At 40.0% G+C, this 115,343-nt stretch carries 88 protein-coding genes and 1 tRNA gene (2 of these 89 running past the window's edge); 54 read left to right on the forward strand and 35 right to left on the reverse strand.

The annotated features are described in order from the left end of the window. Both B2107_RS00510 and B2107_RS00515 read right to left on the reverse strand, forming a co-directional pair. Positions 1-2,620, reverse strand: the 5' portion of a protein-coding gene (locus B2107_RS00510) for an efflux RND transporter permease subunit (protein ID WP_293952101.1). It extends 671 nt beyond the left edge of the window; the window shows 2,620 of its 3,291 coding nt (coding positions 1-2,620); its start codon is at positions 2,618-2,620; its stop codon lies beyond the left edge, outside the window. Between the two features lie 10 nt (positions 2,621-2,630). Then, positions 2,631-4,019, reverse strand: coding sequence for a TolC family protein (locus B2107_RS00515; protein ID WP_293952103.1), 1,389 nt, complete (start codon positions 4,017-4,019; stop codon positions 2,631-2,633). A gap of 166 nt (positions 4,020-4,185) precedes the next feature. Between B2107_RS00515 and B2107_RS00520 the strand changes: the two genes are divergently transcribed. Together B2107_RS00520 and B2107_RS00525 are read left to right on the forward strand one after the other, a co-directional pair. Further along, positions 4,186-5,199 (forward strand): sensor histidine kinase, encoded by a 1,014-nt coding sequence (locus B2107_RS00520; RefSeq protein ID WP_293952105.1) that lies wholly within the window; start codon positions 4,186-4,188, stop codon positions 5,197-5,199. A gap of 3 nt (positions 5,200-5,202) precedes the next feature. Continuing rightward, positions 5,203-5,898 (forward strand): LytR/AlgR family response regulator transcription factor, encoded by a 696-nt coding sequence (locus tag B2107_RS00525; RefSeq protein WP_293952107.1) that lies wholly within the window; start codon positions 5,203-5,205, stop codon positions 5,896-5,898. A gap of 44 nt (positions 5,899-5,942) precedes the next feature. Here B2107_RS00525 and B2107_RS00530 read toward each other — a convergent pair whose 3' ends face one another. Continuing rightward, positions 5,943-6,839 (reverse strand): LysR family transcriptional regulator, encoded by an 897-nt coding sequence (locus B2107_RS00530; protein ID WP_293952109.1) that lies wholly within the window; start codon positions 6,837-6,839, stop codon positions 5,943-5,945. A 97-nt stretch (positions 6,840-6,936) separates the two neighbouring features. Between B2107_RS00530 and B2107_RS00535 the strand changes: the two genes are divergently transcribed. Next, on the forward strand, positions 6,937-7,548 hold the full coding sequence (locus B2107_RS00535) for an NAD(P)H-dependent oxidoreductase (protein ID WP_293952111.1): 612 nt from the start codon (positions 6,937-6,939) through the stop codon (positions 7,546-7,548). A 161-nt stretch (positions 7,549-7,709) separates the two neighbouring features. Here B2107_RS00535 and B2107_RS00540 read toward each other — a convergent pair whose 3' ends face one another. From B2107_RS00540 to B2107_RS00550, 3 genes are all read right to left on the reverse strand, one after another. After that, a complete protein-coding gene (locus B2107_RS00540) occupies positions 7,710-8,033 on the reverse strand; it encodes a hypothetical protein (protein ID WP_293952112.1) in 324 nt (107 codons plus the stop codon). A 47-nt stretch (positions 8,034-8,080) separates the two neighbouring features. Beyond that, positions 8,081-8,812 carry a YggS family pyridoxal phosphate-dependent enzyme gene (locus B2107_RS00545; RefSeq protein ID WP_293952114.1) on the reverse strand — a complete coding sequence of 244 codons (732 nt, stop codon included), beginning with the start codon at positions 8,810-8,812 and terminating at the stop codon, positions 8,081-8,083. Between the two features lie 166 nt (positions 8,813-8,978). Then, on the reverse strand, positions 8,979-10,784 hold the full coding sequence (locus B2107_RS00550) for a mechanosensitive ion channel family protein (protein WP_293952116.1): 1,806 nt from the start codon (positions 10,782-10,784) through the stop codon (positions 8,979-8,981). 272 nt (positions 10,785-11,056) lie between these two features. Here B2107_RS00550 and B2107_RS00555 point away from each other — a divergent pair, with 272 nt between their 5' ends. The 4 genes from B2107_RS00555 (at position 11,057) to B2107_RS00570 (ending at position 15,570) form a co-directional block, all read left to right on the forward strand. Then, entirely contained in the window at positions 11,057-13,525 is a 2,469-nt protein-coding gene (locus tag B2107_RS00555) for a glutaminase family protein (protein WP_409529656.1), read from the forward strand. A 167-nt stretch (positions 13,526-13,692) separates the two neighbouring features. Further along, entirely contained in the window at positions 13,693-14,346 is a 654-nt protein-coding gene (locus B2107_RS00560; protein WP_293952120.1) for a Pr6Pr family membrane protein, read from the forward strand. Between the two features lie 149 nt (positions 14,347-14,495). Then, positions 14,496-14,939, forward strand: a complete 444-nt coding sequence (locus B2107_RS00565; protein ID WP_293952121.1) for a hypothetical protein — start codon at positions 14,496-14,498, stop codon at positions 14,937-14,939. A 361-nt stretch (positions 14,940-15,300) separates the two neighbouring features. Next, positions 15,301-15,570, forward strand: a complete 270-nt coding sequence (locus tag B2107_RS00570) for a hypothetical protein (RefSeq protein ID WP_293952123.1) — start codon at positions 15,301-15,303, stop codon at positions 15,568-15,570. An 89-nt stretch (positions 15,571-15,659) separates the two neighbouring features. On the opposite strand, the gene B2107_RS00575 is transcribed toward B2107_RS00570, so the two are convergent. Next, on the reverse strand, positions 15,660-16,235 hold the full coding sequence (locus B2107_RS00575; protein WP_293952125.1) for a GNAT family N-acetyltransferase: 576 nt from the start codon (positions 16,233-16,235) through the stop codon (positions 15,660-15,662). Positions 16,236-16,435: 200 nt separating this feature from the next. Here B2107_RS00575 and B2107_RS00580 point away from each other — a divergent pair, with 200 nt between their 5' ends. Beyond that, entirely contained in the window at positions 16,436-17,965 is a 1,530-nt protein-coding gene (locus B2107_RS00580) for a DUF2931 family protein (protein ID WP_293952127.1), read from the forward strand. Between the two features lie 507 nt (positions 17,966-18,472). Beyond that, on the forward strand, positions 18,473-19,150 hold the full coding sequence (locus B2107_RS00585; protein ID WP_293952129.1) for an ATP-binding cassette domain-containing protein: 678 nt from the start codon (positions 18,473-18,475) through the stop codon (positions 19,148-19,150). Positions 19,151-19,211: 61 nt separating this feature from the next. Here B2107_RS00585 and B2107_RS00590 read toward each other — a convergent pair whose 3' ends face one another. Further along, positions 19,212-19,895 carry a YceI family protein gene (locus B2107_RS00590; protein WP_293952131.1) on the reverse strand — a complete coding sequence of 228 codons (684 nt, stop codon included), beginning with the start codon at positions 19,893-19,895 and terminating at the stop codon, positions 19,212-19,214. 251 nt (positions 19,896-20,146) lie between these two features. Between B2107_RS00590 and B2107_RS00595 the strand changes: the two genes are divergently transcribed. Next, entirely contained in the window at positions 20,147-20,584 is a 438-nt protein-coding gene (locus B2107_RS00595; RefSeq protein ID WP_293952133.1) for a winged helix-turn-helix transcriptional regulator, read from the forward strand. A 76-nt stretch (positions 20,585-20,660) separates the two neighbouring features. On the opposite strand, the gene B2107_RS00600 is transcribed toward B2107_RS00595, so the two are convergent. Together B2107_RS00600 and B2107_RS00605 are read right to left on the reverse strand one after the other, a co-directional pair. Further along, on the reverse strand, positions 20,661-21,026 hold the full coding sequence (locus tag B2107_RS00600) for a response regulator (RefSeq protein ID WP_293952135.1): 366 nt from the start codon (positions 21,024-21,026) through the stop codon (positions 20,661-20,663). Between the two features lie 131 nt (positions 21,027-21,157). Further along, positions 21,158-25,228 carry a hybrid sensor histidine kinase/response regulator transcription factor gene (locus tag B2107_RS00605; RefSeq protein ID WP_293952137.1) on the reverse strand — a complete coding sequence of 1,357 codons (4,071 nt, stop codon included), beginning with the start codon at positions 25,226-25,228 and terminating at the stop codon, positions 21,158-21,160. Positions 25,229-25,604: 376 nt separating this feature from the next. Between B2107_RS00605 and B2107_RS00610 the strand changes: the two genes are divergently transcribed. The 6 genes from B2107_RS00610 (at position 25,605) to B2107_RS00635 (ending at position 36,604) form a co-directional block, all read left to right on the forward strand. After that, a complete protein-coding gene (locus B2107_RS00610) occupies positions 25,605-26,720 on the forward strand; it encodes a glycoside hydrolase family 88 protein (protein ID WP_293952139.1) in 1,116 nt (371 codons plus the stop codon). 7 nt (positions 26,721-26,727) lie between these two features. Further along, positions 26,728-27,975 carry a DUF2264 domain-containing protein gene (locus tag B2107_RS00615; RefSeq protein WP_293952141.1) on the forward strand — a complete coding sequence of 416 codons (1,248 nt, stop codon included), beginning with the start codon at positions 26,728-26,730 and terminating at the stop codon, positions 27,973-27,975. Between the two features lie 46 nt (positions 27,976-28,021). After that, on the forward strand, positions 28,022-29,359 hold the full coding sequence (locus B2107_RS00620) for a BNR repeat-containing protein (RefSeq protein WP_293952143.1): 1,338 nt from the start codon (positions 28,022-28,024) through the stop codon (positions 29,357-29,359). A gap of 14 nt (positions 29,360-29,373) precedes the next feature. Next, the gene (locus tag B2107_RS00625; protein WP_293952145.1) at positions 29,374-31,380 is read left to right on the forward strand and encodes a DUF2264 domain-containing protein; all 2,007 of its coding nucleotides are present in this window, start codon (positions 29,374-29,376) and stop codon (positions 31,378-31,380) included. A gap of 463 nt (positions 31,381-31,843) precedes the next feature. Beyond that, positions 31,844-34,852, forward strand: a complete 3,009-nt coding sequence (locus B2107_RS00630; protein WP_293952147.1) for a SusC/RagA family TonB-linked outer membrane protein — start codon at positions 31,844-31,846, stop codon at positions 34,850-34,852. 39 nt (positions 34,853-34,891) lie between these two features. After that, entirely contained in the window at positions 34,892-36,604 is a 1,713-nt protein-coding gene (locus tag B2107_RS00635) for a RagB/SusD family nutrient uptake outer membrane protein (protein ID WP_293952148.1), read from the forward strand. Between the two features lie 435 nt (positions 36,605-37,039). On the opposite strand, the gene B2107_RS00640 is transcribed toward B2107_RS00635, so the two are convergent. Continuing rightward, positions 37,040-37,537 carry a DinB family protein gene (locus B2107_RS00640; RefSeq protein WP_293952150.1) on the reverse strand — a complete coding sequence of 166 codons (498 nt, stop codon included), beginning with the start codon at positions 37,535-37,537 and terminating at the stop codon, positions 37,040-37,042. A gap of 309 nt (positions 37,538-37,846) precedes the next feature. Between B2107_RS00640 and B2107_RS00645 the strand changes: the two genes are divergently transcribed. Further along, positions 37,847-43,846, forward strand: coding sequence for an alpha-2-macroglobulin family protein (locus B2107_RS00645; protein ID WP_293952152.1), 6,000 nt, complete (start codon positions 37,847-37,849; stop codon positions 43,844-43,846). A gap of 75 nt (positions 43,847-43,921) precedes the next feature. Here B2107_RS00645 and B2107_RS00650 read toward each other — a convergent pair whose 3' ends face one another. The 4 genes from B2107_RS00650 to B2107_RS00665 all read right to left on the reverse strand — a co-directional run bounded on the left by B2107_RS00650 (position 43,922) and on the right by B2107_RS00665 (position 50,143). Further along, a complete protein-coding gene (locus B2107_RS00650; protein ID WP_293952154.1) occupies positions 43,922-45,361 on the reverse strand; it encodes a TolC family protein in 1,440 nt (479 codons plus the stop codon). Beyond that, positions 45,354-48,515 (reverse strand): efflux RND transporter permease subunit, encoded by a 3,162-nt coding sequence (locus tag B2107_RS00655; RefSeq protein ID WP_293952156.1) that lies wholly within the window; start codon positions 48,513-48,515, stop codon positions 45,354-45,356. Before B2107_RS00655 ends, B2107_RS00650 begins: the two co-directional genes overlap by 8 nt. Positions 48,516-48,531: 16 nt before the next feature. After that, positions 48,532-49,611, reverse strand: coding sequence for an efflux RND transporter periplasmic adaptor subunit (locus B2107_RS00660; protein ID WP_293952158.1), 1,080 nt, complete (start codon positions 49,609-49,611; stop codon positions 48,532-48,534). A 109-nt stretch (positions 49,612-49,720) separates the two neighbouring features. Further along, positions 49,721-50,143 (reverse strand): hypothetical protein, encoded by a 423-nt coding sequence (locus B2107_RS00665; RefSeq protein WP_293952183.1) that lies wholly within the window; start codon positions 50,141-50,143, stop codon positions 49,721-49,723. Positions 50,144-50,502: 359 nt separating this feature from the next. On the opposite strand from B2107_RS00665, the gene B2107_RS00670 reads away from it, so the two are divergent. After that, positions 50,503-51,237, forward strand: coding sequence for a YoaK family protein (locus B2107_RS00670; RefSeq protein ID WP_293952185.1), 735 nt, complete (start codon positions 50,503-50,505; stop codon positions 51,235-51,237). 112 nt (positions 51,238-51,349) lie between these two features. Then, positions 51,350-51,757, forward strand: a complete 408-nt coding sequence (locus B2107_RS00675) for a hypothetical protein (protein WP_293952186.1) — start codon at positions 51,350-51,352, stop codon at positions 51,755-51,757. Between the two features lie 52 nt (positions 51,758-51,809). Here the strand turns inward: B2107_RS00675 and B2107_RS00680 are convergent, their stop codons facing one another. The 3 genes from B2107_RS00680 to B2107_RS00690 all read right to left on the reverse strand — a co-directional run bounded on the left by B2107_RS00680 (position 51,810) and on the right by B2107_RS00690 (position 56,103). Further along, positions 51,810-51,986: a DUF6496 domain-containing protein gene (locus B2107_RS00680; RefSeq protein ID WP_209577976.1), complete on the reverse strand. Its 177-nt coding sequence runs from the start codon at positions 51,984-51,986 to the stop codon at positions 51,810-51,812. Between the two features lie 83 nt (positions 51,987-52,069). Continuing rightward, positions 52,070-53,881 carry a glycoside hydrolase family 2 protein gene (locus tag B2107_RS00685; RefSeq protein WP_293952188.1) on the reverse strand — a complete coding sequence of 604 codons (1,812 nt, stop codon included), beginning with the start codon at positions 53,879-53,881 and terminating at the stop codon, positions 52,070-52,072. Positions 53,882-54,063: 182 nt separating this feature from the next. Next, on the reverse strand, positions 54,064-56,103 hold the full coding sequence (locus B2107_RS00690; RefSeq protein ID WP_293952190.1) for a M13 family metallopeptidase: 2,040 nt from the start codon (positions 56,101-56,103) through the stop codon (positions 54,064-54,066). A 411-nt stretch (positions 56,104-56,514) separates the two neighbouring features. Between B2107_RS00690 and B2107_RS00695 the strand changes: the two genes are divergently transcribed. After that, positions 56,515-57,483, forward strand: a complete 969-nt coding sequence (locus B2107_RS00695; protein ID WP_293952192.1) for an ROK family protein — start codon at positions 56,515-56,517, stop codon at positions 57,481-57,483. 94 nt (positions 57,484-57,577) lie between these two features. Next, complete coding sequence (locus B2107_RS00700) at positions 57,578-57,961, forward strand: hypothetical protein (protein WP_293952194.1); 384 nt, start codon at positions 57,578-57,580, stop codon at positions 57,959-57,961. 62 nt (positions 57,962-58,023) lie between these two features. Here B2107_RS00700 and B2107_RS00705 read toward each other — a convergent pair. Then, a tRNA-Leu gene (locus B2107_RS00705) sits at positions 58,024-58,105 on the reverse strand. Positions 58,106-58,490: 385 nt separating this feature from the next. Here B2107_RS00705 and B2107_RS00710 point away from each other — a divergent pair. The 4 genes from B2107_RS00710 to B2107_RS00725 all read left to right on the forward strand — a co-directional run bounded on the left by B2107_RS00710 (position 58,491) and on the right by B2107_RS00725 (position 64,074). Then, a complete protein-coding gene (locus B2107_RS00710) occupies positions 58,491-59,057 on the forward strand; it encodes an RNA polymerase sigma factor (RefSeq protein WP_293952196.1) in 567 nt (188 codons plus the stop codon). A gap of 2 nt (positions 59,058-59,059) precedes the next feature. Continuing rightward, complete coding sequence (locus B2107_RS00715) at positions 59,060-59,896, forward strand: anti-sigma factor (protein WP_293952198.1); 837 nt, start codon at positions 59,060-59,062, stop codon at positions 59,894-59,896. Between the two features lie 392 nt (positions 59,897-60,288). Continuing rightward, positions 60,289-63,102, forward strand: a complete 2,814-nt coding sequence (locus tag B2107_RS00720; RefSeq protein WP_293952200.1) for a PAS domain S-box protein — start codon at positions 60,289-60,291, stop codon at positions 63,100-63,102. Positions 63,103-63,339: 237 nt separating this feature from the next. After that, the gene (locus B2107_RS00725; protein ID WP_293952202.1) at positions 63,340-64,074 is read left to right on the forward strand and encodes an SDR family NAD(P)-dependent oxidoreductase; all 735 of its coding nucleotides are present in this window, start codon (positions 63,340-63,342) and stop codon (positions 64,072-64,074) included. Positions 64,075-64,228: 154 nt separating this feature from the next. Here the strand turns inward: B2107_RS00725 and B2107_RS00730 are convergent, their stop codons facing one another. Further along, positions 64,229-65,260: a fatty acid desaturase gene (locus B2107_RS00730; RefSeq protein ID WP_293952204.1), complete on the reverse strand. Its 1,032-nt coding sequence runs from the start codon at positions 65,258-65,260 to the stop codon at positions 64,229-64,231. Positions 65,261-65,633: 373 nt separating this feature from the next. On the opposite strand from B2107_RS00730, the gene B2107_RS00735 reads away from it, so the two are divergent. Further along, positions 65,634-66,017, forward strand: coding sequence for a YidH family protein (locus tag B2107_RS00735; protein WP_293952206.1), 384 nt, complete (start codon positions 65,634-65,636; stop codon positions 66,015-66,017). A 98-nt stretch (positions 66,018-66,115) separates the two neighbouring features. Here the strand turns inward: B2107_RS00735 and B2107_RS00740 are convergent, their stop codons facing one another. Then, positions 66,116-66,478, reverse strand: coding sequence for a VOC family protein (locus tag B2107_RS00740; protein ID WP_293952208.1), 363 nt, complete (start codon positions 66,476-66,478; stop codon positions 66,116-66,118). Positions 66,479-66,483: 5 nt separating this feature from the next. Next, positions 66,484-66,687 carry a hypothetical protein gene (locus B2107_RS00745; protein ID WP_293952210.1) on the reverse strand — a complete coding sequence of 68 codons (204 nt, stop codon included), beginning with the start codon at positions 66,685-66,687 and terminating at the stop codon, positions 66,484-66,486. A gap of 194 nt (positions 66,688-66,881) precedes the next feature. Between B2107_RS00745 and B2107_RS00750 the strand changes: the two genes are divergently transcribed. Next, positions 66,882-68,900, forward strand: coding sequence for a hypothetical protein (locus B2107_RS00750; RefSeq protein ID WP_293952212.1), 2,019 nt, complete (start codon positions 66,882-66,884; stop codon positions 68,898-68,900). 82 nt (positions 68,901-68,982) lie between these two features. On the opposite strand, the gene B2107_RS00755 is transcribed toward B2107_RS00750, so the two are convergent. Together B2107_RS00755 and B2107_RS00760 are read right to left on the reverse strand one after the other, a co-directional pair. Continuing rightward, the gene (locus B2107_RS00755; protein WP_293952214.1) at positions 68,983-69,246 is read right to left on the reverse strand and encodes a hypothetical protein; all 264 of its coding nucleotides are present in this window, start codon (positions 69,244-69,246) and stop codon (positions 68,983-68,985) included. Between the two features lie 56 nt (positions 69,247-69,302). Continuing rightward, complete coding sequence (locus B2107_RS00760) at positions 69,303-70,220, reverse strand: diacylglycerol/lipid kinase family protein (protein ID WP_293952216.1); 918 nt, start codon at positions 70,218-70,220, stop codon at positions 69,303-69,305. 51 nt (positions 70,221-70,271) lie between these two features. Here B2107_RS00760 and surE point away from each other — a divergent pair, with 51 nt between their 5' ends. Together surE and B2107_RS00770 are read left to right on the forward strand one after the other, a co-directional pair. Then, positions 70,272-71,048 (forward strand): 5'/3'-nucleotidase SurE, encoded by a 777-nt coding sequence (gene surE / locus B2107_RS00765; RefSeq protein ID WP_293952218.1) that lies wholly within the window; start codon positions 70,272-70,274, stop codon positions 71,046-71,048. Positions 71,049-71,061: 13 nt separating this feature from the next. Then, the gene (locus tag B2107_RS00770) at positions 71,062-72,093 is read left to right on the forward strand and encodes an aldo/keto reductase (RefSeq protein ID WP_293952219.1); all 1,032 of its coding nucleotides are present in this window, start codon (positions 71,062-71,064) and stop codon (positions 72,091-72,093) included. 100 nt (positions 72,094-72,193) lie between these two features. Here the strand turns inward: B2107_RS00770 and B2107_RS00775 are convergent, their stop codons facing one another. The 4 genes from B2107_RS00775 to B2107_RS00790 all read right to left on the reverse strand — a co-directional run bounded on the left by B2107_RS00775 (position 72,194) and on the right by B2107_RS00790 (position 76,035). Then, positions 72,194-73,372 carry a GAF domain-containing sensor histidine kinase gene (locus tag B2107_RS00775; RefSeq protein ID WP_293952221.1) on the reverse strand — a complete coding sequence of 393 codons (1,179 nt, stop codon included), beginning with the start codon at positions 73,370-73,372 and terminating at the stop codon, positions 72,194-72,196. Positions 73,373-73,448: 76 nt separating this feature from the next. Then, positions 73,449-74,873 carry an SDR family oxidoreductase gene (locus B2107_RS00780; RefSeq protein ID WP_293952223.1) on the reverse strand — a complete coding sequence of 475 codons (1,425 nt, stop codon included), beginning with the start codon at positions 74,871-74,873 and terminating at the stop codon, positions 73,449-73,451. 207 nt (positions 74,874-75,080) lie between these two features. Then, positions 75,081-75,260, reverse strand: coding sequence for a DUF5670 family protein (locus B2107_RS00785; protein ID WP_293952225.1), 180 nt, complete (start codon positions 75,258-75,260; stop codon positions 75,081-75,083). A gap of 259 nt (positions 75,261-75,519) precedes the next feature. Then, on the reverse strand, positions 75,520-76,035 hold the full coding sequence (locus tag B2107_RS00790) for a ferritin-like domain-containing protein (protein WP_209577996.1): 516 nt from the start codon (positions 76,033-76,035) through the stop codon (positions 75,520-75,522). Between the two features lie 350 nt (positions 76,036-76,385). Between B2107_RS00790 and B2107_RS00795 the strand changes: the two genes are divergently transcribed. The 5 genes from B2107_RS00795 to B2107_RS00815 are packed head-to-tail and all read left to right on the forward strand — an operon-like array spanning position 76,386 to position 80,589. Further along, complete coding sequence (locus B2107_RS00795) at positions 76,386-77,036, forward strand: MarR family winged helix-turn-helix transcriptional regulator (RefSeq protein ID WP_293952227.1); 651 nt, start codon at positions 76,386-76,388, stop codon at positions 77,034-77,036. 53 nt (positions 77,037-77,089) lie between these two features. Then, positions 77,090-78,568 (forward strand): phytoene desaturase family protein, encoded by a 1,479-nt coding sequence (locus B2107_RS00800; protein WP_293952229.1) that lies wholly within the window; start codon positions 77,090-77,092, stop codon positions 78,566-78,568. Between the two features lie 4 nt (positions 78,569-78,572). Further along, the gene (locus B2107_RS00805; RefSeq protein WP_293952231.1) at positions 78,573-79,409 is read left to right on the forward strand and encodes a phytoene/squalene synthase family protein; all 837 of its coding nucleotides are present in this window, start codon (positions 78,573-78,575) and stop codon (positions 79,407-79,409) included. 20 nt (positions 79,410-79,429) lie between these two features. Then, positions 79,430-79,888: a sterol desaturase family protein gene (locus tag B2107_RS00810; RefSeq protein ID WP_293952233.1), complete on the forward strand. Its 459-nt coding sequence runs from the start codon at positions 79,430-79,432 to the stop codon at positions 79,886-79,888. Continuing rightward, positions 79,885-80,589 (forward strand): lycopene cyclase domain-containing protein, encoded by a 705-nt coding sequence (locus tag B2107_RS00815; protein ID WP_293952234.1) that lies wholly within the window; start codon positions 79,885-79,887, stop codon positions 80,587-80,589. The genes B2107_RS00810 and B2107_RS00815 overlap by 4 nt, the downstream gene beginning before the upstream one ends. Before the next feature lie 75 nt (positions 80,590-80,664). Here B2107_RS00815 and B2107_RS00820 read toward each other — a convergent pair whose 3' ends face one another. From B2107_RS00820 to B2107_RS00840, 5 genes are all read right to left on the reverse strand, one after another. Further along, positions 80,665-81,963, reverse strand: coding sequence for a hypothetical protein (locus B2107_RS00820; RefSeq protein WP_293952236.1), 1,299 nt, complete (start codon positions 81,961-81,963; stop codon positions 80,665-80,667). 58 nt (positions 81,964-82,021) lie between these two features. Then, complete coding sequence (locus B2107_RS00825; protein WP_293952238.1) at positions 82,022-82,723, reverse strand: LytR/AlgR family response regulator transcription factor; 702 nt, start codon at positions 82,721-82,723, stop codon at positions 82,022-82,024. Further along, positions 82,720-83,778, reverse strand: coding sequence for a sensor histidine kinase (locus B2107_RS00830; protein ID WP_293952240.1), 1,059 nt, complete (start codon positions 83,776-83,778; stop codon positions 82,720-82,722). Before B2107_RS00830 ends, B2107_RS00825 begins: the two co-directional genes overlap by 4 nt. After that, positions 83,769-84,521 (reverse strand): histidine kinase, encoded by a 753-nt coding sequence (locus B2107_RS00835; protein ID WP_293952242.1) that lies wholly within the window; start codon positions 84,519-84,521, stop codon positions 83,769-83,771. Before B2107_RS00835 ends, B2107_RS00830 begins: the two co-directional genes overlap by 10 nt. A gap of 306 nt (positions 84,522-84,827) precedes the next feature. Continuing rightward, positions 84,828-87,329 (reverse strand): TonB-dependent receptor, encoded by a 2,502-nt coding sequence (locus B2107_RS00840; RefSeq protein ID WP_293952244.1) that lies wholly within the window; start codon positions 87,327-87,329, stop codon positions 84,828-84,830. 295 nt (positions 87,330-87,624) lie between these two features. Here B2107_RS00840 and B2107_RS00845 point away from each other — a divergent pair, with 295 nt between their 5' ends. From B2107_RS00845 to B2107_RS00905, 13 genes are all read left to right on the forward strand, one after another. Continuing rightward, entirely contained in the window at positions 87,625-88,221 is a 597-nt protein-coding gene (locus tag B2107_RS00845) for an RNA polymerase sigma factor (protein ID WP_293952246.1), read from the forward strand. Between the two features lie 173 nt (positions 88,222-88,394). Further along, positions 88,395-89,423 carry a FecR family protein gene (locus B2107_RS00850; protein WP_293952248.1) on the forward strand — a complete coding sequence of 343 codons (1,029 nt, stop codon included), beginning with the start codon at positions 88,395-88,397 and terminating at the stop codon, positions 89,421-89,423. 27 nt (positions 89,424-89,450) lie between these two features. Beyond that, entirely contained in the window at positions 89,451-92,987 is a 3,537-nt protein-coding gene (locus B2107_RS00855; RefSeq protein WP_293952250.1) for a SusC/RagA family TonB-linked outer membrane protein, read from the forward strand. Positions 92,988-92,998: 11 nt separating this feature from the next. After that, positions 92,999-94,357, forward strand: coding sequence for a RagB/SusD family nutrient uptake outer membrane protein (locus B2107_RS00860; protein ID WP_293952252.1), 1,359 nt, complete (start codon positions 92,999-93,001; stop codon positions 94,355-94,357). 11 nt (positions 94,358-94,368) lie between these two features. Further along, positions 94,369-96,372 carry a TlpA family protein disulfide reductase gene (locus B2107_RS00865; protein WP_293952254.1) on the forward strand — a complete coding sequence of 668 codons (2,004 nt, stop codon included), beginning with the start codon at positions 94,369-94,371 and terminating at the stop codon, positions 96,370-96,372. A 19-nt stretch (positions 96,373-96,391) separates the two neighbouring features. Then, positions 96,392-98,026, forward strand: coding sequence for a S41 family peptidase (locus B2107_RS00870; RefSeq protein WP_293952256.1), 1,635 nt, complete (start codon positions 96,392-96,394; stop codon positions 98,024-98,026). A 33-nt stretch (positions 98,027-98,059) separates the two neighbouring features. Further along, positions 98,060-99,202 carry a TlpA disulfide reductase family protein gene (locus B2107_RS00875; protein ID WP_293952258.1) on the forward strand — a complete coding sequence of 381 codons (1,143 nt, stop codon included), beginning with the start codon at positions 98,060-98,062 and terminating at the stop codon, positions 99,200-99,202. A 195-nt stretch (positions 99,203-99,397) separates the two neighbouring features. Continuing rightward, positions 99,398-99,709: a hypothetical protein gene (locus B2107_RS00880; RefSeq protein ID WP_293952260.1), complete on the forward strand. Its 312-nt coding sequence runs from the start codon at positions 99,398-99,400 to the stop codon at positions 99,707-99,709. A gap of 99 nt (positions 99,710-99,808) precedes the next feature. Continuing rightward, positions 99,809-100,459 carry a MarR family winged helix-turn-helix transcriptional regulator gene (locus B2107_RS00885; protein ID WP_293952262.1) on the forward strand — a complete coding sequence of 217 codons (651 nt, stop codon included), beginning with the start codon at positions 99,809-99,811 and terminating at the stop codon, positions 100,457-100,459. Between the two features lie 611 nt (positions 100,460-101,070). Continuing rightward, a complete protein-coding gene (gene uraH / locus B2107_RS00890) occupies positions 101,071-101,484 on the forward strand; it encodes a hydroxyisourate hydrolase (RefSeq protein WP_293952264.1) in 414 nt (137 codons plus the stop codon). Positions 101,485-101,555: 71 nt separating this feature from the next. Beyond that, positions 101,556-102,392, forward strand: coding sequence for a phytoene/squalene synthase family protein (locus B2107_RS00895; protein ID WP_293952266.1), 837 nt, complete (start codon positions 101,556-101,558; stop codon positions 102,390-102,392). Positions 102,393-102,452: 60 nt separating this feature from the next. Continuing rightward, a complete protein-coding gene (idi, locus tag B2107_RS00900) occupies positions 102,453-102,980 on the forward strand; it encodes an isopentenyl-diphosphate Delta-isomerase (protein ID WP_293952267.1) in 528 nt (175 codons plus the stop codon). Beyond that, positions 102,977-103,891 carry a TIGR01777 family oxidoreductase gene (locus B2107_RS00905; protein WP_293952269.1) on the forward strand — a complete coding sequence of 305 codons (915 nt, stop codon included), beginning with the start codon at positions 102,977-102,979 and terminating at the stop codon, positions 103,889-103,891. Before idi ends, B2107_RS00905 begins: the two co-directional genes overlap by 4 nt. A gap of 50 nt (positions 103,892-103,941) precedes the next feature. Here B2107_RS00905 and B2107_RS00910 read toward each other — a convergent pair whose 3' ends face one another. Both B2107_RS00910 and B2107_RS00915 read right to left on the reverse strand, forming a co-directional pair. Beyond that, positions 103,942-104,346 (reverse strand): DUF5367 domain-containing protein, encoded by a 405-nt coding sequence (locus tag B2107_RS00910; RefSeq protein ID WP_293952271.1) that lies wholly within the window; start codon positions 104,344-104,346, stop codon positions 103,942-103,944. Between the two features lie 64 nt (positions 104,347-104,410). Beyond that, entirely contained in the window at positions 104,411-105,898 is a 1,488-nt protein-coding gene (locus B2107_RS00915) for a PLP-dependent aminotransferase family protein (protein ID WP_293952273.1), read from the reverse strand. Positions 105,899-105,932: 34 nt separating this feature from the next. Here B2107_RS00915 and B2107_RS00920 point away from each other — a divergent pair, with 34 nt between their 5' ends. The 7 genes from B2107_RS00920 to B2107_RS00950 all read left to right on the forward strand — a co-directional run. Beyond that, on the forward strand, positions 105,933-106,433 hold the full coding sequence (locus tag B2107_RS00920) for a cupin domain-containing protein (RefSeq protein WP_293952275.1): 501 nt from the start codon (positions 105,933-105,935) through the stop codon (positions 106,431-106,433). Between the two features lie 21 nt (positions 106,434-106,454). After that, on the forward strand, positions 106,455-107,354 hold the full coding sequence (locus B2107_RS00925; protein ID WP_293952277.1) for a dihydrodipicolinate synthase family protein: 900 nt from the start codon (positions 106,455-106,457) through the stop codon (positions 107,352-107,354). A 317-nt stretch (positions 107,355-107,671) separates the two neighbouring features. Continuing rightward, a complete protein-coding gene (locus B2107_RS00930; RefSeq protein ID WP_293952279.1) occupies positions 107,672-108,118 on the forward strand; it encodes a GNAT family N-acetyltransferase in 447 nt (148 codons plus the stop codon). 653 nt (positions 108,119-108,771) lie between these two features. Further along, positions 108,772-109,383, forward strand: a complete 612-nt coding sequence (locus B2107_RS00935) for an RNA polymerase sigma factor (RefSeq protein ID WP_293952281.1) — start codon at positions 108,772-108,774, stop codon at positions 109,381-109,383. Positions 109,384-109,481: 98 nt separating this feature from the next. Further along, complete coding sequence (locus B2107_RS00940; protein ID WP_293952283.1) at positions 109,482-110,654, forward strand: FecR family protein; 1,173 nt, start codon at positions 109,482-109,484, stop codon at positions 110,652-110,654. A 214-nt stretch (positions 110,655-110,868) separates the two neighbouring features. Further along, entirely contained in the window at positions 110,869-114,306 is a 3,438-nt protein-coding gene (locus tag B2107_RS00945; protein ID WP_293952285.1) for a TonB-dependent receptor, read from the forward strand. 11 nt (positions 114,307-114,317) lie between these two features. After that, a protein-coding gene (locus tag B2107_RS00950; protein ID WP_293952287.1) for a RagB/SusD family nutrient uptake outer membrane protein crosses the window boundary here: on the forward strand, positions 114,318-115,343 show its 5' portion. Its footprint extends 600 nt past the window's final position; 1,026 of the gene's 1,626 nt are visible here — the first part of the coding sequence; it begins with the start codon at positions 114,318-114,320; the stop codon falls past the right edge of the window.

Raw genomic sequence — 115,343 nt, forward strand, 5'->3', positions numbered from 1 at the left:
TTAAATCGGCATGATCAATATTTGCTGTAACTGATACATAGGGCATTGCCCCTAGATTGTCGTTTTCGCCATAGGTGAAGGACGGTGTGATTGTTGCAACGTCACTCAGAATAGGACGTGCTGAATTTTTCAATAAAGGGATTTCACCGATTTCTTTCTCGTCTTTCATTTTATCGATGGGAACCTGAACTTGGACGTTGTATGAAAGTCCAGCTTTTTCATCGATCCAGGTGTTTTTTTCGGTATAACGCGAGGAAGAAGTGGAAGCGATCAGCGATCGTGTTACTTCGCTGAGATCGATACCCAGTTGTGCAGCCCGGATGCGATCTATCTTAATATCGTAAGAAGGGTATTTAATGGATTGTGCTAATTGTACATCTCTAAAATAAGGGATGGCTTTTAGTTCCTCAATCAATTTACCGGCGTACTTCTCGTTGTTCTTTTTGTTTTTTCCTGCAATCCGAACTTCAATTGGTGTGGGCGATCCCTGGCTTAATACTTTATCGGTAAGTTCGATCGGTTCAAAAGATACTTGCACATCTGGCAATGCAGCTTTAAGCCGCTTGCGGTACTCATCACGGAAACTGTCCATATCGTGATGGTAGTCTTTCAGTGCAATCTGGAAAACGGCTTCATGAGGACCCGCCATAAAAAGATAGATCGGCGAAACGGAAAACTGCCCGGGGTGTTGACCGATATAAACAGAAGATATACTGATATGATCTTTCCCAACGAGCTTTTCGAGTTCGGCTAGTGCCAATTTTGCTTTTTCTTCGGTGCGTTCGATACGTGTACCTTCAGCTGCACGGAGGCGCATTTGGAACTGTCCCGAGTTGATCCTCGGAAATACATCCTGGCCGATTGTGGAAAGTAAAATGACAACGAGACTAATGGCGCCAAGAAGATAAACCACAGTAATGGTTTTCTTCCTTTTGAATAGGCGATCGATCATTTTCATGAATCTGTTTCTGAAACGTTCAAAAATACTCAGCTTTCCATCGTTGTTAAAGTCTTCCCGTTCCACCAATAGTTTCTTCTGATTTAGGGTGTCCTGCTCGGATGCTGCGGTCAGTCCAGTTGCCGCAAATTGAGCTTCATCGGTATTTAAACCCGCTGGTTCGGTCGCGTGTGGCGCTTTATGCGCATGATCTTTCATCAGCCAGTTTGCCATGATGGGAACAAATGTCTGCGAAAGGAGAAAGGATATGATCATGGAGAAGCCAATGGACAAAGCCAACGGAAGAAATAACGAACCCGGGATGCCTGTCATGGTAAATGCCGGCGCAAATACGGCTAGTATACAGAGCAGGATCAATAATTTGGGTAAGGCGATTTCTTTACAGGCATCCCAGATTGCCAAGGCTTTGGGTTTACCCATATCCAGATGCTGGTGTATATTTTCTATCGTTACCGTACTTTCATCGACCAGGATGCCAATAGCCAAAGCCAGTCCACTGAGAGACATGAGATTGATGGTCTGCCCGAAGAGCTTTAGAAAGAGCACGCCGGATATCACGGATATCGGTATGGTTAGGATAACGATCAGCGCGGCTCTTCGATCACCTAAAAATAGGAGCACCATAAGTCCTGTTAGGATAGCGCCGATGGCACCTTCGGTAATCAAACTCTTTACGGAATTGATCACATAGACGGATTGATCAAATTCATAAGATAACTTGACGTCGTCGGGTAAATTTTCCTGAATTTTTGGTAAGGCTGCTTTTAAGTTTTGGACAACCTCCCAGGTTGAGGCATCGCCGGCTTTGGCAATACTGACGTATACGGAACGTTTGCCGTTGACCAAAGCATAGCCTGCGGTAACGTCGGCACCATCTTTTACGGTAGCAATATCGCCAAGGTAAAGATTTTGTACTCCACCTTTAAATAGCGGGATTTTTTCAAAATCTTTGACATCCTTGACGGTATTGTTCGTTGGTGTAATGTAGTTTTTGTCCTGAATACGTACGTTTCCTGCAGGAGCGGTTTGATTGTTCAGTCTTAGTGCTTCGACGACCTGATCGGGTGTCATATGGTGGCTCCGCATCAAATCGGGATCAACGTTGACCTCAATGGTACGTGGACTTCCCCCAAAAGGAGGGGGCGACAATAGACCGGGGATTGATGTAAACGATGCCCGGACATAGACGTTGGCTAGATCTTGCAGTTCATTATTGGACCGTTTGCTACTGCTCAATACCAGTTGGCCTACAGGAAGCGACGAGGCGTCAAAACGAATGATGAACGGCGGTTGTGAGCCTGGAGGAAAGGAGGCCTGGATCCGATTGGCCAGGGCACTTAGCTCGGCTGCAGCCTGTGCCATGTTGGTGTCTTCGTAATACGATACTTTCATTAAGGTCAGCCCTTGAATATTCTTGGTCTCAATAGACTTGACCCCATTGGCAAAAAGAAGGATATTGACGTAGTTTTTGGCAAAGTAAGATTCCATTTGATCCGGCGAATAACCACCAAAGGGATGGGCAATATAAATAACCGGAAGGTTCATTTTTGGCAGGATATCTACCTTGATCGATCGAACGGCACCTATGCCAAAGACAATAAGTCCCAATACGAGTACGAGGATAGATATCGGCTTGCGTAAGGCAAAACGTATTAAATTCATGTAATCTTATTTATAGTTCTTTGTTGAAAATATCAAAATCTCCCGCAGCTGCGGCTTTGATTAAAAGCGACTGCCAAAGATTGATGTGGACGATCTCGCGATCGGTTTCGGCTCTATTTAATGTGTAAAGGGTCTGCGTAACGTCGACAAGTGTCGCTAGACCGTTTTTATACATCGTCATTTTTTGATTGTACGCTTGCTGAGCTGCCGACACTTGTCGAGGAGCTTCTAGATCACTTTTTAGGGCCAGTTGGATTTTCACATCAGCGGCATCCAGCTGTGCGGTCAATTGGGCTTCGGCAGTTTGGTATTCTTCCCTTAGGGCATCATTGGTAAAGCGCTGTGCACTGATTTTTTTATTGATACGCGCAATCGAAGTCAGGTTCCAGCTGATACCCAATCCTAAGAGATAATTTTGCCTGCTGGGACGAACCCCTTGCCAATAATTTGTGCTGTAGGCTTGTAAATCAGTAATGTAGTCGCTCTTAAAACCAGATCCTCTGGTCTGAAAGACCCCAAAGGCGCTTACAGTGGGAAGATACTCTTTGGTTGATAGTTTCAACTGTTGTTCGCCAAGTTCAATTTTACTTTTATAAAATTGCAGCATCGGATTACTTTCAATCAAGTTGACTGAAAGGGGAGTTAGCTTTACAGGAGTTTTCTGAACTAGAACAGTATCTATTTCGAGGTTTTTCGCTGGAATCCCCATCAATACCGTCAACTTATTGTTTTGCTCCTTCACATTTTCACGGGCCTGATTGAGGCTGATTTTAGCGCGTGATACTTCCGCTGAAGCAAGCGTTGAATCCACTCCGGGCAATATTCCGTTTTTTACTTTGGTGGCGGCAATATTTAAAAATACCAGTGCACGATCCAGATTCATCTGTTGATTTTTTTCCATTCGTTGACTAGCCAATAAATTGAGGTAAGCCGCAGCAATCTTGATTTTATGCTGGAACTGTTCCTGACCGAGATCGGCCTGTAGTCGTTTGGTATCGGATTTGGCCAATTCGATACGTTCTTTTTTTCGTCCAAAGGTGTAAATGTCCCAATTGACATTGGCTAAGTAAAGCGCACCAAATGCGGCATTCCAATTTTGTTCCGGAAGGGCGAGTCCCGACGAAGCCACATTAAGTCCACCAAATCCATACAGTGGACCATTTTGTCCGTTAATCGTCCCAAAATCCTGTTGAGCGACGATGTTCAGGTTGGGCCAAAAGTCGCGTTTGACTTGTTCATTGGCCTGTAGGGAAGACTGGAGATAATATTCCTTTGCCTTGATCACTCCATAATTTGCAATGCCTTGTTCTACCGCGTCTCGGAGCGTAAGCTGCTGAGCGAAGGAAGAGGATGTTGCAAGTGATACGGCCAATGACAGCACTAAATTCAATTTCAGCATAGGTTATCTATCATTTATGGACACGAAGATAGTAAGGACAGCAACCCCGATGTCCCTTTAAAATGATCTATGGCATTTAAAAGTGACCAATTTAATTCGTCATTTATTTTTCTCCTGTTTTAAACTTAAAGCTTTTACTTTGTAACAGAATTTTAACAGAATAAGGATGATGAGAAAGGTTTTAGAGAACAAGATAATACAGGAGATCGTGCTGTTGATCTTTTCATTTATCCTTTTTACGTTGAACGACTGGATTTTGATCTTGAGCTGGAAGGGATTTTTGATGGGGGTGTTCTATTTCTTGATCCTGTATGCGCATGCCCAGTTAAATCGTTTTTTTCTATTACCGCTGCTACTTAAGAAGAATAAACCCTTGTTGTATGTTTTCGCGTCGGTGGCAACCCTGCTCATTTTTGCAATCCTATTAAAAGAGCTAACGGACAACGTGATCTACAAGAATTGTTTTCTCTACAAGAATCTTGTACAGAAAACATTCCATTATCAATTTGGTGTATTATTGGGTTCGTTGATCTGTATATTGGGCAGTATCCAATTTATTGAATTTTATCGCTTCCAACGGGTGAAGACCCGACGCGAACTGCTTTCCAATCAAACGCAATTGTCGCATTTAAAAAAGCAGCTCAATCCACATTTTCTATTCAACACGTTAAATACCATTTATGGTATTAATCTAAAGTATCCGGAACGTACTTCTGAATTGATCATCAAAGTGTCTCAGCTGCTTCGCTATCAAATGGAGAGCAGTGAACGGGAGTATGTGCCTATGGATGATGAAATTGATTTTATTTCAAGTTATATTGAACTGGAACGCGAGCGATTAGGCTATCGCACGAAAATTGAATTCGATTATCAAAAAGAAGAAGATATCAATTATCAGATCGCACCGATGCTGTTGATTACGTTCGTAGAGAATGCTTTTAAACACGGAACCTGCAGTATTGAAGATTGTTTTGTTTATATCTCGATCAAGATTGAAAAAGGGAACTTATATTTGCATATACGGAATTCTGTACCTGTCAAGAAGAGGAATGTGTTCTCAGCAAAAATAGGTTTGGAAAATACGATAGCACGATTAAAGCTCTTGTATCCTAATCGCTACGTGTTGGCCGCAGATTCCAGGAAAGAAGAGTATGAGGTGTCATTGGTTATCAATCTTTAAACAATGAATAAAAATAGCTGTATCGTGGTTGATGACGAACCTGCGGCGCATTATGTACTGGTAAATTATATTGAAAGAAGTACTGATCTGCAGTTGGTCGCTCAGTGTTATAATGCTTTTGAGGCATTGGAGTTTCTTCGGGAGAACAAAGTAGATTTAATCTTCCTGGATATTGAAATGCCCGAGATTAATGGGATGGAGTTTCTGAAGATGCTGGATAACCCGCCCAAAACGATTTTGACAACAGCATATTCCGAATACGCATTGGAGAGTTATGATTATGGCGTTGTTGATTATCTGTTAAAACCTATTTCATTTCCTCGTTTTTTTAAGGCTGTTCAACGTTTTTTATCCTATAACACGGCTGTGTCGCCCCAGGAAGAAGAACCCAAATCAATTAGTATACGTATGGATGGCCGTATTATTGACGTTAAATTAGCGCAGATCGATTTTATCCAGAGCTTTGGAAATTACGTGAAAATTGTCACGCCAAGCCAGACATTTTTGACGGCCAGCACCACCCAACAAATCCTCACACAGGTGCCGGCATCAAAGTTTATCCGTATCCACAAATCCTACATTGCTTCAATCAATAAGGTGATCAAATATGAGCATGGCATGGTGCAGATCAATAATACTTCTTTACCTGTCGGCATTACTTTCCGTCGGGAATTGCAGGAGCGGCTAGCGAATAAATAGCGCCAAGCTAATGGTGATCTTATCGCTATGAACGAGTCAGTTGACTACCATTTCTCCTTTAATAGCGTTTCCAATTGACCGATTTCTTCCTGGTACATGGTTTTCTTTCTCGTTCCGAAGTAAAGGATATTTTCGACAGGCGATGTCCCTTCCCAGATTAGTTTTATTTTCCCGGAAGCAAGTGCTTCAGCACATAGGAAATCGGGAACGATGGAAAAGCCAGTATTGTTGCTTAAGCAGCGTATGATGGAGCTAATATTAGGAACGATATAATTGGGGCTAAAGTCTGGATGCTCGCCAAAGTGTGTTGACCAGTAGTTTTTTAAATGATCCATATCGGCAGCCGTGCTATACCATAATTGTTTTTTAAGGAGTTGAGCTGCTTCTTTAATTTTATTGTCGCTCAGCAGTGCTTCCAGTGTGGATGTATCCGTCTGACACCCCGCAATCAAGACAATGCGTTCTTTTGAGAACGCTTCGTATTCTAGATTCTGTTGGTTTCCTTTTTGAGGCGTAATAATAAGATCCAATAAACCATTATCAAGATCCTGCTGCATCTGCGGGTATTCTCCAAATTTGATAATTAAATTGAAGGGGAGTTGGGCAATATGTTCTTCCAGGGTGTACTGAAAGGTCTCAAAACACATTCCGATACTGATCGTTATACGTTCGTCCAATGCCCGTTTGTGAAAATGCTGTTCACCAGTTTCTAGTTTTTTAAGCGGATCAATCACATAGTTGTACAAGATTTTCCCCTTTTCGGTCGGCACCATTCTTCGCGCAGAGCGATCAAAAAGCTTGTGCCCCGTAAATGCTTCCAGGGAATTCAGATGTAGGCTTACTCCCGGCTGAGAAATAAATAATTCCTGTGCAGCTGCAGATAATGTTCCTGTTTCATAGATTGCCTTAAATGTACGAAGCCATTCTAAGTTCCATTTCATAGTTATTATTTTTATGATACAAATATATAATTTAAATTATTTTTATGATTTATAAAAATGATAGAAATTTGTATTATCAACAAGAAAAATTATAGAAATGAACATATTTATTATTAATGGTGGACAGAAATTCGCACACTCGAGAGGCTCTTTTAATACGACGATAACAAATTGGACCCTTGAAACATTGGGTGATAATGGATTTGAAACAAGGGTTACCAATATCAACGATGATTTTGATCCAATGGTTGAAGTTGAAAATTTTAAATGGGCAGACATTATCATTTACCATTTTCCTGTATGGTGGTTTCAGGTTCCGAACCGTCTGAAGCTCTATATCGATGAGGTTTTTACGGCGGGTCACAACAACGGTATCTATAAAAATGATGGTCGTTCACGTAAGAATCCGGCTATTAATTATGGTACCGGAGGTTTGATGCAGGATAAAAAATACATGGTGACTTCAAGCTGGAATGCTCCTGAGACAGCCTTTACAATGGAAAATGAGTTTTTTGATCAGCATTCAGTTGATGCCGGTGTTTTATTCGGTTTTCACAAGATGAATCAGTTTGCAGGATTGGAACATCTGGGAAGCTTCCATTTTCATGATATGGAGAAGGGTGCGTCTCAAGAACGTGTAGACCATTACGAAAAGGAATATAAACAATATCTGGAAGAGGTCTTCCATTTGGAAACTGCGTTAAACTAAAAATTTATTGATCGATAAATCGCTTTATCGGTGGCGTTATTGTGATGGGAAAGATGGTAAAATTTCGTGTAGTAGATGATGTGTACAGGCCGAAGATATTAACTAGAATGGACGTACTGGTGGTTGCCAAAATCATTTGTGTTGCCTTGAATAAGCTTGTTTTATTCTGATTTAGTGACGCGAATGATTTTGTTGGTACCTTGCTGAACAGCGACATCAACTTTATTTCGTTGCGTGTAGCTCTGTTGCAGGAGGGTCAATTTTTTGCCCAATTGACCATCGTGATTATCTAGCCAGAAGGTCGCAGCCATAATACCAATTTGCACTCTATAACTGGAGTCTGTTTCCCGAACAAGCTGCTCGATAACCTGATGTTGATACCAAGTGAGGTTTTTGTTTTCTTTTTGGGAAACACAGGCAGACAGGAGAAGCGCCAAAAGGGCTAAGTAACCTATTTTTAAATGTTGACTGCATCTTAGGTTCATAAATAGTTTTTTATTTCGTATAAAATGTATCCGCATTGGTTTTTATGTTATAGGTTCTCATTCCAGTAATAACTATCGGGCGTGGGTCGCTGTCCAAAAATAGCCGTACCTACCCTGACAATCGTAGACCCTTCAGCTATTGCTATTTCTAAATCTCCACTCATGCCCATCGACAATTCTTGCATCGATACGCCGGGAATAGCTAGGGCTATAATTTGTTGTTGAATATGTTTGAGCAATTGAAAACAGGCTCGTACCTGTTCGGCCTCGGCACTCAATATACCTATAGTCATCAGTCCTTTAACCTTTAGCGTGCTAAATGTGGCTATTTGCTGAACCAGGTCGATGACTTTCTCTGGAGCAGCGCCGTATTTGCTCTCTTCGAAGGAAGTGTTTACCTGGATGAGCACTTCCATGGTTTTATTTTCTTTTAAAAGGCGCTGATGTAATTTTTCGGCAAGATCTACACGATCTATTGAATGTATGCAGGATACATTGTATTTGAGCAGATCCTTGATTTTATTGGTTTGCAGGTGACCAATAAAATGATTAACATGGGGAATAGCTTTTAAATACTCAAATTTGTCTTTCAGTTCCTGCACTTTATTTTCGGCAATTAAAGTTTGACCAGTTTGCAATGCAATTTCGATACGTTCGGCAGGAACAGTTTTGGTTGCCAGCAATAATTTTACATCTCGGGGATCGCGCTGGTTTGCTTTGCACGCTTTGTCGATACGCTGTTGTATGATGCGTATATTTTCTGTTATAAACTCATCCATGTTGCGGTTGTATTACTTTTTATTGCAGTCAAAATTACAGCTAATTATTAGGAAAAAGCTAGTCCAATTGAGCTAATACAAGCTGGTCCAGCACAAACGTCTATACACGGGTGCTTTTAGGTAAACTGCTCGATAGGCAGAGTGGCTATTGCTGAGGTTAGTTTTCTTACGTCTTGCTAGGCATATTTGGATTATATTGCTGTACATGTTCTGCCTTAGCATAGATATGAGGTCCATTCATATCGATTCCTGCGGCTAAAAAGTCGTCAAGAATGAACTGAAAAATTTCAGATTTTGCAAATTCAATTTCCGCAGATCTTTCAATAAAGACATTCAGCTCATAGAGTACATAAAAATCATCTAATTTCTTTTGTAGCACAAATGGTGCGGGATTAAGTTTAACTCTTTTTACGCGCGGTGGTATGTTTAAAAGCAACTCATGGATCCGTTGCCAAGGCTCTTCATAACCGACCGTTAATTCCACCTGAAAACAGATTCCATCTTCCGAAAAGGTCGAGTAATTCACTGTATTTCCAGAAAGAACAGAGGAATTGGGGATTGTAATCTCTTCATTCTTTATGGTTCGAAGCCTCGTTACCAAAGGTGATTTTTCGATAACAACACCTGTTTTGTCAGCAATGGTGATGCGGTCTCCGATCCGGAAAGGACGCATATACGTGATCACAAGACCTGCAATGATATTGGAAATCGCAGAAGATGACCCCAAAGAGAACAGGATACCAATAAATACGGATATTCCTTTAAAGATATCTGAATTGGCTCCGGGCAAGTAGGGGAATATGAGTACCAGCGTAAATGCTTGCAGCAGGAAGCGGACGATGGTAAAGGTTGGCATGGCAAAATCACGGTGAAAGCCATTGATTTCTAATTTGCCCTTGTCAATTTCGCTGAAAATATATTTTATAAATCGAATAGCATAGCGCATGACGGCAAGTATCACTAAAATGGTGATCAGATTTGGAATATAATGCCATATGGCCAACACAGCCGTTTTAAGTGGTTTTGTGAAAAGTCCGATCAGATTGGACGCCCAGCTCTGTGTAAATGGAAAAACACTGAAAACAATAGGCAGCACGATAAAGGCGATTAGGATGATCAATCCCCAACGTAAAATATTAATCGCATGAATAAACATCCGTGTTTTCTGTACCGAAGTAACGAGTACGTAATTTTTGATCTTAATGTCTTTAATCCGCTGCGTTCGTTCCGTTAGTATGCGTCGTGTACCGTATGCTTTTAACCTATTTATTAATAGGATCAGAATAGAAAAAACAATGAGAATAAGAAGTAAGAGTCCAATTCGGGTAAGAAGTTTTGTGATGCTGTTCGCTTCACGTTCAGCTGTAATGCTATCTTGAATCTTTTTTAGATAGTTTGCCGCAATTTCTTCTTTACTTTTCCCTTCAAGAAGTGCATCAAGTTCGGTGATAGAGGTAATCACCAGATCTTTATAAACAATGTCAGCACTGATTTCGTTGTTTTCGATTTTAAATGAATCTACTTTCACAAAATCATCTTCATAGAGATTGTGGATTCTGCTCACAACGTTGAAAGCGCGATCTTTGGCTAACGATGATCCAAGCTTATTGTAGATATAGAATAAAGTGTCTTGAAACGGCGCGACCGCGTATCTTTTTGTGTTTTTTTTTATGGAGTCTACTTTGACTTTCAGTTGCTGCTGCCGAATAGTATTTTCTTCATCAAACTCATTGAGCTGCTGTTTTAAGTTCTCCTTTTTGGGGCTATTTTGACTTTTAAGGTCGGCAATTTCATGCTGAAGCTTTACCCGTTCCAGCGAATCATTGATTTGCTGTTGCCTGATTCCATTTAGTAGGGAACTCAGATCCAGCTCTTTTTTATTGACCGAATCCATTTCTTGTGCATAGAGCTGTAAGCTTGTTGACAAAAGATAAGATAGGGTTATGAAGAAATAAATATAAATACTTCTCATTGTGTTGTTGGTAAAATTGAATGCCGATGTTTATTAGGTCATTGTGCACAAAACGATCGGGCGGGTTCTCAAAGATAATAATTATCTTGATTAGATGGCAGATTGTCAAATATGATATAAATTGAAGGTAAAATGATACGATGCGACAGCTGAATCCCAATTATTCCAACTTTCTTTGTTAAAACGATTGGGCAAATGCTCAATAGGGAAAACTGTATAGCTAATTTTATCCAAAAAATATGATTAAACCTTTTCAAAAATCTATTTATGCAATGAACAAACTTGGGAAGATAGGTCTCTGTATTATTGTGGCCTGCGTTTCCGCTGTTTTAGATGGGCAAGCCCAAGAACGCAAAGCTCCAGCTTATCCATTGATTACACACAACCCCAATTTCAGTATTTGGTCCATGACGGATCAGCTGCATGCATCGACAACGAAACACTGGACAGACGCAGATCATTCGCTGTTGGGCTTAATTGATGTTGATGGCAATACTTATCGTTTTCTTGGCAAAGAAGAGCCTAGTTACGCGGTTATTCTACCGACTTCGGAAGATAAATCTTATACGGTACAGTATACTGAATCAAAACCTCAAGGTGGCTGGGAGTCTTCCGCTTATCATACGGATATGTGGAAATCGGGACGTGCACCCATCGGTGATGATGCGCAGCAGGTAAAGACACTTTGGAAATCAGACGATATCTGGGTGAGACGTGAGTTTTCCGTTGCGGATCTGAAGGGTATCAATGAGCTGTTTCTAAAACTCAATCATGATGATAATATAGAAGTATTTTTGAATGGGAAGAAGGTGTACGAAAAGGTAGGTTGGACCAACAGCTTTCAATATTTGCCGATTGACAAGGCGAATTTAAAGGTCGGGCAAAATCATATTGCCATCCATTTGAAGAATACTGCTGGCGGTCGTTACCTGGATTTTGGATTGGTTGACAGGCTTAAAGAGCGTGGGCCACGGATTCAGGAAGCGGTGCAAAAAGATGTTGAAATCACAGCGACGCGTACGGTCTATAATTTTCAGGCCGGTAAGGTGGATCTAAAATTAACCTTTACGTCGCCCTTGCTTATGGATGATCTGAATTTATTGGCTCGCCCCGTAAGCTATATCACATATCACGTAAAAGCAAACGATGGCAAGCAGCATGCGGTCAAAGTTTTTTTAAGTGCATCCGCTAATATTGCGGTGTATAAACCTTCACAGGAAGTAACCGCCGAAAAATATGAGACAGAAAAGTTGTCTGTCCTAAAAACGGGAACGGTCGAACAACCCATTTTGCAGAAAGGGGCCGATGATATGCGGATAGACTGGGGCTATTTTTATGTTGCTTCACCAAAGCGGGATAAAACGCAGCAGTTTATTAGTCCGAGGAGCGGAGCCGTCGATGCCTTTAGAAAGGGAACGACGAACGCTGCAAAAACCGTTAAGGGGACAGCACTTGCGCTGAACACGGTCATTCCATTTGGAACTGTAGGGACGAAAGCGGAGGAGCGTTTTGTTGAGGTTGGCTACGATGAAATTTATGCGATTCAGTATTTCAACAATAACCTGAGACCATGGTGGAACAATTCTGGCAAAGAAACGATGGAAAATCAGCTGACTTTGGCAGTAGACCAGTACCGTAGCGTGCTCGATAAATGCCTGGCATTCGACAAAGCCGTATATGCAGATGCGCTCAAATCGGGTGGAAAGGAGTATGCACATCTTAGTATACTGGCTTATCGTCAAAGTATTGCAGCCCATACCTTGGTGAAAAGTCCGCAAAATGAACTATTATGGCTGTCGAAAGAAAATAATAGTGGGGGATTTATCAATACGGTGGATGTCACTTATCCTTCAGCCCCCTTGTATTTGATCTACAATCCAGAGTTGTTGAAAGGAATGTTGAGTGGAATATTTTATTTTAGCGAGAGCGGGAAATATCCATACCCTTGGGCCGCGCACGATTTGGGTACTTATCCACTCGCGAATGGTCAGACGTATGGCGAACCGATGCCGGTGGAAGAGTCAGGAAATATGATTATTCTCACTGCGGCGATCGCGAAAGTGCAGGGCAACAGTGATTATGCTCGAAAGCATTGGAAAACCCTTACAACCTGGGTAGATTATCTTGTTAAAGATGGTTTTGATCCTAAGACACAGCTTTGTACAGACGATTTTGCCGGTCACCTTGCTCGAAATACGAACTTATCTGTCAAAGCAATTGTTGGTATCGCTTGTTATGCGCAGCTGGCCGAAGCAATTGGTGAAACAGCCATTGCAAAAAAATACCGTGCAATTGCTGAGGAAATGGTTCCAAGATGGATGGAAATGGCAGATTCCGGCGACCATTATGCGCTGACATTTGATGATAAAAATACTTGGAGTCAGAAATATAATTTGATCTGGGATAAAGTGTTGGGGTTAAATCTATTTCCTCAAAAAGTCTACGATACGGAAATTAAGTATTACCTAACCAAGCAAAATAGATTCGGCATACCATTGGACAGCCGCAAAGCCTACACCAAAAACGACTGGATTCTTTGGACAGCATCATTTGCTCCATCCAGAGAGGCATTTGAAGCTTTGGTAAAACCAGTGTATAACCATGCAATTCAAACGGAATCCCGCGTCCCTTTGAATGATTTTTATGATTCCAATACCGGGATTCGTGAAAATTTTAAGGCGCGTAGTGTAGTTGGAGGTTTTTATATGAAACTTTTAGCTGATAAGATGAAACAAAAATAAATGAGACCAATAAGCAAACTTCTAACGTAGTGTTTAGTTTATGTTGTGATTAAGACGGCGGGCAATCAAAGAATTGCCCGCCGTTTTTTCGATAGATTGAATTTATCATTTAATTTCAAATAGCGTGTAAAATCTTTATATTTAGTAGGGCTAAGGCTAATAGGGATATGGAGATTCAAAAGTCATTAAAATCGGTTTTTGCTGGTAGCATTGGTTTAGTCACTCTATTTGCCCTTGTTGGGCAATTTATATTAGGTGCTTTTATTTCAAAGCTTGGCACAACCGATTATGTAATACAGTTTTTTAGCTATTTTACAATTTTAAGTAATGTGTCGGTACTATTATGTTGTTTTTTTACTGTTTTCTCGGCAAAAAGCCGAATGGGCTTATTCTTCACTAAGTCCCAAACAATTACTGCCGTCACACTCTATATACTTATTGTTGCACTTATTTATAATGGCTTACTTCGTTTTTTATTACATCCAAGCGGGTTACTCAGTGTGATAGACGAAATACTGCATGTTGTCACGCCTTTGAGTTTTTTTATCTTTTGGTGGCTATTCTGTAACAAAAAAGCGCTTTTTTGGAAACAGATTTTCTATTGGTTGATTTTCCCATTAGGCTATTTATTGTATACCTTGTGGCATGGATCGGTTTCTGGATTTTATCCTTATCCTTTTATGAACGTTTCTGCGTTGGGCATGGGAAGAGTTATTTGGAACAGTTTGGGAATGACTCTGGTATTCGTCCTCATCGCGGTGCTATTGATTGGATTGGGAAAATGGCAAAATAAATGGCGTACTCATTGTATTGAAAAATAAGAAAACTCAAAGCTGTTCGATATTGTTATATGACAGAACAGTTTCTATTTTATACTTTAATTGAATTGAAAATGGTTATACGATTTTTTATCTGTGTCTCTCTGGTGTTATGTACGATATGTTGTTTTGGACAAGTCGATGTTGATAAGATGAGATCTGATTATGCGAGCGCCGTTCAAAACAAGAAGCTTTGCGAAACGAATCTGAAATTATTGGAAAAATCTGCCAATTCCGCAACGGAAAAGGGGTACCTGGCTGCTTATGAAATTTTATGGGCCAAACATATGGGCAACCCGTTTTCGAAATTGGGTCAATTTAAAAAAGGAAAGAAGCTTTTAGAAGAAATGATCATGAAATATCCCGACAATATCGATTTACGTTTTATTCGATGGTGTGTACAGACACACGCACCCTCTTTTTTAAATTATGGTAAAGATCGATTGCGTGATAAGGAATATTTGGTGAACAATTTGCATAAATTGCCCAACCCAAAGGGTAGGGAAGTAATCTACAAGTATTTAAAAGAAGCCAATAGTTATCTTAAAGGCGATCATGCATTTTCACAGTCCGAACTGAATCAGCTTGCAAAATAGCATGTAAACTGTCCTGTTAAGATTCTTAGTCGTATAGTATACGATATACTGTAGACAATATATACGAGCGCAAAGTATTTAGCAAAATAATTGAACATATGATAGAAAGACCCCGTCATTTTTTGGATGTCGGGGTTCTGTTTTAAGAGGGCGGGATAGGCTTATTTCCTGAGGATAGTTGATTTAATACCTATATATCGTCTTAATGAGGTCAATTTTGATGGTCGATCACGCGAATATTAAACCACCTGCTGCGAATAATAACTATGTATTGTCAGAACCTAGAGGATACTTATTTTTGTCGACATATCCGTTTGTAGTTTTAATAACGGATTGGTTACTAAATCATAAAAATTGACAGATGTTTAAAAATAGGAGACTCAGCAAAAATCCGCTTCATTATATATATGCGGTATTATGGATCGTTTTATTTGGTTCAATCGCTTACTACATTTATTCGGGAGCAGCATTTAAACCCGACAATGGTAAAATTCATTTGGTAGCTATTCTTATCGCATGGGTGGTAGAGTATTTGGGACTTACCCTGACAAGTCTGCTCTTCTTAATTTATGGCATCTATCGAGCTATGATCACCGTATTTGACAAAGAAAACACTCCTACTTCTGATTGACATCGTTCTACGGGATTGCTTTTAATCCAACAACATGCTGATGGGGCTCTCGTGATACTTATAGGTTGTAAGTTTAACAAGAGCTCTATTTAGGTAAGCTGCATATACATATGGTAATATTCACTACCTGCAACGTACGTTTTCTTCCCAATGTTAAAACCAATCCTTTCATAGAGTTTTCGCGCATTTGGATTCGCGAGGCCAACAAGCAGACCAACCTGATTAAAGTGATTTTCTTTAGCATGTGCAATGGCATGGTGTAAAAGTTTGGTTCCGATTCCTTTACCTCTTGCACTGGGGGCAACGGCGATGGAATCGATATAAAATTCGCCACCGGCTGTTTCAGTTTCTGGAATCAAATTATTTGCGTAGTGCTCCGCGATACGATCCAGAATAGGCTGTCTTAATGCAATAAACCGGTCACCATCATAACCTGTCAACGAGCCTATAATCCGGTCATCCATGTCAACGGCCACAAAAGTGTTTTCATAACTGTATAGATTTCCTTTTTGTTGGAAAAGCCGCCTTAAAAAATTTACGGCTGCCTGTTGATCTTTTCGTAGGATCAAGCGGAATATCATATCCTCCATTGCCTGAAGCATAATTTCAGGGACACGGTGCGAATCGCTTGCTGTGGCTTTTCTAATTTTATAATAAGTATCCATGATGGTAACAATAAAAACGAAGGTAGTAAACTTGATTGACTTTACTTAAAAGATTTCATTTTCCTGCTTTGGGTCGAATATTGGATCAGGACGGTAGAATATTGATCTGCTCATATTCCTAACATATTTCTTACTATTTTTAGAATGTGTTGTTGTATCTGGATAGAAGACAACAGCTTTTAGGATTAAAACAAAATATAATGATTGTAAGAGTTACAGTTTGTGCTTTTTTGGTTGCTACTTTTAGTCTCATCGCGACGCTACTTGTACATGAAGCGGATTTAAATATGACGTATGCAGCTTTCTGCTGTTCGCCCTATTTTATTATGCTGACATTGATTTATTTTCATTTTGATGTCTTTAGGAAGAAATTTAGTGGGATAGTGAAACAAAAAATCGTTTTTGAATTTGCTTACGGATTTCTATTTTATTGCTTTTTTTCTTTCTTGCTTCCAGTATTACTGTATTTATTTACGTTGGATAATGCGTACGAACATCGTTATTATGCGGATTTAGTTGGGGTAATTAAGGAAATGCTGCCTTGGATGTTAACAATCAGTGCATTCCTTTCCTTATCCAGCGGCATGATGATAACCAGGGCTTTAACATCGTGGAAATATATAATATTTACGCTATTTGGACTCTTGGTTTCACTTCCGGTTATATTTGCATTATCGACGACTATAAGAACCTTTAATGAACTCCGGGAGGAACGTCTCACACAGGAAGATAATATTAAGAACGGACGCTATACATGGTCCTGCGCGATGAGTAATCCAACAGCTTATCCGGTTCAGCTATATAGAGGCCGTTTTGTCTTTCCAAAAGATGAAGATTACGAATTTACGTTTAGCGAGGGCAATATTGTAAACTATCGTGGCGTGTGGGGACAAGCAGGGGGCGGTTCGTATGAGCAAATGATGGCATTGCCTAAAGCATTGGATGTAACTTGGTATTCATTCGTTGAAGAGGCTTTTTATCGGATGGAGGGTGCGATTGATTACAACACATTGCGGACACTTTTCAGCACGTCATTTCAAGAAAAAGGAGCGAACAAAATTAATGAGGAACATTATAATAAAATTATTTTGGGTTTTGCTCCGGGGGGCGTACTGGTGATATGGGTCACAGGCACAGGACGTCGTCAAATTGAAATAGGCCGATATCAAGCTAAGAAAGTAGTGATCAAAGCTACGGATCAATACAAGGGAAATGGGGCGTATGGAAATATTTTTAATAAGCAATGGCGAGAAACGGTTTTGTCCGACACTTCAATTATTCCTTCGGAGATTCAGCAAGCAATTGCAACCAAACCTATTCCGTATGGCTATTGGGATAAATTGCGTATGCGCTATCAGTTGCAGCCAAAATTTATCTTTTCTTCCGACATTAAAGCTTTCGATGCAGACTTTGAATTTTATAATGCTGAGCGTTTTGTCTTTGATGAGAGCCGCCGGTATATGGATATGGAAGCTCGAGGCCTTCCGAAAGACATTTACATCAAATGGTATGATCGGCATAATAACCGTTGCGCCGCCCGGTTTATGTTTGATGAAGATGAAACTTTTAAAAACTTTGCTTCATTTTTCAGTGATAAAAGGCGGGATAGCGCCGAACTAGCGATCAGTGTCGATACAAAAACTAAAATAGCAACAGCGACATTGAGCAATCATAGTGGAAAAAAAATACTTTTAAAAACCGAAATAATCGATTATGGAGAGCATTTTTAGCGCGTTAAGCTACCTCACAAGTATCCTTGCGACATCCAGTATATCTCAACAGGTTAAGTTTTCGCCTAATACTTTCAAGAATATTCGGTGGCGTTAAGGAACGTTAAAAATGATAGACAATCTTTTTATTTCGTTATATTCATCACAGCGTTTACATGTTATCGATAACGATAGCGCCAGTTTAAAATCTCTTTCCCAATCTTTATTGAGGTATAAGCAAATGGTACGATTGAGTTTAAAATTTTTTAGATTCATCATTCTTTTTAATCTATTCGTGACCGCCAGTATTCTTTGGCAGTCGCAAGGCTTTATGTTAAGATCCATTGATACAGTCTTGTTCTACATGTTCATATTCTGGTTAAAGGTCTTCGGTACTATCCTATCTGTTATCGTCGAATATATCTTTCACCTATCTAAAAAGAAACTATTTCTTAAAAACCTCCATATTTCCCCGATTTGGATGCTCATAAGGCTTACTGGAACGGATTTATTGTTATTTATAATACTATGCCTGATATTAAAATGCTTTATGATCGCCATTTATACATAGATAGTCTATCGTTTAGCCGTGGTGGAAGAAAGATCATTTCAAGTCTTTTTTTAACATTTGGGCCGAATGAGGTGATTGGAATTTTGGGGAAAAATGGAAGTGGAAAGTCTACACTTATGAATATCATATTTGGAGCGATCAAGCCTGACTTTGCATTTATGCGTTGCCGTGGTGTAAAATTTGAAAAGGGGTACCGAACGAAGGAGATTGTATATCTGCCCCAAGAAGGCTTTTTACCTCGAGAATTGCGGCTTTCTGAAGCATTGCGTCTTTTTGAAATTGATGATCCTTATGTATTGGACCTTTCATGTATTCAAGAAAATTTAAATAGCCGTCTGAGGAATCTCTCGTCGGGGATGATCCGTTTTATTGAAACTTTAATACTATTGCATACCAAACATTCTTTTGTTTTACTTGATGAACCCTTTCTCGGGCTTAGTCCTATTTTTATTGAGCAGATTAGCGCGCATATTGAACACGTTAGACACCGCAAAGGAATATTGATTGCTGACCACAATTTTAGGCAAGTGATGGATGTAAGCGATCGGTTATATCTCCTGAAGGATTCGCATTTGATCGATGTGTCTACTCAGGAGGATCTCGTATTTGAAGGGTATATAAAACAAATAGATTAATCAGGTAAGTTCTACCTGATTAATCTATTTGATGTCATGAATGACTTATTGCTATTAAAAATTATTTAGCATTTTTTGCAGTTACATTAAGCTCGATGTCAACGTTTTGTGCAATCATCCAATCTTGTGGGTTACCTTCTGTACCGTAAGTAAGTCCCCAATCTTGTCTTTGGATTGTAAATTTCGAGTAGAATGTTACCTCGTCACCATTGAAAGTAATTTTTGCAGGGAACGTTACATTCACTGTTTTATCTTTGATTGTCAAATTACCACTAACTGTATTTGTTGCGTCAGCAACAACACTTTTTCCTTGCGCCGCATCGAATGGACCGACTTTGGTGATTTCAAATTTCGCAGTTGGATATTTGGCTACGTCAAAGAAATCAGCACTTTTTAAATGCGCGTCCAAATCTGATGATTTTTTACCACCTGAAGTTGTAGGATCTACCGAAGCAGAATCGGTAAGAATAGAATTCACATCGATGGTGAAAGTACCACCAGTGACAGCATTATTTTCGACGGATAGCGTACCTTCGCTTTTCAGAACACCATATCTTGGATTTAAGCCACCTTTGTGGTATCCAGTCCATTTCACTGAACTTTTATCTGCTTCAACAGTGTAAGTTTGTCCTGTTTGTTCAGTTACTTCCTGTGCAGTTGTTGTTGTTGCTTTATCACCATTTGTGTTTTGACATGACGCCAACAATAAGATAAGGGCTAAACCCGAAATTAATTGCTTTTTCATTTTTTTATCGTTTTATTGTTAAATGTTATATACGATTTAAACTTTGACAGCATCAAAGCTGCCAATCTGAGCTTTTGATGCTGCTGGTACAAAGGTAAAGTATAGATAGTTTATTTTTGGTATTAGTTTCCTTAAAGAAACTACTTTCCAAAAAGATAGTGTCTTATCACTTTATAAATCTGTATTTTTGTTGGAAATTTAGGCCAACGAAACAGAGACGCTCGAGTCAACTGATCTAAGAATGCTCGTCTATGGAATTAAAAATACCACTGACGGCCGGCAATAGAAGAATAAAAAATAGTGAAATGAAAAAGGAAGCAACTTTAACGTCATCAGGTGTATGCAAAACACGCATGTTAGCCATCAATGATAGCATGGAAATTTTGGCAGGAAAATGGAAATTCCACATCATCGGTACTTTATTGTTAGTGGAGAAGTTGCGTTTTATGGAACTATTGCGCGAAGTCGATGGGATTGGTGCCAAAATGTTATCTAAGGAACTTCAGGATCTGGAAATGAATCAATTGATCAGAAGGACAGTGCTTAACACTAAACCTTTGACTGTTGAATACGAATTGACTGAATGTGGTAAAACTTTGGGACCCATCATTGACGAAATTGCCAAATGGGGGATTACCTACCGCAGCAAGCTGCATACGAAACAGGAGGATGTTGTGTCGGAAATTTAGTGCTTGAAATCTAAATGGCAATAGAAATGTGCTCTTTTAAAGTAAACTGCTGCCGGATAGCGCATCCTAAAATCTACTAACAAGTTCTAAGCGGGGAAGGCTTTTCCAGCAGTTCAGCTATACGATTTTCCAGGTCTTCTAAATCGAACGGCTTGGCAAGGTAGCTGTCGGCTCCAGCCCGCTGTGCAAGCGTTTCAATCTCGGTATTTGCGGATAAATAAATTACTGGGATATCGCGATATAAAGGATGACTTTTGAGTAACCGGGTGGCCTCAACACCCCCTATTTTTGGAATCCAATTGTCCATCAGAATTAAATCTGGACGTACCTCTTCCACTTTTTCAATGATGTCATGAGAGGTTTGTGAAACCGCTATATTATAACCATTTGTTTCAAGAATTATTGTACATATTTCTAGGACATGCTTATCATCGTCCAACATCAGTATAGTTTTGCTTCCCATGGTATAGCTTAAAAAAGTGGTGCTAAATTAAATAAAAAGGTTTATGCAAATTGTAAGGTAAAATACCGATTCGAATAAGTAGAAATCCGTATTTTAGTATAATTTGTAACTTAAGGTGACTCTGAGGTTACCCATTTTGCTGCTGCATTTTTTTGAAATTCACTTGGAGTTAGTCCAAAAGCTGTTTTAAAGCAGGTGGCAAAATAACGGGGATCGGAGAAGCCTATTTCAAAGGCGACTTCACTAACAGCAATGGATCGGTCTTTTTCCATGATCTGACACGCATGTTTTAGCCGTATATTTTTAATGAATTCACTGGGAGATACGTTCAGCAGGACTTTGGTCTTTCGATATAGCGTTGATTTGGATAGGCCCAATATATCCCCCAGTTTGATCACGTCAAATTGGTCATCGGCAAGATGTTCTTCGACAACTTGAATCATCTTCTGAACAAATTTTTCATCTAAAGGTGTATGATCAAGTGTCGAAATATTAATCTGCGTGTTATGCTGAAAAACAAGTTGACGACAACGTTTATTAATAATAAAACTTTGGATTTTGGCCTCCAGAACTTTAATCTCAAAAGGCTTGCTAATGTAACCGTCGGCACCCGCTTGATAGCATTCAATACGATCTTCGATACTATTTTTGGCAGTCAGGAGCAAAATAGGGATATGATTGAACTCTGCATTGGATTTGATCGTCTTGCACAACTGAAGTCCGTCGAGTTCAGGCATCATGATATCGCTCACAATGATATCTATTTCCGTATGTTCGAGTACTTCCAGACCTTTTAGTCCATTGTCAGCAATATGTACCTGATAATTTTGGGCTAGAATTCGCGCCATAGTCGAACGGAGCTCTTCATTGTCTTCCACCAATAGCAGGTTGAGCTTGGATTGTGTTGCATTTTTGGGTGTACATTCATCGACAGTATTCGATTCTATAATGGTAGCCTTAATTTCTTCAACAAAAGGTTGTTCCATGACAGCGATCCCTTGGTTATGGTAATACACTTTATCTACCGGAAACGTGATTTGGAAGTTACTTCCGATATGGGGCTGGCTTTCAACATCGATTTTACCGTGATGCGCCTCTATCAGCTGTTTGGTCACGGATAGTCCTATACCATTACTTTCAAGATGTTTTGTGGAAGTATTGGTGTAGAAAGCTGTGAAAATTTTCTCCATATCTTCGGGATAAATTCCTATACCAGTATCGCGAACATAGATGAATAGTCTGTTGCAACCCATGCTTTCCGCTACATGATACGAGAGTGTAACCTTTCCACCTTCCTCTGTATATTTAAATGCATTGGATAATAGATTGAATAAAATTTTATCAATTTTGTCAACGTCATAGAAAAGGATTTCAGGACAATCTCCATGCTGAACTTCAAAGTCGATTTGTTTCTTTTTGGCAATGGGGCCAAAATGCATGTCACCCAATTGGGTGACAAAAGAAGGGAAATTAGACGCGCTGATTTGCAGCTTCATGCTGTTATTTTCCATTCTTCGGAAATCTAAAATTTGTTGGAGCAACCGTTTAAGGCGACTGAGGTTAAGACGCATTTTATCGAATTGCTCCAAATTATTCTTTGTAGTCATCTGCACATCATCAACTAAACAGGAGATAATGGTGAGCGGCGTCAGCAGGTCGTGTGAAATATTGGTGAAATAACTGAGCTTGGACTGCGCGAGTTCTTTAGTTTTTTCCTTTTCAATCTGCGCTATCTTTAAATCACCACTCAATTTAAGACGTTTGACAGAATAACTAATAAAAAAGAAGGCAATCCCGGTAAACGCACAGGCATATAGAAAATAGGCTAAATTGCTCTCATAGAAGGCAGGCTTTTTTATGATTTCAATTTGAGTAGAAGCTGTATTCCATTTGTTGTACAAATCGGTCGACTTAACTAAAAATCGATACTTTCCTTTACTTAAATTGTTGTATGTGGCAAAAATACGATCTCGCGGAGCGTAGATCCATTCTTTATCTACACCCTCCAATTTATAAGCATACCGTATTTTTCCATTTTGGTTAAAAGGTAGGGCAGAAAAAGATATTTCGATATTTTGGTCTTGGGGATTCAGTGTTAAACTAGCCATATCGTCGCTAAACAGGTCCTTTTCTGATTCCAAAACAATGGATCTATTGTTGATTTTTATATCCGAAATAAGCACTTTTTCGTTAAAATTCGGTAAGATGCTGTGATCATCCAGTTGAACAATCCCATTGTACCCGCCAAAGTAGATGGTATTGGAGCTCCTGTCTACAGCAAAGGCCCGTTTTGAGAACATGTTGACTTGGAGGCTGTCAGCTGCAGAAAATTCACTTATACGCTTGTCTGCATGGTTGATCTTGTATAAATTTCGTGTTGTAGACAGCCAGGTGTAGCGATCGAGACAGAAGACATCGAGAAGCTGGTTTTTCTCAAATAATGTGCTGTTGGCGATCTCTGACACTTTTTGGTCCGCGAGTTGATAATTGAGTAATCGATTATCTTTGGTGCCAATCCACAAATTACCGGCCCGATCAACATCCATGGTTTCAATCTGATCCGTTTGTAATCCTGGAGTCTCCTTTCCTAGGTGTCTGATTATGGACTGTAAATCGCGGTTATCGATACAATAGATTCCGTTTTCTTTCGTTGCGATCCAGATATGGTTTTCCTTTCCTTGGGCAATCGCTACAGGCTGATCCTTTATCTTAGCAATCATCGTGATAGGTTCCGATTCCGATTTTTTTAGGAGGAGACCCTGCGTCGTTGCAATCCAGAGTCGTTTTTGCGTATCGGTAAAGAAAAACGAAGGTTTCCCTTGATGCTTGATCTGTTGAACTAAATTGATCTTCCGTAAAAATTGAATTGTATTGCTCTTCTTCTGAAAAACATTGATCGAAGCTTCATAGGCAGAGCCGACCCATAGTTCCTGTCCAAAATCTGTGGCACAGGTAACAGCACGGATCGAAATTAGATCCCTGAAATTGGAATTGCTGTAGGTATTGAGTTGATTTGTTTTCGGAGAGAGGCTACCAAATCCAAAACGTTCCAGATTGAACCAAAAGGTTCCGGTTTGATCGCGATAGAGCATATTTAGATTTGGAGAAATACTATAAAGTGCCTTTATCTCTTTGAAACTATAGTTTTTGACAATTGGTTTGTCAAAGCTAAACATAGACACCCCCTTACCACCTACAGCGAGCCACAATGTGCCGTGTTTATCTTGGTAGATATCGTTAAAAATATTTGTCGTGTTGTTGAAGTGGCCTGAAAGATCAATTTCTTGTAATTGACCATTTCGATATTGAAGTGTCGATATGCCCGAGAACGACAACACCCAAATATATCGGCGGCTTCGATCCTGAAGAATGTTGTAAAAAAGATCTTCTTTACCGCCATGTCGGCGCTTATTTTTTATTTCAATTTCTCGGTAGGGATTCGTCGAACGCATCGGATCGAATAAATAAATTCCATCTCCCCAAGTACATATCCATAGTTGTCCATGGTCGTCTTCCATGAGTTTGAACGGATTGTTGCGATGGCCTAGTCTAGGATAAGACTGTAATTTGTTGTTACCCTGACTTAACCTAAATAAGCCATCTCCCCAGACACCCAGCCAAATCCGAGCCTGGCTATCCTGAAAGATCGTATTGACGGTTTTGCCTCGCATGCTATTAGTTAGAATAGAAACCATTTGGGCATCTGTTAAAGGCTTCAATGTGCTATCGTAGATATAGATACCATCATCTGTGCCGATCCAGAGCCGTTTTGATCCGTCAACCAACAGGGTGTTGACGCGAACGTTGGCTACTCGTGGATCGTTCAGTGGGACAACTTTATAATTACGCTTATTTAATACGTAAACGCCCTTTTCTCCCCCTAAAATAAGTTTGTTTTCTAATTCTATCAGCGTACGGATCGCTTGTTGACTGCTAGCTCTCCCGCCGGCATCCTTCAATTTAAAATTTAGGATATTATAAGCATCATATCGACTTAAACCCTGTGTGGAGGCAAACCAAATGTATCCTTCCCGATCCTGTATCGTCTGATTGATCGTGAGTGAGGGAAGTTCATAATTTTTTGTTACGGGATCAAGTCCCATCTGTTGGCTATAAACAACAGTAGTCAAGGATAGATATAGATGCAAAAATGCAATAATCTGCCGAATACGTGCGCTCATCTTAATAATCTTTTAATCCACCTCTTTCAACATCCAGTTTAGTTAGCATTCTTATTCATCAATCGCTGCTGTGCTACATTGACCGAAACGGGCGTCAGTGTGTTCTTTCACTCCGAGGTAGCTGTTTCACTGGGCGAATAGCGGGAATCCAACTGAAAATTTTTAGGTTTATAGGGATTAAAGATACAAATGTTTTTTAAATAAGTGTATATTGTACGTTTATTGAATCTGAGCTACTCTACGCGATTTTTAGACCCTCTAGAAGCAAAATGATCCCATTTTGGGTCATGATTAGTCTTTATTCAAACATCGACAAAATCGATTTGTGGTAGCTTTGTTTGTCCCGGTTGGGGATCAAATTTATAAATCTCAAGACATGCGTATCAATTTTATTTTATGCCTATTGTTTTTAGGGCATTTTTCTTTTGGACAGAAGCTAAAAAAAGAAGTTGTCCTTTCTCAACTCAGAAGTGCGAACGATTATTGGCGATCTCATCACAAGCCACAAGTTTGGGCATTTTGGGACCAAGCGGCCTATCATACTGGTAATATGGAATTCTATAAGATTTCCAATTCAAAAAGTGATCTGAAATATTCTGAGGACTGGGCCAAATTCAATGATTGGAAAGGTGCGAAATCAACCAACAAACAACAGTGGAAATATAGTTATGGTGAAACGGATGATTATGTTCTTTTTGGAGACTGGCAGATTTGTTTCCAAACCTATATTGATCTTTATAATTTGTCGCCAAGTCCCGAAAAGATAGCGCGTGCTAAAGAAGTTATGCACTATCAGATTCATACACCCAATACAGATTATTGGTGGTGGGCTGATGGTTTGTATATGGTCATGCCGGTGATGACCAAGATGTATAAATTGACGCAAGATCCTCTTTATCTTGATAAAATGTATACCTATTTGCGTTACGCCGATAGTATTATGTTCGATCAGGATGAGCATTTATATTATCGCGATGCCAAATATGTCTATCCCAAACACAAAAGCCTCTACGGTAAGAAGGATTTTTGGGCGCGAGGTGATGGTTGGGTGTTTGCAGCCTTGGCAAAGGTTCTTCAAGATTTACCCAAGGAGGATAAACATTATCACTATTACCAGGAAAGGTTCGAAAGAATGGCACATGCAATCGTGAGCTGCCAGCAGGAGGAAGGGTTTTGGACGCGAAGTATGCTGGATCCTGAACATGCTCCCGGGCGGGAGACAAGCGGTACAGCTTTTTTTACCTATGGTTTACTTTGGGGACTCAACCAAGGGATACTTATTGATCCGAAGTTTTCGAAAGCGGCACTTAAGGGATGGAGCTACCTCAGTGAAATTTCATTGCAAGCTGACGGAAGAGTTGGATATGTACAGCCTATCGGTGAGAAAGCTATTCCCGGACAGGTTGTGGATGCTCATTCTACGGCTCCATTTGGTGTAGGTGCATTTTTACTGGCCGGAACAGAGATGTACCGTTTTTTGAATAAAAAATAAGTGCCGTATGACAATGATAAATCGGGTTGTATTTTTCTTCCTTTTACTGTGGGCAGGTCAATCTGTTCAGGGACAAACTGTAAAAAAGACATCTACTGTGCCTGATGAGGCAAGTAGAACGTTCTGGCTCCAGGAAATGGACCGTATGCTACGGCCCGTATTGAGGAGTTTAGCACAGGATAGTCTTCGATTAAAAATGCCTCAGATGACATCCACGCAGGTGGATAACAAAGCGCATCGGATTAAAGTGCAGTACGTTGAGGTATTGGGAAGGGTATTGTCGGGTATTGGTCCGTGGCTTGCATTGGATGGAGGGTCCAAAGCAGAAAGAAAGCTTCGCGATCAATACAGAGCGTGGACTGTTCAGGGACTAAAAAATGCGTTAGATAGCAATGCGCGGGATTTCATGCGTTTTGATCTGGGCGGACAACAGCTTGTCGATGCATCTTTCATTGCTTTAGGTTTTATCCGGAGTCCGTGGCTGTGGGATCACCTTGATGAACGAACCAGAAAAAATTTGATTGCATCGATCAAGATAACGCGTCAATTTCGGCCTGCCTATTCCAATTGGCTGCTATTTTCGGCGATGAACGAAGCTTTTTTAGCTAAATACGCTACCGATTGGGATGTAATGCGGGTGGACTATGCCCTGCAGCAGTTAGAGCAATGGTATGTCGGCGATGGTATGTATATGGATGGTCCGCATTATGCTTTTGATTACTACAATAGTTATGTCATTCATCCTTTTTTGGCTGGCATCATGGACATGATTCAATTGAAGACCAAACATTACGATAGCATGTTTGCTAAAATCAGCCTTCGTAATGAGCGATATGCCATCATCCAAGAGCGGTTAATTAATGCAGATGGTAGTTTTCCGCCAACGGGAAGATCTGTAATTTATCGTGCTGCCGCCTTTCACCACTTAGCCGACATGGCGTTCAAAAAACGACTTCCTCAAGAACTGACCAACGGGCAGGTTCGGGGTGCACTGTCTGCTGTGTTAAAAAAGACCACCGAAAATCCAAGTACCTACCAAAATGGCTGGTTGACATTGGGCTTGTATGGTAGCCAGCCTGGCCTGGCAGATTCGTATAATAACCAGGGTAGCCCTTATCTCTGTTCGGTTATTTTCTTGCCTTTAGGCTTGCCTGATGATGATCCTTTTTGGACAAGTGAAGTGGAAGACTGGAGTGCCAAGCGGATTTGGTCGGGACAGGATTGGAGTAAGGACTATAGTAAAACTATTCAATAAGATAGTGGCTCTGAAACCAATATTTCAGGCTCAATTAACAGAATGAATGAAAAGATATCGTAGTCAAATAGGTAGAATTGGAATGCTGTGCGCTGCATTCCTCTTGATTCTTTGTGCCGTGCAAGGACAAGAAATTAAGGAAACAATAGCCGGAAACGGATGGGCTAAGAATACGGTCAACACCGCTGTATTTCGAAAAAATTCCCTAACCAGCAACGGCAAATATCAATATATAGCCTATTACGATGGGCAGGGATATGTCGTTTTAGGGCGACGCCTACTTTCCGGTAAACTTTGGCAGCTGCGTCGCACAGGTTATACCGGCAATGCCAAAGATGCACATAATGTGATCAGCATCATGGTGGACCAGGAAGGGTATCTCCATGTGTGCTGGGATCAGCACAATAGTCGATTGCGCTATGCGCGGTCTATCCATCCGAATAGTCTTGTGCTTGGTGAAGAGCGGATTATGGTAGGTCAAAATGAAACACGGGTGACTTATCCTGAATTCTTAAAAATGCCCGATGGTCAGCTGTTATTTCTATATCGGGATGGTGGATCCGGGAATGGCAATCTTGTGGTGAATAGTTACGATAGTAAACAGCAGCAATGGAAACGTATCCATAGCAATTTAATTGATGGAGAGGGAAAAAGAAATGCCTATTGGCAAAGTTATGTCGATAAACACGGGACGATACACCTCTCTTGGGTTTGGCGTGAAAGTCCAAATGTAGCGAGCAATCATGATATGGCTTATGCTTGTTCAAAGGATGGTGGATTAACATGGGAGCGAAGCGACGGAATAAGATATGACCTGCCCATGAAAGCATCTACAGCAGAGTATGCTGCCCGGATTCCGGAACGGCACGAATTAATCAATCAGACTTCCATCGCTGCTGACGATAGCGGGAATCCTTTTATTGCAACGTACTGGCGTGCTCCAGCATCAGACATTCCGCAATATAAAGTGATTTATTTAGAGGATGGTCAATGGAAGGTGCGATCTTTTGATTTTAGAAAAACCCCATTTAGCTTAAGTGGTGGTGGTACAAAGGAGATTCCTATTGCAAGACCACAGCTATTGGTTCGGGGTAAGGATAAGAAGATTGCATTAACATTGATCTTTCGCGACCAGGAAAGGGGCAGCCGGCCTTCGATTTTGACGTTACAGGGTATGCAGCAAGCATCCCCCATGATTACTGATCTGTGTCAAGAATCTGTAGGGGCGTGGGAACCAACTTACGATACCGAGTTGTGGCGAAAGAAACGTAAAATTGCGCTATTCGTACAAGCTACGGTACAGAAAGATGGGGAGGGATTAGCAGAAACGGAGCCCACTGCAGTAAAAGTGCTGGAATGGCGCGACAAAGCGAGAACAAAATGATCAAATTAAGCAACATGAAAATAAAACAGAGCCTACTTAGACTGCTGGTGTTGAGCTGCGTTTTTATTGGATTCGCAACAACCGCTCTGAGCCAGAATAGTTCAGTTTTCGAAGTGAAAAATCCCGATTTTAAAAAAAGTCCTTACACTGGACTGACACGCCAGCATTGGATGGATGCTGCATCCTATCTGTTGGAAGGGGCATTTTCTGTCGTTAGCGACTTAAATAGTCCCATGTTGTTTCCCAAGCAGCCTGGACGTAGCTATCCTAGAGATGGGGTGCACAATGAAACAGAACGACTAGAGGGTCTTTGCCGTACGCTTTTCATCGCTGTGCCGCTTTTAAAGAAAAATGCCGACTACGAGATCCGAGGTATTCGCGTAGCAGATTATTATAGGCATCAACTGGAACTGCTATTGCATAAGGGCTCCGAAAGCTATATTGCTCCACTTCCAGAAAAAGGCGGACCGAGTCAAAAGCTGGTCGAATTTGGAGGTTTGGCTGTGGCGCTAATGGCAGCGCCTGAAGTGCTTTGGGATCCGTTGCCACAACATACTAAAGATGAACTCGCACAAACGATGCTGAGTTACGGTAATGGACCAACGATACAGATGAATTGGCGATTTTTCAATATTATGATTCTAAGCTTTTTTAAAAGTAGAGGTTATCCTGTTCGGGAGGAGTACCTGAAGGATTTATTGGAAAAATGTCTTCAAGATTATAGGGGCGATGGCTGGTATAATGATAGTCCTTACTACGATTACTACAGTATGTGGGCTTTTCAGCTGTATGGATCGCTTTGGGCTGCTAACTATGGTGCGACAATGTACCCTGAACTTGCTGCAAAGTTCAAATCGAATTTGCGTGATGTGGTGAAAAGTTATCCCTATTTATTTAGCCGTAATGGTGAAATGATTATGTGGGGCCGTAGCATTTCATATCGTATGGGGGCCGCAGTACCCTTTCCATTATTGGGGTTACTGGATGACCCTTCCATCAATTATGGTTGGATGCGGAGAATTGCTTCGGGTACTTTGTTGCAATTTTTAGCGCATCCGGATTTTCTTTCGGACGGTATTCCCAACCTGGGCTTTTATGGCGCTTTTGATCCTGCGGTACAGGAGTATAGTTGCCGGGGAAGTGCGTATTGGCTGGGGAAATTCTTTTTAGGTCTATTGGTTCCGGAAAATAGCAGTTTTTGGACAGCTTCAGAAAATCAGGGTGCCTGGGATCGTCAGATTCCAGATGCGAAGGTGTTGAATACCTATGTGGAGGGAGCCCAAATGTTGATCACTGATTATGATAGCATCGGTGCCTCCGAAATCCGATCTTGGAACACCAGTAGGGACATTGGCTATTATCAAGGGACGGAAAATTACAATAAGCTTTCTTATAATAGTGCTTTTCCTTGGCAGGCCGATGGCAAGAACGGGGAAATTGCAATGAATTATACCTTTCAGACCCAACCGGGCAAGTGGGAATCACTTCGTATGTATCAATTTGGTGGGTACGAGGCAGGAGTTTATCGCCGTAGGGCGACCTTGGCCTCAGACACGAGTATCCATCTATTTTTGGCGGAACGGACAATAGCAAATGGAATTTTGAGATGTGATCAATTACTTTCCGATAAGCCTTTGGCCTTACGGCTGGGGCATTATGCCCTCCCAAAATGGAAGGATTATCCTATCCTTTCAGAAAAAATTGAGTATAACGGCAATGAGGCGATGATTTTAGATAATGGGCAATACCAATTGGCTATGGTAAGGCTCATGGGTTGGGAGGGAATGGAAAACTTAAGTTGCCGAGGACTTCATCCTGTAGCGCAAGAGAGTGCTGTATTGAATTGTTTTGTAGGTGGAGAAAAGTCGCCAGGAAAATGGTATGTCACCTTGCAGTTGTGGAAGAAATCGGGAGAAAAATGGACGAATGAAGAGCTTTTTCCGCAATTGGAAGCAACGGATAAGAAAGTGGAAATTCGCTGGCGTAACGGAGAGAAATACATCTTTCCCACGCGCATTTAACAAGTAGTAGCTGTAAAGTGTACCAGGGTTGCCAAAAAAATGGCAACCCTTTTTTGTGGTCAAAGAAGGATATCCTTATCACCTGTGTTGCTCGATTGAACGTGGCTTTTTAAGCCTGGCTGTTTAGACTATCGCACTGTCATGAAGTGGCTTATTATTGTTTAATATTGATTTTTCAGCATTTTGAAGCGAATTTCAACTCAATTGAACTAAAATCGAACACCAAAATCTGGCTTCAAAGGTAATTTTGTCTTGTGCTCAAAACAATTTTGGGCGGAATTATTCACTTGTTTTCTTCTAAGATTTGCGCACTATTTTTTGAAGGAAACAAGGACACCAATTATAAACGACAAGCTATGAATTCAACTTGAGAAGCGTATGCATTGAATATTCTGGCATTGCTAGGTTTATTCCAGAATCATTAAGAATATGAAAAACTAACCAAATCATTTATTAATAAATTATGTTAAAACATTATTATAATCGATATTCAAAAAAGGGCATTTTATTGAACAGCCTTTTTCTGATAGCCCTATCCAGTTACGGGCAAAGTGCAAATGTGAAAGGGGTTGTTAAAGATACCTCGGGCAAGGGAATTGCAGGTGTTACGATTCGCGTAAAAGGCGGTGCGGAAACTGTGCAAACTAATGGACAGGGGAATTTTTCAATTCAGGCATCCCCAGGTAGTACCTTAATCATCACCTCCGTTGGTTTTAAAGAGAAGCAGATCACCATAGGGCAGCAGGCCAATCTGGACGTTGCACTTGTACCTGCAGAAAATGTTCTGGAAGAGCTTGTGGTGGTGGGCTATGGTAGTCAGAAACGATCGGATATAACCGGTTCGGTCGCTTCAGTTCCTAAAGACCGTCTATCAAAGATCCCTGTCAACAATGTCATGCAGGCCATTCAGGGTGCGGTGTCTAATGTGACGGTATCTCAGGCATCATCGATTCCTGGTGATGCGCCCTCGGTGCAGGTAAGAGGAAGAAATTCAATTAATGCAAATTCCCAACCTTACATTGTAGTAGATGGCATACCATTGTCTCGTACGGATGGCTCTATTAATGATATCAATCCCAATGACATTGAATCCGTCGAAATCCTGAAAGATCCTTCCGCTGTGGCTATTTATGGTGTAAATGGTTCGAACGGTGTGATATTGATTACCACAAAGAGAGGAACAACCGGTAAACCGTCCATTCGGTACAGTGGCTATGGCGGGGTAGAAAATATAGCGCACATCCTCGAACCTGTATCTGGCGAGGAACTGTTAAAGCGTTATGCGGAATATGCCCGTATCACCAACACGAGTTTGTACAATGGCGGTCCGGTGCGCAATCAATACGAGTATGACAATTATAAGAATGGCGTAACGACGGATTGGCTGGATGCGGTTACGCAGACAGGCGTCATACAAAACCACAATGTCAGTTTATCGGGCGGTAGTGAAAATGCCAAATATTTTGTGTCGGGCGATTATTTAAATGAAAAAGGAGTTTTGTTGGGTTACAATTACAAGCGTTATTCGTTCCGTACAAATACCGATTTTAAGGCCACCAAATACCTTTCGGTGGGTACGTCCTCCTTTATCGTTGCACACAATAGAGATGGTGGACGGGCTAATTTGTTGCAAGCTGCGGCAATGAGTCCCTACGCCAGAATGTATAATGAGGATGGCTCTTTAACACAATACCCGATGTACTCGGAGCAACTCTGGTCCAACCCTTTGTTGCCAACAACCTTAGATCCACAGCGCCGTCAATTTAACATTAGCCTGAATGGCTATGCCGATTTGAATTTTGGTGAATTGTACAAACCATTGACAGGGTTGAAATATAAGTTGAATGCAGGTTACTCCTTTGTGCCGGTTAGAAACAATGTATACGAAGGTGAGTCGGTATATAATTTTGCTGGTTTTGGACGCATAACCAATAATGAAACACAGACTTATACGTTAGAAAATATATTGACCTATACCAAAGATTTTGGTAAGCACCATATTGACTTTACCGGGCTATATGCGGCAAAAAGCAAATATTGGCAACAGGCAATTGCAACGGGCGAGGTTTTTCCCAATGATGCACTTGGTTGGGGAAATCTAGGGGCGGCTTCAACGCAAAAGGTTTCTTCACAGGCAGATTTATACCGTTCGATCTCACAAATGGGCCGTTTAAATTATGCGTACGATAGTCGTTATATGATGACCTTTACCGTTCGCCGGGATGGTGCATCCGTTTTCGGCAGAAACAACAAGTATGGTACTTTTCCATCCGCAGCAGCAGCGTGGAATTTGCATAACGAATCCTTTATGCAAAATGCCAAACATATTGTCAATAATTTAAAATGGCGTATTTCTTATGGTCTTTCGGGTAATGAGGCAATCGGTATTTATCAGACTCAATTTTTAATGAATTCGTATCCTATAGCGATGAATGGCTTGTCAAATACGGCCTTAACTATCCGAACCATGATGGGTAATGATAATCTGCAATGGGAAAAGACGAAAGGGTTCAATACCGGTGTTGACTTTGGATTATTCAATAATCGGATCTCAGGTAGTATTGACGTATACAAATCCAATACCTATGATCTACTTCTTCAACAACGTCTACCCAATCTAACAGGTTTTGCCTCAGTATATTCGAATATTGGCAAAATTGAGAATAAAGGCATCGACCTGACTTTAAACACTAAAAATATCGTAAAAGATCAATTTAACTGGTCGAGTACAGTGGTTTTTTCGCGTAATAAAAATAAGATCACGGATGTATATGGCAACGGGAAAGACGACTTGGGCAATCGGTGGTTTATTGGACAGCCCATCGGAGTCATCTATGATTATACAAAAGTGGGTATCTGGCAGGAGGAAGAGATCGCGTCGGGAGCGAACAAAGGATGGGATGATGCTGCGCAAGCGGGCGACCTTAAATTGGCCGATCTAAATGCCGATGGAAAGATTGATGACGGTGATCGATCTGTTCTTGGACAGACGACACCGAAATGGACTGCAGGTTTAACCAATACGTTTACTTATAAAGCATTTACCTTAAACGTTTTTCTCAATACGGTCCAAGGTGTATTGCTTAATAATCCGCAAATTGGTGCTGCCTCGGACGAGATGGGACGTCGAAGCACACCTGCGGCCCTCGGATATTGGACGCCGGAAAATAAAAGTAATGAATGGCGTTCGCTGGGGAATCATTCCAATGTTCATGGATATGGCTTTCCTTCCAATGCCAGTTTCACCCGTTTGAAAGATGTAACCTTAAGCTATACAATGCCACAACCACTTGTGGAAAAAATTGGTGTTCAGGGGCTGACAGTATATGCAAGCGGTCGAAATCTGTATACCTGGACCAATTGGCTGGGATGGGATCCGGAGGCTCGGGATATCGGACGCGGTTCTACAGATGACAATATCAATTATCCAATGGTGAGGACGTATGTTTTAGGCATTAACCTTAGTTTTTAATGCTTAGACATTTATTTTTCAAAAATCAATTACATACACATGAAAAAGACGATTAACAATTATACCACCTTATTTTCCATATTGGCTTTGTTATCCGTAGGAGCCAGCTCTTGTGGTAAAGGCTATTTGGACGAGAAACCATATTCTAATTACGATGCAACGAATGTTGATCCGACGACAGTGGAGAACAGGTTGCTGGGTTTACATTATAACTTTGCCCAGCTTTGGGGCTACAGTGGCAGGCAAGGATTTCTTTCCTGTTGGCAGATCGGGACGGATATTGCGAGTGCTGGATCGACAGAGGGGGTTGAGAATCCTTTTTACCAATATGCCGATCTCAATTCAGAAAATGGAGGCGTAAGTTTCTTGTGGGAAAAATGCTATGCATTTATTAATAATGCCAACCTCATCATTGACGGAGTAGGCGATAGCAATCCGAAGGCCGCCGCTGAGGCACGATTTTTTCGCGCATACGCCTATAATATGCTGGTTACTTTGTGGGGAGATGTACCTCTGTTGACCAGCTCCATTAAAGTGCCTTCATTTAATTATACACGAACCGCTGTTGCTGAAATTGACAAGGTTATCGCCGATGATTTGAATTATGCCGTGAAAGAACTTCCTGATCTTGCTACAGCGAGTACAGCTAGCCGAATCAATAAGGATATGGCGAGACAGCTTGCTGCAGAAGCTTTTTTACGTATTGGTATGCGTGACGCAAGCTATTTTGCACAAGCTGAAACGATGGCAACCGCTATTATCAATGGTGGTAACTATAAGTTGATTGAGGCACGTTATGGCAAATACCTGGCCGAAGGTGGTGATTACTTTAGGGATATGTTTCGTCAGGGAAACATGCGCCGTAGGCAGGGAAATACCGAGGCCATCTGGACTTTTGAGTTGGAGTATAACCGAGAGGTTAATGGCGGTACAATAGATAACCCACAGCAGCGCCGGGTATGGCAGCCGGCTTACCACAAATGGGACGGTATGGTCAATGCTGATTCGCTGGGCGGAAGAGGAAATGGCCGTTTACGGTTGAGTAATTTTATGAAATATACGGTATGGAAAGGGCTGAAAGGCGATATCCGGAATAGCAATTTCAATATACGCAGGACAACCAATTATAATCGTCCGAATTTCAGCGCAGAAATTGGTGTTGATGCGGATGGTTATCGGGTTGCAAAAGGTGCAGGAACTAAAAACATCGTCATTAAAACCGGAGATAAGGTCGTTCCTTTCCGTACCGATAGTTTGGAAGTCTGGTATCCATTTCCAACGAAATGGGGTGGTTATGATCCACTCGATGATTTTGGTTATGCGCTGGTGAAAGACTGGCCAGTCATGAGATTTGGAGAAACCTATTTGCTGCGTGCAGAAGCTCGGTTGCGGCAGGGAAATGCAGCCGGTGCGGCGGAGGATATCAATAAGCTGCGTGATCGATCATTTAAAGCAGCACGCGCAGAGTCTGGTAATAATCAGTTAGGTAAAGTGGCCTCAAGTGATTTGACGGTAGATTTTATCTTAGATGAACGCGCCAGAGAACTGATTTCAGAAGAGAACCGTCGGATGACTTTAGTCCGAACCAATAAACTGAAAGAACGGATTTTACGCAATGGGGATGCGGGACCCGCAAATAAGATAACAACTGGTTTTCAGGATTATAACGCTTTATTACCTATTCCCTTAAGTGAAATTCAGCTGAATAATAAAGACAGTGACAACCTGAAACAAAATCTGGGTTATAAATAGCATTTTTCTACAAATTAAACGACTGTTTTCTGGGTGAAAGAACCTATTTGCAGGCAATGGGCTGATTCTCGAATCAGCCCATTGCCTTTTTTTAGGATTAATGCTATTGTCGTATAACATTACTGATGTTTATGTTAATGTATTTGATCAATAGTCATTACCGCAAGATCATCCGTTTTGGGATTGCCCTACTATTATTATAAGCCCGCATATTGCGAGTAGAACTAATATAGGCTCGTCCGTCTTACAGGTGGAGGATAATCATTTTGCGAAGAAAAAGTGCTTGTTAAATTTTATGCTTGTGCTGGACGATAATAAGGGAAAAGATAGTATGATTAAAGTTGCGGTATAATGCTCCGCTTGAAGACTGGAATTTTTGAGGAAAACCTACACTTTTTTGGATGAAAGTGTAGGTTTGGTCAACCCACTTTTGGGCTAAAAATTCTGCGAATCCGCAGAGGGGCCATAACTCGCTGGTAAAGGAATATCGTTGAGCCTATAATACACGCCTAATTGTGCTCTGTGATGTGTGATCTGATTTAATGCGTGGCGAATCGCTTCATATTTGCTCCAACTTGCCAATATATGGCCGTCATTTTTAATTGCCCAGTTTCCGGCCAAGTCTAACTCTTGCGCTTTTTCTAAGGCGTCTATTCCCGCATGGTATGCTTCGTCCAATTTTTTTAAAAGATCTTCGGATGTCGCTAGGCTTGTAGGGACGTAAGGAACTTTGGCAAAATCAAGTTCTGAAGTTTTTAAAACGGTACTTGGCCATTCAAAAACCTCGACTATGTGAGTTGCCAGACGCATCATTTTCATACTTTTCTGATGTGGTGCATACTCATTCTTTCCAACCGGAAAAAGTGCGATAAAGTTTCTTGTAATTTGATACTCATTCGCTAACTCTGCTTTTAATTGTTGTAACGTATTCATTTTTTTTTTGATTATGATTTAAAAATTTGATCCTACTTCCCATTGGGATATGAACAAAGATCAATCCAATGAGTGACAATAGTTTGTCAGCATAATCGCTGCCCCCGTTCGGGCGCTGTTGATTTTTCTTCAGACACTGAAGTTGCAGCTTCGATTAAAGAGCGGTTGAAGTTGTATTTTTTCTTCATTTATGGAATAATGATATTCTCAGCATCCCTGCACAAGAGTTGAAGTACTGGATGAAAGAATCTAGTGCTTGGGTTTAGTTAATTTTATTTATTTTTAAAAGAATTTAGCCAGTATCTAAACATGAAATGGAAATCAATATTAGTATGCTTTTTAGCTGTGTTGTATGCTTCTGTACTTTGTGGACAATCGAGCTTATTCGATAGTCCACGCGGTTCTGCTGACTATTATATTTATAAGCTAAGCCCTAAGATTTTAAAAAAGATTCATTTGGATGGAAGAAAATTCGATGAAGCCATGCTCAGCGATTTTATTGTAAAATATAAGGTTGGAGACTCAAATCCGGTGTTACCACGTGGTAACTATGTAGAGGTCCGCGCTAATGGAACAGATCTCATGTATCGGGAGTTGATCAGCGATAACCTGTATGTCAAAATTATTCCTGCGAAAGCTTTTGCGATTTGTCTATACGATTCTTTGGGAACGATTATAAAAGATGCGCAGGTAAAAGTGAACGGAAGTCGCATGTCACTCGATAAAAAGTTCCATTATTATACAGCTGCCAATGCAAATACTGACGATATCGTCAGTATTGAACACCAGGGTGTCTATCATTATCTGACTGTAGAACGGGTCTGGCCCTATAAAGATAAGGTGTCATTATGGAAAAAAATCAGCAACAGCTGGCTCAGAACTCGGTTGAAAATTCAGCGGATCTTTCATAAAAAAGAAACTGGTGGTACAGAAAGCTTTATGGTTTTTAATAAACCGATGTATAAACCAAATGAGCAAGTTAAATTTAAAGCGTATCTGGAGAAAGCAAAATCGAAACCTTACCGTGATTCTATCGTCGTACGTCTAACGGGAGGATATGGTTATGCGAAGGATACCATTTTGGCTCGCCTAGCGCCTTATCGTCCGGGCATGTATAATTTTGCATTTGATTTGAAGGGGTTGGGCCTTACTCTGGATAGAAATTATTGGATTTCTTTGGAATATCCGAAAACCAAACTAGTCTTGCATCGACAGCATTTCCGATATGAAGACTATGAACTAAAAAGTCTAAGCTTTACGATGACTTCTGAAAAGACAGATTATGCCAAAGGAGATAGTGTACGGCTGAAACTGAAAGCAGTAAATGAAAATGATATGCCCATATACGATGGGAAAGTCGATTTACAGGTGGTGGCTAGTCCAGTTTTGATACATACTTTAAAAGCCAATAAGGTCAATTTTATTCCAGATACATTATGGAAAAGAAGTGTTTCGCTTGCAGATGTGGCAGAAAAGGAGATTGTATTACCGGATTCAATTTTTCCGCCTGACATTGGTATTTCCTTTCGCGTTATTGGTACTTATTTAAGTTCGGATAATGAAAGAATAGCGCGAAGCCTTGATCTCCGGAGGCTCAACCGCGAAAAGGAAATCCGTGTTACGGTCAAAGATGGACAAGCATCGCTGAACTATGTGGAAAAGGGCATTGAGCAACCAGCATCTGCTGAGCTCAAGATATTTGGAGAACATGATGAAGTGCTAAAGGCTGAAAATTTAAGTTTACCAAATCTGGTTTCAATACCTTGGCAGGCCAAAGAACTTGTTGTCAAATCGAATGGTTTTAGTAAAAGTGTTGATTTGGAGGAACAACAGCAGGTCCAACTAAATTATCAATTTTACCGCACTGTAGATTCGGTACTATTGCATGTCGGCAACCCTGCTAGTATTCCATTTTGGTATCAAGTTCATCGTGGTGGTCGTATGATTGCTGCAGGCTATGAAACCGAATTGAATCGCGCATTTTTAGCTCGTGGAAAAGAGGGGTACAGCTTGGAGATCACCTACCTTTTTGGAGGAAAATCCAAAGTTATTCGTGAGGAATTGCCCTATGTGGAGAAAAATTTAAATTTGGAAGTTAATACCGCCACGACAGTATATCCGGGGCAGAAGGCTTTGTTTGAATTTTCTGTTACGGATAAGAAGGGCAAACCCTTGAAAGATGTCGATATTACAGCCTATGGTTTTACCTCAAAGTTTAAGTCAGCCTCGACGCCAAATGTTACCGTCGGTGGTCTGATGCGCAGGGCGGCGGTCGGGCAAAACCTTCATGTTAGTTTGGATGATGATGAAAAAGTTTATCAGGGAGCGCTGCAAGATTGGGTGAAATGGTCTAAAGTAATGCAGTTGGATACGATTCCCTTTTATCAATTCTTATATCCAGATGTCTATTTTCAGGAGTCTCTTCCACTGGATGCTGTTAAGAGTCAGGTATCCCCTTACATCGTGGTAAACGGTGCTGTGCAAGGTATTCATCTGGTTTGGATAGACGGTGTACTGACCTATGCGAAGCAAGATCAGCAAAATAATCCTACTATTTTTGAGGTTGCTCCAGGGCAGCATGATTTTAGGTTTAGAACCAAGGATCGTGACATTCGGGTAGAGGGGTATTACGTTGAAAAGGGAAAAAAGGTCATTGTTTCCTTTAATGCTTCACGAGATACGATTGGTTTTGATTACCCCGACAAAGCATGGAGAAAGGGCCATATTTCGGTTCTTCGATTGCCAAAAGAGCAACAGGGTAAGCTTTTCGATAAAGAAGTGGCCGAATTGAAGCGACAGTTGATCACCGTGACCAACAATTTTGGAGCCTGGCAATTACCCAATAGTAATGTGCTGATCGAGCGACCAGCATATATCCAAACAGCTGGAGATCTCTATTACCTCAATCCGGTACAGCGAACCGTTTACAATAATCGGTTGCGGACACAGGTTCCCGTTCCGCTGATGGCAGGGCCATTTCCAAGAACGGAAATGTACAATGGTGTATCCAAAATAGGTATGCTTATGGTAGATACAGCGAAAATTGGCCGGTTTGAAATTGAGGGCGGCTATCAATATAGCATCTATAAAAACTATCAAAAGCAAAAAAGCTGGGATGGTAATCTTATCCGGCTGGATCTGTATGACTATAAACCAAGTTTAGATTTTCGGGAGAAAGTATGGTCGGTGGAGGATATCAAGGCAAATGTCGAGCAGCGTTTTAGGGAGACGATGCAAAACAGTGCTGGACTTGCACAGTTTGCTACGGTGAAAAGAGAACGTGAAGATGCTGGTTTTAAACTTAATTTAATGTTGGGCAATGATGCTTCACAAAAAAGCATTCGACCTACATTAATCTTTATCGAACCGACGAATGTCGAAGAGCGGATGTATTTTAGGCTCTTTTACGGTGGACATCGAACGTTTGAAGATCTTCCAGTCGGCGAGGTTACTTTGCATATTGTACAGGATGATTCAACTTCCTTTAGTTTGCCAGTCGAGCTCAAAGCCCATGGAATGAATTATTTGAAACTAGACGCTATCCAATGGAGTAAGGCATCCCAGGCAGCCCGGTTAGCTTACAAACTCGTATGGGATGAAATTATTGTGCGTACCGTGGACAATCCATTGCGGGATGCTATCCAGACTGGACAAGAAAACGATCTGCAGGGCTTAAAAATAGACCGGGAAGGCTTTAGCGCGAGAAGAAAGAGCAACACGGCTGCGCGGATCCTGGTTTATGACGGTGATACGCCTTTAATTGGCACTAAAGTGCTTGATCGGGCTACGAAAAAGCAATATTTTACCAGTTTTGACGGTAGTCTGGAAATTGAGCTCTCCAACGATAAAAATACGGTACTTGAGATCGTTGCATTAGGGTACAATACCGCTACAGTTAAAGTCTCCAGTGGCAAAGATTATTTCGTGGAGTTAAAGCCAAGCGAAAATGAATTGGACGAAGTGATTGTGATGGGATATGGCGTCCAAAAAAGACAATCATTGCGTGCGGCAGCGAAATCGATTGATGTTCAGATGGATGGCGTAACTACGGCTATGTTACAGGGTGCGGTAGCGGGAATTCGAATTCGTGGAGCTGCGAGCCCTTCCCCTAGCGATAAGCCGTTAATTTTAGTGGATGGGGTTCCTTTTGAGGGTGATATTTCAAGTATTGATCCTGCTAGCATCGCGTCATTTAATGTGATTAAAGACCAATCCATGCTTGCCCTATATGGTGCTCGTGCTGCCAATGGTGTAGTGATGGTTCAGCTGAAAGCCGGAACTGCCGCAGTAGCGAGGGGTGCGGCGGATATGCTCTATTTGGAATCTGGAAATACGCTGCGTGTAAACTTCCACGATGATGCATTCTGGCAGCCAAAGCTCACTACCGATGCTCAGGGAAGAGCTAATTTTGAAGCGACCTATCCGGATGATATTACGAATTGGCGAACATTCTTTATTGCTAAAGGAGGTGAAAATTTCGCCGACATGAAAGAGCTAAATGTCAAATCCTTTAAAGCTGTTTCGGCACATCTGGCAACTCCCCGATTTGCCATCAGAGGTGACCAGTTTACAGCCATGGGACGGGTTGTTAATTATGTTAGCGATAGCTTACAGCTCGCGCGTACCATCAACAATGGGTTAACAACGCAGGAGGCAAAGTTAAAAATTGCGAAGTCCTATCGGGATCGTATATCGGTCATTGCCAATCAAGGTGACAGTATTCAGCTGTCTTATTCGATCGGAATGTCCAACGGATATTTTGATGGTGAAAAACGAAGCATTCCGATATTTGAAAAGGGGCTTGAACAGCATGAAGGAGATTTTAAAGTGCTCAACGGTACGGCAGAGTATGTGCTTAAAACTTCTCCGGCGCTAGGCGAGATCACCTTGCATGCCGAAGCAAATTCGCTGGAATTTTTACAACGGGAAATCGAATCGATCGATCGTTACAAATTTCTTTGCAATGAACAGATGGCCTCCAAGTTAAGCGCATTGCTTTCGAAAAAGGTGCTAACTAAATTAATTGGAAAGCCCTTTACAGAGGATAAGAAAATAAGGGATCTCCTGAAAGAGTTACAGAAAAACAAAAATGCCAATCAGGGCTGGGGCTGGTGGAACAAGAGTGAAACTGTGACCTGGATCAGCAACTATGTGATCGGGGTACTGCTGGATGCGCGCGAAGCCGGATACCAGGTTGAGATCGATACGGAGAGCTATGCAGAACGTGAAAAGGCCCTATTGAAAAGCAGCTTGGCTTCGCTGGATTTTCTATTGGATAAAGATCAGCTTTACGGGGCCAAAGAGAATTTGTTTAGCTCCGTGCTATATCTACTCCGGTTGGATCCTAAAACCGATTACAAAAACTATTTCTTCGAAATTGATACAAAACTGAAAAGTAAAACCATCAAGGATAAACTGTTGAAATATCTCTTGATTTCAAAACTGGGTCTTAAAGATTCTCATGCGGCAGATACTATTCTTAAATACGCCTCAAAGACTATCTTAGGCGGGCTTTATTGGACTTCTGGAACTACAACAGATCAGAAAGGCAAATTTTTTATGCGACCTACGGAGACCAATACTGAGAATACACTGTTGGCTTATCATGTCTTAAAATCAATTGGTGGTCATGATTCGGATTTAGAAAATATCCGTAATTACTTTTTCGCGCAGCGGCAGCAGAACCAATGGTATAATATCTACGAATCTTCCCGTATCATACGAAGTATTCTTCCTGATTTACTGAAAGAGGGTGAGTCCTTTCAGGCACCGGTAATGGTTATCAATGGCAAACGTATCACGACATTTCCGTATACGCAAAGCTTTATGTCGGATGAACAGATTAAAGTGCGGAAAGAAGGGACGGGGCCGGGGTTTGTGACAGCCTATCAACATTTTTGGAATCCAGATCCTGCCGTAGAAAAAGAAAAGGGGCTTGCCGTGACAACGCGTTTTAAGGACAATGGTGCTACGGTAGCGGCGCTCAAGGAAGGAAAGCCTGTAAAACTTGAAGCAAGCGTAACGTTAACTGGTGAAGCGGAGTATGTGCAGATCGAAGTTTCGATACCGGCAGGATGTTCTTATGAAACCAAAACCAATGGATACTATAGAATCGAGGCGCACCGAGAGCATTTCAAAGATCGTGTTGTCATTTTTTGCAACAAACTGGGGAAAGGTGCGCATACCTTTGAGATCGAACTTTTACCTCGTTATACCGGAACTTATACAGTCAATCCAGCGAAGGCTGAATTAATGTATTTTCCGACATACTATGGAAACGATAAAATAAAAGAAATCGTGGTGGAGTAAATATGCTTTTACAAAAAAAAAGGGACTTATCACACGATAAGTCCCCAACATATAAAAACAAAAATAAAAAATGTGCTATTGATGATCCCATCCACCACCTAGGGATCTATATATCGCTACGCTCGCTTTGAGTTGGTTGACCTTCTTCTCCACGAGCTCAAATTTGGATTCCAGGGCATCGCGTTGCGTCAGCAGAACTTCCATATAATCTGCGCGGGCGTATTTAAAAAGGTCGTTGGAAATACCGATAGACTCATTTAATGCATCCACCTCCTTGGTCTTAATTTGTAGGCCATTCTCTAAGTTTTTAATTTTAGAGAGCTGGTTGGCAACTTCAATATAAGCCGCCAGAATCGTCTGCTCATAATGGTAAACAGCCTGAACCTGACGTGCATTTGCGCTGTAATAAGCGGCTTTAATTGCCCGTTTGTTGATCAGAGGGGCGGTGAGTTCACCAACAAGGGAAGAAAGAAAAGATTCTGGCTTAATGAGATAAGTCGGATCAAAAGCTTGAAAACCTACTCCTGCCGCAATGTCCAAAGACGGGTAAAAGCGGGCTTTGGCCGATTTAATATCCAGTTTGGTTGCAGCAAGTTCATACTCCGCCTGCTTAATATCTGGCCTGTTCTCCAAGAGATCGGCCGGGATGCCTGCATAAACGGTTTGCGGAACAAGCTTATCAAATGATTGTTGATCCCTTTGAACCGGCTGCGGGAATCTTCCAACAAGGTAGTTTATTCTATTTTCTGTTTCTGTGATCTGCTGTTTGATGTCATACTGCATACCTTGGGTTTTCAATATCTGGGCTTCAAATCTTTTGACGGCAAGCTTATTGGATCGTGCATTTTTCTTCAAGTCATTGACGACAGCCAGCGCATTGTTTTGAATCTTTACATTCTCATTGATAACCAGGAGTTCATTGTCGAGTGCAAGGAGTTCATAGTAGGAATCTGCAATTTCAGCGATCAGATGAGTGACCATAAAGTTTTTGCCTTCTACACTTGCAAAATACCGCTGTAACTGAGCTTTCGTTGCGTTATGGAGTTTACCCCAGATATCTGTTTCCCATTGTGCTTGTACACCTACTCCAAAATCAAATAGCGGTTCAGGCATTTCACGGCCGGGTTCGATTTCTGTATTCTTTTCCATCGCTCCAATGTTCGTGTAACGACTCACTTTGTCGACTCCGGCACCAACTTTTACACCAACAGAAGGTAGATATTCACCTTTTTTGGCACTTACCTCGTTTTGGGCAATTTGAATTTCCTGAAGCATAATATGTAGCTCCTGGTTGTTTGCCAATGCCTGCCCGATGAGTACTTGTAAGTTGGGGTCCTTAAAATAGTTTTTCCAATTGATTTTTCCAGTATTCAAGGTGTCGCTTTCAGCATTACTATATTTCTCAGGTACGTTTTTATTTTCAGTACGTTGTTTTATTTCAAGTGGTTTGCAGGCCGCAAGACTAATCAAGAAAAGCGCGAAACCTGTATAGTGATATAATTTATTCTTATTCATAATGTATCATGTCTTCGCTTAATGGTGAATCTTCTTCGGCTTGAATCATTTTTCTTCCGTCAGCCAATTTTGCAAAAATATAGTAGAGTCCGGGGATCACGATAACGCCAAAGACCGTTCCGACGAGCATCCCCCCAAGTGCGGAAGCACCTATGGTGTGATTACCTATGGCACCAGCTCCGCTGGCAAATACGAGTGGAACAAGTCCAGCGATAAAAGCAAACGAGGTCATGAGAATAGGTCTGAAACGTGCTCGTGAGCCCTCAATTGCTGCCTCTAATATACTGTCGCCAGCTTGTCGCCTTTTCACGGCAAATTCCACAATGAGCACGGCATTTTTACCCAATAAACCAATAATCATAATCAGCCCGACCTGTGCATAGATGTCATTTTCAAGTCCCATAGCTTTTAAGAGGAAGAACGATCCAAATACACCAACTGGTAGCGATAACAATACCGCAAACGGGATGATGAAGCTTTCGTACTGCGCAGCAAGTACAAGATAAACGAAAACTAAGACGACTAGAAAGACATAAATAGCTTCGTTTCCACGTTGTGCCTCATCGTAGGAGAGGCCTTCCCACGCCACCTTGTAGCCGTGCGGTAATGTCTGAACTGCGGTTTCGTTGATTGCCTGAATGGCATCGGCCGTTGTATATCCATTGGCCGGAAGCCCGCGGATGGCGGCTGAATTGTACATATTGTAACGAGTAATCTCATTTGGTCCCTGTGTTTTTTTAAGGGTCATAAAGGCCGAATAAGGAACCATCTGATCATGATCGTTTTTGACGTATAGGTTCATGATATCCGAAGGTAACCTTCTAAATTCTGGTGATGATTGTACATAGACCTTGAAGAATTGACCAAAACGGATAAAGCCCTGTTCATAGGTACTACCGATAAGGATATTGAGATTATCCATGGCTTTACCTATCGAGACTCCTTTCTGCATAGCCGCATTATTGTCAAAAACCAGTTCGTATTGCGGGTAGTTGGCGGCAAAGAAAGTAAAGACTCCAGTCAGTTCCTTACGTTTCTTGAGATTGGCGATAAATGCTTTATTCACTTTATCGAAATCTTGGTAATCGGTGGTTCTATTGAGGTCGAGTAGGCGCATGGAGAAACCACCTGAAGAACCAAAACCCGGAACAGCAGGAGGTTCGAAGAACTCTACTGTGGCTCCTAAATTTTTAGATTTTTCTTCGAGTTCTTCCATGATCTCCTTCACTGAATGTTCACGTTCACCCCAGGTTTTGAGGTTGATAAGACAGGTTCCGGCATTCGATCCACGGCCTTCGGTCATGATTTCATAACCTGCCAGTGATGAGACAGATTCAACCCCATCTACCCCTTGACAAATCTTTTGGAGCTCTCTGGAAAGCTTGTTGGTTTGTTCGAGCGTTGATCCTGGAGGCGTCTGAATAATGGCATATATTGTACCTTGATCCTCACTCGGTATAAAACCTCCTGGTAGCGTTTTGTTAATGACGAAAATGCCGACACAGAAAGCGATTAAGATACCCCATGTCACCACTCTTCGGCTGGCAATTTTACGAAGTAAGGAGGCATATTTGCCGGTTATTTTATCGAAAGTTCGGTTAAAAACGTCAAGAGATTTAGTGAATACGTTTGATTTTTTTGGTTTACCGTGGTTATTTTTTAATAACATTGCGGCAAGCACAGGAGTAAGTGTTAACGCGACTACGGCCGATATCACGATGGAACTTGCCATGGTAATTGAAAATTGACGGTAAAATGTTCCGACAGGACCTGTCATAAATGAAATGGGGATAAAAACGGCTACCATAACAGCTGTAATGGCGATAATAGCACCTGCGATTTCGGCCATGACTTCTTTTACAGCACTGTACGGCGATATGGCACTTTCTTCCATTTTGGCATGTACGGCTTCAATGACTACAATGGCATTGTCTACGACAATCCCGATGGCAAGCACCAACGCAAACAAGGTCACTAAGTTGATCGACATGCCGAACCATTGGATGACGAAGAATGTACCTATCAACGAAACGGGCACGGCGATAATCGGAATTAAAGTCGAACGCCAGTCGCCCAGGAAAATAAACACGACAATAGCAACTAAAATAAAAGCATCGCGTAGGGTATGCATCACCTGTTCGATCGAAGCATCCAGGAATTGGGATACGTCATAGCTGATTTTATAGTCTATACCTGGCGGAAAGTTTCCTTTCATTTCAGCAAGTTTGGCCTTTACATCTTTGATAACGTCATTGGCATTACTACCATAGTTCTGTTTCAACACGATCGAAGCCGACGGATGCCCGTCCAAATTGGAATAGATATCAAAAAATTCACTCCCCAGTTCGACTTTAGCCACGTCTTTTAACTTGATGTTTTCACCGTCGCCGTTTGCGCGAACGATAATATTATCGTATTCTTCAGGTGTATTGTATTGTCCTTTATAGGTTAGGACATATTCGAGTGATTGCGCTGCAATACCCGAGCTTTGTCCCAGTCGACCGGGGCGTCCGATGATACTCTGTTCTCCTATTGCTTTCATCACTTCATCAACTGACAAGCTATAGGCGCGCATACGATCGGGATTTAACCAGACACGCATGGCATATCTACGGCTACCCAAAATCTGCGATTTGGCGATACCATGGATACGATTGATTTCGGGAATGATATTTACTGTTGCATAATTGTATAGGAACTTTTCGTCCATACTTTTATTTGTACTGTAGAGATTCACGTACATCAACATACTCGGCTGAATTGGATTAACGACGACCCCTTCCTTTTGGACAAGTTCAGGCAGAAGTGGCATCACCTGATCCACCCGGGTTTTGACCAATACGACGGCATCGTTGGGATTTGTGCCGGGGTCAAATACAACGTTTACGGTCGCTTCACCTGCACTGGTTGCATCTGTGGCGATATAGCGCATTCCTTGTACACCGTTGATGGCATTCTCAAGGGTAATCAGTGACGATTTTACAAGTACATCCGCACTTGCACCAGGGTAGGCAATAGATACCGCAACTGTGGTCGGTGCGATTTTCGGAAATTGCTCTGTAGGAAGTTGCTTGATAGCCAGACCTCCAATAAATAGGATGACAACCGATATGACAATAGCAAATACCGGTCGATGTATTACTTTTTTAAACATGATGCTGCTTTTTTAATTACTCTGCATATAAATCTAAGTTTGACATGACTTTCTCCGGCGTCTGATATTTGGATTCAATAGTCTGGTTTTCCTGTACCATGCGAAGTCCATTCAGCAGAATCTTTTCGTCCTTACTCAATCCGGAAGAAACAACATAGATATGTGGCAGTTCGGCAGCAACTTTTATTTCCCTAGCTTTTACTTTATTATCTTTTGTGATAACATATACATATTTTTTTTCAAGCTCCTCGAAAGTCGCTTTTTGGGGGATCATAAGCGCATTGTTATAGGGGGATGTAATGACAATATTCCCTGTCTCGCCATAGCGTAATAAGCCCTTTGGATTAGGGAAAGTCGCTCGGTAGGCAATATTTCCCGTTTCATTATTGAAGTCTGATTCGATGGTCTCGACAATCCCCTCATGACCAAATTCTTTTCCATTGGCCATGTTTAACCGTACATGCAGTGGGCTATTGTCTTTTTTTGCGTCCATTTGGTTGAGGTATTCCACTTCGGGGACATTGAAGTAAACCCACATCTTACTATTGTCGGACAGCTCAGTGATCAACTCGCCCTCATCCACAAGACTTCCTTTACGCACATGTAGCTTACCAACAATTCCTGAGAATGGTGCTACGATGTCGGTAAATTTGAGGTGCGTATTCATAGCGGCTAACTCAGCTTTGGCTTTTTCATATTTTGCTTTTGCCATTTCAGTTTCCTGCGGCGCTACAATATCTTTTTCAGACAGGTTTTTGGTGTTCTGATATTCGATTTCAGCATATTTTACCTCGGCTTTGGCGCGATTAACATCGGACTCATAGAGGTTGGGCATGATTTTAAAGAGGGGTTGTCCTTTTTGTACAAACTGACCCTCGTCGACAAATATCGATTGAATGTAACCTTTCTCCTGCGCGCGGAGTTCAATATGGTTAATCGAACGGATTTGGGCGACATAATCTTTATTGACGATGGTATCTTTGACCAAAGGTGTAGTAACGTTGAAAACTGCAGCTTCTTTTTTCTCTTTTTTTTCTGACTGGCAGCTTGTCGATAGCATAATAAGGCACAGGCTTGTATACATGAAGCTTCTCATGAACATGATGATAGTTTTTAATTATTTTCGAAAAATTGAACAATAGTGTAACATGCTTTCAATTGATTTTGAAAGCTATTTTGATGTTTTCTAAGAAAGTATTAAAAAATCACAGCCTGAAAACACTGTATTGGATATATAGTGCGTTTTTGCGGAGAGTAAGAGGTGTTGTATTTGCTAGCGAAACCGCGGTGAGCGTATTGTGAAATTGGGGGAGGAAACCGTTTATTATATTGCCAAAACTGTCTCCTGTAAGTGCGAATAAATTTGGGCTATTGGAATCATTTCCTGTGTCATCGTTTTCATTTTCATTTTCTGAAAAGTAAGCTCTTAATTTTTCGTGCCGATGACGTTTAGTTTTGCGAATGACTTTGGTTCCATAACCTTTGCTTTCTACCTGATGACTGTGGTGATTGGCCGCATGCAGGTGGAAGTCAGGTGAATATTTTGGTGTGGAAATAGCATACCAGCCAAAACTGATAAGTATTGCGTAAAATACGCTGCACACATATTGATGGAATTTTCCTTGCATCGCTGTGAGCAAATGTAATTAAACTTTAAAAATGATACAAGCGGTTTTGGGCTACAAATTTTAAAGTTTAAGTGAATTGTTACAAAATGTTTAAATTGTATGTTAACGCGTTTAAAATGCCTTATTTCCGAAACAGCTGATTTGTTGATTGCTATAAAATCTGACGCCTTTTATATGATCTTAATCCTTTCGATATGAACTAATGTATTCGTATTTTTGACTCGTTTTATCACCTGTTGTCTAGGATAATAACATGATGAGCTTTTGGTGAATGCGCATGACGGACAGCGTTTTGTCAATCTCAATCATAAGCATCTGGGTGAAATGTGGAATAATGTAGGATATAAAGTTTAGTTCAAATGTTTAGACACCAAGGAAGAGGAAGGAATTACATCCACAATTTGAAGTTAGCCTCAATTTTATCCTGTGTTGCGGGGCTGGTTAATATTACGGGAGTTCTTTCACTTAACACGTTGACCACAAATGTCACGGGGCACTTTGCTTTTTTTTCTGAGCAGTTGATTTTGACAAATTATAAAATGGCCTTGATTTATCTATGGTATATCGGCTTCTTTTTATTAGGAGCTTCTGTTTCAGGTTTCATTATTGAATTGGCCTCAAAAAAGAAATCCCATAATGCCTATATCATCCCAATTTGTATAGAATCTATTATTTTGATTTCTGCAGGGCTTCTCCCACTTTTCATCCGAATAGAACCACCGTTTGTAACGTTAATTTCATTCGCCCTGCTTTTTGCGATGGGACTTCAAAATGCATTAGTAACAAAAGTCTCCAAGTCCGTTGTCAGAACGACACATTTGACCGGATTGTTTACTGATTTGGGGATCGAAATTTCACAGTTGTTGTTTTATAGCGAAGTTGGTGAACGAGTGAAACTACACAAAAGTATTTTTCTTAAACTAATGATTATTGCAGGTTTTTTCATCGGAGGGATACTCGGAGGTTTTATGTTTCAATTTTTTAAATTGAAAACATTATTACTACCCGCAGTAATGCTTTTGTTTGCTTTGTGGTACGATCATATCCTGCTTCAGTTTTATCATCTGAAACGAAGTTTAAGACACGATGAATAGCATCGGTTAATTGAAGTTTTTTGCGATCAAGAAATTATCTTTTGAGCCATTTGTACTTTGGCAGAATCTTTGTGCCTCGTCGTTAACGATATTGAGTAATATAGCAATTGATATGAAAATAAGACTAACGGCCCTTCCATTTCTTCTATTTAATTTCCTCTTTTTGGTTGGATGTCATAATAATCAACCGATCAGAATGATTGATAAAGATGGAAATACACATTTGCTGACAAGAGAAGGTGATCGAAAAGGTGAATTAGGGCTAGAGCGCATTATCGCACGTGGTAATGACACGGTAATAACTATTGACGGTACAGGCCGTAAAATGATTTGGACAGCTTCCGATGTAACAAATATAGACACGACAAAGATTCAATACTATCTCAAAAAGAGAAATGGAAACAGTATTCATATTTATACACCAGTCGATGTCAATCAAAATTTTATAAATGTTGAGGATAGTCAAAATGTTTTGTCCGATCCTTATGATCATAAAGAAGAGAAAAAATCGCTACTGTAGCTTTTTTGTAGAAAGCTTAATTTGATTAAAAGAAATCCTAGCAGTATAAATGCTAGGATTTCTTTTTAGGAACTTTGGCACCTTCCTTTCGGGCTTCGGATAAGCCAATAGCAACAGCCTGTTTTTTGGAAGTTACTTTTTTTCCGCTGCCGGATTTCAATTTTCCTTCCTTCATTTCATGCATTGTCTTTTCAACTTTTTCGGATGCTTTTTCTGAATATTTTGCCATAATCGTGTTTTTTTAATGATCATTGAACACTTACTACAAGAAGAACAGCGGTTTAATTCCAATGGTTTGAACATTTTTGAACCCTATTCATTCAATTCATTTCCAACGTTAATCACGGCTTTGTTTGCTACTTTAATTTTTTCGAGGTCCATTTTTTGTATTTTACGGTCATAAGTCAACAGTCCATTGACTTCGTGTTCCACATCGGTAGTTTGCGTATAAATTGCGACACTAAGACCTTTGTATCGGAGCAGTTGCTCGACATTATCCATGAGGAATATATAGCGGTCGGTAAGTGCACCGATCGTGGGCTCGTAGGCATAAGCATTATTTTCGACAGGCCACATATGACCGCGGACAAATAGACCTACACCACCAAATTCTCCAAGCGAGGCGGCTCTTTTATCGTCAGGTTGTGAAGCTCCTTGAGGACCAACGTAGATGTGCGTATCCACAAAATCACCATTTCCGGGGTCGCCATACGCTTTCTGATAGGACGGATTGTTATTAAATCCGGAGTTCCCGTTTACTAATCGCGAAGGGTCGTATTGTTTGGTCCACGCTGTAATATTGCGTACATCGAATGCACCCCAATTCTCGTTAAACGGAACCCAAGCAATGATGGATGGCGAATTGTAGTGGTCGTCAATAATAGCTTTGTACTCGTCACGGAAAGCTTTTCGATAAATTGTTGTATCTTCTTCCGGATACCAGAGGCAGGGCATATCCTGCCACACCAGCAGCCCCATTTTATCTGCCCAGTAATAGAAACGCTGAGGCTCAGTTTTCATGTGTTTACGAATGAGATTATACCCAGCTTTCTTTGTGAATTCGATATCATATTTAAGGGCCTCTTCGGTAGGAGCTGTTAGTATTCCGTCAGGCCAGTATCCCTGATCTAACAAACCGAGCTGCATAACAAATTTGTTATTCAATAAAGGCCTTACAATTCCGTTTACCTGACCAAGTTTAATATCACGCATGCCAAAATAGCTCTTCACTTCATCGACAATTTCTCCGTTCTCCCCGTGGATACTTAATTTTAAATCGTATAAAAAGGGAGAGTCAGGAGACCAAAGTTGAGGATTATCGATAGGAATATTATACGCAACGCCGGTTTGTAGTACCGTTTTTGAAATTTCTTTCCCGCCTACTGAAACGATGGCTGTAACTTTTGACTTTTGGGAAGTATTGACCTGTAGTTTTAGCTGACTTTCGGCTACTTTAGGCAACAATTTGATTCCCTGTATATAGCTTTTATTTACTGGCTCTATCCATACCGTTTGCCATATTCCAGAGGAAAATGTATAGTCACCGCGAGGTCCATTTTTGCCTGAAGGATACTTACCGTCATTCTTATCATGCGCAGCTACGACAATATTATTGGTGCCAGACTTTAGAAACTCAGTGATATTGATCCAAAAGGAATCGTAACCGCCAGAATGGTTACCCGCCTTTTTTCCATTTACAAATACGGTCGCATCGTGATCCACTGCGCCAAAGTGAAGGATAATATCTTTCCCTTTCCAATGTTTAGGTAGTTCGAAGTTCCTATGGTACCAGAGGTTGATTTCTTGTTTGCGCTGTATTCCTGATAAATAGGATTCTGGGCAATAGGGGACAAGAATACTTTCCCGACTCTTATCAAAAGAAATCGGCATCACAGGGTTCAGCGCATTTGGAGCATTTTTCCCACCGATATAATCCCATTTACCATTTAGACATAGCCATTCGTTCCTTTCCATTTGAGGACGTGGATATTCGGAAAGTGGAATTTGTGTTTTTTTGGCTGTTTCGGTCCATGGAGTAGAAAGCAGGGGATCTTGTGCCAAGGCATTCATCCAACTGAAGAACGATAATACGAGCGCAAAAATTGAGGTTTGGGTTTTTATCATGGTACACTTAATTGGTAATTGTATAGTGAATATAAGTATACTAAAATGATTTAGTGCATTATAAAAGAAATGTTACTAGCCAATCGTTAAGCGTTGGTGTGGTTGTGATTTTAAAGAAATGGTGGGGAGTTTAAGCAGAAATGTAAAGGAGCAGCCTAAAGACTGCTCCTGTAGAAGTATGATTACCAGATTTTGATTCTTTCTTCTGGAGACTTGTATAGTTTGTCGCCCTGTTTAATGTCAAATGCTTTGTAAAAAGCATCCACGTTGATCAGTGGAGCAAAACTTCTGAAATATCCAGGGGAGTGTGGATCAGTCTTAACTTGGTTGATCATGTATTTTTCACTGGATAAGGTTCTCCATACAGTTGCCCAACTGAGGAAAAATCGCTGATCTTGCGTATATCCACTTATTTCGCCTGGATTTCCCTTATCCTTTAAATACATTTGAAGGGCATCATAGGCGATGTTGACCCCGCCTAAATCTGCAATATTTTCGCCGTTTGTAAACGTTCCGTTAACGAACGTACCTTTCACAGGTTCATATTTATCGTATTGGGCGGCCAGTGTTTTTGTTGCTTTTTCGAAATTTGCTTTATCTTCTGGTGTCCACCAGTCGACCAAGTTTCCGTCCGCATCAAATTGCGCTCCCGAATCGTCAAATCCATGGCTCATTTCATGGCCAATCACAGCGCCTATACCACCGAAATTGACCGCGGCATCAGCTTGTGCGTTGAAAAATGGAGGTTGCAGAATAGCTGCCGGAAACACAATCTCGTTGTTCACCGGATTGTAGTAGGCATTTACGGTTTGTGGAGTCATGCCCCATTCCGATTTATCGACCGCTTTTCCAATTTTAGCCAGATCTTTTTCATATCGCCAAGTGGTGATATGTTGAAGGTTAGTATACAGATTACCGCCTTTGTTTTCGGATAGAATATTTAATTTCGAATAATCTTTCCACTTGTCCGGATAGGCGACTTTTACGGTAAATTTGTTGAGTTTGTCAAGCGCTTTGCCTTTTGTGACGGAAGACATCCAAGTCAAATCGTTGATATGCACAGCAAAGCTTTTCTTTAGGTAGTCGATCAATTCGACCATTTGCGCTTTAGCTTCTGCTGGAAAATATTTTTCCACATAGAGTTTTCCAAAAGCTTCACCCAATGTGGAATTGATCAGTTCAAATCCTCTTTTATTTAATGCGCGTTGTTCTTGTTGACCTCTTAAATATTTGCCATAAAAAGCAAAGCGCATATCGCCTAATTTTTCACTTAAATAAGAAGCACTGCCATTGATCATATGGAATTTTAAGTAATCTTTGATGATAGGAAGGTTTTGAGCATTGACCAACTTGTCGAAGTTTTTGTAATAACCTAACTCTCCAATAATTACTTTTTGGGTGTTGACACCTACTTTTTTAAGGTACTCAGGTAGATTGACATTTTTAACCAATGCTGTTAATTCATCCATAGTCTGCGGGTTGTACTGCAGCGTATTATCTCGGCTCTGTTCATTGGTCAAGTAGGTTTTAGCGATACTTTTTTCGTAGTCAACGATTCCTTTTGCGGCAGCATCACTATTTTTATAGCCCAATTCTTTCAACATTGAAGCTACATATTTTTGGTATTCTGCAATAGCTTCTGTATTTTTTTCATTCTCTTTTTGATAATAATCTCTTCCTAATCCTAAAGTCGCATCGCCTAAATAGACCGCATTCATTTTAGAATCTTTCAAGTCAGCGTACACGCCCCAACCGTAAAAGTTGTTTTCACCTTCTTTTGTTACCGATATTAAATAATTTTGAAGATCTTTTAAATTTTTGATAGCGTCGATTTTGCTTAAATTTGCCTGAATGGGCTTAATGCCTTCGGCATTTCTTTTCTGCAAGTTCATATAGGAAGCATACAAATCTTGTATTTTTTGGCCCTCACTGCCTTCCGGAAATTTATCTTTTAATAAAGAGTTCAGAATTTTCATCGAATTGTTGTCCGTATCTTCTGCCAATTTATTGAAGCTTCCCCAAGTAGGTTTGTCGGAAGGGATTTTAGCAGTTTTCATCCAGGTCCCGCTCACATAATTGTAAAAGTCATCTTGTGGGCGTACGGATCTGTCCATCAAGCTCAAATCAAGACCTTTGTCGGAATTTGTATATCCTGTTTGCGCTTCCGCATGCTGAGTGTAGATTCCAGCCAAGAAAATTAAGGCAAGTGTTAGTTTTTTCATTGTTTTTTAACGTTGTATGATTTCAATAATTCAATCTGGAGATACGCACAAAATACGAATAAAATAGGGTAAATTATTTGCTTCGAATAATGGAAGCTGTATCAATCCTATCACTAATAATGAGCTGCGATTTTTTAAGCTAAAAAATCGACGACACAAATGACGGTAAATTCTAATTCAGCAACAAGTAAATTTGATCATTATCGCTAATTTTACAAAACATAAGGCAATAAGAAGCCCTTTTTTTAATGCCAATTTATAGCGCAGCGAGGTTTGGTGCATTCACCGTTGAACGGATTCGTCTGACAACCAAAAGGCAAGAGATTAAAATTAATTGTCAAGAAGATTTTGTCGACTGCTCATAAAATATTATATTTTAGTAATTTTTTAAATTAAGAAACATAAATAGAAATGTCGTTAATAAATTTATCAAGACGCGTGGCGTTGGGAATAGATATTGGGGGGACCAATACGAAGTTTGGCGTGGTCAATCATCGCGGTGAAGTGCTTGAAAAAGGGAGCATAAAAACAGATGATTATGAGACAGTAGAAGAGTTTATTGATGCGCTGTATGAAAAGGCACTTCCTTTAATTGAAAATTTTGGTGGCAAAGACAGTTTCGATGGAATTGGAGTTGGCGCCCCAGATGCCAATTATTATACTGGAACAATAGATCATGCGCCCAATCTTCCGTGGAAGGGCGTTATTCATTTCAGCGATTTAATGACTACCAAGTTTAGTATTCCTTGTACCATCACCAACGATGCGAATGCCGCGGCTTATGGTGAGATGCTTTTTGGTGCAGCCCGAGGAATGAAAGATTTTATTATGATTACCTTGGGGACGGGTGTCGGTAGTGGTATCGTGGCTGGAGGAAAGCTTATTTATGGTCACGACGGATTTGCGGGGGAGTTAGGTCACACGATCGTGAAACCCGGAGGGAGGAAACATTGGAGCACAGGTTCTGAAGGGAGTTTAGAAGCGTATGCTTCCGCTACGGGAATAACGATCACGGCAAAGAAAATGCGGGCTGAATTTCCCGAATCGATGTTAAATCAATATCCTGAAGATGCTATAAATTCCAAAACTGTCCATGAATGTGCAATGAAAGGAGACGCAATAGCCATTGAAGTATTCCGATATACGGGGCAGAAGCTTGGTGAGGCCTTGGCTAATTTTGTCATGTTTTCATCTCCTGAAGCAATTCTTTTATTTGGCGGTGTCATTAAAGCCGGAGATTTTATATTGAAACCCGCTAAATTGCATATGGAAAGAAATCTTTTCCCATTGTTTAGGAATAAAGTGAAACTTGTCTTTAGTGAATTGGAAGAAGCCGATGCAGCAATTCTAGGGGCAAGTGCATTGGTTTGGGAAAAATAAGCATTTCTATCACTTGCATCATAGACTACAATTATCTTTATGCGGGCTAAAGGCATAGTCTTTGCGGATAGATTGATTTAAACTCACAAATTATATGAAAAAGATCGTATTTCTTTCCCTGTTGCTATGCGCAGCTTTATTTTCGAAAGCAGACCAACTGCAGGCCCTTACACAGAAGCAGGCCGAAGCAGCTGTTGTTTACCTAAAGAAAGAGCCTATTATTATTTTGTGGTGCAGCTGCTGCGACAACCAAATTCCTCAAAAAATATCGGTAAATGAAGTTTATTATAAGAAAGATTCCGATGGAAAATATTATTCTGTTATCGTAAAAGGCCGAGATGAAAGCGGGATGGAAGTAGAAGAAGATGTGGATTTGGCTTATGTATTTGTAAAAAAAGGTAAAAAAGCGAAAAGTTTAGGGAAGGTTTTAAAATTTGAATGCGATCCTTGTACAAAACCATTCGATTGGTCTGCTTAATTGATGGAGCAAAGAGGACATTCTAAAAAAAATCCCGAAAGTAACGTTCGGGATTTTTTTTGTGCGGAAGAAGGGACTCGAACCCCCACGCCTCGCGGCGCCAGATCCTAAGTCTGGTGCGGCTACCAATTACGCCACTTCCGCATTAGGATTTCTTATAGGACAAATATAGAAACGAAAGTATGATATTGCAAGTATGGAAGATATATTCTGTGCTTTAAATACGGATCATCCTGTTTATGAACACAATATTTTTCACCACAATGCTTATATTTTTTTTATCCTCTAGTTTTTAAGTAACCTTTTCAAGCCATTTCTCTATTAAAATACTGCTGCTCGATGAAAATTTTATAGGATAAGAAACGTTTAAAAAATTGTGGTCATCATAAAGCCATTCATGTAACCATAGTCTTCTAAGTAGCATGATACGTATTTTTACTCGTTTTTCAGGAACTTTAACTTATTTTATTTTAGCTCTTTCTTTATGTAATTTTTAATGATCATCTTTAGTCTGTTATAAGCATAAAATTTGAGTCCATTACACAATCTTTCTGAAGAGACATTAATTCTTTTATTAAAAAAGAAGAATCAACAGGCTTTTAGTTATCTTTATGATCACTATGCCGATGCACTCTTTGGGGTGGTTTGCCGTATCGTTATTTCAAATGAGCATGCAGAAGAAGTAATACAAGACGTCTTCGTCAAAATTTGGCGGTATATCGATGTCTTTGATGAGTCGAAAGGCCGTCTTTATACCTGGATGATTAACATCGCCCGTAACACAGCACTCGATCATCGAAAATCAAAAGCAATTGTTAACGAGCAGAAAAACCAACCGCTTTCAAATATCGTAAATAGGGAAGAAGAACAGGATCAAAGTCAGGGTGGATTACATATAAAGTCAGATTTTATTGGTTTCAGCACTATTTTAGATAAATTAAAGCCTGAATGGCGTATCTTGATTGAAATGGCTTACTATGAAGGTTATACACAACAAGAGATAGCCGAACAACTTGATGTTCCGCTTGGGACGGTAAAAACCCGTACCAGGGCAGCATTTATACAGTTACAACAACTATTAAAAGAGTACCGTTAATTTTGGATATTAAAGCATACATATCATCGGGGATTATTGAATCGTACGTTTTGGGGCTCGCATCCGAAGAGGAAGTGAGTATCTTAAACTGTATTCGAAAAAATAATATCGAAGTGGAACAGGCCATCGCGGAAGCAGAGATAGCACTCGAAGAGCTGGCCGATAACCAATCGATTGAAATGCCTATGCAGTTGAAACAAAATATTTGGAATAAGCTCGTTGCGGAGAATCTGATACCAAGCGAAGGTGGGGAAGTTAGCGAAATACAATCGGATTCTTCGGCCGACCCTCATGAAGTGGTTGTTATGAATTCAAATAGGAAAGCATTTGTTAAACGATCTTACGCGTGGGCCATTGCAGCGAGCCTATTGGCGGCTGTTAGTATCGGTACAAATATATACTTATATCAACGTGAACAAGAGTCAGTCAATAAATTGAATCAGACAGCGATCTTATTTGATGCCCAACAGGAAAAGCTCGCGATATTGCAGGATAAATGGACACTTGTTGAAAATCCTACGATTAAGACAATCCCTCTTAAGGGAGTAGAGAATAAACTGGATTATCGCGCCTTGGTATTTTGGGATCAGTCATCAAAGACAGTCTATCTGAGCATTGAACATCTGCCCCCGGCACCCAAAGGAAAGCAATATCAATTGTGGGCAATGGTTGATGGTAAACCCGTTAGTGCAGGAGTTTTCCCACTCGACGTAAAGACAGATATCGCAAGTAGGATGCTGGACATTGCTAAAGCGCAGGCGTTTGCTATTACACTCGAGGATGAAGGTGGAAAAGATGTGCCCACACTCAGTGCATTATATGTGATGGGTAGTATATAAGAATAATCCTGCGCAATAACTTATTGCCATACCACTATTAATGCTTCCCAAAATCTAAGCTTCTTTTGATTGAATGCCCACTTCTATGGGCACAGTATTATTAAATGTCAGTTGATAAATTTTGATAAATTCAATGCAGAAGTTAGTTTACATTTAGTATGCTAATAATTTTCGATGCTTAGTTTTTTAAAATAAAAACTTTTTTAAAGTAGAGATGTTCATCTTTATATTTACAATGCTATTCTCTCTGTTGGTCTGCCTTTTTGTATAGAGCAAAGTACACTAAATTTAAATCTATCTATGCGGGCGGAAAGGGGATAATTGAACCAAGCTATACCTTAGTACCTATAAATACGTAGAAGAAATAATTGATAACCAATACGGGTTTTTAAATGAATGCTAAATTATCGCCAGCAAATGAATCAGATCGGATACGTGTTTTGCACGAATACGAAATTCTAAATACAGCAAGAGAGGAAGAGTTTGACCGCATCACTAAAATTGCATCGCTTGTATGTGGTACGCCAATTTCTCTAATTTCATTTGTTGATAAAGATAAGCAATGGTTTAAATCGCGCGTAGGGTTAGATACTGAAGAAACAAAAAGAGAAGTATCGTTTTGCCAGTACACACTTCACGAAGATCAGTTAATGGAAGTGGAAGATGCCGAAAAAGACGAGCGTTTCAAATCCAATGAATTGGTGACTTTAGCACCCCATATTCGTTTTTACGCAGGCTTGCCACTCATTGATCCCAATGGGTATGCACTAGGTACACTGTGTGTTATCGATCGTGTTCCGAGGCAGCTCGATCAATATCAAAAGGAAATTTTAAGACTTCTGCGAGATGAAGTCGTCACACTGATCGTCAATAGAAAAGAAAAAGAGAAGTATAAAGAAAGTGAACAGAAGCTGAAAGCATTTTTCGAAAACTCTCAAGGACTGATGTGTACACACGATCTGAATGGTAATTTCATAACCGTGAATGATGCTGGGGCCAGAATTCTGGGTTATACAAAAGAGGAGATTCAGTCACGATCCCTTTTTGATATTGTTCCCCCCGAGGGACATCAAAATTTACAAGAATACCTACACGCAATTGTACAACGAGGAATTATCAAAGGGGAAATGCGTACCATCACACGTTCGGGCGAGATGCGTGTTTGGATGTTTAACAATATTCTACAAAACAGTACGAACAAAGTACCTTATGTGATTGGAAATGCCGTGGATATTACTGAGCAGCATTTTCTGGAAAAGAAACTTAAACATGCGCAGGCAACTTTAATGCGAACGGGTAGGGTGGCTAGGATTGGTGGTTGGGAATATACACCTACTGATGGGAAGATTGTATGGTCGGAAATTACCAGAGAAATTCATGAAGTACCTGATGCATATGAACCAAACTTAACAACTGCACTGAACTTTTATAAAGAAGGGGAATCTAGAAATAAAATAAGCCTTGCAATTGAACATGCACTCAAGACAGGAGAGCCTTGGGATTTGGAACTCGAAATTGTCACATTCACGGGGCACATCCTTTGGATACGCGCGTTGGGAAATGCCGATTTTGAGAATGGACATTGCGTTCGTTTATACGGTACTTTTCAGGATATTGACAAACGTAAACGCATCGAAGCCGAGTCCTCGCATTCCAAAAAAATGCTTACAGAAGTGTTGGATGCAACCTCCGCGGTCGCAATTATTGCAACCGATAAAAATGGTGTAATTACATTATTTAATACAGGAGCCGAAAATCTTTTGGAATACAGCAGTGAAGAAGTCATTGGAAGATTAGGTCTAGCACATTTTCATTTGAAAGAAGAACTCGTTTTGAGGGCTAAAGAAATGGAGGTTGAATTGGGGCGGCTACTGGATGAATATCGTATTTTTTCGGATATCGCTGACTTACACGGCGCAGAACAACGAGAGTGGACCTATTGTAGAAAAAATGGAAGTAGATTACATGTTTCGTTAGCAGTTACTCATATACGCGATATAAATGAAGATGTCATTGGTTACCTTGCTATCGCAACAGATATCAGCAGAATCGTCTATCAGCGTGAGGAGCTTGAAAAGGCTAAAATAGTGGCGGAGCAGGCAAGTGTAGCAAAAACCCAATTTTTGACGAACATGAGCCATGAACTTCGTACGCCTCTAAACGGAATTGTTGGCTTTACCGATTTATTGCTCGGAACCGCACTTGAGGATACTCAAAGGGAGTACCTCACTATCGTTGATCAATCTGCCAATTTATTGCTTGGAATTGTCACTGATATTCTAGACTTTTCTAAAATCGAAGCAGGTAAATTGGAACTGGATGTTGAACAGACCGATCTTTATGAATTGGTTATTCAATTGACAAACTTTCTTAATATACAGCTCAAAGCCAAAAAACTGGAGTTTTATTTGAATATCGCTCCCAATGTACCAAAATACATCTGGGTTGATGCGCTGCGTATCAAGCAAGTATTAATGAATTTGCTGAGTAACGCGACTAAATTTACGGAGAAGGGCACCATTGAACTCAGCATTTCAGTCGAATCGGAAGGTCCTCATCAAGCTGTGTTGTGTTTTAGCGTAAAAGATACAGGTATAGGTATCAAACAAGAAAAATTAGAAAAGATATTTGAAGCTTTTTCACAAGAAGATAACTCGATGACTAAACGGTATGGCGGGACTGGTTTGGGACTGACAATATCGAATAAATTGCTTCATATGATGGACAGTGAATTGAAAGTTGAAAGCATTTTTGACGCAGGAAGCCGCTTCTTTTTCCATCTTCAGGTTGCTGCTATTTGGGAAACAGATGATTTGGAAGGATTGGGCAAAATAAAGGACGTGCTCATTGTTGCTGAAGAAGAGTCTGAACGAAATCTTTTGGCTCGAATGCTGTCTTTAAAAAATATTAATGTAACCCAAGCAAAAACTGGATTTGAAGTAGTACAAATGTTGAAAGGGGGACGCCGTTTTGATTCGATTTTGATTGATAACCAATTGCCTATTATGAGTGGTATTGAAACCATACAGCATATTCGCGAAAAACAATACGATAGCAATTTTGAGCAGCATATTATTCCTATTTTTAGTGCTGACCGGCACAATATAGCTCAGCTTTGTCAGCCTCTTGCCATAACTTGTTGGTTAGTCAAACCTGTGACGCAGCAAGCCCTTTATGCAGCGTTAGTAAAAAAGTATATTGCCTAGTAATAACCGACTGTTTGTTTAGCACTATTGAATGTCTTTGCGTGTTGTATTATCCAATAGCTGCTTTGGTACTCAAGCTAGTCATTAACCACAATGAAATATCAATACGAGCTATTGATTTTCAACGATATAATTTATAGTCTTCCATAAATCAAGAGGACAGCAATTATCGCAAGTTTCGGATTTTTTAAGGTTTTCTTTTAATATAGTTTTGTGGGAACTAATAACTATAACATTATGCAAGTTTTTAAAGATAAAACCATCCTGGTTACAGGAGCCAATAGAGGAATAGGTAAATCACTGGTGAGCGCACTGCTTAATTTGGGAGCAATAAAGATATATGCCACCTGTAGAAATTTGAAATCGATGCCATTATTCGATGATGAGCGAATAGTCCCCTTACAACTAGACATAACGGACGATGAACAGATAGCGGAGATTGCAAATACTGCTTTCGATACAGAAATTCTGATCAACAACGCGGGCACCTTAAATCCGGGAAACATGTTACAAGGAGAACTGTTGGGCATGGAGAACGATTTAGCCGTGAATTATTTTGGGACAATAAAAATGATGCGTGCATTTGCTCCAATTCTTGTTAAGAATAGACCTTCTATAATGATCAATATTGTTTCTATTGCGGCATATTCTCCGTTACCCTCAATTGCTGGCTATGCGGCCTCAAAAGCAGCGCTTTATTCGGCTACACTATCCGTACGCATCGAATTGGCTAAAGATGGTGTAACCGTGTATGCCGTAAACCCTGGGGCTATTGACACGGATATGAACAAAGGAAGCGATTGGGAGATGCCAGATCCGGATACAACAGCGGTGAAAATATTGGACTATGTATCCGCCGGAAAACTAGACATCGTTCCGGATGATATGGGGCAAGGTATGTATGCTGCATGGAGGGAAGATCCTGAGAAATTGTCAAAAATGTTTTCGGATCTTTATTACATAGAAAAATAGTTTATAAATCTTTCGGTACCTATAAGCTTCTTTATAGGGCCGAATAGCTAGCAGGGTAGAATAATAAGCAATTCACAGCGCGTATCAGCTACGATCGGCATAATCTCGTCGGCGACATAATCGCTGTGAATGCGGTTACCACCAAATGTGAATATTATTCTTTTGATTGTAGGTAAGGGAGGCGGTATTGCTCATTAAATCTTTTTTTGTCATCCCGATAGCTGCTAACTGCTCCTAGTTTATGCATTATTTTAATATAACACCACGCAAGGTCTATTTGGTAGGGTTTGAAACCACTACGTGCACTCTTGGGGTATAAATGATGGTTATTGTGCCATTCACCTGCTACAATGCCAGGCCATAATTGATTTATGGATTTGTCCTTCTCATTAAAATCGACGCCTTCCCGTTGTTTGTCTTCGCCTTTTGCATGACCTTCATAGTTGAAGGTTCGGACCCCGACAGCCCAGAAGCCAGCCGCCCCAAAGAGTGTGCAAGCAAGGGCATGACCACCAATCAGATAAAATATGGCATACCAAAAGGCCCAATTAAGGATCCACGACCACACGGCGTGCGAGGGATTGACATAAGATCCCCACTTTTTATATTGTGCATAGCTATTGGCTGTAACACCTGTGTGTCGCATAAGTAATTTGACCCGGTTATATGAATTTTCCGTCAGGTCCTTAGCAATAGGCTGATGATTTACATCGGCTAAGAAACAGTATAGAAAACCAGCTTGCGCATTGTAAGGATCACCGGGTTTATCCGATTTGGCATGATGCACATGATGCGAAATCACATATATTTCTTCGGGAATGACATTGATAGTCAGATTTTGTGTGACGAAGCGCCAGAAACCGTTACGGAATTTAAATGCACCATGTGTGGCAAATCGATGATGCCATATCGTGCCATGGGTTCCCATAACAATCATACTATAGAGGAAGGCTGCCAATACTGTCCACCAACTGAAGTGGTACACCAAAAAGAGGATAAAAAAGGGAATTAGGCAGGCTACCTTTAACCAGCTAAAAAAGGGTAGCCAATTTCGCTTATCCTTAAAAATATTGAGACGTTTGAAGAATTCTTTGAATATTTCTCTTTTGGTCGGCTTTACGAGGTTTCCATCGGTGTCTTTCCATCCGTAGGTAGGAACTTGCAGAACGTGGTCTAAAAAGGGCATTTGTGGTTGATGTAAATTCTAATTTTTGTTAAAGTTACCATATTACAAGGTTAAAAAGTGTTAATCTTAAAAGTTTAACATATCCTTAAGATGTATTTTGGCGTAGTGCTTTATAATTGCATCGGCATTTTTGATTAGAGATCGGATAAATTGATGCGTCAACATATCCAATATAAACAGATGTTCTACTTTAGAAACATTGAAAGTGGTTGCTTTAAATTTTCGGTAAAATTGTCGCTTTTTGTTCGCAAATCGCTTACGTTTTAAGAAAGACTTTGGATAACAATTTTAAAGATCGAAACATTAAAATATGATGCAAACTTTTTAAAGATATGCAGCGTTTATAAGGGATAAAACCACAAAATTTATTTAAATGTCTAATAAAAATGTACCGCAGAAGGTGAATGACCATCTTGCTAATGAGCGGACTTTTCTCGCTTGGATACGAACCAGCTTAGGGATTATGGGCTTTGGATTTGTAGTCGTTAAATTTTCATTATTTATTCGTCAGATAGAGCTCATTTTAAAGAAAGATGTCGTTGTTGGCTCCCAGCATGAATCCTCTGGCGTTGTCGGAGTTTCTATTGTGGTCATTGGTGCATTGACGGTTATCGTTGCTTTCTTAAAATATCGTAAAACAAATAAGCAAATCGAGGACGAGAACTTCGTTCACACTTCGAATAGTATCACGATTGTAGCCGTATTGATATTTGTTATCGGTCTTATTCTGAGTTGGTATCTTATTGACGGTCTTTAGGGCGCTGAAATTATTGTATTAAAACCGACTCCTATTTATATCAATCGGTTTCCAAATAGGTCTTCCGCAGCGTCGTAAAAGCCCGATCGGTATCCAAATCAAATTTTATTTGACTTGGAATAATCGGTTATTCCAAGTTTGTTTCCGAAAGGATCGTTAAATTCGACTGCTAGACCTGTCATGATATCAAATGGCTCGCTTAAAAATACGATCCCCTTTTGCTTTAAAGATTCATAGGTTGCCTTAACATCTGCAACGGTAAACCAAATACTTGGTTTTGCCTGTTGTGCCGAACTCAGTATGATCGCTGGTTCATTGTCGCCTACTTTAAACGCAGTCATGCCTTTTGCTGGAAAGTCAAATTTAGTTTTGAGCCCAAGTTGGTCTCGATAAAATTTTTTGGCTTTATCCAGGTCATCGACCGGTATAAAGAAATTGTCGTAATCCAATAATAGGTTCATGGTAATCAGGGTTTAATTTGTGATAAGTCTATTCCAAATGCTGTCAATTGCGATTCACCAAGTTCAGTGATATAGAAGTTTTTATCTGGGGGATCGTTTTTCGCCAACCAACCTTTTGTTATCAAAGTTTCAAGTAGGAGCTGGCCGAGTTTACCGCCGATATGTTCATAACATAATTTTGCGGGTTTCAATTTGTCGTTTTTGTTCATTTTTGTCTTTTTGTTATCGTTTACTTTTTGATTTATAATTCCTTAGCTGTAAAATTATGAAAATGCGAAGGACTGAAAAATGATAGAGATCATTCATTTCAGTGGTTCTTTGACACGACGTAAAGCATATCTCTTTTGTTTTTGAAAAACAAAATGTGTCTAAACGTGGTATCTAGAATGGAATTTTATTGTATATGGAAAAGGAAAAGGATAGCGAGTCGCAGGTAAGGCGTTTATTTGAACGTTTCAATACTCAAATAGCAGACCCCGCTTATATAGATGTTGACTTTTTGGTTTCACTGGTGGACGTCGTTCGTCCAAAGCATGTGAATTTATATGTTCATGCCGACATCCAATTTTTACTCGACTATTTTGAAGCATCACCTGAAGAACTTCAATTCTTCCAGCTTTATCTTAAAAGAATCCTGTTGGCCAAGGATTTTGATCAGCTGATTTCCGATACGGGCATCATTAGTTATGCAGATTTTTTTTACGAGCTAAAAAAAAGAATGACCGAACGGTATCTACCTTTTCAGCCGCCGAAGTCTACTTTACAATATCTTTTAAATCAAGTTTTCTACAAATCTAGCGATGCTGAATGGATAGCAATGATCCCTCAGGATCAGGTTGATAGGTTGTTTTGTTTATGTGGATTTCAAACGATTTATGACGATGAAACTGGCTTTGGAATGATTGAAATATTGTATGGACTGGAATTGCTGGTCCAACGTATTACAGGCCGTGCTATGGAAACAGATGTAAATAAGATGGTACCAGAATTCCAAAATTTTGATAGTCCATTTATTGCAATCATGCGGGAATTTACTGAACTGAATGATCGTCTTTTGCAATCCAATGTCAAGTTTATCCCATCCAACGATCTATCTTATAAGCAGATTTTGGTATTACATAGGCAATGCGAAGCGTATATCGAAACAGCATTCGACAATTCACATCGTTTTGGAATTTCTATCAAAGTGAATCAATCGCTGCTGCGCATGCGGCAACAATTGGAAAGAATCCGAGAAATTTTATATTTTTTGGTGATTGATCATCCAGATGAAAAGAGGCAAAAGACAGTCAAACTAGCAGTAACACTTCTTGGATACAATTCCGGGAAAAGCAATATTCGCAAATTAGTTGGACAGAGTACACAACTTTTGGCCTACGAGATTACGCATCATACCGCGCAGACGGGTGAACACTATATTACCTCAAGTGAAAAAGAATATTGGAAAATGTTCCGATCCGCCTGTGGTGGTGGCCTCATTGTAGGCGTAATGTGTATCTTCAAGTTATTGTTAGGAAAGGTACACACCAGTGAATTTGGTCACGCATTTTTATATAGCCTGAATTATGCGGTAGGTTTTACGTTAATTTATCTTTTTGGTGCAACTTTAGCAACCAAACAACCCGCAATGACAGCTTCTGCATTGGTCAACGCAATTGAGCAGGGAACTTCCGGAGCTGGAAATAACAGACATCGTTATTGGATGTTTGCTGAATTATTTGGAAGATTATTTCGGTCTCAGTTCATTGCTTTTGTCGGTAATGTTGTAATGGCTTTTCCGATGAGTCTTTTTCTTGTTTGGTTGATTCAGCAGCTGTCTCACGTTAATATTGCGAGTGCGCAGTGGTCACATCTTGTTAACGACCTTAACCCTGTAAAAACACCTTTGGTTTTTCACGCGTCAATTGCAGGCGTTTTCTTATTCCTCTCGGGAATCATTGCCGGAAGTATCTCAAATAGGGACAAGCACAATTCAGTTTATTATCGCATTCAGGAGCATCCTATGCTGAAAAAGATCTTCGGACAGCGGCAGACGAACAAAATAGCTTTGTTTTATGAGAAAAAATGGGCCGGTATCGTATCTAATGTTTGGTTTGGAATTTTTATGGGAACTACAGCTCCCGTCGGACTTTTTTTAGGTTTAAATCTGGATATTAGGCACATCACATTTGCGAGCGGGAATTTGGCATTGGGCTTATTTGGGAACGGTATGGAGTTGCCTGCCGAGATGTGGTTTTGGGGGATCTTGGGGATTGGATTAATAGGTTTTTTCAACTTTATGGTTAGTTTCTCCTTATCGTTGATTTTAGCTTTTCGTTCGCGCAACTTATCCTCGGGAGAATTGATTAAAATGGGGCGAGCCGTTTGGATCTATTTTAAGATCAATCCAAAGCTGTTCTTCTTCCCACCTCGAAAAAGTTAAGTTCTAAAAAGTTAAGTTATAATGAAGTCCAGCAACTCTTAATCAATCCCTACCAATGCAAGTATAACAGGCTAATTTCCTTCTAAACATTGATATCACCGGAAAGATCGGGTGTGTCTTCGTCGTCCTTTTTTCTCTGTGCGGCCTGTTCTGCGTCCTTATTATGGGTACGATCGTCTTTAATACCTGTTAAATCGGTATTAGGACGCTTTTTTCGTTTGGAAGTGTCCTCTTTATGACTTTCGGACAAAGCAGTGTTTGACTTCTTTGAATCTTCATCGGAGGTCGTCGTCATCATAAAAATAAGTATGCTTGCCGTACGAGATTTATTTTTCAATCTATGCATTTGCCATGTTGTTGTTTAGTAGGGAACAGCGTTCGTAGCGTTATCGTTGGTACAAACTACAGCTTACTTTCGCCAGCAACGACTTCAATAAGGTTTTCAAGCAAGGTAATTTTTATTTGCTGGCCGCTGTAGTTCCTGCATTCATCATCAATGTGTATTTTTTTGCCTTCCCATTCCAATGTCAACTGGCTTGCTCGGATGGGTTTTATTGTCAACTCTACATCGGTTCCATTCAATAGTCCGTCAATATAGTTTATAAGTTCCTGCCGTTGCTTGTCAGTTACAATGATGATGTCGAATTGTCCGTCGCCCGGATCAGCATTGGAAGATAAGATTAGTCGAGGCCCCATGCTTGGAATATTCATAACTTCGGCGAGAATACATGCTGTTTCAAAGTGACTTTCTCCTACCTTCATTTTCAGTGTTTTAGCCGGGAACGTTTGGACCAGTTCGCGTAATTGCTGGAGTGCAATTTTTATCTCTTCTTCCGCACTAAGATCTTCATCTAAACTCTTTTTGTCCATTTTCTCCATCAATAAAGGAAATACGCCGAAGCCGATGGATTCTATAAAATGGAGTGGCTTTCCTGCTAATCCCAGAATCATTCCTACATCGAACTTTTTAAGTTTACAGTCGTTCCAAAGACCAATGGCTTTTTCACAGTCAAGAGGAATGCCAAGAGAGATCGCAATATTATTTGCAGTTCCTTGTGGCAGTATGGCGATTGGTCTTTTAAATTTTAGTTTTTTTTCTAATAGCGCTAAAACTGCAGTTTTTATCGTGCCGTCGCCGCCGGCCAAGGCAATAATATCAGTTTGCTGATCGATCTTCTTGACAGCGTTCTGCTTTGAAACTACTGAGCAACTGTGTCCAAGATTTTCAATCAATTGACATAGTTCATCTTTGTCCCCATTCGTATCATCCCCAGCTTTAGGGTTATGTACTAATCTTATGTTTTTGCCATGTTCTTTCATAACAATTGAACAAAGCATGGCTGAGATTGGTTTTCAAATAAAAGAACAACTATGAATATACTTATTACCAACGACGATGGCATTTATTCGCCTGGTATCGCAGCACTGGCAAGAATAGCGAAACAGTTTGGGACAGTAAAAATTGTGGCACCCGATGTGGAACAGTCGTCAATGGGACATGCGATTACGCATTCCCGGCCGCTAAGTTATCGGCGGGCACCTATTACTTTTGAAGATGTTGAAGCTTTTAAGGTCAATGGAACGCCGGCAGATTGTGTAGCATTGGGTTTACATATGTTTCCTGATACGCAGGTTGTACTTTCCGGTATCAATATGGGACCAAATCTTGGTAATTCTATGTGGCATTCGGGTACCCTAGCTGCTGCAAAGCAGGCTACCCTTCTTGGTGTGACGGGTATTGCCTTGAGCACCCCTGTCGGAAATACCGAGCCGGATTTTGAAGGCTTATCTCAATGGACGAGGGATGTGCTAGAAATATTAATTGAAAATAAGGAACCAGTTGAAAATAAAGAACCCGCTCTTTACAATGTGAATTTCCCAGCCCAACCTCAGGGCATAGTATGGACAAGGCAATCAGTAAGGCTGTATGATGGCAGGGTGGTCGCTGGAGAAGATCCTATGGGAAGGGAAAACTATTGGATCACTGTCATACCTTTAGAACCTGCTGATAAAGGCACAGATCGTTGGGCAGTAGAAAACAATTTAGTATCCATTACACCATTACGTCTTGATCTTACCGCGCATGATGAACTTGCGGAAAGAGTGAAACGCGAGCAAAGTGAATTCAATGGAGCTAAGCGAATGTGAAAATTAAATATGAATGGAAAAAGATATGAATGCAACAGAAAATTTAATGCAAAAGGAAAGATTTCGTCCAGTTGATAAGGCTGGATTCGGAGGCGTAGCCTTGGGGAATGGATTTCAGCACCATACTGATTATGAATGTTTGAAGGCAGTAGAAGCGGCGTGGAAGGCTGGAATACGACTCTTTGACACTTCCCCATGGTACGGTCTAGGCATAAGCGAACGTCGAATGGGCTTATTTTTAAAAGATCAACCTAGGGAAAGTTTCACTTTGTCAACAAAAGTCGGTAGACTCATGTTGCCTCAAGAAGATTTTAAGATGGACCAGTTGCTGTGGAAAGGAAAATTAAATTTTGGGTACCGTTATGATTATACGGCGTCAGGTGTAAGAAGAAGCTTAGAAGATAGTTTGCAACGCTTAGGACTGTCTTCGATAGATATGGTATTTATTCATGATCTTTCCCCAGACAATGGAGATATGAAAGACAGCTATGCTTATTATTTTGAGCAAGCTGCGAACGGTGCGATGCCTGAATTGACTAAGATGAGAGAAGAAGGGCTTATTAAAGGCTGGGGGCTGGGAGTTAATACCGTTGAACCGATTTTACAGACATTGGAAGTTGCAGATCCAGACGTTTTTCTTTCAGCCTGTCAGTATTCACTGATAAAACATGAGGAAGGGCTGAATCAAGTTTTTCCTAAAGTCGCTGAACGAGGTATTTCAATCATCGTGGGAGCGCCATTATGTGCTGGATTTTTAGCTGGAAAAGATCGTTATCTCTACGATGGAAATTTTCCAGCCGGTGTAAAGGAAAAACTCAATGCATTATATCAGATTGCAAAAAATCACCATGTCGATCTTCGCACCGCAGCATTACAATTTTCGGCAGCACCCGAAGAAGTATCTGGCGTGATACCGGGCGCACATACTGCTGAACAAGCGGAGGAAAATGCAAATTCGTTTAGCGTTAAGATTCCAAACGACTTCTGGGACGAGCTAAAACACGAGAAACTTATTGAACAGAACTGTCCAGTACCCAACATGTGATGTATTTGACAAAATTTGGGGTGTGATTGGCACACCCTTTTTGAACTGATGTGAATTGGGAAATATGTTAGGCTAACTTTACGATCTGTTAATGAATAGATCATTTAAAATCTGCAGGTATAACCAGTTTAAACGTGATCGTATTATGATCTAAGTGAACGGTTATGGTCCCTTTGTGAAGTTTTGCTATTTCATGTGCAATAAATAATCCTAATCCCAAACCTTTACTATTGGAACCTCTTGTAAACGGTTCGAATAAGTTTGATAAATCCGACAGGTGCTGTGGGAATATTACGTCATTCGTGACGCTAAAAATAAATTGCCCGTCTTCAATGCTTGCATTGATCTCTATGTTTTTATCAGGATTTCCGTGCTTTATTGCATTTCCAATTAAATTTGAAAAGGCCCGTCCCATTTTATGTTGATCACAACGTATTTCAGTTGGAACCTCGATGTTGGCAATTAACTTTTTATTATGCAATAACTCATATTCTGATAGGATTTGTCTAATTAACGTATCTATTCGGCAATATTCATTTATTATCGAGGGTTTATTTTCAAGACGAATACTACTAAAATCCAATATATCGTCGATCATCCCTTTCATCCGAAAAGACGCTTCTTCTATTTTCTTTATTAAGCGTTTTTGGTTATCATCTTTTACACTTCCCATCAGGTATTGTGATATCACCTTTACGATACTGACAGGGTTATTCAGATCGTGGGCCAATGCGGTCAAAATGAGCTCTCTATTTTTAGTGTAACTAAGCTCCTGTTTCAGTTCTTTTCTTACGTTATTTAAGCCGAAAATCGTATTAAAGTTTAGGGCAATTAGATCACTGCAAACGGGGAGCAGCGTTTCTAATTTGTTTCGGTCAAGATGTACAGGCTCCGCATTCATAAAACTCATGTGTCCTACAATAGCGTCATTTTTGTTCACTATTGGGTAAGAGATATAACTTTTTAAGCCGAATTCCTGTAGAACGTGAGCCCATTGATCAACTGTACATTGTGTGCTATCATCAATGTAAATAGGTGAAAAACCTGTTCTAATCTCTTGATATATTTTAACGTATGTGTCACTGTTTTTATCGACTATTTGTTGGGAGTGATAGTCATAAACGCACCAATTTCCCCATTTTGCCCCATCTTTCTTACGTATCAATCCATATCTCATTTTGGTTTGGCTACACAGTTCCTCCAGAATACGTTGACAGGTAGTGAAGTCGCTTTTATCGGATGTTTCGTACGGTTTATTTATTTGATTTGGGATGGTCATTTTTTTTGCGTTTTTAGCTACTTGAACCCATCAACGGGTGTTCATTTCTCAGTGAAAATACAACATAATTTCCATATTATTTTTCCAATTTTGCTATTTGCTCGATTAATCCTTTAAATATAAAGGCGTGAAAGGGTAGCACGGCATACCAATATAGCCTACCTGAAATTCCCAAAGGCCTAAAAGTTGCAGTTTGTATCAACGTTTGGTCTTCGATTTTAAATTCGAGCCACGCTTCGCCAGGTAATTTCATCTCTGCATAGAGAAGTAGCCTTTTCTGTTTTTTATCTGCAATTAAGACACGCCAAAAATCAAGGGTGTCACCTGCGGAAAGGTCAGTTTTGCTTTTGCGCCCTCGTCGCATGCCGACCCCACCAACCAACTGATCCATAAAACCTCTAATTTTCCAAAGCCAATTGCCATAGTACCAACCCGATTGTCCACCTATAGACCAAATTTTGTTTAATGAAGTGTCACTGTTGCCGAGTGTCACACTACGAACATCTTTAAAGCAACCAAAAGCGGGCACTTCCAACAGTCTGCTTAATCCTCCAGATAGGATATTACTGGTCTGTGCATCTTTCCAGCTAGAAATCACATGGTTACTTTCAATTTTTTGGAAAGCCAATTGGATAGCCGTCCGGTAGTTGATGAGTATTATGCCAAGTTGCTCGGCAAGGCGATTTGGTTTACATATCACTTCTACTTTCATGCTGTCAACTAAGTTTTTTGCCAAATTGTATGAAGTCGAAGTAACAAAATAAAGCCAATAGGAAGATAGCCTAGGTGTCATAACGGGAACAATGTAAATATGTCTCGTAAGCTCTCTCTCAGCAGCATACTGCAAAAGCATTTCTTTGTAAGTAAGAACATCCGGACCACCAATATCATAACTTTTATGGTATGTTTCAGCATTTAGAATAACACCGACCAAAAATTCAAGGACATTCCGGATTGCTATTGGCTGGCATTTGGTTTTAAGCCATTTTGGGGTCACCATAATGGGGAGTTTTTCCACTAAATCGCGTATGATTTCGAAAGAAGCACTACCAGACCCGACAATTATACCAGCCCTTAATGTTGTAATGGGAATTGAGCCACTTGCTAATATCTTTTCTACATTTTTCCTTGAATCCAGATGTTTGGACAGCTGGTTGGAATTACTTATTCCACTCAAGTAGATAATCTGCCTTGCTTTGGTCGACTCAATAAAATTTTTGAAATTGGTAGCGCATTCAATTTCCATACGTTGAAAGTCACCAGTTTGGGTAGCCATTGAATGTATAAGATAGTAAGCTACATCAAAGTCATTCGGCAGGTTTTTAAGAGTTTCTTTATCCAGAAAATCTACCTCGATAACGTCTATGTTGTGCTGTTCAGTTGGTATATTGAGGCGATCTTTATCCCTCACACAACAGATAAGCTCATGGCCTTGCTCCAATAAAACGGGTAAGAGGCGTTTGGCAATATAGCCCGTCACACCTGTTAAGAGAACCTTCATAAGCCATTATATCTTTTATTTGTGTTGTTTCCTATATAAATATCCTAAAATTTAGCTAAATTTTTAAATTTACTTCGCGGATTAGCTAGTTATTCTTTCCTTAGCACTGTCCAAATCTGCCCTTTTTCGTAAATAGCTTGGGTTTTTACAAGTAGAATAAATATATCTTTTTCATTACATGATGCGTAGGGGAGTTTAGGCAATAACTTATTCCTCAGATCTGCTAGCTTCGCGGCTTCCATTGACCGTTATTGCACGAAATATAAAGGTTACAATTGCCAAAATTAATAAAACATGAACAGTATCTTCTGTTACAAACCCGCCAAGAAAAGTAACCGCCCAAATAATGATTATGCTAACGGCTATTGAATACAATAAATCTTCCATATGCTATTTCTTGATTAAAGAACAATATGCCGATGGAATCGTTTAAAATTTGATAGGAAAAGATAACTCTCAATTTCGATATTGGGAGCATAGATATATTTCTTGTACGATTAAAATTAATCAACGTGTACTCGGAATATAGAAGTTTAAAAGCGCGATTCCCTTATGCTACTGAGCATATAACATATAATAAATATTGCGGGACCAGGATTTGAAACCAGAAATGCCCGATTTTTCGGGCATTTCTCGTTATTCATTATTAAGCAGATTCATTTACGCCAGATACCGCAATTTCTGTCAGTAACGTATCTGTCTCCTTTTCTTCATCAAGTGTTTGTTGGAGCAACTGCTCTGCCTCTGAATGTTTCATGAGCTTTGCAAATGTGACTAGACAACCATAACTTGCTATTTCATAATGTTCAACTTTTTGCGCTGCGGAAATAAGCGCTGCGTCCAATGCTGGGTCTCCTTCAAAATTTTCGATAATCTCGTCAGCTTCCTCTAGGAGACCCTCCATGGCTTTACATTTCTTACCTCGCGCAGCGATTCCCAATACGGAAAACACTTCCTTAAGCCGCTCAATCTGCTGTTCGGTCTGGCCATGATGTTTTTCAAATGCTTGTTTTAGTTGTTCATCTTCGGCTGCTTTGCTCATTTTCTTTAAACCTTTTAAAAGTTGTTTTTCAGCACCCAAAATATCTTTTAATTCGTCTACAAATAATTCATGTAAATGCTCATTTGGCATTTTTTGTTGATTTTGATTCGATTTTGCCATAATTCTTTTTAGAGATGGACATCTGTCAAAATGAGATCGTTTTTAAAATCTCATTTTCATCTCCTTATTGTCGCTCGTATGCATCACTTGGTAGTAGTTAAACCCTTACACTCCTTCTACTCAATCAAGTCAAAGTGAGTTTAATCGTAACATTCGGAACAAAATTTAATACTTATGCTGTCTATTTGATTTCTATGGCAGATTGTATTGCCTTTTTTTAGTATATTACGAAATAATAGTATATCAGATTAAACTTCAGATTATTTTGATTAGTTTATTTTTATTCCAAAATAGTCCTTTATTTTTATACATAAAACTATAATGGTATATTAGTGTTCTAATTAGTGCATATGAAGTATAAGCTTTTAAAAGAAATCATTGGATTAGTAGAGGAATTTGACGCGGAAAAAGGAGTTAATGGTAGCTTTAGCGATGACTCCGATGGATTTAAGCGTTGGATAGCGGCAAAGGAAACTGGAATTTCTGTTGAGCCCTATTGGGAAGGAAAGGAAAATGGGCGTACGCCAGAAAGTGTAATCAGCACCTTACTTGTGCATCTGAATAGGTTTGCAAAAAGCTATTCTAAAGCAGCTATATGGGAATCTGATTTTTCAACTCAAGAGGAGTATATCTATCTTATTACCCTGAAGTCATTTGGCGAGATGACAAAAATGGAGCTGATCAGAAGGAATATTCATGAAAAACCAGCAGGTATGGCTATTATTAACCGTTTAATCAAACAAGGCTGGATCAGCCAACAAAACTCAGAATTGGACCGTCGAAGTAAAGTGATCTATATTACGGAAAGTGGTCGATTGGCTTTAGATCAACAAATGGAAAAAATACGGTATGCAACACAAATTGTTTCAGGTAATTTGACATACAGTGAAAAAATAACATTAATAAGTCTATTGGATAAGCTGAGCAAATTTCATCAGGTAATTTACGATAAGAATATTTCGCCAGATAAACTGTTGGAGCAGATAAATATAGCGAAATAACATCTTTAGTTTAAATTTACATAAATCAAAAGGAGCGTATCAAATTAACATAAATGAAGAAGAAGGTAGCAGTTATAGGTGCAGGTTTTTCAGGTCTTTCAGCTGCGGCTTATCTCGCACAGTCTGGATGCGATGTGCATGTTTATGAGAAACATGCGGTGCCCGGTGGGCGGGCGAGGCAGTTTGACACAGTGGAGGGATTTAAATTTGATATGGGACCAAGCTGGTACTGGATGCCTGATATCATTGAATCATTTTTTTTAGATTTTAATTGCAATACAGCTGATTTTTTTGAGCTTGTTTCGCTCAATCCACAATTTGAAATGATATTTAGCTCAGGACAGATCAGCGTACCCGAATCTTACGGGGAATTAAAGCAGCTGTTTGAGCGGATCGAACCTGGGGCGGGTGGGCAGTTGGACAAATTTATGGAGGCTGCCAAATTTAAGTATGAGGTAGGCATGCGCGACTTTGTCAATAAACCCTGTCACAATTGGAGTGAATTTCTGTCTCCAAAGATTGCACTTAGTGCGTTTAAGCTCGATCTGCTTTCTGATTTTAGGTCCTATGTCGCTAAATATTTTAAGGATCAAAGGCTACGCACATTAATGGAATTCCCTGTTATATTTTTGGGTGCCTCACCCAAAGATATTCCTGCATTATACAGCTTAATGAATTATGGCGGTTATGCATTGGGTACTCATTATCCAAAAGGAGGTTTTTTTCAATTGGTGCTGGCGATGCAGCAGGTAGCTGAGAAGCAAGGCGCAACTTTCCATTTTGATCACAATGTCGATGGAATGACGATTAAAGATAATGCGATCAGTTCGCTTGAAATTAACGGCGTGAATCATGATTTTGATGTCGTGGTTGCATCGGCAGATTATCATCATATTGAAACATTATTAGATAAAGAGTTTAGAAACTACGATGAGGATTACTGGAAAACGAGAACGTTTGCACCATCCAGTTTGATCTATTACCTCGGTATGAAGTCTCCAATTTCTAATTTAACGCATCACACCTTGTTTTTTGAGCATCCGTTGGATGATCACATTGAATGTATTTATGGTGAAAAGAAGTGGCCTCAAAATCCATTGTTTTATGCATGTTGTCCATCCAAGACGGATCCCAATGTAGCGCCTCCAAATACCGAGAACCTCTTTTTGTTAATGCCATTGGCTACAGCTATCTCGGACGATGAAGCGACGCGTGAAAAGTATCTCATGCACATGTTAAAGCGGTTAGAGAAGCATACTGGTTCAAGTAGGCTATATGAACAGATCGTATATAAAAGAAGTTACTGTGTAAGCGACTTTGTAAGCGATTATAATGCTTATGGCGGAAATGCGTATGGATTAGCAAATACATTGAAACAAACAGCGGTATTGAAACCTAAAGTCAGGAATAAGAAAGTTAAGAACCTCTTTTATTCGGGGCAGCTGACCGTGCCCGGCCCGGGGGTGCCTCCATCCATTATATCGGGTAAAATAGTCGCCAAAGAAGCCATTGAATTATTGCGTAAATTATAAGATCATGAAAAAACTATTTGATGAACTCGCTTATGAAGTGAGCAAAAAAACAACTGAAAAGTACAGTACAAGTTTTTCGCTTGGTATTTTGGCTCTAAAGCCGAGCATTCGGGCGAGTATTTATGCGATATATGGTTATGTTCGATTGGCTGATGAAATTGTCGATAGTTTTCATGGCTATGATAAACAACGGTTATTGGGACGACTTCATTTGGAAACCACCAATGCCTTAAATGAAGGGATTTCGTTAAATCCTATCCTACAGTCTTTTCAGGAAACCGTACGCAAATACAATATTGATATGTCCCTTATCAATCAGTTTCTTCATAGTATGGAGATGGATCTCAACAAAGTTGAGTACAATTCAGAACGCTACAAAGAATATATTTATGGCTCTGCAGAAGTGGTTGGACTAATGTGTTTACAGGTTTTTTGTGACGGCGACCGTCAACGCTATGAGGAGTTGAAGCCTTATGCCATGAAGCTCGGTTCGGCTTTTCAAAAAATTAATTTTTTACGCGATCTAAAAGAAGACTACCAGGTGCTTGGACGTACCTATTTTCCAAATTTGGATATGGCTCAATTCGATAATATCATGAAACGTCGTATCGAGGAGGAAATTCATGCCGAATTTAAAGAAGCACTTTTGGGCATCAAGAAGTTACCTGCGTCTTCTAAGTTTGGAGTTTATTTAGCTTATAAATATTATCTTTCTCTCTTTTCACAGATCCGAAAGAAATCTTCTGAAGAAATCTTGGAAAATAGGATTAGAATACCTAATATTCAAAAGGCTTATGTCGCCGTTAAAAGTTACGTGCGCTATAAGGCGGCTTATTTATAAATCCATCAGCTTATTGCAATATGAACTTGCTTATTTTACTGTTCACTTTTATCGCCATGGAAGGCGCTACCTGGTTAATTCATAAATATATTATGCATGGCTTCTTATGGGTACTCCATAGGGATCATCATGATCATAGTAACGAGGGATTTTTGGAGAAGAATGATTACTTCTTTATTATTTTTGCTGTTCCTACCATCGCCCTAATGTATTTTGGCTCTTTAAGAGATTACAATTATCTTTTTTATATTGGTATTGGGATCATGCTGTATGGCATGGCTTATTTTTTCGTTCACGATATCTTTATACATCAACGTTTCAAATGGATGAGTAAAACAAATAATCCCTATTTTTTGGCTCTTCGGCGTGCTCACAAGCAGCATCATAAACATTTGGGAAAGGAAGAAGGCGAATGTTTCGGTTTTTTATATGTTCCGATGAAATACTTTAAAATGTATACTAACAATGAAAAAATATGATGCAATATACTTATTCGCTTATCTTATTTTTTACGGTAGTAATCTGTTTTGCCGCATCCTTCGACAAACGGCTTCGATTCGACCGTGAATTTTTTCCATTCTTAAAGTCGGCTGCACTTGTTGCTGTATTTTTTATCGCTTGGGACGTGTGGTTTACAAGTGAGGGCGTTTGGTGGTTTGACACACGATATACTTTAGGACTGGTGATAGCAGGACTGCCAATAGAAGAGTGGCTGTTCTTTATCTTCATTCCTTTTTCTTGTATTTTTACTTATTTCTGTATTGATAAATTTTTTAGACTGCAATCCCTATCCGCCTTTAACAACATCGTTGTTTTTGTCAGTATCATTATATGCGCTGTGGTGGCTCTTCGTTATACCGATCGGATTTATACGTTAGTAACCGCAGTAGTGACTATTTTAACACTGGTGACTTTCCATTTTGTATTACGCGTACAGTGGATCACGCAAGCCTCTTTAGTTTTTACCTTGCTCATGTTGGGATTTTTACCTGTGAATGGTATACTCACGGGTACTGGACTGGAATCGCCGATAGTTAATTACAACCCATTGGAATTTATGGGCATCAGGATACTGACTATTCCTGTAGAAGATGCGGTATATGGCTATACACAGTTTTTATTGGTGCTCTATTTCTTTAAAAAATTTCAAAATAAAGGTGTAGGTCCAATAGCAAATTGAGATGCATTGGATCAACCGGATTACAGAAAGGTGTGCAATACATGTGGTAGAGGAGCTGATGCTGACTTTATTTTGTTATTTTATTTCTACATGCTTTAAATAGAAATTGTTTTGTTGATCAACTTCTATCGTGTAATTACTATTGAGCTCCAGTATCCATCCGTCACCCTTAATGAGATTTTTTTCGATGGATATAGGGTTAGTGATGGATACCTTTTTCCAATCAGGACTTATTAATGCCCCATTTGTAACATCTAATACCCCCCAAACATCTGTAATTCGGGTTGTAGGATAGTATGTGCCCAAGTTTTCGATCGGAATGATGGTTCTGGGGTCGAAAGAATAGTTCATTTTCTCGAAATGAATTTCAAAATGAGGCGATTCAACAAACTTATTTTTGTAAGTTTTGACTAAGCGTTTATTTTCAGCATCCCTTTTATTTTCCTCTTCAGAAATTACAGCTGCGTTATATGTTTTGGAAAGATTCTTAAAATTTTGTTCAGTTGGCGTAAGAAGCGAAATTCCAAACTCCCGAATAATTAATGCGGTTAGGTCAGTTTCTTTATCTATTTTCTTATTCCAATTTTTATTCTTTTTATACAGCAGATAACCATACGTGGGTGTCGTTTGGTAGGCAAATGATCTTACAAAGGTGGGATTTTTTTGAGATCGGTTGATACCATTTATAAGATATTGTTTGGTCGATTCATCGCTGCGGTCGCTGACTATTATTCCTGTAAATTCAGCAATTCCTTCGTTAATTTCCAATAAATTTTCATTTTTAGCAGCTTCATCGAATAGCACGTATCTATATTTTCTAAAAAATAAGGCATTAGTGAGATGACGTTTCATTTCATTTTTATGTGTAGACATTAAAGCTTGTTTTAAAGCTTCAAATTCAAGACGCAAGCTAATTCGACCATATTTTTCGTCGAGGTGATTATTGTTTGCATTATTTAGTGCGAAACCCAAATCAGGTTGTATGCGATGAAATGACTCATGTGCGAGCAGATTTACACGATCAGCCCTGTTTTCTGGAAGTGGTAACATGATCATTGCCCATCTCTTATCGTTCCAATCCAGTGCCGTGTTAGAAAAATTAACTTCCTGAGGTAGAATTCCAGTGTATAAGTTTGCCGAGGGTTTTAAAGTTTTTTTTCCATCCAATTCGTTGGCATAGATCGTGCGTGTGGCGGGATCGATAAGAAGAATTGGTCCGTATATACTTCTATTCCATAACTTGAAACTCTTATCTGACGCAGCTTTGAGCTCTTCAAACCATAGGTTTATATCGGCTGTTTCATATTGCTTATGTTGTGCATAACCCTGTGCTGTAAGATGGATGATAAAGAGAAGAGTGAATATTTTTTTCATAATTATATGGGAAATAATGGACTTTCAATATAGGCTGGCCGGTTTAAATTAAACCGCATTAAGCAAGGATCTCTTGAAAAAATGTATCATGATAAGTTTTGCCAATCGCGATTTCATATTTGTCGATGAAGACGTCATTATGGTCAAATGAGTCGATTTTATTTTTATTAATGATGTATGAGCGATTTATTCGTAAGAAAATAGATTTTGGAAGCCACTCATGTATATTCTTTATGGTCATACGTGTAATTACGCGTTGATTTTCCATTTGGAAAATGACATAATCTTTAAGAGATTCAATAAAAAGAATTTCGCTGAGATTGATCTTAAAAAATCTACGGTCGGATTTTACAAAGATATAATGACCCGTGATTTGCTCTAAATTTTTATTTTCTTCATCCAAAAGAAGTCGGTGATAGACAATCGCCTTATCTACAGCTTTACGAAAACGAACGGCGTCAATAGGTTTGACAAGATAATCGATTGCATCGACTTCATAGCTATCTACGGCATATTCGGAATAAGCCGTGGTGAAAATCACAAGCGTATTTTTGGGAATATTTTGTGCAAACTCAATTCCGTTAATCTCCGGCATATTGATATCCAGAAAGATTAAATCAACAGCATTTTGTTGTATAAATATACCCGCAGAAACAGCATTGTTGAAACTTTCAAGCAGTTCAAGAGATGCAATCTGATCGACTAGTTTCTGTATTCCTTTTCGCGCTATAGGCTCGTCATCTACAATGATACATCTCATACTATTAGCGTTAATTTTACGATATAATTTTGTTCTGTTTCTTCTATTTCTAAGGCGTGTCGATTTTCGTAAAGCAACTGTAATCTACGGACGATATTACTCAATCCGATGCCTCCCCTTTCTGTTTGCCTTTGGTTTATAGATTTCGAATTTTCGCATATAAAAATAAGGGATTCTTTTGCTAATTGAAAGGATATATTAACATAAGATATGCCATTACTGTTCAGATTATGTTTAACAGCATTTTCCACAAATGGGATGAATAACAGAGGAGCAACAATTACCTTATTGCTGTCTCCCCAAATTTTTATATTGAATTCAAATTGGTCCCTTCTGACTTTCTCCAATTCCAGGTAGTCTGTCAATAGACTTAGATCGTCAGACAATGAAACTTTATCCCTGCTGCTGTTAGTGAACTGGTATTGCAATAGGTCATCCAGTTTGGTTAAAATATGGGCTGCCATGTTAGGATCTTCATCCACCAGTATATTGGCATTATTAATCGTATTGAATAAAAAATGAGGATTAATTTGACTCTTTAGAAATTTGAGTTCCGACTCAGTAGTCGCTTTGAGCAACTCCTGCTGTTTCATCTTGCTTTTTATTAAAGGCTTAAATAGCAAAAGGGATGAAGTGCCGACAATAAATAGGATGATTGCCAATAGGCTGGATGCTAAACTTAGCAGTATTGCCATAGGGCTGGGATCATTTCGGCTGACTGCGATATCGTAGAACATATGTTGTAGGAACATCACGATCACAAGCGCAAGCAGGGAAAATAAGACGGCAGCGATTAAATAATGTATCAGTTTATCTTTGGCCAAAAAGTAGGGGAATAATAGGTAAACGTTTACATAAACCAGCATATTCATAAATAAATAGTAGGATGCCCAACCGCACGTTCTGTCGAAAGATAGGTTCAGTTTATCAGGCGCATCAAAGAATACCCCAATTGTAATTAACAGCATAAATAGTTGCATACAAAGATGTCTTTGTACGCTGTAGCGATCTTCAATTAAGAAAGCAATTTCTTTATTTTCTACGGCTATTTCCATTCGTTAAGATCTACTTGAAGACTGATAATTCCGGATTGAATAGTAAATATATATAAATCGGGATAGAGCATATTTAATTTGTCCGTTATTTCCATTTTATATTCTGGGGGTAGTAGATAGGTGTTCTCATAGTTTACGATAAAGCGTATTTTTTTTTCTGAAATTATAAGGTCAATATTTAAGCTTTTTATTTCATTTGCTATCAGTAACGACTGTATCAACACGATTAATAAAAGGGGAGAAATCAGCAAATTGTTAGTTTTTCCCTTTACCTCCAAAACATATTCAAAATGGCTATCTTCAACGAATTTTTTTAATTGTAGTAGGTTTTTTAGGAAGATTATTTCTGAATTAAGAAAAACTTTATTCCTATCGCAGTCATAGAGTTGGTAGCGTAGTAAATGACCGAGTAACATCAATATCTGCGACGCTTTTTGCGGATGTGATGCGGTTATTAATGCCGCTTTGCGTAAGGCTCTCGACATAAATATTGGCGAAACTTGCCCTTTCAGTTTGTTTACTTCTATTTCAAGGAAGTTCTGCTCGAGCATCATCACATCTTCGTTCTTTTTATTCCACTTTCGAAAGAGTTTTATAACGGACATGCTCCATAGACAGATTATCGTCATTGCTGAGGAAGATAGGCTGTCTATTAGGATAATGGGATTGCTATAGGACGTTATGCGATGCGGTAGGCTTAAACTTGTGCGTATGGCATATTCTAACACAAGCGTAAAGCCCATAAGCGCTACAACAATACATATTAACAAAACGATATAAAGGGTGTAGTTCTCCTTTAACAAGAACTTTGGTATGAGATATAAATAATTTAGATATGTTGTTAGTAGGTAAGTGACAAATGAGAGAAAACAAATTAAAAAGACCGTGTTTCCCAACGCAGACATATTGTCTTGATACACGATAAATGTTTGATTAAAAGTAATAATAGCTAAGGTTAAAATAAAGATCAGATGCCTCCATAGCCTATAATTGGAGTCAAATAAAAAATGGTATAGTTTGTTTTGGCTCATACAGGTACTAAAATTACATTAAAAATCCATTCGATACAGTATATTAAAAAGTGATGTTGCCTGTTTTTTAGGCTCTATGAATCCTGTCTTTAGATTGTATTGATGCCCATAATACTCTTTTGCGCCCGTAACATTCAGCCATTTAATTGCAATCTCGTGTGATCGGTTCAATCTGTTAAGTCTATAACTTATCGAATAATTAGCGATAAACATGGGGGAGAATTGTTTGGCAAATGCATTTTTTTCCTCGTATTGGATTTCTTTATCGGGATGATTAAGGGAATATTTTTCCAGTACAGGAGCATAGCGTTCTCCGCCTTGTAGGGTCAATTTTAGGTTAACGCTTAGTAGATCCTGTTGTTGTTTGTTTATAAACCATTCTTTGCCTGTCAATCCATTTATGATGAAACGCCTGTTAAATTTGCCGTTATGCCAAATGGCGTCACCACCCGCAAATTTTGCGTCAAATAGTGAGGCTGTCAACATATAATAAAAACCTTTCTGTAAGTAGCGCTCGATTGTAATATCCAATCCGACATGCTGTCCTTTTCCCCGGTTTACCAAGGCATCTTCCACGTAGAATAGGTTGCGGTTAAGGATGGAATATGAGCTATCCGCAATCACTGGTACATGGAAAAGATATTGATAAAATGGTTCTAGTTTTATACGCATGTTATCCGACATTTTGTATTGATAGGACAAAGACAGATGGTGTGCTTTGGTGAAATCAACATCCTTGTTGAGTAGTTGGCCATTGGCTTTATCTTTTACAAGGTATACGTCCATCTTCTCCATTCTGCTATGTAGTCCATAAGCCATAGCAATTGAGCTTTTAGGTCCTGAAAACCACTTAATAGCAGCTCTTGGTTCAACGGTCCAATGGTTATTCAGGGTTAATAGCTGTGCATTTAGCCCTAATGTAACATAGATTTTTTTGTTAAATTCAATTAATGAACTGCTGTAAGCGGAAAGCAATGTGGTCGTTCCTTTTCCTTCGGAAATTGCCTGCAGTGGTTTGCCTACAAAAGGTGAACGATCCAGCTGGGTATTGTAATACATGTTTGTTACCGTAAAGCCGGTTTTATTGCTATGCTTCTCCGCATATTTTTTATCAAAAGACGATGTTAGAATCAAGTTAGTATAGCGGTTTCTTAAATTTAAATAGGGCATTTCGGTACGATCGTTGATGATATCTTCGGTTGCCTTATTATTCGAATAGGTCGTAGCCAAAGTGGTACGAAGAATTCCGCCATGCTCAAAAAAATAGCGGTGGGTAATTCCGGCTGCTGCAGACATCTGATCTGTTTTTGAGGATTTATGATCATCCGCATACGTCCAGCTTGATTCCGGTTCTTTTTTTGTTCGAAACCTATCGACTAGTGCGTTCCCCCACATTGAAAAAGTTCCTTTATGCTTGCTTGGGAAGTTTAATTTAAAATTGAGATCCTGATAATCCAATAATTGTCCATTAGTTTCCCCTGCGCTAAGTTTGCTCATCAAGCCTGTTGTAGAATAGCGGTAATTAACCAAATAAGAGGCATGATTATTCCTGCTAAAAGGTCCTTCCGAAGCGAAATCCAAGCCTAATAAGCCTGCCTGGAAGGTATGTTCATGTTTCGTATTATTTCCCGTCCGCAATTTGAGGTCAAACACCCCTGATACGGCATTGTTATATTCTGCAGGAAAGGCGCTAGTATAGAAGTCCGAATTGGCTAAGACATTTGTGCTCAATGAAGTCAGTATGCCGCCGCCCAAAGTCGCTATATCTGCAAAGTGATTTGGATTTGGTATTTCTATTCCCTCAAGTTTCCATTGAAGCATACTTGGAGCATTCCCATGTACTGAGATGCCATTATTTCCCAGACTTGTAGCTACTCCGGCAAAAGAACTAACCAGACGGGCGGGGTCGTCCATTCCACCGGCATACCGATTAACTTCCTCAATCCGAAGTAAACGCCCCCCAGTAAGAGCCATTTTATTAGAAGCTCGTTCCTTATTGGCTACCACGACCACGTCATTCAAGGTATAATGTGTCGGATCCATCGCAATTTCTAATGCGACCTCTTTTTGAGAAGTTAGCATAATCTCTTTAATCACTGTAAGCTCGTAACCTAGGCAATAAGCCTGTACGGTATATCTTCCGACTGGAAGATTAGGAAAAACGAATTCCCCTTTATCGGAGGTTACTGCAACCAAATCTGGTTTTTCCATTACCCGGATGGACACTGCAGCAAGTTGCTTACCGGACAATCGATCGGTAACGACTCCGCCTATTTTTTGTGTTAGGGAAATTTGACCATGAACAGCCGTAGAAATTAAGGTGAAAAACAATATAATAACGATTTTATCCTTTAATTTTTCCATAATTTTATAGAGTAAGTTGAAGCTGTACCGAAATCCTTTTTTTTTCGATAATTTTTGGCCAAGCACGATTTCGAGAGCAGTGAGGACTTTTTCACAGTCTGCAGCTGTTACTTGAGATAGTTTCGAGATCTGTTCTATTGTTTCTTTTCTGTTCATTCTTCAAAATCTGATTACGGTTCAAATTTATCAGTTCAGCGAAGTTGTGTTAGGAATATGAGATGAAATGCGTGATAGTAGCGACAGAAATAGGTATTGTTAGGGTAAATGAAATCGTATAGGTAGTTCCCGACCAATTGGAAATCGGTTAATAAATAGGGACACAATCAAAAATAGGCTGAATAGTATTGCTTACGCAGATCTAATCAATGATTAGATTGATCAAAAAAAATTACTAGATTTGAATTAAATTTTATCTACTTAAACTGAAAAGCAAAACGGCTCAAATTTATAAATGAACTCTGATCAACAGATTTGGCAAATGTTTCAAGTTGGACATGAACCTTCGTTCAAAATACTTTTTGAACGCTACAACCACCTGTTGTTCAATTATGGATTTAAATTTACGCAAGACGAAGAAATCATCGAGGATAGTATTCAAGAGCTATTTGTAAAGCTATGGTGCAACAAAGATACCTTAAGTGCAGATGTTGCTGTAAAGAATTATCTTTTTAAAGCGTTTCGAAGGACGTTGATCAAGAAAATAGAACAATCGCTGCGAAGGGCAGATGTTACGCAATCTTCCCTTGACTATTTGCCGTTTACTATTGAATTACCTCACGATCTCAGTATGATCCGTCAAGAGCGTGCGCAGGAGATTAGAGATAAGCTTGATCAGGCACTGCAGCAGATGACAGCACGCCAAAGAGAAGTTATACACCTCCGGTTTTTTGAAGAATTGCCGTATGACGAAATCGCCGAAATTATGGGACTCTCTACAAAAGATACCTATAAATTGTACTATAGGGCCCTCGATAGTTTGCGAAAACATTTTGGTGCGTTTGGTTTATTGGTTTTACTGCATGTACTTAACACGCTACGTTATCCTTAAATTTTTCACCTATCTTCAAATTTCACTCGAATAAATAATAGGTAATATTTACAATCATAGTCTGTGTTAGCGCGGTTTGATGATGATTTGGTTGAGGAAGTCTATTTTTTTTAAAAAAAATATAATTTATTGGGGTAAAATTCTGTCGAGAGGTGTAACCTATATAAAACAGTATGAACTCTCGATTATCAAAATATAAAGATTATAAGTCGGCAGATTTTTTTGCGGATGAGGATTTTGTATTGGCGGCTTTAATGCCGGCAGACGCCTCAACCGATTTTTGGTCTGAACTTAGTCTTTATTATCCACATCTTTCAGACGAAATGGCGCTTGCCAAAACATGGATTTTATTGATCCAAAATCAGACGACTGCAAAAAGTACCTTAGGTAGTGAACAGCGCTGGGAGAGGATTCAAGCACAAATTCCAATATACGAAAGCAAAAAACACCGTAGTCGAATCTTACGCACTTTATTCCGGTGGACAGCCTCTGCAGCAGCCATCTTGGTATTCATTATGGTGGCATATGATGTTAGTCAATTTGGGACTAAGGAGACCAATACGGCCTTCGGCGAACATCGTCTGCTTTCTCTTCCGGATTCTTCTATCATCAGGCTAAATAGTAATTCTCACATTTCATACATCCGCAGTTGGAAAACGGATAAACCGCGCGAAGTTTGGCTTGAAGGAGAAGGCATGTTCGAGGTAAAGCACACCGCCGTTAAAAATCGCCTGCGCGAAAGCGACTTCTTTGTTGTACATGTGGGCGACCTTTCATTAACTGTTTTGGGGACAAAGTTTAATGTAAAGGACCGCCGTGGGCGTATTGAAGTGGCGCTGTTTGAGGGAAGTGTCCGTATTCAGGGACAAAACGGTGAAGATCGTATCCTAAAACCAGGAGAGACTTTTGTCTATGATTCATCGGCAAAGGAAAATCGTGTTGTTAATAACGATGCCAATAGGGTGCTATCCTGGACGCGCGGTGAACTCAGTATTGAGCATAGCAGCTTAGCAAATATTGTAGATGTGTTGGAAGATAACTATGGCTATCAAGTTGTCGTAGAAGATTCAACATTGCTCAATAAGCGATTTACAGGTGTTATACCAATCAAAAAAATAGATGACATCCTCTTTGTTATCAAACATACCATGAATGTAAACATCGAAATGAAAAACAAACAAATAATAATAAAACCTAATTAAAAAACGAGCACTAATCAATCGAAATTTATGAAAACTAAATTACTTGTGCCTATAGTCTGCCTGCTGAGTACCACGGGTAGTTTTGCGCAAAAAAGAGCGAGTCTCAGTCAGGCTCTTAGCGAAGTTACCCGGATCTACGGAACTAAATTTTCCTATGAAGAGGGGTTGATCCGGGATGCCTTTGTTAACAGTGAGGATATTCCAAAAAACAAAAGGCTTCCTGTGGAGACCGTGTTAAAAGAACTTCTTTATCCAAACAACTTCTTATTCCTTTATGTACAGAACAATTATTTCACGATTATAAAAGATTCGCGGGGTAAACGTGACAATGATGGAGACGACCGCTTCTGGAAAGTCATTACGGGCAAGGTTAAAGACAATAACGGGATAGCACTTGCTGGTGTTACTGTCATACCGGATGGCTATGCCGTACGATCGGGTGTAACCACTAGTAGTGATGGAAGCTATACCCTTCGCCTGAAGGATCCAGCAGAGGCAATCATTTTTTCTTATGTTGGGATGGAGCCTACCCGAAAGGTAATCGGCAGCGAAACACAGATCAATGTCACCTTGGGTTCGGTTAACAATCAACTGGATGAGGTTGAAGTTGTGTCGACAGGATACCAAAAAATCGCGAAAGATCGGGCAACTGGGGCGTTTGGACAAATTACCGCTAAACAGTTGAAGGAAGTACCATCCGTTAATCTTTTGGACCGCATTGCAGGCATGATTCCGGGCGTACAGGTTGACCCGGTGAAGAATTCAGTCACCGTCAGGGGAGTAAATAGTTTCAACACAGACGGTGATTCTAAGCGTCCACTTATTGTTATCGATGGCTTTCCCGCGATCGATCAGGACTTGGTAAAAAATACCACGCAATTTGCCAGCAATTCCATATTGAGTCGTTTAAATCCGGCAGATATCGAAAGTATTACCGTACTTAAAGATGCGGCAGCAGCTTCCATATGGGGTGCGCAGGCTGCAAATGGTGTTATCGTCATTGAAACAAAAAAAGGACGTATAGGCGAACCCGTCATTTCTTATAATACAAGCTTGAGTATTTCAGCTCCAGCTGATCTCAATAAGCTCGATAGAATGACGACTGCACAGTATATTGATTTTGAAAAAGAGATGTTTGGTTACGGCTGGATAGCTGATCCAGAAGATTGGAATTCTTCATGGCTACCTTTTAATACCAATAAGCCTGCTAGTGAAGCGGTTCAGTGGATGTATAAAAATAAAAAGGGATTGATCAGCGATGATGAATTAGCTAAACAGCTCGACCGTTTAGGTCAAATTGACAATACCAGCCAAATTCGCAAATACTTGCTACAGCATGCAGTGACCCAACAGCATAACCTTTCCCTTTCAGGTGGAAATGGAAGAACAACTTATGCATTCTCGGGCAGCTACGCAAAGGATGTTCCAGTATTTCGATCCAATCAGGCGCAGTCTTTTTTTATGAATTCGACTTTATCGACAAACTTTTTAAATCAACGAGTAAGTTTGACAACTGGATTGAATTATAATTATACGAATACGATTGCTAATCAAGTTGCGGCAAACTCCATCGGCAATTCGACTGAGGGATTACGGCCATACGAATTATTGGTTAATCCCGATGGGAGTAGAAATCGGCGATCATTGCGTTTTACAGAGTCTGTAGCAGCAAATCTAAAAGATATTGGATTGTACGACTGGACCTATAGCCCAGTAGATGAATTGGATTATAACAAATATACCACTTCAGACAATCGGATAAGGATTAATGCTGATCTCAACGCCAAAGTGAATAGCTGGGCCAACATTAGCCTATCAGGTATGCTTCAACGTACCATTGCGAACAGTCGAAATCTTGACGAATTAAAAAGTTATTCGATGCGTGACTTTTTAAATTATTATTCTACTGTCAATTTCCAAAATAATACGTTCACCAGAAATTTCGTTCAAGGCGGGAGAATCGCATTGCGAGACCAAAATGCCACACAGTACAATATTCGCTTGCAAGGTAATGTCAACAAATCATGGGGTGACTTCGTTAGTTTAAATCTTCTTGCAGGAGCAGAGATTAGTTCTGAAACCGGTTTTAACTCATCACAAACGGGATATGGTTTTAACGAAGATACTTATTCAATGGCTCCTTATAATCAACTTGGTAGCTTTATGGGTATCGAGGGCTGGCAGCAGTCGCTTACAGGTTCGGATGGAATTAGCAGAGCTAACCTACGCAAGATGTCTTATTATTCAAATGGAGCATTATCATTTCTTAAGGATAGGTACATTTTGTCTGCAAGTGCACGTTTTGACGATCTTACGTTGGTTGGTATTTCCAGATCGAAGCGAGCCAAACCAATCTGGTCAGCTGGTGCCAAATGGAATATCAAATCCGAACGTTTTATGCAAGAAGTCAATTGGCTGAATGCGCTGAATTTACGTGTTACCTATGGTGTGGGTGGTACAGTGCCACAGGGTGGATCCAATGTTACCATCATCAGCGTTGAAGGGGCTGATTATGCAACAGGTGAAATACCGGCGTCAATATCGCAGCCACGAAATCCTGAGGTTGGATGGGAAAAAGTGTATACACAAAATTACGGACTTGATATCGGTTTGATCAATAACAGATTAAACATAGCATTTGATCTTTATAAAAAACATACGCGTGATATCCTATATAGTTTTCCTTATAATGCGACATATGGATGGACAGACCTCCAATTTAATGGTGGAACGATGCAATCTAATGGGATCGATCTGGGTATTCAGGGACTTCTCATTCGCAAGAAAGACTTTTCATGGAGTTCCATCCTTAATTTTTCTTACAACACCAATAAAGTTACGGATTCACGTTTAATAGCAAAAGATATTAGTCACTACATCAGTGGTTCTTTACTAGAAGGGATGCCGTTGGATTATCTATACGGCTATAAGTGGGCCGGCCTCGATGAGACAGGACAGTCACAAATCGCCAAAGCCAACGGTGAAATCGTAAAAAGTACGCAGGGAGGGCGAAATTTATTTGTCCGTGAAGATCTCGTGTATATGGGACGTAAAACGGCGCCTTACTTTGGGGGTTTTATGAATACATTTTCATATAAAGGGATTAATCTTGGCTTTCGTATTACCTACGATCTGGGAAATGTCAAACGTCTGGAAACATTTGGTAATTATCCACAATACCAAGGTACTTTCTATGGCGTGCTAAACACAAACAAGATGCAGACAGCGCGTTGGCGAAATCCGGGTGATGAAGCAACAACAAATGTCCCGGGCTTAAAAAATATAAATACAAATAGTTATAACAGGTTTAGAGATTCCGAGGTAATGGTGATTGATGCGAGCCATATACGCTTTCAACAAATATCATTAGGATATAGTATACCATCCACTTCGCTTAAGCGGACACCGTTTAAATCTGTCGGTGTAAATGCAGCCGTACGAAATTTAGGTATTCTTTGGAAAGCAAATAAATTAGGAATTGATCCCCTTTATGTACGCTCAAATTCCTATAATAATTTGCCGCCTACCAAGAATTTTTTCTTAACGATTGACGCCACCTTTTAAAAAATAACAGCATGAAAACAAAATATATTTTTTTTGCATCGATTTTTGCGCTGACAGCCGTTATGCAGGGCTGCCGTAAATATGTGGAAGTCGAGCAGTATAATCGTAGGGAATTAAAGTATACGACAGATTATGCTTATCTCTTAAACAATTCAACGGTATTTTCGCCAACTTTTAGTGCACCAATATTATCTAGTGATGATGTCACTTTCGCTAACCTGGCATACCAGCAACAACAAACGGAAAGTGACGCGTGGCCTTATATTTGGTCCTCGCAACTTGTGCCGGATAACGCAGAAGATCTGAACTGGTCAAGGCCTTATAAACAGATTTATACGGCCAATGAAGTCATTGCTGGAGTGATGCAAAGTCAGGATGGTTTAGAGAAGGATAAGCGTGCACTCTTGGCAGAGGCGAAAATCCAAAGAGCGTATGCTTATTTCGTTTTGGCTAATCTCTATGGAGATATCTATAACCCGCAGAATGCGGGAAACGCAATGGGGGTACCAATGCTTCTACAACCTGATTTATTTGCTTCGCTAAAGCGGGCATCGCTCGGCCAGGTGTATGCGCAGATACTTCAGGATTTGGAAGAAGCATTAGTTGATATTCCGACAACCGCAAGTACGAAGAGGCATCCCAATAAAGCCGCTGTAGAAGCATTGTTGGCGATTGTACATCTTCATATGCGTAATTTCGATTTGGCCGCTAAGCATGCAGATGCAGCCCTTCAATACAATGCAACACTTTTAGATTTACAACAGTTCGCTACATCGGCATCTGGATATCCTCTTCCGTTCAATCATCCTGAAACCTATTTTTTAAAGCAGGTGGGACAAATGATTGATCAACAATTAAATCCCGAGCTTGTTTCTCTTTTTGACACTAAAGATCTTCGACGTACGGTTTATATGCAAGCTGGTACCGGTCAGATGCCAAGTGGCGCATTGCGCTCAAAAAAAATGAATGTAATGGCCGGTGCTCCTAATGCTGGACCTTCTGTCCCTGAAATGTTGCTTATCAAAGCGGAAGTTGAGGCGCGAAAAGGAAATACAGCGACAGCAATGGAATTTGTCAACAAGCTGCGCGCTAAGCGATTCAAGCAACAGGATTTTACACCTCTAGTGGCGAACTCTGCTGATCAAGCACTCCAGCTTATAGTCGATGAACGCCGTCGCGAGTTTTTCGGGACAGGTTTACGATGGTTGGATATGCGTCGGTTCAATCTCGATGCTAAGTTGGCGAAAGAATTTAAAAGGCAATTTATAAATCAAGACTACACGCTCAAAATTAATAGTGCCAGCTATGTATATCCAGTAGCAAATAAATATTTACAGCTCAATCCAGAAATAGGTCAAAGACCAATGTAATATAAGATAAGATGAAAAGAGAAATAATTTTTATACTAATGTTGTTTGTTCAGGCTGTGTCATATGCACAGCCTCGATTTGACAGCAGTGTTTTTAAACCAGACAAACCTAGCACATCTGAACCTGTTCAAGTGCTATACAATGCCAAAGATAAGGACCTCGAATTTAGTGATGCGATAAATGCGGCCTGCTTTCTATTCGAAGATTTTTCATGGCGGCAAATTAGTCTTCCCATGCAAAAAAATGCAACAGGGCTATGGACTGTAGTGCTGCCGGTCAAATCGACAACAGCTTTTATTGCTGTAAAATTTTATCAGGGCGATGTTGATCATCCCGACGTAACAGATAACAATCAGGATCGGGGCTATGCGGTAGCTTTAAGTGATGCAAAAGGAAAAGCTGTTCCTGGCGCATACCTTGGAGAAGCTGCTTTCCAGCAGCCTGAGATCGCCGGCGGGGGCATTTTTTCTTATTATAATACGCAGCCGGCTGCTATGCCCGCCGGCTATATGAAAAGTTTAGCAGATAAAGAGTTTGCTTTATCAGGTAAACAATTGTTCCGCTATTTTCAGTCATTTATGAACTTACAAAAATTGGCTTTGGGAGATGCTTTTCCAGCATATGCCCAAAAACTGATTACGCAGCAATTACAACAAAAAGATTTAAGCGATGAAGTGCTTGGTCAGCTTTATCTGTTTGCTAGTTCAAGACTAAAAGACAATGAAGTGGTACAAATGATTGAGAAGCGTGTAAATACGGATTATCCAAGTGGAGCGACAGCTCGTTTTATTGCTTATAGTAATACGATGAGTGGCAATCCAAGCAACGCTGAGATAATCACTTCCTATGAAAAGTTTTTACAACGGTTTCCCGTTCAGCAGTGGCGCCAGCGTCCCAATGCTCAGGGATTTATCTATTATGCGATATACCGCGGGCTCGGATCGGCATATTTCGAAACCAAACAGCTCGACAAGTTTGCCAAGTTATACGATGATCTCGATTTTAGAACAGGAAATGAGTTGATGCGCTGGAACATTATGCGTGCCTATATGTTTAAAATGGTCGGTAAAGATAGCCTCTATCAGGTGTCTGAAGCAATCCTACCCAAAATGATTGCCCGTCGTGGCGATAATTCCTACAAAGATGATTTTGATCGTCAGGCTCAGGCAGATTCCAATGTAGTGAAAAATTTGGATGACCGTCTTTTTACGCATATTTCTTTGTTAAACGATCTGAAAAAATATGCGGAAGCGCGAAAATATTTTCTGCTGCTCTCTGAAGATGGCAAATACAATAATGCCGAACTGAATGAAATTAATCTTAAGGTTTTAGAAGGGCTTGGCGATGAAAAGCAAATTTTGCCTTTACTGGAAATGAGTGCACGATACAATGCGATGACTCCGCGGATGTTTGACAAACTTAAATCAATTTACTTAAAAGGACACCCCAATGATGAAAGTGGCTATGAAGCTTATCTGGCCGACTTAAAATCCGATAAAGAAAAAGCTGCAATGCAAGCCTATGTAGATCATAACTGGGTCAATCATCCGATGCCTGACTTTCGTTTGGAAACGGCTGAAGGGCTATTTATTACACCAGAAGACTGGAAAGATAAAATTGTGGTTGTGGATTTTTGGGCTACTTGGTGTCGCCCATGTATCATGGCATTTCCGGGAATGCAGCTTCTAGTCGACAAGTATGCACAGGATAAAAATGTTGCGATATATATGCTAGGAACCATGCAGACTGGAAACTATAAAGATAAGTCTGTCAACTATGTTCGTGGGGAAGGGTTCCGTTTCAATTTATTGCACGACAGTGTGAATCCAAAGACCAACGAGCAAGACCTTGTATTCAGACAATTGGTTCCTTTATTTGGTGATTCATCCATTCCGCGCAAAATCATTGTTAAAAACGGTCGTGTGCGCTATTGCTCAGGTGGGTATTCAGGAAGTCCCAGCAAGTTGATGGATGAACTATCCCTTGCTATTGAAATCCTTAAAAACGAAAAATAGATTTAAATCAAGATACAATATGAATAGGAAAGCAACGAGCTTACTCGTGGGAATGCTTGGTGTGGGGCTGTCGCTGCAGGCGCAGATGAATCCAAAATATAAATTTGAAGAGGCACTGAAGCTTATTCAGCAGAATTATGTAGACCAGGTCAATGAAGAGCATTTGGTGGATGCAGCGATCAGGGCGATGATATCGGATTTAGATCCCCATTCACGGTACACTAGTCGTGAGGAAGCGGAGCAGATGAATGTGGCTATGAGTGGAAGTTTCGCTGGAATTGGTATCCAATTCCTAAAGGACAATGAGCAGACTTTCGTCTCTAAAGTAAATGCTGATGGGCCAGCCATGCGTGCAGGATTACGTGTGGGTGATCAGATACTCCGGATCGACGGCGAGAGCATCGATGGGGAAAAATGGGGCAACCGCGAGATTATGGAAAAATTGCGTGGCGAAAAAGATGTGCCAGTGGTATTGACAATAATATCTCCGGGAAGCAAGGAAAGTAAGGAGATAAGTATTATTCGCGAAAATATACTGGAGAGATCTGTTCGCGAAAGTTATATGGTTGACAACCAGATTGGTTATATTTCCCTTTCAATTTTCAATCAGACTACGCGTCAGGAAATAGATGCTGCCTTAAAGAGTCTTAAAGATCAGGGTATGAAAAAATTGATCCTAGACTTGCAGAGTAATGGTGGCGGGTATGTGCAATCTGCTATTGGTGTCGCTGACGAGTTTTTGCCCAAAGAAAAAATTGTGTTTTATTCCGTACCAAACCAAGGCGGGAAAGATTACTACTTCACTGGTGGTTATGGTCAATTTTATGATGGGGAATTGGTCGTCCTAATTGATGAATCCACGGCTTCAGCCAGTGAAATTGTTACAGGAGCACTTCAGGACTGGGATCGCGCCGTGGTCATCGGTCGACGCAGTTTTGGAAAAGGGTTAATGCAGAAACCCGTTCCATTATCCGATGGTTCACAAATGCAACTTACCGGCGCACGTTACTATACCCCCTCTGGTCGGTCGATTCAGAAACCCTACACAAAAGGGAAGGAAGATTATTTTCAGGATTTTAATCGCCGCATGGCATCCAAAGAGCTTTTGGAAGAAGGACATATTTCTTTTCCAGATTCCTTAAAGTATAGTACATTGGGAAATAAAAGAACGGTATATGGCGGCGGCGGAATTATGCCGGACCGTTTTGTGCCTATCGATACCAATGAATATAGCACATGGATGGCACAGCTGATGAACAACGGTATTGTCGCTAAAGGAGGGATTGAATTTGTACAGCAAAATCGCACAGCGCTTCTTAGTGCATACCCAAACTTTGATGCATTTAATTCCCGCTTTAAAGTTCCTAAAGAAGTTCACCGCCAACTCGTTGCTGGAGCACATAAGCGATCGATTGCGATCCCCCCGGAAAGTCATCTAGACGCTCATGATGCCATTGATATTGAATTTAAAGCACAGGTTGCTTCTTTGCTTTACACCGGTGGCGATTATATGGCACGTGTCAGAAATGAGTCAAACAAGAGCTTCAGGGAGGCCTTATTAGTCCTTCGTGATGATAAGCTTTATAAACAACTTTTACAGACAAATATCGTTGGGCAAAGCGTGAAAAAAGGCGTGGCGAAAGTGTCTAAATAGATTTTAAAATAGTACAATAATTATTATATCAATATGAAGAATATAAAATGGGCTTTAGCTTTAGCCTGCATATTGCCAGCATTAGGATATGCGCAACAAAATTATACCTTGCAAGGGACTGTAGGTAAACTAAACAAACCTGCAAAAGCCTATCTTCGTCTTAATTATGACGGAAAAGAGCGGATTGATTCCGTAGATATGAAAGACGGGAAATTTGAGTTTAAAGGAAGCATTCCTTCACCAATGGAAGCACATTTGCGTATCATCCACGATAATGCTCCTTTTGATCCCGCCAAACCTCCTAAGCAGGATATATTAGCATTTTTGATAGAAGGAACAACGATCAAATTCGCAGCTGCGGATTCTATCAAACATGCGAAAATAACTGGATCGCCTTTGAATGATGAAAATGAGCGCGTTAATGCCATGCTGAAACCAATATATGATCAGTATGAGGGACTTGAAAACGAGTATAAATCCAAATCGCTCGCAGATCAACAAGATCCTAAATATATCAAAACGCTAGAGGATCGGGCTAATGCGATACAACAGCAGACGATAGATGCAAAATTGGATTACGTCGCCAAAAATCCAAAAAGCTATATGGCTTTGATGGCATTTAACTCCACATTACCACCAGAGTTTGATGCTGTCAAAGCCGAAAAAATATTTGGAACGCTAGATCCGAGTTTACAAAACTCTATTCTTGGGAAAGACCTTGCTAAGCGTATTGCCCTAGTTAAAAAAACAAGCGAAGGGGTAGAAGCACAAGATTTTACACAACCCGATGTCGACGGTAAACCGGTCAAGTTATCGGACTACCGTGGAAAATATGTCCTCATTGATTTTTGGGCATCTTGGTGTGCCCCTTGCCGTCGGGAAAATCCAAATTTAGTAAAAGCCTATGCGAAATATCAGAAGCAAGGCTTTGAAATTCTAGGAGTTTCCATGGATAAAGCCGCTGATAAAGCAAAATGGTTAAAAGCTATTCAAGATGATGGCCTGACTTGGAAACAGGTAGGGGATCTCAAGGGATGGGAAAATGAAGCTGGGGCCATGTATGATGTCAAGGCTATTCCCATGAATTTCCTGGTTGATCCAAATGGAAAAATCATTGCTAAATATTTGCGTGGCGAAGAGTTAGATAAAAAACTAGCTGAAATTTTTGCCAAATAGTTTATAGGAGCACTGTAAAATCCTATAGGTAACGTCAAATTTTTTTTTAGTTGGTACGGCTGTAAACTCAACGCAGCCGTATCGACTTAATATAGCGTAATTGTCTCCCTAATCGACTAATATAGTCTATTCTAAAGTTTCAAAAAACAATATTCGATTTCAAGCTGTCTTATCTATGTTAAATCGATAAACAAGATGAATTTTGATATTATTCAGTGTGAAGACCTGAAGCAGGCCATACATATACCAAACACAACTACAGACCATAGTGAAGAAACTTGGTTTGTTAAATTTGGAGAGGAAATAATCGGGGTCGGACTTTTTCCGATACAAAGCCAAAATTGTTCTTTAGCCATTGTTGGAAATAACTATGATGATAAGAAAATATTGGGCGATATTGGCGCTCACGATACAACAATCATCGAGGGACTGAATATCGCTTATGAGGGCTATTTAAGATCCATTGTTGGCGACATCGTTATAGGTGAAAAGCGAGTAGACGATTAAGCGGTGACCCCTATTTGCTCATCATTCCAATAGCTACAAGACCTTTTAATTTTTTTTTCGCAATAAAATTCTTTCATTTGTAAAGAAGAGAAAGTCGTGATGATAAGAAAAGATCTTTTGATCGAAATAGCTGAAGAGCTTGAAGATTACTGCACCAATGAATCAGCAGATGGCACACTTGATGATTTCCTAAAATACATGTATCTCAAAAATTCAATTGGGATGTCTCAAACACGGAAAGTCGGGGGAGACCATGCAGTCGTAGAAGGTAGGGACCTTCCTGCCGAAGATTTAGGAAAACTACTTTTGATGATGAACCGTTATGCCAAACATTATATCAAAATGGCATTTGAAGGAACTCATCTACAGTCTCCAGAAGACTTTACCTTCTTAATGGTGTTATTTTCTTATGACAAACTTCTACAAACGGAGCTGATTCGAAAAAATGCAGTCGAAAAGGCTTCCGGTACTGAAGTGATTCGAAGGTTAATGCGTCTTGGTTTAATCGAAGAGGCACCCAAAGTCTCCGATAAGAGAGCTAAACCAATATGTATTTCCAATGCAGGACGCTCCGAATTGTTTAAAGTGCTTCCTAAAATGAAAATTGTAGGTAATATATTAATTGGAAATCTTTCCAATGAAGAACGTGATCTATTGATTATATTACTTGCAAAGCTTGATCATCATCATCATACCTTGATTGACAAAAGAGACGTTAACCATCTCGAACAATACTTAAACAAAGATTAGGCTCAGCTCAATCGTTGTTATTTGATACATATCCTGTAGTTGCTTTTTTATAATCTTTTGATTATTAGGTGTCTAATGATGTGTTCAACCATCTTGTTTTTACTGATCTATAGCTTGAATATATACCTTTAATCATTTTATTGTCTATTTATTTTTTACTTTAGTATTTTTTAATACTAAATTAGAATTTTAATATACTATATTTGAGGGGAGATTTTGAATAACTTCTCTTTATGGCTAATGAAAAATGGTAATAAAATTCTGTGAATTCTTATTCCATTTCTAAGTAGTATCAGCAGCTTTATATTATAGCGCATGATAATGTATACGAAGATTAAGATTACAAAATATTGGGTTTAGCATTATTTATTGTTTTAGTTTGTTTTTGAACTTAAAAAAGTGTGTTTTAAATTTATTTAAACAATAATGGTATATTTATGGTCTATTTAGATTGAGCGGTGGATCTCGATAGCGAATGATTACTCCACTATAGGCTGTAAATAGAGCTGGGTAATAAATGGATGTTATCGGAAATTGATTAGAGAGAGTGAGCATTGATTAAACCGTATCTTAGGTAAATAAGTTAATGAAAGAGATTTAAATAAATAGATATGAATATTAATAAATATTTTATCATGCTGTTTTGTATGTTGTTTGGATTTACAGCATATGGACAAAATAATAAATATCAATTGTCAAGTCACATTTTAGATATTTCTAAAGGAAGTCCTGCATCAAATGTCAAAGTTGATTTGGAAAGACTTATGCCGAATAAGGAATGGATGACTATAGCCAGTGAAAGAACGGATAACAATGGCCGTATTGGTAATTTTTTGGTCGTTGGAAAGGGTGATAATAAAGGGATATATAAACTTAAGTTCTACACAGAAAACTATTTTATCAGTCAAAAGCTAGAAACCTTTTATCCTTTTATTGAAGTCATTTTTGAGATAAAAGACGATAAGCATTACCATGTTCCAATCACTGTAAGTCCATTTGGATATTCTACATATAGAGGCAGCTAGGTAAAATGAAAGCGACTTTTTGATCTCGTATTACTCATTCTAGGTGCAGTTAGATCCTAAATTATTAGACCATGAAGAAACTATTTGATGAACTCGCTTATGAAGTGAGCAAAAGAACTACCGAAAAATATAGCACCAGCTTTTCTCTCGGTATCCTGGCACTAAAACCCTGCATTCGTAATAGTATTTATGCAATCTACGGTTATGTGCGGCTTGCAGATGAAATTGTAGATAGTTTTCATGGTTATGATAAGAAGCGCCTTTTGGCACGCTTATATCTAGATACAAATTGTGCTTTAGAAGAGAAAATTTCTTTAAATCCCATATTGCAATCTTTTCAGGAAACTGTACATAGGTATGCGGTAGATCCGGAACTGATTCGTCAATTTCTTCATAGTATGGAGATGGATCTGACTAAGGTCGATTACAATGCCGAACGCTATCGGGAATATATCTATGGTTCGGCAGAAGCTGTGGGACTCATGTGTTTGCAAGTTTTTACAGAGGGAAATAAAGCGCAGTATGAAGAGTTAAAACCTTATGCGATGAAACTCGGATCTGCATTTCAAAAAATAAATTTTTTACGTGATCTTAAAGAGGATTATCATATTCTTGGGCGAACGTATTTTCCCAATTTGGATATGACAGTTTTTGATAATGTGATCAAAAGTCAGATTGAGCATGAAATTTACAGTGAATTTAAGGAAGGGCTTTTGGGAATAAAAAAACTGCCCGCATCTGCGAAGTTTGGGGTTTATTTGGCTTATAAATATTATCTATCACTTTTTGCCAAGATTCGTAGAAAATCTTCAAAAGAAATTTTAGAAAATCGGATTCGGATACCGAATCTTCAAAAAGGCCTCGTTGCAGTCAAGAGTTATCTACGGTACAAGATAGCGTATTTATAAATTGAAGTATGAATTTCGATGCAGACAGTCACTTGTCTCTTCTCTAAAAATTACAAAACTATGGATAGAAATCATGTTGTCCTTGTAGATGAAAGCGATCAACAACTTGGTCAGATGGATAAGCTGCTTGCTCATAAAAAAGGGCTATTACACCGTGCTTTTTCAATATTTATTTTTAACAGTAGGGGGGATCTTTTGCTGCAACAACGGGCGTTGGATAAATATCATGGGGGAGGCCTTTGGACCAACACATGCTGCTCGCATCCGCAGATTGGCGAGGACGTTTTAGATAGTGCTCAAGAGAGGCTTTTTTTTGAAATGGGCATTTCTTGCGAATTAAGTTATTCTTTTTCCTTTATCTATCATGCTAAAGTGGAAAATAATTTGATTGAGCATGAGTATGATCACGTATTTATAGGATTTACCGATACTGATCCAATACTTAATCCATCAGAGGCTGCTGATTTTAAATGGTGGTCGGTTGAGCAAATTGCGACGGATATTTCTGTTCATCCCACACGTTATACGTATTGGTTCAAAGCTGCGCTTCCGCAGGTCATACAGAAGCTTAAACAAGCTAGCATATGAAAAAGATTTTGATCGCAGGAGGTACTGGGTTTGTAGGTGGTTATCTCGTTTCCCACCTGACAAAGCTTGGTTACGAGGTACACGTCTTAACGCGTCAGTCTGTCGCTGAACCTGAGGAGAACGGAACAAAGTTTTTTAAATGGGATTTGGACAAAAGCTACATCGATCTAAAGGCTTTTGAGGGAGTGGATACCATCATTAACTTGACTGGTGAAAATATAAGCGCAGGAAGGTGGACAACTAAACGCCGTTTGGAGCTGATTGAAAGCCGGGTGTTGTCACTAAATTTACTTTACGAATACGTCAAGCATCATGCTAATGCTATTGATAAAATCATTTCATCATCGGCAGTTGGCTATTACGGTGCACGTACAACCGATACCATATTTTCGGAAGATGCTAACAGCGGAAGTGATTTTTTGGCAGACATCTGTAAGTTATGGGAGAAGGCAGCAAGGCAGTTTGAAAGCCTGGGCATCAAAACTGTTATATTGCGAAAAGGTATTGTCTTGGGAAAGGAGGGAGGTATGTATGCTAAGCTTGCGCCTTTGGCAAGACTTGGTATCAATGTGTCAGTGGGCGACGGAAAGCAATACCTCTCTTGGATCGACATTCGTGATTTGGGGCGTTTATACGAGTTTATACTCCATCAAGAGGATCTCCGAGGTGTTTATAATGCTGTTGCTCCTCAACACATTACTATGAATGATTTTGCTTATTCTCTCCTCAAATCATTTGGCAAAACAAGCTTTTTACCCAATGTACCTGCCTTTATGTTAAAACTATTATATGGCGAGATGTCGACTATGCTGCTGCAAGGTTCGCGCGTTAGTGAAGAGAAAATTAAGAGTGTGGGATTTAAATTTTATTATGACACAATAGACCATTCGTTAGAACGGCATGGTACGTGAAGAGCGGATCAAGTGTGTTGCGTGTAACACTTTTTAGCATTGTGTACTTCTCATAATTTCAGCTTTCTTACTTCCCGCAATCCTGTCGCGGTTGCCGTTAATAAAACAATGCTGTATGCCCACATGAGCCACGAACCGAATGTAGCGGCTTGGCTCGGTAACAAATTCGGAAAGATCTGTTCAAAAAATTGAATAACAAATGCATCAATGATCATTCCGGGCAATACAAGAAGAACGCCTGCCAACACATTTTCAAGACCTGAAAGTCTAAATGTTTTGAAGGTTAAAATAGTGAGCAATGCCAATACAGGTATGACTGCCAGATATAGACCCATCAATATGGCAGGTGAGTCGGTAATAAAAAAGAAGTGTCCCGCAAATCTAAAAGCCAAGGTTGCCAAGAACCAAATTAAAAAGCCAATGGCAAGTACCGGTAGAATAAATCTTGTTTTCATAATCGACATACTTTTCAATAGGTAATCAATATAGTTAAAATTCTTTACAATTGATACGCTCTGCTTATAGCACCTTCGACAATGCAATAATTCCTTCTTCCAGATCTTTTTCCGATAGTGATCCATATCCTAATCGGATGCCATTTACCGGTTTATCGATGCTATAAGTCTTGGGTAGAATGATTTGAATTCCGACGCTGTCTAATTTACCTGCAATATACGACCAATCGACGTCCTTATGCGGCACTATCCAAAATGCTAAACCACCTTCGGGGAAAGTAAATGTTGCTTTATCGGCGAAATGTTTGTTTAAAAGCCCCGCCATAAAATCCCTTTTGTTTTTGTAATAATGACTTGCCTTTTTGATATGACGCTTGATCGTACCATCTTTGATAAGTTGTAATACTGCCTGCTCCATAATACCATCTCCCTGAACATCAATTATTTTCCGGAGGCTGCCCGCGTTTTTGATTAAGCCAGTGTTATTGCTTACCAGATAGCCAATTCGCAATGCTGGTGCTACTACCTTGCTTAGCGTACCGATATATACATAGTTTTTTAATTCTGTAAAACTTGACAAAGGCAATAGTGGACGGTATCCGAAGTGAAACTCATTGTCATAATCGTCTTCAATAATAGTAAAACCATAGGTGTTGGAAAGCTGTATTAGTTCCAATCTTCTCTTTAAACTCAGGGTTGCCGTCGTCGGATATTGATGGTGTGGCGTTACGTAAATAGCCTTTATTTTTTTATAAGATTTCAGATAGTGGCTGACCTCTTCCATGATTATGCCGTTACGATCTACATTAACTGGCAACAGCGTGGCCCCTGCATGTTCAAATGCTTCCCATGCGGGTTTGTAACCAGGGTTTTCTATCATGACATAGTCGCCTTTGGTAAAAAGACAGTGTGATGTCAGATACATCGCCATTTGACTTCCTCTTGTGATGCAGATATGATGTTCGTTTACCTGCATCCCTCTTTGATGATTGAGCATTTGAACAATTGTTTTACGAAATTCAAAATCTCCAAATTCATTGCCATAGCCCATCATCTGCCACTTCGCTTTTTGATTGAAAATTTGACGATAAGCGCGAGCTAGCTCACTAATAGGAGCAATTTTAGTATCTGGATTCCCATCATCAAACCGTAAATGATAATGCTGGTGTGCAGTACGCTGTATAGTCCCAGTTAACTCATCACTACGCTGCACATCTTTAAAATTAGGCAATGTATCAGCGACAAACGTACCCTGTCGTTCCTTAGAAACAAGCCAGCCTTCAATCAGCAGTACATTCAGCGCTTCTACCACGGTATTCCTATTGACTTTTAATAGTTGTGCCAAGTTTCTGCTTCCGGGTAGAGCATCCCCAGGATGTAGTCGTCCCGAATGGATATCTTTTATTAGAGCATCGGCAATTTGTAGGTAAACAGCCTTACCCAATTTCTCATCTAATTGTATTTCAAACTTCCAATCGCGCAACATCTGGACTATCAATTTTTGTAAAAACTGCATCATTAATACAGTCCAAAGATACAATACTTTTGTCATGCAATAGTGCAAAAAACAAATAATAATTACAGTAATGGCAAAATTAGAAACAGCTACAGAACTAAAGAAGTCTATTCATGAAGAGCAAAAACAATTCAGTTCAAAAGATTTTCATCAAACATTTGCCCGGCCAACGTATGTAAAGCCATCACATGTTATCCACAAAAATGTTGAGAACGCTGGGGTACATAATCAATTTTCGGAGGAGAGAAAACATCCGGTATTCTTTGTGGATCTGCCAAGTAAGAATGTAAGTATGACTATCGGTGGTTTACTGCCCGGACAGAAAACGCATTTACATCGTCACACCTATGAGACGGTTTTGTATGTGCTCGAAGGTAAGGGGTGGACAAAGGTGGAAGATGAAATTGTAGAATGGGAAGCAGGTGATGCCGTTTACATTCCATCGTGGGCGTGGCATCAGCACCAAAATCTGAGCGATAGCCAACCTGCAAAGTATATTGCCTGCGAAAATGCGCCACAACTTCAAAACCTAGGAGTAGCACTCCGTGAAGAAGAAGGAAGAGATTTTTAATTTTTAAAGGAGATTTACACAATGAACACAGTACCATTTAAAGGCGTGATTGCCTATCCCATTACACCATTTGACAACAACGAGCATATTGATATTCCCTTGTTCAAAAAGCAGGTAGAGCGATTAGTGACAGCAGGTGTACACGGTATTGCTCCCTTGGGGAGTACTGGCGTGATGCCATATCTAAATGATGATGAAAAAGAGACCATTACGGAAGCTACGATGCAACAGGTGGCAGGCAGATTGCCTACACTGGTAGGGGTCTCAAATCTTACAACGGAGCGGACCGTTTATCATGCAAGATTTGCCGAAAAAGCAGGAGCAACAGCCGTAATGATTATTCCGATGAGCTATTGGAAACTTACCGATGACGAAATTGTAAAGCACTACGACAAAGTAGCGTCCAAAATTTCTATTCCTATTATGGCATATAACAATCCGGCTACGGGCGGCGTGGATATGTCGCCTACATTGTTGAAACGTTTACTGGAGATCCCAAACGTCACGATGATTAAGGAAAGCACGGGAGATATTCAGCGCATGCATTATTTGAGAAAGGTATTGGGCGAAGAAGTAGCTTTTTTCAATGGTTCGAATCCGCTGGCTTTGGCCGCTTTTTCTGCAGGTGCACGAGGTTGGTGTACCGCTGCGCCCAATCTGATACCTGAACTGAACATAGCACTTTATGACGCCATGGAGAAAAATCATCTAGACCGAGCGAGGAGGCTTTTCTACCAGCAAATTGAGCTGCTAAAATTTATTGTCGCCAAAGGTTTACCACGCTCCATAAAAGCAGGTCTGGATTTGCTCGAAGTAGGGGGTGGTGGTTTTAAAAGCCCAATTCAGTCGCTCAATGAAATGGAAATAGCAGAACTGGCTGGCATACTTTCAGCTTTGGAAAACGAAGTTTATCATAGTTAAAGCTTACCGGTGTACAACCTATTCTCAGCATTGTTACCGGCTCATGCAAATGTAAGTTTTGAAAAAGCCCGAGAGCCTAAATAGGGCTTTCGGGCTTTATATGTTCAAATGTAATTTCAAGCAGCGTACAATAACGTCAAAACAGAGGGGTAATTCATGTGAAGCCCAGGATAGCCCATTCAATACGATTAGGATAAATGTAAATCGAAAGCAGTAACTAAATTTTACGTACTGGAACACCAGTTTTTTGATAAACTGTACCACTAGGCTCAGCTCACGATCATCTATTTTTGTAGCATCAATAAAAATCATAAAAAATGGAGTGTAACATTAAAAAAGTAGGTCTCAACGAATTAGACGAAACCGCAGAATTATTTAACCTTTACCGGATTTTTTACCGCCAGAATGATGACTACCAGCAATGTAGACTTTTTGTGCGGGAACGAATGATTCACGATCAATCCACTATTTTTGTGGTATATGCAAATGATAAAGCCGTCGGTTTTGTACAGCTATACAAATTGTACCATTATATTAAACTGGCGAAGCAATATTTATTGAGTGACCTGTTTGTGCATCCTGATTATCGTGGACACGGCTTATCGGTAGCATTAATAAACAAAGCAAAACAATGGTGCGTCGATACGGAAGCCTGCGGATTGATGCTAGAAACTGAAAAGACAAACGATATAGGTAATAAGCTCTATCCACGTTGCGGTTTCGAATACGATGGCAATCACAACTATTATTACTGGTGGAAGTAAAAAAATGCAACAGTAGTACATACTAGCATTAAAGGGGTGTCAATGAGGTTGTTTTTTGTACAACAGTTCGCTCAATAACCGTTAAATTTCGGCTAAAAGTTCCACTTTTTAAAAAGGCCAAAAAGGAGTAGAATGCAATAGCTTTCTACTCCTTTCTTTGTTCTTAATGCTGTTCCTGTTCGATGCGATCCTGCTTCCTATCATGAAAATCTACTGTTTAGCTCCTATCTCAAATGGTAAAATAGCAATTCTCCATTTCCTTCCAAATAATTCGGAATTGAGCGCTAAGCCTCATTCATACTATTGTTCAAAATATTAACTTCCCGGTGGGTAACAAAAAATATAGATAGCAGATGAAACAGTCACTTGGAAAAAAAAGAATAATAAAGGCAAAACCGTTTTAGTTTTTAGTACATTTGCATATAACCATCTTACGATAGTCCGTATACAAGTTAAACGATACAGATTGAACGGCAATATTATGAAATGTCCTGCATCATGTAGTTTATCTTGTGCGGCGCTCACTAATTTATGTGGCTTACTATTTATAACGCTCACTAGTTTATCACGTAAATGCTAAGATTGGAAATAGATAACCAAATACAATAAACGTTTAGCAATATTTGCTATCGCTGAAAGGGTAAAACGTGACCATGGATACACAAAAATACGACTACGCTGAAGAGGAAGCTGTGTTGATCTCCCTACGTTCAGGTTGCAAGCAAGCTTTTCAACTGATTTACAAAAAATACAGTGGACGTATCTATCTTAATATCCGTAAGATGGTCAAGTCTGAGCAAGACGCTGCTGAATTACTACAAGAAGTATTTATTAAAGTGTGGGATAAGCGTGAATTGATTGATCCCGACCAGTCTTTTCGATCGTATCTTTTTCAGATTGCCAAATATACTGTCTATAATTTTATCCGAAGAAATAACATTGAAAAGCAAGTTCAAGCATATCTCAGCTTGCACAGTACAGTATTATATAGTCATGTCGAAGAACAACTCTATGAAAAACAATATCAGCAATGGTTGTCGGTAACTATAGACCAACTTCCACCACAACGTAGACTCATCTATAAACTTTGTAAGATTGAGGGCAAAACCTACGCGGAAGTAAGCAATTTATTGAATATATCGACATCTACGATTAATGACCATATTGTAAAAGCCACTAAATATATAAAAGAGAAACATGGAATTTTGGACAAATCTACATGGCTTCTAGTTTCATTTATACTTCTTCAACAGCAATCGTGCTGAATATCTTTCTCTTCCTTAAAAAAAAATAAAAAAAAATGAAACCGGAGCAGATGATGTGTACGGCTGAAGTGTATTAGCTGAAAAGAGAGTAACCAATTGTGGAAAAGGAAACACTTCAATATACGCTAAGGCAGTATATACATGGAAAACTTAGTGAAGAAGATTCGCGTAAGTTCTTGTCCTATATAAAGTCTGGTAAAGATAGCATACTACTTCAAGAAATCATCCAAGAGGTTTTGGACGATCCCATCGATCAATATCTGTTGGATGATCCAGCAATATTGGCTGTATTGGACAGTACATGGGATCAATTGGATCACCACATCAATAAATCCGAAATAAAATTGCTTCGATCTTGGAAACGTATTGGCGCGATCGCAGCCTCCATCATTGGACTATTAGCTATTGGTCAATGGTTTTTTAATGCAGAAACGGACAATAGTGCTCCGCCAGCAATACAACATGTGATATCACCCGGAAAACAATCCGCAACCTTAACGCTGGCCAACGGCAAGCAGATTCATCTACATGAAACACACAACGGTCGGATTGTCGAAGAATCGGGCATTAGGATCTCTAAAACAACAGATGGCCAATTGATTTACGAGGTGAGTAGTAATACGCAGGGCGAAATCGAGCAAAATACCTTATCGACAACCAAAGGGGAATGCTATCGGATTAAACTACCTGACGGGACACAAGTATGGCTGAATGCCGCATCATCGCTCAGGTATCCCGTTCGTTTTTCAAAAGGGGGGAATAGAACTGTTGTGCTAACTGGTGAGGCATATTTTGAAGTAGCAAAAGATTCCAAACACCCCTTTATTGTAAAGACCGCAAATCAAGAGGTCAAAGTGCTCGGTACCCATTTCAATGTAAACAGTTATGCCGACGAATCGGCGGTACAGACCACCCTTCTAGAAGGTCGCGTACAGGTCAGTTCCCATAATCAAAAATTGCTATTAGCACCGGGTGAACAGTCGAGCCTTACAGCTCATGGGATGTTAAAATCTCACCCGATAGATACAGCTCCGGTTATTGCGTGGACAAACAACGAATTTATGTTCGATGGAGATGATATCGAAAGTGTTATGCGTAAGGTGGCACGCTGGTATAATGTAGAGGTTATCTATCAGGGTAAAAAAACGACCGAGAAATTTGGGGGCGGAATATCGCGTTTTGATGATGTTCAAAAAGTTTTAAGGCTGCTCGAAAAAACGGGTGCCGTTCATTTCAGAATAGACGGAAAAAAAATACATGTACTTCCGTAGTAACCTACTAAATAATTAATGACACAATAACCTAAATAAACGAACCGATGAATAAAAAACGACAAAACGAATAGCCACGAAGGTGGGGTATAAAAAAGCAACCAAGATCCTGAAGGGGCTCGGTTGCCGTTTGGGACAATTAAATTTTAACTATCCAATCTGCAGTATGTTTCTGTTTTGGACGACTCGAATACACTGCAAATAAACCTTACAAATGTATCAAAATTATATCAGAAAAAAGGAGATAGCGTATCTGCTATTCCGTAAACTATGGCTTATTATGCGATTGACTACCATAATTATCTTGGTTACTTTTATGCAGGTTAGCGCTACCACCTTTGCACAAAAGGTAACATTAGAATACTCCAACATGAGCCTTAAAAAAATATTTAGGGAACTCAAATCCCAGACGGGATACAATTTTCTGTACACGGAACGGCAGATGGTAAACGCGAAGCCTATTGACATAAAAGTTAGGGACCGTCAATTATCGGATGTATTGGACCAGATCTTTAAAGATCAGCCCTTGTCTTACCAGTTGGATAATAAGACAGTGGTCATTTATGATAAGCCAAAAGCTTCCATAAAGTTCGCACCGATGGAGTTTACGATGATCCCAAATCAAGTCCCTGTAAAGGGACGTGTGACCAATGAGCGGGGCGAACCTCTTGCAAATGTCTCTGTGCGGGTCAAAGGAAATGAATCTATAGGTACTACCACCAATGGTGATGGTCTATTTACGCTCACAAACCTTTCGCCCAAAGCAACCCTGATATTCTCCTCTGTTGGTTATGATGCTTTGAGCGGGGAGCTATCTTCCCTGCAGACCGATGGATCGGGGCAGCTCAATGTGATTATGAAAAATAGCAACAGTCAGCTCGAAGAAGTTATCGTAATCGGCTATGGTACCACTACACGTCAGCGTGTTGTTGGGGCTGTTGATCAGATCAGTGCGAAAACTTTCGAAAACCGACCTGTAGGCAATGTAACACAAGCCCTTCAGGGAGCCTCGCCCAGCTTGACCATCCAACAGAAAAGCATGGACCCCAATGATAATTCGATGAATATCAATATTCGTGGGATATCTACCATAAACAGTAACGCGCCGCTGGTAGTGATCGATGGAATTATTACAGAAGGCGGTACGCTCAATAAGATCAATCCGGATGACATCGAAACAGTGTCGGTATTGAAAGACGCAGGCTCTACGGCTATATACGGTTCGAGGTCAGCCAATGGCGTTATTTTGGTAACCACCAAAAGAGGACGCCAAAATCAGCGCCCCACAGTAAATATCGGCACACAATGGGGAGTGCAAGAACCTAAAATTTTGTTTTCTCCAGTTGAAGGGTACCAAAATGCAACCCTACGTAATCTAGCGCTAACCAATTCAGGAATGGATCCGCAATTTTCACCGGCTGCTATCGCTGACTTATATGCCCATCGGGATATTGAGCGGTGGAACTTGCCTGAAATTATGAAGAACTCTTTCCAGCAAAAATATAATATCAGTGTGGCCGGCGGCGGAGAGAAAAGTTCGTACTTGTTTTCCGGAGGCTTTTACAATCAACCCAGTAATTTTGTTGGGCAAAACTTTGGCATTAAGCGGTACAATTTGCGGAGCAACCTCAGTACAGAGATCGGACGTTTTAAATTGACTTCTATTTTAGCCTATACCCGCAATAACAACATGAGCAACACGGCCGGAAGTGCCATTATCAATGCTTCCAGACTTCCTTCCTATTACTACTACCGCATGCAGGCAGATAATGGAAAATATCTTGTCAACAATGCACTGACAGACCAAAATCCATTGGCTGAGCTAAATGAAGGGGGATATATCAAAAATGATAACGATTATTTCAATATCAACCTGAATCTTGAAGCTAAACTTTTTGAAGGTTTAAAACTACGCGGTATCTTCGGAGCGGACATCTATGCAGACCACCGCTCTATTCGAAGAATCCAAGTTCCTTTGTATTCAAATCCAGATGCCACGCAACCGCAGGTTTATGTCAATTCAGATCGTAATACGGAAGATTTTAATGAAAAAGCTTCGCTATTAAATTTCCAGTTGCTCTTAGATTACGATCGGACTTTTGGAACTCATCATGTATCAGGGCTTTTTGGAGCATCCAACGAATCCTATACACGTCGACAAAACGAATTGAAGATGAAATTTACAGATCCTATCCTCGGTACACCTACTACAGGAACGGTCATTGATCCCGTAAGCGCCCGTGTCACACCAAATGGTACACTGCAAAATAGTATCAATTCGATCTTCGGTCGTGTCGGATATGACTTTGCAAGTAAGTATTTTGCCGAATTTAGCTTTCGCTACGATGGATCTTCTAAGTTCTCGAAGGCTAATCGCTGGGGGTTCTTTCCTTCGGGATCTCTCGGATGGCGAGCATCCGACGAAGTATTTATGAATTGGTATAAACAACATGTCGGTAGCCTAAAAATCAGATCTACGTATGGTGTCCTGGGCAATCAGGCCGTAGATGACTACGCCTATTATTTTACCTATGAATCTTATCAGAACAGTTATGGATTTAACAACAAACCTGTTTCTGCTGCGGGATTTAATTATGCCAGCCTTGATCTACGCTGGGAGAAAACCTATAATTTCAATGTTGGGTTGGACGCCACCTTCTTTCAGGATAAATTAACGGCCAGCTTCGACTATTTTAAAAAGCGAACAGTAGATATCTTGATGGCGCCACAGATACCTTCCACATTCGGAACTTCCTTAAAGAATCAGAACTTAGGTGAAATGAACAATGAAGGCTGGGAAATCAACCTCAATTACCGCGTTACAACAGGGAATTTCCAGCATGTGATCAATGCCAACATGGGTGATAGTCATAATAAGATTATTGCAATGCCGGGCGATGACCGTATTTCGACAGTTGACAACATTACTAAACTGACCCGTGTTGGGCTACCCTATAATTCCTATTATGGGTATAAGATGGAAGGATTCTTTCAAAATATAAGGGATATTGAAACTTCGGCGCTGCCGAGTGGTATTACGGCGGCAGATCTACGACCCGGTGATGTAAAGTATGTCGATCGGAATAACGATGGACTTATCGACGCACGGGACCGCTTTGTGTTGGGCAATGGTTTCCCTCGGTTTACATTTGGTCTTACCTATAATTTGAATTACAAAGATTTTGATTTTAGTATGTTTTGGCAAGGGGTGGGCAAGCGTGATATGATGATTCGCGGAGAATTGATCGAGCCCTTTCATCAAAACTATTCGTATTCCATTTACCAGCATCAACTCGATTACTGGACACCCACAAATATCGACGGGCATTGGCCGCGATTGACGGCAAATGGATCAACAGCGTCCACCAACAATTTTGGAAAAGATTCTGACCTCTATCTTTTCAACGGGAAATACGCCCGCCTGAAAAATATACAGATTGGCTATTCATTGCCAAAGGGAGTGATTGGAAAATGGGGATTGCAGCGTGTTCGCTTTTTTATTAATGCCCAAAACCTGCTGACGTTGAGTAAAAACTCCTGGATAGATCCCGAATCCTCCGAATTTGATTCTAACATGGGTGGTTCGGCCAATAGTGCCCGCAATTATCCGACGTTGAAATACTATGGCGGTGGATTAAATATTCAATTCTAACCTTTTATATAATGAAACTATATAAGATACTTGTAGGAGGCTTGAGTTTAATGGCAATTCTCCAATTAACATCCTGTAATAAGTTGGATACGCTACCAACTGATCGTTTTACTGATGAAAACTTTTGGGACTACGCAGATAATGCAGAAAAAATGGTCAACATGGCCTATAATCAGCTGTATTCAGCAGATCGTATGTGGAATGATGAAGCGCTGAGTGATAATATTTTTGAGGGGCGCTCAAACACAGACCAGCGTGCAATTCGTAATGGAACCGCCGATCCGACACTGGGCCGATTTGGTGCAGAGTGGTCCGATCTCTACGGCGGTATTAAGACCTGCCATGTCTATCTAGCGAATGTGGAACGTGTACCCGGAATGGACCCGGCACTCAAAAAACGTCGCATCGCCGAGGTGCGCTTTATCCGTGCATTTCTCTATTTTAGACTTGTTAATTTTTATGGCGCTGTGCCTTTTTTCACAAAAGATATCTCACTGGAAGAGTCCAAGACTCTACCTCGGACAGATAAAGCGACTATTATGGCCTTCATCCATCAAGAGTTGGATCAATGTATGGCCGATCTACCGAACAAAGATGCTTTATCCGCAGACGACCGCGGCCGGATTACAAAGGGTGCCGCTTCAGCCTTTCAAGCTCGGGCTTACCTTTATGAAAGTAATTGGAATAAAGTAATAGTGTACTGTGAAAATCTGATGAAAAATCAAACTGAATTTGGAACTTACGCATTATTCCGCAGTTATCCGGAATTGTTTACTGCAGCCAATGAATATAATTCAGAGGTTATTCTGGATTATGCCTATGTACCTCTTTTAAAAACCTGGAATAAGTTATATGATGCAGCACCAATCTCTGCACAGGCACGTTTAAACGGTTATGCACCATTACAAAGTCTGGCTGATAATTATTTGACACTGGGCGGAAATCCCATTGCTACGGATCCCCAATACAACGACAGTAATCCCTATGTCAATCGCGATCCACGTATGGCCGCAACCATCGTTTTTCATGGCGGACAA

The organism is Sphingobacterium sp. UBA7855 (genome assembly GCA_002500745.1).
In the GTDB taxonomy this organism is placed as follows: Bacteria; Bacteroidota; Bacteroidia; order Sphingobacteriales; family Sphingobacteriaceae; genus Sphingobacterium.

What these genes read in the sequence shown, in the direction of transcription:
- B2107_RS00515 (WP_293952103.1), bottom strand. Translation starts at nt 4,019, where the DNA reads ATGCTGAAATTGAATTTAGTGCTGTCATTGGCCGTATCACTTGCAACA.
- B2107_RS00520 (WP_293952105.1), top strand. Translation starts at nt 4,186, where the DNA reads ATGATGAGAAAGGTTTTAGAGAACAAGATAATACAGGAGATCGTGCTG.
- B2107_RS00525 (WP_293952107.1), top strand. Translation starts at nt 5,203, where the DNA reads ATGAATAAAAATAGCTGTATCGTGGTTGATGACGAACCTGCGGCGCAT.
- B2107_RS00530 (WP_293952109.1), bottom strand. Translation starts at nt 6,839, where the DNA reads ATGAAATGGAACTTAGAATGGCTTCGTACATTTAAGGCAATCTATGAA.
- B2107_RS00535 (WP_293952111.1), top strand. Translation starts at nt 6,937, where the DNA reads ATGAACATATTTATTATTAATGGTGGACAGAAATTCGCACACTCGAGA.
- B2107_RS00540 (WP_293952112.1), bottom strand. Translation starts at nt 8,033, where the DNA reads ATGAACCTAAGATGCAGTCAACATTTAAAAATAGGTTACTTAGCCCTT.
- B2107_RS00545 (WP_293952114.1), bottom strand. Translation starts at nt 8,812, where the DNA reads ATGGATGAGTTTATAACAGAAAATATACGCATCATACAACAGCGTATC.
- B2107_RS00550 (WP_293952116.1), bottom strand. Translation starts at nt 10,784, where the DNA reads ATGAGAAGTATTTATATTTATTTCTTCATAACCCTATCTTATCTTTTG.
- B2107_RS00555 (WP_409529656.1), top strand. Translation starts at nt 11,057, where the DNA reads ATGAACAAACTTGGGAAGATAGGTCTCTGTATTATTGTGGCCTGCGTT.
- B2107_RS00560 (WP_293952120.1), top strand. Translation starts at nt 13,693, where the DNA reads ATGGAGATTCAAAAGTCATTAAAATCGGTTTTTGCTGGTAGCATTGGT.
- B2107_RS00565 (WP_293952121.1), top strand. Translation starts at nt 14,496, where the DNA reads ATGAGATCTGATTATGCGAGCGCCGTTCAAAACAAGAAGCTTTGCGAA.
- B2107_RS00570 (WP_293952123.1), top strand. Translation starts at nt 15,301, where the DNA reads ATGTTTAAAAATAGGAGACTCAGCAAAAATCCGCTTCATTATATATAT.
- B2107_RS00575 (WP_293952125.1), bottom strand. Translation starts at nt 16,235, where the DNA reads ATGGATACTTATTATAAAATTAGAAAAGCCACAGCAAGCGATTCGCAC.
- B2107_RS00580 (WP_293952127.1), top strand. Translation starts at nt 16,436, where the DNA reads ATGATTGTAAGAGTTACAGTTTGTGCTTTTTTGGTTGCTACTTTTAGT.
- B2107_RS00585 (WP_293952129.1), top strand. Translation starts at nt 18,473, where the DNA reads ATGCCTGATATTAAAATGCTTTATGATCGCCATTTATACATAGATAGT.
- B2107_RS00590 (WP_293952131.1), bottom strand. Translation starts at nt 19,895, where the DNA reads ATGAAAAAGCAATTAATTTCGGGTTTAGCCCTTATCTTATTGTTGGCG.
- B2107_RS00595 (WP_293952133.1), top strand. Translation starts at nt 20,147, where the DNA reads ATGGAATTAAAAATACCACTGACGGCCGGCAATAGAAGAATAAAAAAT.
- B2107_RS00600 (WP_293952135.1), bottom strand. Translation starts at nt 21,026, where the DNA reads ATGTTGGACGATGATAAGCATGTCCTAGAAATATGTACAATAATTCTT.
- B2107_RS00605 (WP_293952137.1), bottom strand. Translation starts at nt 25,228, where the DNA reads ATGAGCGCACGTATTCGGCAGATTATTGCATTTTTGCATCTATATCTA.
- B2107_RS00610 (WP_293952139.1), top strand. Translation starts at nt 25,605, where the DNA reads ATGCGTATCAATTTTATTTTATGCCTATTGTTTTTAGGGCATTTTTCT.
- B2107_RS00615 (WP_293952141.1), top strand. Translation starts at nt 26,728, where the DNA reads ATGACAATGATAAATCGGGTTGTATTTTTCTTCCTTTTACTGTGGGCA.
- B2107_RS00620 (WP_293952143.1), top strand. Translation starts at nt 28,022, where the DNA reads ATGAAAAGATATCGTAGTCAAATAGGTAGAATTGGAATGCTGTGCGCT.
- B2107_RS00625 (WP_293952145.1), top strand. Translation starts at nt 29,374, where the DNA reads ATGAAAATAAAACAGAGCCTACTTAGACTGCTGGTGTTGAGCTGCGTT.
- B2107_RS00630 (WP_293952147.1), top strand. Translation starts at nt 31,844, where the DNA reads ATGTTAAAACATTATTATAATCGATATTCAAAAAAGGGCATTTTATTG.
- B2107_RS00635 (WP_293952148.1), top strand. Translation starts at nt 34,892, where the DNA reads ATGAAAAAGACGATTAACAATTATACCACCTTATTTTCCATATTGGCT.
- B2107_RS00640 (WP_293952150.1), bottom strand. Translation starts at nt 37,537, where the DNA reads ATGAATACGTTACAACAATTAAAAGCAGAGTTAGCGAATGAGTATCAA.
- B2107_RS00645 (WP_293952152.1), top strand. Translation starts at nt 37,847, where the DNA reads ATGAAATGGAAATCAATATTAGTATGCTTTTTAGCTGTGTTGTATGCT.
- B2107_RS00650 (WP_293952154.1), bottom strand. Translation starts at nt 45,361, where the DNA reads ATGAATAAGAATAAATTATATCACTATACAGGTTTCGCGCTTTTCTTG.
- B2107_RS00655 (WP_293952156.1), bottom strand. Translation starts at nt 48,515, where the DNA reads ATGTTTAAAAAAGTAATACATCGACCGGTATTTGCTATTGTCATATCG.
- B2107_RS00660 (WP_293952158.1), bottom strand. Translation starts at nt 49,611, where the DNA reads ATGAGAAGCTTCATGTATACAAGCCTGTGCCTTATTATGCTATCGACA.
- B2107_RS00665 (WP_293952183.1), bottom strand. Translation starts at nt 50,143, where the DNA reads ATGCAAGGAAAATTCCATCAATATGTGTGCAGCGTATTTTACGCAATA.
- B2107_RS00670 (WP_293952185.1), top strand. Translation starts at nt 50,503, where the DNA reads ATGTTTAGACACCAAGGAAGAGGAAGGAATTACATCCACAATTTGAAG.
- B2107_RS00675 (WP_293952186.1), top strand. Translation starts at nt 51,350, where the DNA reads ATGAAAATAAGACTAACGGCCCTTCCATTTCTTCTATTTAATTTCCTC.
- B2107_RS00680 (WP_209577976.1), bottom strand. Translation starts at nt 51,986, where the DNA reads ATGGCAAAATATTCAGAAAAAGCATCCGAAAAAGTTGAAAAGACAATG.
- B2107_RS00685 (WP_293952188.1), bottom strand. Translation starts at nt 53,881, where the DNA reads ATGATAAAAACCCAAACCTCAATTTTTGCGCTCGTATTATCGTTCTTC.
- B2107_RS00690 (WP_293952190.1), bottom strand. Translation starts at nt 56,103, where the DNA reads ATGAAAAAACTAACACTTGCCTTAATTTTCTTGGCTGGAATCTACACT.
- B2107_RS00695 (WP_293952192.1), top strand. Translation starts at nt 56,515, where the DNA reads ATGTCGTTAATAAATTTATCAAGACGCGTGGCGTTGGGAATAGATATT.
- B2107_RS00700 (WP_293952194.1), top strand. Translation starts at nt 57,578, where the DNA reads ATGAAAAAGATCGTATTTCTTTCCCTGTTGCTATGCGCAGCTTTATTT.
- B2107_RS00720 (WP_293952200.1), top strand. Translation starts at nt 60,289, where the DNA reads ATGAATGCTAAATTATCGCCAGCAAATGAATCAGATCGGATACGTGTT.
- B2107_RS00725 (WP_293952202.1), top strand. Translation starts at nt 63,340, where the DNA reads ATGCAAGTTTTTAAAGATAAAACCATCCTGGTTACAGGAGCCAATAGA.
- B2107_RS00730 (WP_293952204.1), bottom strand. Translation starts at nt 65,260, where the DNA reads ATGCCCTTTTTAGACCACGTTCTGCAAGTTCCTACCTACGGATGGAAA.
- B2107_RS00735 (WP_293952206.1), top strand. Translation starts at nt 65,634, where the DNA reads ATGTCTAATAAAAATGTACCGCAGAAGGTGAATGACCATCTTGCTAAT.
- B2107_RS00740 (WP_293952208.1), bottom strand. Translation starts at nt 66,478, where the DNA reads ATGAACCTATTATTGGATTACGACAATTTCTTTATACCGGTCGATGAC.
- B2107_RS00745 (WP_293952210.1), bottom strand. Translation starts at nt 66,687, where the DNA reads ATGAACAAAAACGACAAATTGAAACCCGCAAAATTATGTTATGAACAT.
- B2107_RS00750 (WP_293952212.1), top strand. Translation starts at nt 66,882, where the DNA reads ATGGAAAAGGAAAAGGATAGCGAGTCGCAGGTAAGGCGTTTATTTGAA.
- B2107_RS00755 (WP_293952214.1), bottom strand. Translation starts at nt 69,246, where the DNA reads ATGCATAGATTGAAAAATAAATCTCGTACGGCAAGCATACTTATTTTT.
- B2107_RS00760 (WP_293952216.1), bottom strand. Translation starts at nt 70,220, where the DNA reads ATGAAAGAACATGGCAAAAACATAAGATTAGTACATAACCCTAAAGCT.
- surE (WP_293952218.1), top strand. Translation starts at nt 70,272, where the DNA reads ATGAATATACTTATTACCAACGACGATGGCATTTATTCGCCTGGTATC.
- B2107_RS00770 (WP_293952219.1), top strand. Translation starts at nt 71,062, where the DNA reads ATGGAAAAAGATATGAATGCAACAGAAAATTTAATGCAAAAGGAAAGA.
- B2107_RS00775 (WP_293952221.1), bottom strand. Translation starts at nt 73,372, where the DNA reads ATGACCATCCCAAATCAAATAAATAAACCGTACGAAACATCCGATAAA.
- B2107_RS00780 (WP_293952223.1), bottom strand. Translation starts at nt 74,873, where the DNA reads ATGAAGGTTCTCTTAACAGGTGTGACGGGCTATATTGCCAAACGCCTC.
- B2107_RS00785 (WP_293952225.1), bottom strand. Translation starts at nt 75,260, where the DNA reads ATGGAAGATTTATTGTATTCAATAGCCGTTAGCATAATCATTATTTGG.
- B2107_RS00790 (WP_209577996.1), bottom strand. Translation starts at nt 76,035, where the DNA reads ATGGCAAAATCGAATCAAAATCAACAAAAAATGCCAAATGAGCATTTA.
- B2107_RS00795 (WP_293952227.1), top strand. Translation starts at nt 76,386, where the DNA reads ATGAAGTATAAGCTTTTAAAAGAAATCATTGGATTAGTAGAGGAATTT.
- B2107_RS00800 (WP_293952229.1), top strand. Translation starts at nt 77,090, where the DNA reads ATGAAGAAGAAGGTAGCAGTTATAGGTGCAGGTTTTTCAGGTCTTTCA.
- B2107_RS00805 (WP_293952231.1), top strand. Translation starts at nt 78,573, where the DNA reads ATGAAAAAACTATTTGATGAACTCGCTTATGAAGTGAGCAAAAAAACA.
- B2107_RS00810 (WP_293952233.1), top strand. Translation starts at nt 79,430, where the DNA reads ATGAACTTGCTTATTTTACTGTTCACTTTTATCGCCATGGAAGGCGCT.
- B2107_RS00815 (WP_293952234.1), top strand. Translation starts at nt 79,885, where the DNA reads ATGATGCAATATACTTATTCGCTTATCTTATTTTTTACGGTAGTAATC.
- B2107_RS00820 (WP_293952236.1), bottom strand. Translation starts at nt 81,963, where the DNA reads ATGAAAAAAATATTCACTCTTCTCTTTATCATCCATCTTACAGCACAG.
- B2107_RS00825 (WP_293952238.1), bottom strand. Translation starts at nt 82,723, where the DNA reads ATGAGATGTATCATTGTAGATGACGAGCCTATAGCGCGAAAAGGAATA.
- B2107_RS00830 (WP_293952240.1), bottom strand. Translation starts at nt 83,778, where the DNA reads ATGGAAATAGCCGTAGAAAATAAAGAAATTGCTTTCTTAATTGAAGAT.
- B2107_RS00835 (WP_293952242.1), bottom strand. Translation starts at nt 84,521, where the DNA reads ATGGGCTTTACGCTTGTGTTAGAATATGCCATACGCACAAGTTTAAGC.
- B2107_RS00840 (WP_293952244.1), bottom strand. Translation starts at nt 87,329, where the DNA reads ATGAACAGAAAAGAAACAATAGAACAGATCTCGAAACTATCTCAAGTA.
- B2107_RS00845 (WP_293952246.1), top strand. Translation starts at nt 87,625, where the DNA reads ATGAACTCTGATCAACAGATTTGGCAAATGTTTCAAGTTGGACATGAA.
- B2107_RS00850 (WP_293952248.1), top strand. Translation starts at nt 88,395, where the DNA reads ATGAACTCTCGATTATCAAAATATAAAGATTATAAGTCGGCAGATTTT.
- B2107_RS00855 (WP_293952250.1), top strand. Translation starts at nt 89,451, where the DNA reads ATGAAAACTAAATTACTTGTGCCTATAGTCTGCCTGCTGAGTACCACG.
- B2107_RS00860 (WP_293952252.1), top strand. Translation starts at nt 92,999, where the DNA reads ATGAAAACAAAATATATTTTTTTTGCATCGATTTTTGCGCTGACAGCC.
- B2107_RS00865 (WP_293952254.1), top strand. Translation starts at nt 94,369, where the DNA reads ATGAAAAGAGAAATAATTTTTATACTAATGTTGTTTGTTCAGGCTGTG.
- B2107_RS00870 (WP_293952256.1), top strand. Translation starts at nt 96,392, where the DNA reads ATGAATAGGAAAGCAACGAGCTTACTCGTGGGAATGCTTGGTGTGGGG.
- B2107_RS00875 (WP_293952258.1), top strand. Translation starts at nt 98,060, where the DNA reads ATGAAGAATATAAAATGGGCTTTAGCTTTAGCCTGCATATTGCCAGCA.
- B2107_RS00880 (WP_293952260.1), top strand. Translation starts at nt 99,398, where the DNA reads ATGAATTTTGATATTATTCAGTGTGAAGACCTGAAGCAGGCCATACAT.
- B2107_RS00885 (WP_293952262.1), top strand. Translation starts at nt 99,809, where the DNA reads ATGATAAGAAAAGATCTTTTGATCGAAATAGCTGAAGAGCTTGAAGAT.
- uraH (WP_293952264.1), top strand. Translation starts at nt 101,071, where the DNA reads ATGAATATTAATAAATATTTTATCATGCTGTTTTGTATGTTGTTTGGA.
- B2107_RS00895 (WP_293952266.1), top strand. Translation starts at nt 101,556, where the DNA reads ATGAAGAAACTATTTGATGAACTCGCTTATGAAGTGAGCAAAAGAACT.
- idi (WP_293952267.1), top strand. Translation starts at nt 102,453, where the DNA reads ATGGATAGAAATCATGTTGTCCTTGTAGATGAAAGCGATCAACAACTT.
- B2107_RS00905 (WP_293952269.1), top strand. Translation starts at nt 102,977, where the DNA reads ATGAAAAAGATTTTGATCGCAGGAGGTACTGGGTTTGTAGGTGGTTAT.
- B2107_RS00910 (WP_293952271.1), bottom strand. Translation starts at nt 104,346, where the DNA reads ATGAAAACAAGATTTATTCTACCGGTACTTGCCATTGGCTTTTTAATT.
- B2107_RS00915 (WP_293952273.1), bottom strand. Translation starts at nt 105,898, where the DNA reads ATGACAAAAGTATTGTATCTTTGGACTGTATTAATGATGCAGTTTTTA.
- B2107_RS00920 (WP_293952275.1), top strand. Translation starts at nt 105,933, where the DNA reads ATGGCAAAATTAGAAACAGCTACAGAACTAAAGAAGTCTATTCATGAA.
- B2107_RS00925 (WP_293952277.1), top strand. Translation starts at nt 106,455, where the DNA reads ATGAACACAGTACCATTTAAAGGCGTGATTGCCTATCCCATTACACCA.
- B2107_RS00930 (WP_293952279.1), top strand. Translation starts at nt 107,672, where the DNA reads ATGGAGTGTAACATTAAAAAAGTAGGTCTCAACGAATTAGACGAAACC.
- B2107_RS00935 (WP_293952281.1), top strand. Translation starts at nt 108,772, where the DNA reads ATGGATACACAAAAATACGACTACGCTGAAGAGGAAGCTGTGTTGATC.
- B2107_RS00945 (WP_293952285.1), top strand. Translation starts at nt 110,869, where the DNA reads ATGTATCAAAATTATATCAGAAAAAAGGAGATAGCGTATCTGCTATTC.